At 67.9% G+C, this 113754-nt stretch carries 100 protein-coding genes, 1 other RNA gene and 1 pseudogene (2 of these 102 only partly in view); 55 read left to right on the forward strand and 47 right to left on the reverse strand.

Translation table 11 applies throughout. From position 1 onward, the window contains the following. The 6 genes from L880_RS0114210 to lepB form a co-directional block, all read right to left on the reverse strand. On the reverse strand, nt 1-1847 hold the 5' portion of the coding sequence (locus L880_RS0114210; RefSeq protein ID WP_027476244.1) for an STAS domain-containing protein. 13 nt of this gene lie to the left of the window's left edge; the window shows 1847 of its 1860 coding nt (coding positions 1-1847); the start codon lies at nt 1845-1847; its stop codon lies beyond the left edge, outside the window. A gap of 36 nt (nt 1848-1883) precedes the next feature. Beyond that, on the reverse strand, nt 1884-2681 hold the full coding sequence (dksA, locus tag L880_RS34980; protein WP_084461305.1) for an RNA polymerase-binding protein DksA: 798 nt from the start codon (nt 2679-2681) through the stop codon (nt 1884-1886). 251 nt (nt 2682-2932) lie between these two features. Continuing rightward, nucleotides 2933-3991, reverse strand: coding sequence for a CobW family GTP-binding protein (locus L880_RS0114220; RefSeq protein WP_027476246.1), 1059 nt, complete (start codon nt 3989-3991; stop codon nt 2933-2935). Between the two features lie 180 nt (nt 3992-4171). Then, nucleotides 4172-5374: a class I SAM-dependent rRNA methyltransferase gene (locus L880_RS0114225; RefSeq protein ID WP_027476247.1), complete on the reverse strand. Its 1203-nt coding sequence runs from the start codon at nt 5372-5374 to the stop codon at nt 4172-4174. 111 nt (nt 5375-5485) lie between these two features. Beyond that, entirely contained in the window at nt 5486-5902 is a 417-nt protein-coding gene (locus tag L880_RS0114230) for an STY0301 family protein (protein ID WP_157462876.1), read from the reverse strand. A gap of 331 nt (nt 5903-6233) precedes the next feature. Next, nucleotides 6234-6899: a signal peptidase I gene (gene lepB, locus L880_RS0114235; RefSeq protein ID WP_027476249.1), complete on the reverse strand. Its 666-nt coding sequence runs from the start codon at nt 6897-6899 to the stop codon at nt 6234-6236. A gap of 186 nt (nt 6900-7085) precedes the next feature. On the opposite strand from lepB, the gene L880_RS32410 reads away from it, so the two are divergent. The 3 genes from L880_RS32410 to L880_RS0114250 are packed head-to-tail and all read left to right on the forward strand — an operon-like array spanning nt 7086 to nt 10227. Further along, on the forward strand, nt 7086-8087 hold the full coding sequence (locus L880_RS32410; protein ID WP_084461307.1) for an HlyD family secretion protein: 1002 nt from the start codon (nt 7086-7088) through the stop codon (nt 8085-8087). Further along, entirely contained in the window at nt 8084-9079 is a 996-nt protein-coding gene (locus L880_RS0114245) for an ABC transporter ATP-binding protein (protein ID WP_027476250.1), read from the forward strand. The genes L880_RS32410 and L880_RS0114245 overlap by 4 nt, the downstream gene beginning before the upstream one ends. Next, complete coding sequence (locus L880_RS0114250; protein WP_027476251.1) at nt 9076-10227, forward strand: ABC transporter permease; 1152 nt, start codon at nt 9076-9078, stop codon at nt 10225-10227. Before L880_RS0114245 ends, L880_RS0114250 begins: the two co-directional genes overlap by 4 nt. A gap of 13 nt (nt 10228-10240) precedes the next feature. Here the strand turns inward: L880_RS0114250 and L880_RS0114255 are convergent, their stop codons facing one another. Genes L880_RS0114255 through L880_RS0114270 form a run of 4 tightly spaced genes read right to left on the reverse strand, consistent with a single transcriptional unit; the run spans nt 10241 to nt 13934 of the window. After that, nucleotides 10241-11236, reverse strand: a complete 996-nt coding sequence (locus L880_RS0114255; RefSeq protein ID WP_051443323.1) for a tyrosine recombinase XerC — start codon at nt 11234-11236, stop codon at nt 10241-10243. Nucleotides 11237-11256: 20 nt separating this feature from the next. Beyond that, nucleotides 11257-11955 carry a DUF484 family protein gene (locus tag L880_RS0114260; protein ID WP_019574121.1) on the reverse strand — a complete coding sequence of 233 codons (699 nt, stop codon included), beginning with the start codon at nt 11953-11955 and terminating at the stop codon, nt 11257-11259. A gap of 35 nt (nt 11956-11990) precedes the next feature. Beyond that, nucleotides 11991-12866, reverse strand: a complete 876-nt coding sequence (gene dapF / locus L880_RS0114265; RefSeq protein WP_027476253.1) for a diaminopimelate epimerase — start codon at nt 12864-12866, stop codon at nt 11991-11993. Between the two features lie 57 nt (nt 12867-12923). Continuing rightward, nucleotides 12924-13934 (reverse strand): Bug family tripartite tricarboxylate transporter substrate binding protein, encoded by a 1011-nt coding sequence (locus tag L880_RS0114270; protein ID WP_027476254.1) that lies wholly within the window; start codon nt 13932-13934, stop codon nt 12924-12926. A 192-nt stretch (nt 13935-14126) separates the two neighbouring features. Here L880_RS0114270 and L880_RS0114275 point away from each other — a divergent pair, with 192 nt between their 5' ends. The 3 genes from L880_RS0114275 (at nt 14127) to L880_RS0114285 (ending at nt 17838) form a co-directional block, all read left to right on the forward strand. After that, nucleotides 14127-15800, forward strand: a complete 1674-nt coding sequence (locus L880_RS0114275; RefSeq protein ID WP_027476255.1) for an MBL fold metallo-hydrolase — start codon at nt 14127-14129, stop codon at nt 15798-15800. 77 nt (nt 15801-15877) lie between these two features. Beyond that, the gene (locus tag L880_RS0114280) at nt 15878-17011 is read left to right on the forward strand and encodes an ATP-binding protein (protein WP_027476256.1); all 1134 of its coding nucleotides are present in this window, start codon (nt 15878-15880) and stop codon (nt 17009-17011) included. Nucleotides 17012-17109: 98 nt separating this feature from the next. Then, entirely contained in the window at nt 17110-17838 is a 729-nt protein-coding gene (locus L880_RS0114285) for a S4 domain-containing protein (protein WP_027476257.1), read from the forward strand. A 27-nt stretch (nt 17839-17865) separates the two neighbouring features. Here L880_RS0114285 and L880_RS0114290 read toward each other — a convergent pair whose 3' ends face one another. Beyond that, nucleotides 17866-19341: a catalase gene (locus L880_RS0114290; protein ID WP_245615163.1), complete on the reverse strand. Its 1476-nt coding sequence runs from the start codon at nt 19339-19341 to the stop codon at nt 17866-17868. On the opposite strand from L880_RS0114290, the gene L880_RS36390 reads away from it, so the two are divergent. After that, complete coding sequence (locus tag L880_RS36390) at nt 19225-19635, forward strand: hypothetical protein (protein ID WP_245615167.1); 411 nt, start codon at nt 19225-19227, stop codon at nt 19633-19635. The genes L880_RS0114290 and L880_RS36390 overlap by 117 nt on opposite strands. Before the next feature lies 1 nt (nt 19636). Here L880_RS36390 and rnpB read toward each other — a convergent pair. Continuing rightward, nucleotides 19637-20097, reverse strand: an RNA gene (gene rnpB, locus L880_RS34410) — RNase P RNA component class A. Between the two features lie 142 nt (nt 20098-20239). On the opposite strand from rnpB, the gene cysK reads away from it, so the two are divergent. Then, nucleotides 20240-21157, forward strand: coding sequence for a cysteine synthase A (gene cysK / locus L880_RS0114295; RefSeq protein ID WP_027476259.1), 918 nt, complete (start codon nt 20240-20242; stop codon nt 21155-21157). A 132-nt stretch (nt 21158-21289) separates the two neighbouring features. Further along, on the forward strand, nt 21290-23038 hold the full coding sequence (locus tag L880_RS0114300; RefSeq protein WP_027476260.1) for an NAD(P)/FAD-dependent oxidoreductase: 1749 nt from the start codon (nt 21290-21292) through the stop codon (nt 23036-23038). A 23-nt stretch (nt 23039-23061) separates the two neighbouring features. Here L880_RS0114300 and L880_RS0114305 read toward each other — a convergent pair whose 3' ends face one another. Together L880_RS0114305 and L880_RS0114310 are read right to left on the reverse strand one after the other, a co-directional pair. Next, complete coding sequence (locus L880_RS0114305; RefSeq protein WP_027476261.1) at nt 23062-24657, reverse strand: methyl-accepting chemotaxis protein; 1596 nt, start codon at nt 24655-24657, stop codon at nt 23062-23064. Nucleotides 24658-24750: 93 nt separating this feature from the next. Beyond that, a complete protein-coding gene (locus L880_RS0114310; protein ID WP_084461325.1) occupies nt 24751-26124 on the reverse strand; it encodes an amidohydrolase in 1374 nt (457 codons plus the stop codon). A gap of 144 nt (nt 26125-26268) precedes the next feature. Between L880_RS0114310 and L880_RS0114315 the strand changes: the two genes are divergently transcribed. Then, the gene (locus tag L880_RS0114315; protein ID WP_027476263.1) at nt 26269-27423 is read left to right on the forward strand and encodes a helix-turn-helix domain-containing protein; all 1155 of its coding nucleotides are present in this window, start codon (nt 26269-26271) and stop codon (nt 27421-27423) included. A 24-nt stretch (nt 27424-27447) separates the two neighbouring features. Here the strand turns inward: L880_RS0114315 and htpX are convergent, their stop codons facing one another. From htpX to rnk, 4 genes are all read right to left on the reverse strand, one after another. Further along, nucleotides 27448-28317, reverse strand: coding sequence for a protease HtpX (gene htpX, locus L880_RS0114320; RefSeq protein WP_027476264.1), 870 nt, complete (start codon nt 28315-28317; stop codon nt 27448-27450). Between the two features lie 200 nt (nt 28318-28517). Beyond that, entirely contained in the window at nt 28518-29354 is an 837-nt protein-coding gene (locus tag L880_RS0114325; RefSeq protein ID WP_027476265.1) for a DUF3025 domain-containing protein, read from the reverse strand. Continuing rightward, on the reverse strand, nt 29339-30370 hold the full coding sequence (pyrC, locus tag L880_RS0114330; RefSeq protein WP_043329496.1) for a dihydroorotase: 1032 nt from the start codon (nt 30368-30370) through the stop codon (nt 29339-29341). Before pyrC ends, L880_RS0114325 begins: the two co-directional genes overlap by 16 nt. 47 nt (nt 30371-30417) lie before the next feature. Beyond that, a complete protein-coding gene (rnk, locus tag L880_RS0114335; RefSeq protein ID WP_051443308.1) occupies nt 30418-30855 on the reverse strand; it encodes a nucleoside diphosphate kinase regulator in 438 nt (145 codons plus the stop codon). Between the two features lie 466 nt (nt 30856-31321). On the opposite strand from rnk, the gene L880_RS0114340 reads away from it, so the two are divergent. From L880_RS0114340 to L880_RS0114350, 3 genes are all read left to right on the forward strand, one after another. After that, complete coding sequence (locus L880_RS0114340) at nt 31322-31876, forward strand: TRAP transporter small permease (protein WP_027476267.1); 555 nt, start codon at nt 31322-31324, stop codon at nt 31874-31876. Beyond that, complete coding sequence (locus tag L880_RS0114345; protein WP_019574138.1) at nt 31873-33171, forward strand: TRAP transporter large permease; 1299 nt, start codon at nt 31873-31875, stop codon at nt 33169-33171. The genes L880_RS0114340 and L880_RS0114345 overlap by 4 nt, the downstream gene beginning before the upstream one ends. 118 nt (nt 33172-33289) lie before the next feature. Then, nucleotides 33290-34288, forward strand: coding sequence for a DctP family TRAP transporter solute-binding subunit (locus L880_RS0114350; protein ID WP_245615165.1), 999 nt, complete (start codon nt 33290-33292; stop codon nt 34286-34288). Between the two features lie 99 nt (nt 34289-34387). On the opposite strand, the gene L880_RS0114355 is transcribed toward L880_RS0114350, so the two are convergent. The 7 genes from L880_RS0114355 to L880_RS0114385 form a co-directional block, all read right to left on the reverse strand. Then, the gene (locus L880_RS0114355) at nt 34388-35125 is read right to left on the reverse strand and encodes an amino acid ABC transporter ATP-binding protein (protein WP_019574140.1); all 738 of its coding nucleotides are present in this window, start codon (nt 35123-35125) and stop codon (nt 34388-34390) included. 26 nt (nt 35126-35151) lie between these two features. Further along, on the reverse strand, nt 35152-35817 hold the full coding sequence (locus L880_RS0114360; protein WP_043329500.1) for an amino acid ABC transporter permease: 666 nt from the start codon (nt 35815-35817) through the stop codon (nt 35152-35154). Further along, complete coding sequence (locus L880_RS0114365) at nt 35817-36542, reverse strand: amino acid ABC transporter permease (RefSeq protein WP_027476269.1); 726 nt, start codon at nt 36540-36542, stop codon at nt 35817-35819. Before L880_RS0114365 ends, L880_RS0114360 begins: the two co-directional genes overlap by 1 nt. A gap of 113 nt (nt 36543-36655) precedes the next feature. Continuing rightward, entirely contained in the window at nt 36656-37555 is a 900-nt protein-coding gene (locus L880_RS0114370; RefSeq protein WP_027476270.1) for a transporter substrate-binding domain-containing protein, read from the reverse strand. Nucleotides 37556-38067: 512 nt separating this feature from the next. Beyond that, on the reverse strand, nt 38068-39024 hold the full coding sequence (locus tag L880_RS0114375; RefSeq protein WP_027476271.1) for a LysR substrate-binding domain-containing protein: 957 nt from the start codon (nt 39022-39024) through the stop codon (nt 38068-38070). A 35-nt stretch (nt 39025-39059) separates the two neighbouring features. Further along, nucleotides 39060-40001: a 2-hydroxyacid dehydrogenase gene (locus L880_RS0114380; RefSeq protein ID WP_027476272.1), complete on the reverse strand. Its 942-nt coding sequence runs from the start codon at nt 39999-40001 to the stop codon at nt 39060-39062. Nucleotides 40002-40055: 54 nt separating this feature from the next. Further along, nucleotides 40056-41876, reverse strand: coding sequence for an ABCB family ABC transporter ATP-binding protein/permease (locus L880_RS0114385; protein WP_027476273.1), 1821 nt, complete (start codon nt 41874-41876; stop codon nt 40056-40058). Between the two features lie 41 nt (nt 41877-41917). Here L880_RS0114385 and L880_RS0114390 point away from each other — a divergent pair, with 41 nt between their 5' ends. From L880_RS0114390 to L880_RS0114415, 6 genes are all read left to right on the forward strand, one after another. Continuing rightward, the gene (locus L880_RS0114390) at nt 41918-42337 is read left to right on the forward strand and encodes an acyl-CoA thioesterase (RefSeq protein WP_019574147.1); all 420 of its coding nucleotides are present in this window, start codon (nt 41918-41920) and stop codon (nt 42335-42337) included. Between the two features lie 214 nt (nt 42338-42551). Then, the gene (locus L880_RS0114395; protein ID WP_027476274.1) at nt 42552-43427 is read left to right on the forward strand and encodes a branched-chain amino acid ABC transporter permease; all 876 of its coding nucleotides are present in this window, start codon (nt 42552-42554) and stop codon (nt 43425-43427) included. A gap of 6 nt (nt 43428-43433) precedes the next feature. Continuing rightward, the gene (locus L880_RS0114400) at nt 43434-44510 is read left to right on the forward strand and encodes a branched-chain amino acid ABC transporter permease (RefSeq protein WP_027476275.1); all 1077 of its coding nucleotides are present in this window, start codon (nt 43434-43436) and stop codon (nt 44508-44510) included. Between the two features lie 9 nt (nt 44511-44519). Continuing rightward, complete coding sequence (locus tag L880_RS0114405) at nt 44520-45362, forward strand: ABC transporter ATP-binding protein (RefSeq protein ID WP_027476276.1); 843 nt, start codon at nt 44520-44522, stop codon at nt 45360-45362. Next, on the forward strand, nt 45359-46219 hold the full coding sequence (locus L880_RS0114410; protein ID WP_245615153.1) for an ABC transporter ATP-binding protein: 861 nt from the start codon (nt 45359-45361) through the stop codon (nt 46217-46219). Before L880_RS0114405 ends, L880_RS0114410 begins: the two co-directional genes overlap by 4 nt. A gap of 3 nt (nt 46220-46222) precedes the next feature. After that, the gene (locus L880_RS0114415; protein WP_027476278.1) at nt 46223-48076 is read left to right on the forward strand and encodes an AMP-dependent synthetase/ligase; all 1854 of its coding nucleotides are present in this window, start codon (nt 46223-46225) and stop codon (nt 48074-48076) included. A 65-nt stretch (nt 48077-48141) separates the two neighbouring features. Here L880_RS0114415 and L880_RS34400 read toward each other — a convergent pair whose 3' ends face one another. Together L880_RS34400 and L880_RS0114425 are read right to left on the reverse strand one after the other, a co-directional pair. Continuing rightward, complete coding sequence (locus L880_RS34400) at nt 48142-51900, reverse strand: glycosyltransferase (RefSeq protein ID WP_051443309.1); 3759 nt, start codon at nt 51898-51900, stop codon at nt 48142-48144. A gap of 160 nt (nt 51901-52060) precedes the next feature. Then, complete coding sequence (locus L880_RS0114425) at nt 52061-54427, reverse strand: penicillin-binding protein 1A (RefSeq protein ID WP_027476279.1); 2367 nt, start codon at nt 54425-54427, stop codon at nt 52061-52063. Between the two features lie 128 nt (nt 54428-54555). Here L880_RS0114425 and L880_RS0114430 point away from each other — a divergent pair, with 128 nt between their 5' ends. Then, the gene (locus L880_RS0114430; RefSeq protein ID WP_027476280.1) at nt 54556-55719 is read left to right on the forward strand and encodes an ABC transporter substrate-binding protein; all 1164 of its coding nucleotides are present in this window, start codon (nt 54556-54558) and stop codon (nt 55717-55719) included. 3 nt (nt 55720-55722) lie between these two features. On the opposite strand, the gene L880_RS0114435 is transcribed toward L880_RS0114430, so the two are convergent. Beyond that, the gene (locus L880_RS0114435) at nt 55723-56322 is read right to left on the reverse strand and encodes a lipocalin family protein (protein ID WP_425389186.1); all 600 of its coding nucleotides are present in this window, start codon (nt 56320-56322) and stop codon (nt 55723-55725) included. 264 nt (nt 56323-56586) lie between these two features. Between L880_RS0114435 and scpC the strand changes: the two are divergent. The 15 genes and pseudogenes from scpC to L880_RS0114510 all read left to right on the forward strand — a co-directional run bounded on the left by scpC (nt 56587) and on the right by L880_RS0114510 (nt 73425). Beyond that, nucleotides 56587-58109, forward strand: a pseudogene (gene scpC / locus L880_RS32420) (succinyl-CoA:acetate CoA-transferase ScpC). A gap of 52 nt (nt 58110-58161) precedes the next feature. Further along, the gene (locus tag L880_RS0114445; protein ID WP_027476282.1) at nt 58162-59088 is read left to right on the forward strand and encodes a bestrophin family protein; all 927 of its coding nucleotides are present in this window, start codon (nt 58162-58164) and stop codon (nt 59086-59088) included. Nucleotides 59089-59188: 100 nt separating this feature from the next. Beyond that, nucleotides 59189-60607 carry a phospholipase D-like domain-containing protein gene (locus L880_RS0114450; protein WP_084461311.1) on the forward strand — a complete coding sequence of 473 codons (1419 nt, stop codon included), beginning with the start codon at nt 59189-59191 and terminating at the stop codon, nt 60605-60607. A 100-nt stretch (nt 60608-60707) separates the two neighbouring features. Next, a complete protein-coding gene (locus L880_RS0114455) occupies nt 60708-61700 on the forward strand; it encodes a tripartite tricarboxylate transporter substrate-binding protein (RefSeq protein ID WP_027476284.1) in 993 nt (330 codons plus the stop codon). Between the two features lie 100 nt (nt 61701-61800). Next, nucleotides 61801-62325, forward strand: coding sequence for a 3'-5' exonuclease (locus L880_RS0114460; protein WP_051443310.1), 525 nt, complete (start codon nt 61801-61803; stop codon nt 62323-62325). 75 nt (nt 62326-62400) lie between these two features. Continuing rightward, nucleotides 62401-63141 carry a TetR/AcrR family transcriptional regulator gene (locus L880_RS0114465; RefSeq protein WP_027476286.1) on the forward strand — a complete coding sequence of 247 codons (741 nt, stop codon included), beginning with the start codon at nt 62401-62403 and terminating at the stop codon, nt 63139-63141. Then, entirely contained in the window at nt 63138-64079 is a 942-nt protein-coding gene (locus tag L880_RS32425; RefSeq protein ID WP_043329503.1) for an SDR family oxidoreductase, read from the forward strand. The genes L880_RS0114465 and L880_RS32425 overlap by 4 nt, the downstream gene beginning before the upstream one ends. Next, nucleotides 64076-65689, forward strand: coding sequence for an acyl-CoA carboxylase subunit beta (locus L880_RS0114475; protein ID WP_027476287.1), 1614 nt, complete (start codon nt 64076-64078; stop codon nt 65687-65689). The genes L880_RS32425 and L880_RS0114475 overlap by 4 nt, the downstream gene beginning before the upstream one ends. A gap of 60 nt (nt 65690-65749) precedes the next feature. Continuing rightward, complete coding sequence (locus L880_RS0114480; protein ID WP_027476288.1) at nt 65750-66928, forward strand: acyl-CoA dehydrogenase family protein; 1179 nt, start codon at nt 65750-65752, stop codon at nt 66926-66928. 21 nt (nt 66929-66949) lie between these two features. Next, nucleotides 66950-67765: an enoyl-CoA hydratase/isomerase family protein gene (locus tag L880_RS0114485; RefSeq protein ID WP_027476289.1), complete on the forward strand. Its 816-nt coding sequence runs from the start codon at nt 66950-66952 to the stop codon at nt 67763-67765. Then, the gene (locus L880_RS0114490; protein ID WP_027476290.1) at nt 67765-69762 is read left to right on the forward strand and encodes an acetyl/propionyl/methylcrotonyl-CoA carboxylase subunit alpha; all 1998 of its coding nucleotides are present in this window, start codon (nt 67765-67767) and stop codon (nt 69760-69762) included. Before L880_RS0114485 ends, L880_RS0114490 begins: the two co-directional genes overlap by 1 nt. After that, nucleotides 69759-70925: an acyl-CoA dehydrogenase family protein gene (locus tag L880_RS0114495; RefSeq protein ID WP_027476291.1), complete on the forward strand. Its 1167-nt coding sequence runs from the start codon at nt 69759-69761 to the stop codon at nt 70923-70925. Before L880_RS0114490 ends, L880_RS0114495 begins: the two co-directional genes overlap by 4 nt. Next, on the forward strand, nt 70922-71407 hold the full coding sequence (locus L880_RS0114500; RefSeq protein ID WP_019574169.1) for a thioesterase family protein: 486 nt from the start codon (nt 70922-70924) through the stop codon (nt 71405-71407). Before L880_RS0114495 ends, L880_RS0114500 begins: the two co-directional genes overlap by 4 nt. Before the next feature lie 48 nt (nt 71408-71455). Next, nucleotides 71456-72352: a beta-keto acid cleavage family enzyme gene (locus tag L880_RS0114505; RefSeq protein WP_027476292.1), complete on the forward strand. Its 897-nt coding sequence runs from the start codon at nt 71456-71458 to the stop codon at nt 72350-72352. Nucleotides 72353-72474: 122 nt separating this feature from the next. Beyond that, nucleotides 72475-73425, forward strand: a complete 951-nt coding sequence (locus L880_RS0114510; protein WP_157462882.1) for a tetratricopeptide repeat protein — start codon at nt 72475-72477, stop codon at nt 73423-73425. Between the two features lie 113 nt (nt 73426-73538). Here L880_RS0114510 and L880_RS0114520 read toward each other — a convergent pair whose 3' ends face one another. From L880_RS0114520 to L880_RS0114575, 12 genes are all read right to left on the reverse strand, one after another. Further along, on the reverse strand, nt 73539-73862 hold the full coding sequence (locus L880_RS0114520; protein ID WP_027476294.1) for a helix-turn-helix domain-containing transcriptional regulator: 324 nt from the start codon (nt 73860-73862) through the stop codon (nt 73539-73541). After that, nucleotides 73846-74214 (reverse strand): type II toxin-antitoxin system RelE/ParE family toxin, encoded by a 369-nt coding sequence (locus tag L880_RS34985; protein WP_084461313.1) that lies wholly within the window; start codon nt 74212-74214, stop codon nt 73846-73848. Before L880_RS34985 ends, L880_RS0114520 begins: the two co-directional genes overlap by 17 nt. 799 nt (nt 74215-75013) lie before the next feature. Next, the gene (locus L880_RS0114530; protein ID WP_027476296.1) at nt 75014-75781 is read right to left on the reverse strand and encodes an enoyl-CoA hydratase; all 768 of its coding nucleotides are present in this window, start codon (nt 75779-75781) and stop codon (nt 75014-75016) included. Between the two features lie 63 nt (nt 75782-75844). Beyond that, nucleotides 75845-76699, reverse strand: a complete 855-nt coding sequence (locus L880_RS0114535; protein WP_027476297.1) for an acyl-CoA thioesterase — start codon at nt 76697-76699, stop codon at nt 75845-75847. A gap of 29 nt (nt 76700-76728) precedes the next feature. Further along, nucleotides 76729-77625 carry an alpha/beta hydrolase family protein gene (locus tag L880_RS0114540; RefSeq protein ID WP_027476298.1) on the reverse strand — a complete coding sequence of 299 codons (897 nt, stop codon included), beginning with the start codon at nt 77623-77625 and terminating at the stop codon, nt 76729-76731. A gap of 122 nt (nt 77626-77747) precedes the next feature. After that, the gene (locus L880_RS0114545) at nt 77748-78947 is read right to left on the reverse strand and encodes an acetyl-CoA C-acyltransferase (RefSeq protein ID WP_027476299.1); all 1200 of its coding nucleotides are present in this window, start codon (nt 78945-78947) and stop codon (nt 77748-77750) included. Nucleotides 78948-78959: 12 nt separating this feature from the next. After that, on the reverse strand, nt 78960-79466 hold the full coding sequence (locus L880_RS0114550) for a DUF4442 domain-containing protein (RefSeq protein ID WP_043329542.1): 507 nt from the start codon (nt 79464-79466) through the stop codon (nt 78960-78962). A 32-nt stretch (nt 79467-79498) separates the two neighbouring features. Further along, on the reverse strand, nt 79499-81898 hold the full coding sequence (locus tag L880_RS0114555; RefSeq protein WP_027476301.1) for a 3-hydroxyacyl-CoA dehydrogenase/enoyl-CoA hydratase family protein: 2400 nt from the start codon (nt 81896-81898) through the stop codon (nt 79499-79501). 44 nt (nt 81899-81942) lie between these two features. Further along, complete coding sequence (locus L880_RS0114560) at nt 81943-82377, reverse strand: DUF2147 domain-containing protein (protein WP_157462885.1); 435 nt, start codon at nt 82375-82377, stop codon at nt 81943-81945. A 31-nt stretch (nt 82378-82408) separates the two neighbouring features. Then, a complete protein-coding gene (locus L880_RS0114565; RefSeq protein ID WP_027476303.1) occupies nt 82409-84205 on the reverse strand; it encodes an acyl-CoA dehydrogenase C-terminal domain-containing protein in 1797 nt (598 codons plus the stop codon). Nucleotides 84206-84209: 4 nt separating this feature from the next. Beyond that, nucleotides 84210-84935 carry a TetR/AcrR family transcriptional regulator gene (locus L880_RS0114570; RefSeq protein WP_027476304.1) on the reverse strand — a complete coding sequence of 242 codons (726 nt, stop codon included), beginning with the start codon at nt 84933-84935 and terminating at the stop codon, nt 84210-84212. 199 nt (nt 84936-85134) lie between these two features. After that, complete coding sequence (locus L880_RS0114575) at nt 85135-85989, reverse strand: siderophore-interacting protein (RefSeq protein ID WP_043329505.1); 855 nt, start codon at nt 85987-85989, stop codon at nt 85135-85137. A 61-nt stretch (nt 85990-86050) separates the two neighbouring features. On the opposite strand from L880_RS0114575, the gene L880_RS0114580 reads away from it, so the two are divergent. Continuing rightward, nucleotides 86051-86530 carry a MarR family winged helix-turn-helix transcriptional regulator gene (locus tag L880_RS0114580; RefSeq protein WP_027476306.1) on the forward strand — a complete coding sequence of 160 codons (480 nt, stop codon included), beginning with the start codon at nt 86051-86053 and terminating at the stop codon, nt 86528-86530. 6 nt (nt 86531-86536) lie between these two features. Here the strand turns inward: L880_RS0114580 and L880_RS0114585 are convergent, their stop codons facing one another. After that, on the reverse strand, nt 86537-87352 hold the full coding sequence (locus L880_RS0114585; protein WP_051443312.1) for an SDR family NAD(P)-dependent oxidoreductase: 816 nt from the start codon (nt 87350-87352) through the stop codon (nt 86537-86539). A 125-nt stretch (nt 87353-87477) separates the two neighbouring features. Here L880_RS0114585 and L880_RS0114590 point away from each other — a divergent pair, with 125 nt between their 5' ends. After that, nucleotides 87478-88461, forward strand: a complete 984-nt coding sequence (locus L880_RS0114590; protein WP_027476308.1) for a LysR family transcriptional regulator — start codon at nt 87478-87480, stop codon at nt 88459-88461. Here L880_RS0114590 and L880_RS32430 read toward each other — a convergent pair. Beyond that, nucleotides 88368-89108, reverse strand: coding sequence for a Crp/Fnr family transcriptional regulator (locus L880_RS32430; protein ID WP_051443313.1), 741 nt, complete (start codon nt 89106-89108; stop codon nt 88368-88370). The genes L880_RS0114590 and L880_RS32430 overlap by 94 nt on opposite strands. 145 nt (nt 89109-89253) lie before the next feature. Here L880_RS32430 and L880_RS0114600 point away from each other — a divergent pair, with 145 nt between their 5' ends. After that, on the forward strand, nt 89254-89778 hold the full coding sequence (locus tag L880_RS0114600; protein WP_027476309.1) for an Mpo1 family 2-hydroxy fatty acid dioxygenase: 525 nt from the start codon (nt 89254-89256) through the stop codon (nt 89776-89778). A gap of 30 nt (nt 89779-89808) precedes the next feature. Here the strand turns inward: L880_RS0114600 and gntR are convergent, their stop codons facing one another. Next, nucleotides 89809-90834, reverse strand: coding sequence for an HTH-type transcriptional regulator GntR (gene gntR, locus L880_RS0114605; protein WP_027476310.1), 1026 nt, complete (start codon nt 90832-90834; stop codon nt 89809-89811). 168 nt (nt 90835-91002) lie between these two features. Between gntR and L880_RS32435 the strand changes: the two genes are divergently transcribed. The 6 genes from L880_RS32435 (at nt 91003) to L880_RS0114635 (ending at nt 97750) form a co-directional block, all read left to right on the forward strand. Beyond that, on the forward strand, nt 91003-91536 hold the full coding sequence (locus tag L880_RS32435; protein ID WP_245615155.1) for a gluconokinase: 534 nt from the start codon (nt 91003-91005) through the stop codon (nt 91534-91536). Further along, on the forward strand, nt 91533-92042 hold the full coding sequence (locus L880_RS0114615) for a TRAP transporter small permease (protein WP_027476311.1): 510 nt from the start codon (nt 91533-91535) through the stop codon (nt 92040-92042). The genes L880_RS32435 and L880_RS0114615 overlap by 4 nt, the downstream gene beginning before the upstream one ends. A gap of 5 nt (nt 92043-92047) precedes the next feature. Then, nucleotides 92048-93340, forward strand: a complete 1293-nt coding sequence (locus L880_RS0114620; protein ID WP_051443328.1) for a TRAP transporter large permease — start codon at nt 92048-92050, stop codon at nt 93338-93340. Nucleotides 93341-93412: 72 nt separating this feature from the next. Continuing rightward, nucleotides 93413-94435: a TRAP transporter substrate-binding protein gene (locus tag L880_RS0114625; RefSeq protein WP_027476313.1), complete on the forward strand. Its 1023-nt coding sequence runs from the start codon at nt 93413-93415 to the stop codon at nt 94433-94435. Nucleotides 94436-94553: 118 nt separating this feature from the next. Continuing rightward, nucleotides 94554-95429: a phosphate/phosphite/phosphonate ABC transporter substrate-binding protein gene (locus tag L880_RS0114630; RefSeq protein ID WP_027476314.1), complete on the forward strand. Its 876-nt coding sequence runs from the start codon at nt 94554-94556 to the stop codon at nt 95427-95429. A gap of 2 nt (nt 95430-95431) precedes the next feature. Further along, entirely contained in the window at nt 95432-97750 is a 2319-nt protein-coding gene (locus L880_RS0114635) for a PAS domain-containing sensor histidine kinase (RefSeq protein WP_245615157.1), read from the forward strand. Between the two features lie 21 nt (nt 97751-97771). Here the strand turns inward: L880_RS0114635 and L880_RS32440 are convergent, their stop codons facing one another. Continuing rightward, nucleotides 97772-98341: a DUF7482 domain-containing protein gene (locus L880_RS32440; RefSeq protein WP_157462889.1), complete on the reverse strand. Its 570-nt coding sequence runs from the start codon at nt 98339-98341 to the stop codon at nt 97772-97774. 107 nt (nt 98342-98448) lie between these two features. Between L880_RS32440 and L880_RS0114645 the strand changes: the two genes are divergently transcribed. Further along, nucleotides 98449-99675, forward strand: coding sequence for a DUF2252 domain-containing protein (locus tag L880_RS0114645; protein WP_051443315.1), 1227 nt, complete (start codon nt 98449-98451; stop codon nt 99673-99675). A gap of 19 nt (nt 99676-99694) precedes the next feature. Here the strand turns inward: L880_RS0114645 and L880_RS0114650 are convergent, their stop codons facing one another. Further along, nucleotides 99695-99973 carry a hypothetical protein gene (locus tag L880_RS0114650; protein ID WP_019574196.1) on the reverse strand — a complete coding sequence of 93 codons (279 nt, stop codon included), beginning with the start codon at nt 99971-99973 and terminating at the stop codon, nt 99695-99697. Between the two features lie 118 nt (nt 99974-100091). Next, nucleotides 100092-100760 carry a TetR/AcrR family transcriptional regulator gene (locus L880_RS35640; RefSeq protein WP_027476317.1) on the reverse strand — a complete coding sequence of 223 codons (669 nt, stop codon included), beginning with the start codon at nt 100758-100760 and terminating at the stop codon, nt 100092-100094. A gap of 150 nt (nt 100761-100910) precedes the next feature. Between L880_RS35640 and L880_RS0114660 the strand changes: the two genes are divergently transcribed. The 10 genes from L880_RS0114660 to L880_RS0114705 all read left to right on the forward strand — a co-directional run bounded on the left by L880_RS0114660 (nt 100911) and on the right by L880_RS0114705 (nt 113410). Further along, entirely contained in the window at nt 100911-102671 is a 1761-nt protein-coding gene (locus L880_RS0114660) for a PHA/PHB synthase family protein (RefSeq protein WP_027476318.1), read from the forward strand. Then, nucleotides 102672-103439 carry an enoyl-ACP reductase FabI gene (gene fabI / locus L880_RS0114665; RefSeq protein ID WP_019574199.1) on the forward strand — a complete coding sequence of 256 codons (768 nt, stop codon included), beginning with the start codon at nt 102672-102674 and terminating at the stop codon, nt 103437-103439. It abuts the gene before it with no gap. Nucleotides 103440-103527: 88 nt separating this feature from the next. Further along, on the forward strand, nt 103528-104964 hold the full coding sequence (locus L880_RS32445) for an efflux transporter outer membrane subunit (RefSeq protein ID WP_245615159.1): 1437 nt from the start codon (nt 103528-103530) through the stop codon (nt 104962-104964). 29 nt (nt 104965-104993) lie between these two features. Beyond that, nucleotides 104994-106064 (forward strand): HlyD family secretion protein, encoded by a 1071-nt coding sequence (locus L880_RS0114675; protein WP_027476319.1) that lies wholly within the window; start codon nt 104994-104996, stop codon nt 106062-106064. Beyond that, nucleotides 106061-108835 (forward strand): ribosome-associated ATPase/putative transporter RbbA, encoded by a 2775-nt coding sequence (gene rbbA / locus L880_RS0114680; RefSeq protein ID WP_245615160.1) that lies wholly within the window; start codon nt 106061-106063, stop codon nt 108833-108835. The genes L880_RS0114675 and rbbA overlap by 4 nt, the downstream gene beginning before the upstream one ends. A 3-nt stretch (nt 108836-108838) precedes the next feature. Then, nucleotides 108839-109963 carry an ABC transporter permease gene (locus L880_RS0114685; protein WP_027476321.1) on the forward strand — a complete coding sequence of 375 codons (1125 nt, stop codon included), beginning with the start codon at nt 108839-108841 and terminating at the stop codon, nt 109961-109963. A 110-nt stretch (nt 109964-110073) separates the two neighbouring features. Next, nucleotides 110074-111507, forward strand: coding sequence for a bifunctional enoyl-CoA hydratase/phosphate acetyltransferase (locus tag L880_RS0114690; RefSeq protein ID WP_027476322.1), 1434 nt, complete (start codon nt 110074-110076; stop codon nt 111505-111507). Nucleotides 111508-111541: 34 nt separating this feature from the next. Beyond that, nucleotides 111542-112762 carry an acetate/propionate family kinase gene (locus L880_RS0114695; protein ID WP_043329510.1) on the forward strand — a complete coding sequence of 407 codons (1221 nt, stop codon included), beginning with the start codon at nt 111542-111544 and terminating at the stop codon, nt 112760-112762. Nucleotides 112763-112772: 10 nt separating this feature from the next. Continuing rightward, the gene (locus L880_RS0114700; protein ID WP_027476324.1) at nt 112773-113018 is read left to right on the forward strand and encodes an AbrB/MazE/SpoVT family DNA-binding domain-containing protein; all 246 of its coding nucleotides are present in this window, start codon (nt 112773-112775) and stop codon (nt 113016-113018) included. Continuing rightward, the gene (locus L880_RS0114705) at nt 113015-113410 is read left to right on the forward strand and encodes a type II toxin-antitoxin system VapC family toxin (RefSeq protein ID WP_027476325.1); all 396 of its coding nucleotides are present in this window, start codon (nt 113015-113017) and stop codon (nt 113408-113410) included. The genes L880_RS0114700 and L880_RS0114705 overlap by 4 nt, the downstream gene beginning before the upstream one ends. Nucleotides 113411-113426: 16 nt before the next feature. Here the strand turns inward: L880_RS0114705 and L880_RS0114710 are convergent, their stop codons facing one another. Then, a protein-coding gene (locus L880_RS0114710) for a glutamate carboxypeptidase (protein ID WP_043329512.1) crosses the window boundary here: on the reverse strand, nt 113427-113754 show its 3' end. 935 nt of this gene lie beyond the right edge of the window; only the last 328 of its 1263 coding nucleotides appear in the window; its start codon lies off the right edge, out of view; it ends in the stop codon at nt 113427-113429.

Genomic DNA, 113754 nt, shown 5'->3' on the forward strand with positions numbered 1-113754 from the left:
GGCATCACCTTGGCATGCTCGTTGATGCCGATGACATTGAAGAACACCGCCACCAGCCGGTTCAGGTGCTGGAACTGCACCTGGGTGCCCTCGGCCTGCCGGGCGGCAGCCCAATTGAGCACCGAGCCGGCCGCGAGGAAGTCGATGCGCACCAGGCGGGCGCAATCGACCACCAGCACGCGCGGAATCTGGTACCCCGGCAAGGGCACAGGCAGGGTGCCTTCGACGTCCGTGGTCACCTCGCCCGACAGCGCGACCGAAATCGGCGCAGAAGCGCCCATGCCGGTGTCCATCTGGGACATCTCGCCCACCAAGGCGGTCGAGGCGAACTCGGTCTGGAAACGCGATGCCGCGCCAGAGGCCGCGCCCGGGGTGGGATGGGACTCCAGCGCAGCGCCATCACCCGTGACCACCAGGCATTCGCAATACGGCGCCTGCCAGGACGGCGGCGACAGCTCGTAGGTCACACAGTAATCGAGCGCGACCAGCTCAAACTCTTCGGCACGCCCCAGCAGGCGCAGGGACTCCATGCGCAGACGCCACCAGGACTGGGGCACGTCGGCCTGGCCGGAAGGGGTTTGCGCCCGCAGCAGGTCGTCCAGCACGGCCATCCCCTGCCAGCGCAGGCGCACGCGCGAACTGGCCCAGTCGGCCACCAGATCGGCCAGTGGGTCCACCGCAGCCGGCTCGATGTGGCTCAGGCGCGTCCAGTCAAGCAACCAGGGCGAGGCGGCACGCTCCAGCGCGACCTGCAGGGCCGACAGCACCGTCGGGGTCAGCACCGGTGGCGCGATCCACTGGTAGCCCGGCGCCTGGTCGGCCACGTCAAAGCTGTGCTGACGCGCCCGCCCGCTCTCGTCCGACCAGTGCCCCCACAAGGGGCCGGATTTGCCGAAGATGCCGGCAAAGTCGATCGCAGAACTGTCGAAGCGATCCTGCTGACCGGTGGAGCGGTACAGATCGAACAAGGCCATCCACAGCGGTTCGCGCCGGATCAGACTGGGTTGTCGCAACAACTCCAGCAAGGCCGACTCAGCCGCCTCGAAATCGCCATTGGCGTAGCGGATGGCCGCCTCTTCGAGCTCGGGCAGGTGCACAAATACCAGCGACTCGGGCATGAAGGGCTGCGTCGCGCTGAAATCGATGGGCCCGGAAGCGCCCTGAGGCTGCACGGCCGTGGGGGCAAAGGCCGGGAAATGGGTGCCGGGCTGGGTGGCATCCCAGCGCGTGGCCACGGACACGGTGCCGGGCAACAGGCTGCCCGGCTGGGTGGTGAGGTTGCGCAGCATCGAGGTGCTGACCGTCGAGCTGGGCATGCTCAAAGGCATGGCGTCAGAGGGGGCCACCTGCGGCTTGCGGGCAGGGATGGGGGCGGGGGTTGGCGAGCCCTCGGCGGCCAGGGGTGCAGCGGCCGAGTCCATGCCCAAGGGGCGGGTGGGCGCAAACGCATTGGGCGACACGGCCGGGGTGGCACCCGGCGGCGGCTGCCCCTGCTTGGCACGCCACCACTGCATCGACATCTGGGCCTCGATCTCGTCGATCTTCTTGAGGGTGCCCGCACGGTCTTCGATGCGCGAAGCCAGGCTGCTCTGGAAGAACGAGGGGCGCGCCGGATCGACCGGGGGGTTGAGGGCTTCGCGCTTGCGCAGCTTGCGCAGTTGGTCGAACTCGCGGCGCCGCACAAAGTCGTTGCGCCGCTTGCGCTCGATCATTTCCTTGAGCGCCTGCTTGTTGTAGACGCTGTCACGATCCTCTTCCGGCTGGTTCAGGTCACCCCAGTTGGTGGTCGGGCTCGTGACGAAGCGCACCACCTTGGACAAGAGGCCGGAGGGATCTTCTTTGGTCATCGGAACGCCAGCTGCAAAGCCAGGGCGAACGCAGGATCAGTCGCCGAACATCTTCTGCTTGAGCTCGCGGCGCTGCTGCGCCTCAAGCGACAGGGTGGCCGTGGGGCGGGCCAGCAGACGGCCGACACCGATGGGTTCACCGGTTTCGTCGCAGTAGCCGTAGTCGCCGGCATCGATGCGGGCGATCGACTGCTCGATCTTCTTGAGCAGCTTGCGTTCGCGATCGCGGGTGCGCAGCTCGAGAGCGTGCTCTTCTTCGATGGTGGCGCGGTCGGCCGGGTCGGGCACCACCACGGTGTCCTCGCGCAGGTGCTCGGTGGTTTCACCGGCATTGTTCAGCATGTCCTGCTTGAGACGGGTCAGCTTGAGGCGGAAGAAAGCCGTCTGCTTTTCGTTCATGTACTCGCTGTCGGGCATGGCGAGCACTTCTTCGTCCGTCAGCTGGTCAACGGACTTGGTCTTCCAGTTGTTGGCCAGCTTGGGGTCTTTCTTGATCGCCGAAAGGGCGGGCGAAGCGTTCATTGTCGTAGGCATGGTGTTGAGAAAGCTGGCTTTGGCGGCGGTAGACGCCACGGCTGAGGCCGTGGCCATGGATGGTACGGTTAATTGGGTCAGTCTGGAAGATGGGCGCGCACTGCGCTGCGGAGACCCATCTTCGGCGGGGGCAGGAACCTCGTTCCCGGCACGCGCGGCTGACGCTGGATTGGCCGACTTGCGAGTCACCGTCTTGGCCGCTTCCGGGGGTGCCGGAGGGCTTGCCGCCTTCACCGCTGCGCTGGCCGTCTTGGCCACAGCGGGTGCTGCCGTCTTGGTTTTGCTGGCAGGGGCTTTCAAAGACTGTCTCCTCGCAAGGCCGGCGCCATCGCCTCAAGCCCGCGTGCCGGCTTGAAAGAGCCGGTGCGCAGGACCGCTCTTTGACCGGGGCGCGATTGTATAGGGATGCGCCCGCGCGCCGTCAACCGTTGCAGAATCGAGACATTCATGAGCCACCGCCCCCGCAAAAAGACGCAAGTCTAGGGCTTTTGCCCGCTCAGGCAAGCCCATCTGCTGCATTTTTGATACGGAATGACGATCGAGTCACGAACTCAGACGAGACACTGCTCCAACCCTTGCAAAAAGATGTCGCGCGGCAGGTCGATGCCGATGAACACCATCTTGCTGATGCGGGCTTCGTCCGGCCCCCACTGCGGGCCCAGATCGCTGCCCATCAGCTGGTGCACGCCCTGGAAGATCACCTTGCGCTCGGTGCCCTGCATATTGAGCACGCCCTTGTAGCGCAGCATGCGCGGGCCGTAGATGTTGACGATGGCGCCCAGGAAGTCTTCCAGCTTGGCCGGGTCGAACGGGCGCTCGGCCTTGTAGGCGAAGCTCTTCACGTCGTCATCGTGGTGGTGGTGATGGCCATGACCGCCGTGCTGGTGCGAGGGGTGGTTGCAGGCCTCGCCCGGGGCATGGTCGTGGTGATCATGGTGGTGGTCGTGGTCGTCTTCCTTCAGGAAGTCGGGGTCGATGTCGAGCTTGGCGTTGAGGTTGAAGCCGCGCAGGTCGAACACCTCGCTGAGCGCCACCTCTCCGAAATGCACGGCCTTCTGGGCGGCGCGCGGGTTCATGTGGGCCAGGCGATGCTTCAGGGCCTCGACCTCTTCGGGCGCCACCAGGTCGGTCTTGCTGATGAAGATCTGGTCGGCAAAGCCCACCTGGCGACGGGCTTCCTGGCGGTCGTTGAGCTGCTGGGCCGCGTGCTTGGCGTCCACCAGGGTCAGGATGGAGTCGAGCAGGTAGGTTTCGGCAATCTCTTCGTCCATGAAGAAGGTCTGCGCCACCGGGCCGGGGTCGGCCAGGCCAGTGGTCTCGATCACGATGCGCTCGAAATCGAGCATGCCCTTGCGGCGCTTGGCGGCCAGCAGTTGCAGGGTCTCGCGCAGGTCTTCGCGGATGGTGCAGCAGATGCAGCCATTGCTCATCTGGATGATCTGCTCTTCGGTGTTGCTGACCAGGATGTCGTTGTCGATGTTCTCTTCACCGAACTCGTTCTCGATCACGGCGATCTTCTGGCCATGCGCCTCGGTGAGCACACGCTTGAGCAGGGTGGTTTTACCGGAACCCAGAAAACCGGTGAGGATGGTGACGGGAATGAGGGCCATGACAGGACTTTCAGCAAATGAGAGACGGCGGAGGTGAGGCAGCGGCGGCGGCAACGGCGGCAAGCGCAGGGCCTTGGGGCGGACGCGACGGGCGCGCCGGGCGCATGCAACACCCGCGCCAAACCCCTGATCTGAGGAGTTTAGCCCCGGTTTTCAAGCCCTGCCGGACAAGGGTCGGGCTCAGCGCCGCACCACCACCAGACCCTTGAGGTACTCGCCCTCGGGGAAGGCGATGGTCATCGGGTGGTCCGGGGCGCCGCCCAGGCGTTCGGTGATGTAGCCGTCCACCCCGGCGTCGCTGCCCGCCGAAGCCACGATCTTGTGGAACAGATCGGCACTGATGCCGCCCGAGCACGAGTAGGTGAACAGCACGCCCCCGGGCGCCAGCAGCTTGAAGGCCAGGCGGTTGATGTCCTTGTAGGCGCGGGCGGCCCGGTCGGCATGGGCCGCGGTGGGGGCGAACTTGGGCGGGTCCAGGATGATGGCGTCGAAGCTGCGCCCTTCGGCACCGAAACGGCGCAGCGAGGCATTCACGTCGGCATCCAGAAACTCGGCGCGTTCGGCGGCAAACCCATTCAGCGCCACATGGGCCCGGGCCCGCTCCAGGGCCGGGGCCGAGGAGTCGATCGAGGTGACATGGCCCGCGCCGCCCGACAGCGCCGCCACGGTGAAACCGCCGGTGTAGCAGTAGCAGTTGAGCACGCTGCCGAACTGGCGCTGGCGGGTCACCTCGGCAAAACGCTTGCGGCTGTCGCGCTGGTCCAGGTAGAAGCCGGTCTTGTGGCCCTCGGCCACGTCCAGCGTCAGCTGCCAGTCGTGCTCACGCAGGGTGATGCCGGTGGGCGCCGGCTGGCCGTCGGCCAAGGTGCCGCCACGCAGCCAGCCGGTGGCCTCGGGCAGTCCTTCCAGCGCGCGCGAACTCGCGTCCGAGCGCTCGTAGAGCTTGCTCAGGCCGGTTTCACGCAGCAGAGCGTCGGCCAGCACGTCTTTCCAGCGCTCCATGCCGGCGGTGCCGAACTGGGCCACCAGGGTGTCGTCGTAGCGATCGACCACCAGGCCGGGCAGGCCGTCCGACTCGCCGTGCACCAGGCGGATGCCATTGCTCTGCACATCGAACCAGGCACGCGCCGCGATCGAGCGCTTGATGGCCGCGCCCATGAAGGCGGCATCGATGCGCTGGGTTTCGTCAAAGCTCCAGACCCGCGCCTTGATCTTGGAGGCCGGGCTGAAGGCGGCCCAGGCCAGGAAGCGCCCGTCCGAGGCCTCGACGCGCACGGTCTCACCGGCGTCGCCACCGCCCTTGGCAATGGCCGAGTCAAAAATCCAGGGGTGGCGGCGCAGCAGCGAGCGCTCCTTGCCTTCGCGCAGTCGAATCGTTTTCATGGGGCGGAATTGTCCGCCCTTTTACCGCTCGATCTTTAAAAACAACCGCTCAACCCCTCTCAACGCCTGTTCAAGGCCAAGCCTAGGCCGAGGGAGACCTGAAACACGGTCTCATTGGCAGCTCAGCTTGAACCGCTTTTTTTCACGGTATTCAGCGACACAGAAGGTGATCTCATCGGGCAGACGCAGCGCCACGCCAACCAAGCCATCGGCATAGGAGCACACGCCGTACTTCCCGTCCGGGAACGTGCCCTCGAAGCGCCAGCGCTCAGTATTGCCCGTCTTGGTCCGGCGGTATTCCGGCACCAGCACCGCGAGGTTTTCTGGGGGCCCGGCATACAGACTGACCCCCTGAACCTTCAGGGTTTGCGGCTCGGTTGCCGCGATCAACCGGGCACCAGAAGGGAGAGCGGTGTGGCCGGTGGGCGCCACGCTCGCCCGGATGCTGTCCGGGCAGTGCGCCAGGTCTGCGCCTTGTGCAGAAACCGCCAAGCCCAGCAGGGCAGCCCATGGAAGGAATCGTTTCAAGGCGGTGTCACTCGATGACCGAGAAGGCTTCGGCATGGCCCAGGACCTTGGCACCTTCGCGCCAATGGCGGGGCGGTGACATCCCCGAACAATGCTGGCGCAGCGCAGTACACGGCTGGCTGACGACTTTGGCACTTCCGTCCAGGCCCTCAACGTCGGAATAAACGGTTGGCACGAACACCCCCTGATGGGAAGAGAAATCATCCTTGGTGCTTCAGACTGAAATACACCCACTGAAAACTCAGCGGGCAAGATTGATTTGGCCTGGATTAGCAATCAATGATCAAGGGATGCACGGACGCGGCTGGATGACTTTTGGACTTTCACCCCATCAGAGACGCTGCCCAAAGCGCTCGAAGCGCGGCATCCAATGCCCCAGGATGTCGGCCGACACCAGCACGCCGCGGGCCTGGGCGATCAGCAAGGCCCTGGGCACGAAGCCGATGTAGCGCGAATCGGCGCTGTTGTCGCGGTTGTCACCCAGCATCAGGTACTGCCCCTCGGGCACGGTGACCGGGCCGAAACTGGAGCGCGCCGACACGCCCTGCAGCCACTGCACCCGGCGCTGGTGGCCCTGGATGGACTCTGTCAGGCGGGTGGCGGGCCGCTGCACGCCGGGCTGCACCGGTTCGGTCAAGGCCTCGGCCTGCTCGTAGCGGGCCTGCTCGCCATTGATCCAGAGCACCTCATCGCGCATCTCGACCACATCGCCGGGCAGGGCCACCAGGCGCTTGATCAGGCGGGTGCCGTCCTGCGGTGACGAGAAGGTGACCACATCGCCGCGCCTCGGCTCGCCCAGGTGGGCCAGCACCACATCGGTCAGCGGCAGCTTGAGGTCGTAGGCCAGGCGGTTGACCAGCACCACATCGCCCTCCAGCAGGCTGGGGCGCATGGAGCCCGAGGGGATGGGGTTCCAGTCGGCCACGGCGGTGCGGAACAGGCCGAAGCCGATCAGCAGCAACAGGAAGGAACGGTTGGATCGGAGCCAATGCCACATGGTGTTTTTGCCTTTCTCGGCAGACCGCCCCTCGGTGGGGCCATTCGTCTGCTCGGCCGCAGTATGGGGCCGGCGCGGTGGGTCAGAACGCCCGGCGCAGCGCGCTTAAGTTTGGGCTAAGCCACCGCCCCAGCAGCACTTGACATGCATCAAGCCCGCGCCGGGACACGACGACCAGAATGCCCCATGCCCGCCCTTGCCCACCCCTTCAGACACTTCGCCTGGCGTCTGGCCCTGCCTTGCGGCCTGTTGACGCTGCTGGGCGCCTGCCAGCCCGCCCCTGAGCCCGCCTGGTCAGGCTATGCGGAGGGCGACTATGTCTACATCGCCGCCCCCGTGGCCGGCACCCTGCGCGCGCTGCCGGTGCAAAAAGGCCAGAACGTGGCGGCCCAGGCCCTGCTGTTCAGTCTGGACGACCAGCCGGCCCAGGCCGCCCGCGCCGAGGCCGATGCCCGCCTGGACACGGCGCGCCACCAGGCCGACGACAGCGCCAAGGGCCGGCGGCGCGATGAGATCGCCGTGACCGAAGCCCAGCTGGCCCAGGCCCGCGCCCAGGCCGAGCGGGCGCAGACCGAATGGCAACGCAACCAGCAGCTGGTGAACCAGTCCTTTGTCTCTCGCTCGCGCCTGGACGACGCGGCCACGGCCGCCCGCCAGGCCCAGGACCGGGTGGATGAGCTGCAGGCAGCCCTGCGCGTGGCCCGGCTGCCGGCCCGCAGCGACGAGCAGGCGGCCGCCCAGGCCAGCCGCCGCGCCGCCGCCCAAGCCCGCGAGCAGGCCCTGTGGCGCGAGCAGCAAGCACAGCAATACGCCCCGGCCGCCGGCCTGGTGGCCGACACCTTCTTCCGTGTGGGCGAGTACGTGAATGCCGGGCAGCCCGTGCTGGCCCTGCTGCCCCCCGAGCGGCGCAAGGCCCGTTTCTACGTGCCCGAGGCGCAGCGCGGCGCGCTGGCCCCGGGGCAGGCCGTGAGCCTGCGCTGCGACGGCTGCGGCGCGCCCATGGCGGCCCGCATCAGCTACATCTCGCCCCAGGCCGAATACACGCCGCCGGTGATCTACTCCAACAGCCAGCGCGCGCGCCTGGTGTTTTTGGTCGAGGCCCTGCCCTCCCCCGCCGATGCCCTGCGCCTGCCGCCGGGCCAGCCGCTCGATGTGCGCGTGGACGTGAGCGCCGAGGCCAGGCCATGAACCCGGCGCCGGACGGGCAGGACGGGCCGGACGCCCCCCGCTGGGCCATCGATGTGCGTGGCCTGACCAAGCGCTACAACGGTCGCGAGGTGGTGCGCCAGGTGAACCTGCAGGTGGCACCTGGGCGCATCTGCGGCTTTCTGGGGCCGAACGGCAGCGGCAAGACCACCACCATCCGCATGCTGTGCGGGCTGCTCACGCCCGATGCCGGCGAGGGCCAGTGCCTGGGGCTGGACATCCGGCAGCAGGCCGCGGCCATCAAGCGGCAGGTGGGCTACATGACGCAGAAGTTCGGCCTCTACGAGGACCTGTCGATCCGCGAGAACCTCGACTTCGTGGCCCGGCTGTTCGAGCTGGACCGGCGCCGCCAACGGGTCGATCAGGCGCTGGAACGCCTGGGCTTGGCCAGCCGGCAGAAGCAGCTGGCCGGCGCCCTGTCGGGGGGCTGGAAGCAACGCCTGGCGCTGGCGGCCTGCCTGCTGCACGAGCCCCGCCTGCTCTTGCTGGACGAGCCCACGGCCGGCGTCGACCCCAAGGCCCGGCGCGACTTCTGGGACGAGATCCACCGCCTGGCCGCCGAGGGCATCACCGTGCTGGTGTCCACCCACTACATGGACGAGGCCGAGCGCTGCCACGAGCTGGTCTACATCGCCTATGGCGAGGTGCTGGCGCGCGGCACGGCCCCGCAGATCGTGGCCGACTCAGGCCTGTGCGTGTGGTCGGTGCAGGGGCTGGCGGCCGGCGCCGACCTCACCGCCCTGGTGGCGCCCCTGAAAGCCGCCGAGGGGGTGCTCAGCGTGGCGGCCTTCGGCCAGTCGGTGCATGTGGCGGGCCGCGACCCGGCCCGGCTGCAGGCGGCGATCGCGCCTTGGCAGCACCGCGCCGACCTGCGCTGGGCGCCGGCCGAGCCCGATCTGGAGGATGTGTTCATCAGCCTGATCGGGCGGGCGGCCGACAATTTCGGCCCCAACAGCCCCCAGGAGGCCGCATGAACCACGCCCGCGGCGAACGCCGCTTCAGCCTGGCCCGCATGCTGGCCATCTTCATCAAGGAATGCCAGCAGATGCTGCGCGACCGGCCCACCTTTGCCATGGCCGTGGGGGTGCCCATTCTGCAACTGGTGCTGTTCGGCTACGCCATCAACACCGATCCCAAAGGCCTGCCCACGGCCCTGGTGAGCACCGATGCCAGCCCCATCGCGCGCAGCCTGGTGGCGGCGATGCAGAACACGGGCTACTTCCACATCACCCGGCAGCCCGCCAGCGAGGGCGAAGGCGATCGCCTGATCGAAGACGGCGAGGTGCAGTTCCTGATCGTGATTGCGCCGGATTTCTCGCGCCGCCTGGTGCGGGGCGAGCACCCGGCCCTGCTGGTGAGCGTGGACGCCACCGACCCCTCGGCGGCCAGCAACGCCGTGGCGGCCCTGGGCCAGTTGGCGCCCACGGCCTTGCAGCATGAGCTGGTGGGGCCACTGCAGTCGCTGCGGCCGGGGGCGGCCCCGTTCGAGCTGCGCATCCACAAGCGCTACAACCCCGAGGGCCTGTCGCGCTACAACATCGTGCCGGGCCTGATCGGCACCATCCTGACCATGACCATGGTGATGCTGACCGGCCTGGCCATGACCCGCGAGCGCGAACGCGGCACCATGGAGAACCTGCTGGCCACCCCGGTGCGCCCGCTGGAGGTGATGGTGGGCAAGATCCTGCCCTACGTGCTGCTGGGCTATGTGCAGCTGAGCGTGATCCTGGCGGCGGCCTGGGCCTTGTTCGAGGTGCCCATGGTGGGCAGTTTTGCGCTGCTGATGGCCATGATCGGCCTGTTCATGCTGGCCAACCTGGCCGTCGGCTTCACCTTCTCGACCTTGGCACGCAACCAGTTGCAGGCACTGCAGGCGACCTTTTTCTTCTTCCTGCCCTCGATGCTGTTGTCGGGCTTCATGTTCCCGTTCCGGGGCATGCCGGTGTGGGCCCAGCATGTGGGCGAGGTGCTGCCGCTGACGCACTTCCTGCGCATCGTGCGCGGCATCCTGCTCAAGGGCAATGGGCTGGCCCAGCTCTGGCCCGAGGTGTGGCCGCTGCTGGCCTTTCTGGGCGTGGCAGGCGCCCTGGCGCTGCTGCGCTATCGGCAGACGCTGGACTGAGCCGCCCCCGGCCTCAGCGCTCGGGCTTGCTCTGCGGCTCTTTTTTGGCCGGGCCGCCCTTGCGGGCCCGCGGGTGGGCCGCGTCATACGCCTTGGCCAGGTGCTGGAAGTCAAGCCGGGTGTAGACCTGGGTGGTGCTGATGTTGGCGTGGCCCAGCAGCTCCTGCACGGCGCGCAGGTCGCCGCTGGACTGCAGCACATGGCTGGCGAACGAGTGGCGCAGCATGTGCGGGTGCACCGCGGCCGGCAGCCCGGCCTGCAGGCTGCGCCGGCGCAGCCGCTGCCACACCGACTGCGGGGTCAGCCGGGTGCCATGGCGCCCCATGAACAGGGCGGGCTGGGTGCTGGCGGCACCGGCGCCCGCGCCGCCGCGCAGCGTCAGCCAGCGTTGCAGCGCCTGCAGGGCGGCGCGGCCCAGCGGCACGCTGCGCCGCTTGCTGCCCTTGCCCATGACGTGCACCTCGGCCTCGCGCAGATCGACCCAGCCACGTCCCTGCTGGTGCGCCTCGGCGCTGGCCTGCACGTCCAGCCCCACCAGCTCGCTGACCCGCAGGCCGCAGCCATACAGCAGCTCGACCATGGCGGCATCGCGCGCCTCCAGCCAGGGGTCGTCGTCGGGGTTGTCGTGTTCGGCCAGTTGCACTGCCGCGTCCACCCCCAGGGCCTTGGGCAAGGGCTTGGGGGACTTGGGCGCGCGCACATCGGCCACGGGGTTGCTGGTGATCAGCCCTTCGCGCCCCAGCCAGGCGTAGAAACCGCGCCAGGACGACAGCACCAGCGCGATGCTGCGCCCGCCCAGGCCGGCCCCATGCAGTTGGGCCGCCCAGCGGCGCACCTGGGCCGGGGGCACGGCCGGCAGGGCCAGGCCCGCCGCGTCGGCCAGGCTTTGCAGGCGGGTCAGGTGCTCGGTGTAGAGGGCCAGGGTGCGGGTGGCCAGGCGCTTCTCGTAGCGCACGTGGTCCAGGTAGCCTTGGACCAGAGGCTGGACCAAGGGCTGCAGAACGGGCACCGCGGCCTCCACAGGGCCGCTCAGTCGCGCAGACGCGTCAGGGCGGCGCTGGCCAGTTCGGACATGCGCTCCAGGAAGTCGGTGCCCATGCCGCTGTGGAAGCGCTGCGGGTCGGGCGAGGCCAGCACCAGCATGCCGAAGGCCGGCGAGGCGCTGCCGATGGCGCCCACGCGCAGCGGCAGCAGGGCCAGCGAGACCACGGCCGCCGGCTCGGCCAGCCACTGCACCGCCTCGAAGCCTGGGTTGGCGCCGCAGAACGGGGCCGTCAGGGACGAGGCGAAGGTCTTGGCGTCATCGCTCACGCCCAGGGCAAAGGGCTGCTCGGCGTGCGCGGCGGACACGCCCCACACCTTGATGGCCACCTGCGGCACCTGGAACTGGCTGCGCACATCGGCCGCGATGCGCTCGGGCAGCTCCAGCGGGTTTTCGGTGCGCAGCAGGCCCAGCGCCCAGCGCTGCAGCTTGTCGGCAATGATGGCGTTCTCGTTGCTGTGCCGGATCATGTCCATGATGCGGCCTTCGAGCGTCTTGATCTTGTCGCGCAGCATCTCGGCCTGGCGCTCTTGCAGGCTGACGGCCCGGTTGCCATGCGGGCTGGTCATCTGCACGCTGGCCAGCACCTCGGCGTGGCGCTCGAAGAAATCGGGCGAGTTGGCCAGGTAGTTGGCAATGTCGTCTTCGGTGATCGGGTTCATGCCAGGGGTTTGGATTGCGGTCATGGGGAGGGCGGGCTCAAGAAGACGGTCAGAAAAAATCAGAGGTGGTCGGGCACATCGATCTGGCCCTCGAACACGGTCACGGCGGGGCCGGTCATGCGCACGGGCTGGCCCAGGCCGGCCCATTCGATGGTCAGTTGCCCGCCGCGGGTCTGCACGTCGACACGGGCGTCGAGCAGGCCCAGGCGGATGCCGGCCACCACGGCCGCACAGGCGCCGGTGCCACAGGCCAGGGTTTCGCCCGTGCCACGCTCGAACACGCGCAGGCGCACCTGGCTGCGCGACACCACCTGCAAAAAGCCCACGTTGACCCGGCGCGGAAAGCGCGGGTGGCTTTCCACCAGGGGGCCTACGCTGGCCACCGGGGCGGTGTCCACATCGGCCACCAGGGTCACGGCGTGGGGGTTGCCCATGGAGACCACGGCCGCAGCCACCGCATCGAGCGCGGGCTGGCCCGCCAGGGCCAGGGGCCACAGCTGCCACGCGCCCTCGGGGCGGGCCTGCAGGCCGGTGGCGTCAAAGGGGATGTCGGCCAGCTCGAACACCGGCGCGCCCATGTCGACGGTGACGCGGCCATCGGGGTTGAGCACGGGCTCGATGACGCCGGCCCGGGTGTGCACGCGGATCGCGTCCTTGGTGGTCAGGCCTTTGTCGCGCACATAGCGGGCAAAGCAGCGCGAGCCGTTGCCGCACTGCTCGACCTCGCCGCCGTCGGCGTTGTGGATGATGTATTCGAAATCGATGCCGGGCGCGGGGCTGGGGCGCACGGTCAGGATCTGGTCGGCGCCCACGCCGAAGTGGCGGTCGGCCAAGTAGCGGTAGTGCGCCGGGCTCAGGGGCAGGCGGGCGGCGGTCTCGTCGAGCACGACGAAATCATTGCCGGCACCCTGCATCTTGGTGAAGCGGATCTGCATGCCCCGATTATCGGGGCTTCCGGCGCCGCAGCGAAAGCCGGGGCCGCAGACCGGGGTTCACTCCAGGGTGATGTGGGCGGCTTTCACCACCTCGGCCCATTTGAGGCGGTTGGCCTTGACGGTGGCCTTGAACTGCTCGGGGTTCTCCAGGCGCACGCTGTTGCCCGCCCCCTCGAGCTTGGCCTTGACCTCGGGGTTCTCCAGCACCGCCTGCACCGCACTGTTGAGGCGCTGCACGGTGCGCGCATCGGTGCCCTTGGGGGCAAAGATGCCGAACCAGATCGAGCTGTCGAAGCCCTTGGTGCCGGGCAGGCCGCTTTCGGCGATGGTGGGCACCTCGGACACCGCGCCCACGCGCTTGGCAGTGGTCACGCCCAGCAGGCGCACCTTGCCGGCCTTGTACTGGTTCAACACGGTCTGCACCTGGTTCATGATGCAGCAGGTCTCGCCACGCAGCACCGCGGTCATGGCCTCGGGGCCGCCCTTGTACGGCACGTGGATCATGTCCAGGCCGACCCGCGAGTTGAACTCGGCAAAGGCCATGTGGGTGCCGGTGCCGTTGCCGGTAGAGGCAAAGTTGTACTTGCCGGGGTTGGCCTTGACCAGATCGACGAACTCCTTGAGCGTCTTCACGTTGATCACATCGGGGTTGATGGTGAGCACATTGGACACGTCCAGCACCGGGGCCACCGGCACGAAGTCGTTCTCGACATCGAACGACAGCTTCTTGTACAGCGCCGCATTGCTGCCATGGGTGGCCGCGGTGCCGAACACCAGGGTGTAGCCATCGGGCTTGGCCCGGGCCACATACTCGCTGGCGATGTTGCCGGCCGCACCGGCCTTGTAGTCGATCACCACGGGCTGGCCCAGTTGCTTGCCCAGGGGCTCCTGGATGTGGCGTGCCACCACATCGACACCCGAACCGGCCGGAAAGGTCATCACCAGGGTCAGCGGGTGTTGCGGCCAGTCGCCGCCCTGGGCCAGCGCGGACCCGGCCACGCCCAGCAGGCCGGCGGCCAGCCAGCTCAGGCCGTGCCGCAACAAGGATGGGCGAAAGGTTTCTGTCATGTGGGCTCTCCCGAAATATCAGCCAGGGGTGAAAAATGAACTGCCGCATTGTGACCAGATGCTCATGCCGCACAGGTCTTTGCTTATGCCACGCCAGGCGCGTGCAAGCGCCGTGCCGGCCCCGGTGGCCTGGGGGAAACCCCAGTCCTGAAGGTGTCAGTGCCCGCAGCAGCGCTGCCGATAATGGCCCGCATGACCCGTTCAAGCCAGCTTTTGCACCCTTCACGCGAACCCGCCCCCCTGCGCCCCGCTGCCACCGTGCTGCTGCTGCGCGATGCCACCGGCCCCGAGGGCCAGCCCGGCATCGAGGTGCTGATGACCCGGCGCTCGATGAGCGCCAGCTTTGCCCCGGGGGCCTATGTGTTTCCAGGCGGCGGAATTGACGCGACGGACGCAGCCTCGCATGCCCAGGCCCGGCGCCGCCCAGGCCAGAGCGATCTGAACCTGACGCGCGCCATCGCCGCCATCCGCGAGAGTTTCGAGGAGCTGGGCGTGCTGCTGGCCTGGCAGGCCGACGGCCGCGCGGCCGATGCCGCCACCATTGCCCAGCTGGACCGCAGCCAGCCCTTTGCCGCCCAATGCCAGGCCCTGGGCCTGCAGATGGCGGCCGACCAGGTGTTTGTGCTGGCGCACTGGATCACCGACCGCGACCTGCCGCGGCGCTTTGACGTGCCCTTTCTGGTGGCCCGCATGCCGGCCGACCAGACCCCGGTGGCCGACGAGGCCGAGCAGTTCGAGCCGGTGTGGGTCAGCCCGGCCGAGGCCCTGGCCCGGCACGCCGCCGGCCAGTTCTTCATCATCTTCCCGACCATCCGCACCCTGGAGCGGCTGCAGGGCTACACCACGGTCGATGCGGTGCTGGCCGCCTGCGCCAGCGAACAGCCGCTGTGGACCAGTTGCCCGCGCGCCGGCCTGCTCAATGGCCACGAAGCCCGCTACATGGAGCATGAGCAGCCTTATGGCGAACTGGCCCTGGTCTGCCCCGACGGACAGATCGTGCACGAACTGGAATGGCAGACCGAGCGGCCGGTGCCGCTGTTGAAGAACGTGCAGCGCCTGACCGCCCCCAACCCCGGCGTGATGACCGGCCCGGGCACCAACAGCTACCTGGTGGGCGACCCCGACACCGGCTACATCGCCATCGACCCCGGCCCGGCCGATGCCGAACACCTGGAAAAGCTCTGGCGCGCCGCCGGTGGCGACATCCGCCACATCGTGTGCACGCATTCGCACCCCGACCACTCGCCCGGCGCCGCGCCACTGCAGGCCCTGTGCCGCCGCCATGGCCGCCCGGTGCCCGACATCCTGGGCCTGGCCTCGGCCCCCACCGCCCGCGCCGCCAGCGAATTCAGCCCCGAGCGGGCGCTGGCCCATGGCGAACGCCTGCTGCTGCAGGCCCCGGGCGATGCCGCCCCTCGCCACACCCTGGAGGTGCTGCACACCCCGGGCCACGCGGCCAACCACCTGTGCCTGCTGTTGCTGGAAGACGGCCTGCTGTTCTCGGGCGACCACATCCTCAATGGCAGCACCACCGTGGTCGACCCACCCGACGGCAACATGGCGGACTACATCAACTCACTCGATCTGCTCGACCAGGCCTGCGAGCGTGCGGGCGCGGACTTCATCCTGCCCGCCCACGGCTACGTGCTGGGCCAGGCGCGGGCCGCCATCGCCCAGCTCAAGGCACACCGCCTGCAGCGCGAGGCCAAGGTGCTGGCCGCCATGCGCGAACGCCCCAAGGGCACGCCCGAAGAATGGGTGGAACTCGCCTACGCCGACGTACCGACCCGCCTGTGGCCGGTGGCCAAGCGCTCGCTGCTGGCCCATGTGGAGCGCTTGCGCAGCCTGGAGGCGACATTGGGCTGAAGTCCAAAACTGCGACTTTTTTGCAGCCGACTGGAAAAAAGTCGCGACTTTCTTCCAGTGGCCGATAAAATAGTCGCATGCAACGCGACTTGATGCCACTGATTCAACACGACCTGCTGCGCAAGGTCGTGCTGCTCAGCGGCCCCAGGCAGGTCGGCAAGACCACGCTGAGTCAGCAACTGATGGCGGATCGCCCGGGCAGCCAATACCTGAACTACGACGTGGCGGCCCACCGGGCCGTGATCACGGCCCGAAGCTGGCGCCAGAGCGCGCCGCTGCTGGTGTTCGATGAAATCCACAAGATGCCCCACTGGAAGTCCTGGCTCAAGGGCGTGTGCGATGGCCGCCCACCCGAACAGCAGGTCCTGGTCACCGGCAGCGCCCGGCTGGAAACCTTCCGCCAGGCTGGCGACTCTCTGGCCGGCCGGACCTTGCGCTGGCGTCTGCTGCCCTTGTCGGTGCGCGAGTGGTGTGGGCAGCAACACGCCCAACCCGCCCAGGCTTTGACCCATCTGCTGAGCCGAGGGGGCTTTCCAGAGCCGGCCCTGGCCGAGACCGACGAGCAGGTCCAGCGCTGGCGCGCGGGCTATTTTGAAGGCCTGGTGCGCGAAGACGTGCTGGAGTTCTCGCGCCTGCAGGACATTCGGGCCATGCGTCTGTTTGCCGAAATGCTGCGCTCACGGGTGGGTTCTCCGCTGTCGCTGGCCTCTCTGGCGCGTGACCTGCAGGTGTCGCCCAGCACCCTGGCCCGCTACCTGGACATCCTGGAGGCCTTGTTCATCGTCTTCGTCGTGCGCCCCTGGCACCACAACATCGCCCGCGCCACCTTGCAATCGCCCAAGGTCTACTTCTATGACAACGGGCTGGTGCTGGGTGACGAGGGCCTGCGCTTCGAGAACTTGGTGGCCTGTCACCTGCTCAAGCAGGTTCAGTGGCAGCAGGACAGCCGAGGCAGCGCCAGCGGCCTGCACTACATCCGCACCAAAGACGGGGCCGAGGTGGACTTTGTCCTCAGCGAAGGCGAAAGCCTGACGCACCTGATCGAATGCAAGTTGAGCGATGCCAAGCCCCATCGTGCCTTGGCCCGGTTTGCCGACGCATGGCCAGAAGCCCAAGCGGTGCAACTGCTGCGTGAATGCCAGGTCGAGGCGGATCTCGGCCGGATCCAGCTTCGGGCTGCCGCAGAATGGCTGGCCCATCTGCAGGCCTGACACACGCTCCCGCCAGACGCGTAAACTCGGCCCCCCAGCCCCCCAGCCCCCCAGCCCCCCAGCCCCCCAGCCCTCCAGACGCGACACCCCCTCCCCCCATGACCGACCCCATCCGACTCTCCAAACACGTGGCCGACCAGGCCGCCTGCTCACGCCGCGAGGCCGAATTGCTGATCGAGGGCGGTTGGGTGAAGGTCAACGGGCAGATCGTGGAGGAGCCGCAGCACCGCGTGAGCCCTGGCACCGACGAGGTGCTGGTCGACCCGCAGGCGCGCCCCGAAAGCGTGCCGCCGGCCACCCTGCTGTGGTACCGGCCCGACCCCAAGACCCCCTGCGATGCGCAGGCCCTGCAAGGCAGCGACCCGATCAGCCGGTTTCCGGTGCGGGTGCTGAAACGTCACTTCACCCAGCAGCAGGCCATTGCCGGGCTGGAGGGCCTGGCCACCGGTCTGGTGGTGTTCACGCAGGACGGCCGCATGCGGCGGCGCCTGCTGGAGGACGAAGCCGAGATCGAGCAGGAGTTCATGCTGGAGTTGCCGGGCCAGTTGACCAACGAGGCCATCGACCAATTGGCGGCACGCCTGCAGCAGGCCCGCCTGTGGCCCCAGGTGCCGGTGGTGGGCAAGGTGAGTCTGAATGCGCGCGGGCCGCAGGGCACGCGGCTGCGCTTTGCCCTGAAGGCCAGCAGCGCCCAAGGGGTGCTGGCCTTGTGCGCCCAGGCCGGCCTGCGGCCCCAGGCGCTGCGCCGCACCCGCTTGGGCCGGGTGGGGCTGACCGGGCTGGAGCCCGGCCAGTGGCGCTTCATGGGCCCGCACGAGAAGTTCTGAGCGGGCCCACGGCTTGCGCCAGGCGGCTTACTCGCTGAGGCGGGCCGCGCGGCGCTGGATCGAGGCCGGATCGACCGACAGGGCCTGGGCGATGGCCCGGCCGTAGTCGGCGTCGGCCTTGTAGAAGAAGGCCAGCACCGTGTCACGGGTTTCAGCGTTCTTCACCTGGCCCAGATCGCCGGCCAGGTTGGACACCAGGTTCTTGCGCTCGGCCGGGCTGAGGCTGCGGTAGAACTCGCCGGCCTGGCGGAAGTTCAGGGTCTTGCTGATGGCCGCTTGCTGCGTGCTGCCGGCCAGCGGCAAGGCGCTGGACTTGAACTGCGCGTCGTCCTTCACATTGACCTGGCGGCTGGGCTCGTAGTTGACCGAGCCACTGCGCTGACCGGCGTTCATCGCGCCATCCTGGTTGTTCGAGACCACCTCGTTGCGCGGGCGGTTCACCGGCAGTTGCAGCGCATTCACGCCCACCCGGTGCATCTGGGTGTCGGCGTACGAGAACACACGGCCCTGCAGCAGGCGGTCTTCCGAGGCCTCGATGCCCGGCACCAGGTTGGAGGGCGCAAACGCGGCCTGCTCGGTCTCCTGGAACACGTTGGCCGGGTTGCGGTTCAGCGTCATGGTGCCCAGCTTGCGCTCCGGCACACCGGTCCAGATCTTGGTCGGGTCCAGCGGGTTGAAGTCAAAGCTGTTGAGCTGCTCGGGGCGCAGCACCTGCACGTACAGATCCCACTGCGGGAATCGGCCGCGTTCGATCTCCTGCATCAGGGCGCGGGTGGCGTGGTTGAAATCCTGCGCCTGCAGGGCACTGGCTTCGGCCGCACTCAGGTTGTGCTCGCCCTGCACCGAGGCCCAATGGAATTTGACATACACATACTGGCCCTTGGCATTCACCATTTTGTAGGCATGCACGCTGTTGCCATCCATCAAATGGTAGCCCTTGGGGGTTCCATAATCCGAATAAAGCCGCGTCAGCATGTGGGTGGCCTCGGGCACATGCGAGAAGAAATCAAAAAACCGATTCGGATCCTGCAAATTCGTGTCGGGCGCCGGCTTCAGCGAATGCACCATGTCCGGGAACTTGATGGCATCGCGAATAAAGAACACCGGCAGGTTATTGCCGACCAGATCCCAATTGCCTTCGCTGGTATAGAACTTGGTGGCAAAACCGCGTGGATCACGCAGGGTTTCGGGAGAATGCTGGCCGTGCACCACGGTCGAGAAACGCACGAAGACCGGGGTTTCCAGCCCGGGCGTGAAGACCTTGGCACGGGTCAATTCGGCCACATCGGCGGTGGCCTTGAACACCCCGTAGGCACCGGCGCCACGTGCGTGGACCACGCGCTCGGGCACGCGTTCACGGTCAAAGCGCTGCAGCTTCTGGATCAGGTGAACATCTTGCAGCAAGGTGGGGCCTGTGGCACCTGCCGTCTGGGAGTTTTGATTATCACCCACCGGGGCGCCATTATCACGCGTCAGCACATCCGCCGAAGCAGCACCTGCCACAAAAGCAGAAACCATTACAGCACTTACAGAACGAAGCACAAAATTTCTCATGAAAATCAAAATCCAATCAATGAAGGGAAAATGATTCTAGAAGCAAGATATTCAGGCCCCGATCATGGCAGGGGCATCGCCGAGATAATAAAAATCAATCCACAGAAAATCATGCCAACCCAACACCACGGCTGGCGAACGAAAATGGCAGAAACGGAAGTCGATAAAGAGAAAAACAGGTCGAACGCCCGGTCCGACCGGGGGTTTCGAGGAATTCCAGCGGCGTGGAAACGATTGAAATAAAGTGTGAAGTCAGCCGATAAGCCGGATTCTGTGCACCGTGCTTGCGCACGGCGTGACCGCCATTACTCTGGGCCGAGGGTCACCCACCCGGCTCGATGCTACCTACCCGCCAACTCTGCGGAACCACATCAACGTTGGCCTACTTGGTATTGCTGCGCGTAGAGATTGCCCGTTTCACCCTGATCGGTTCCCGATCAGGGTGGCTGGGGGGATCACGCTTGCGCGTGACCGGGTCGGTTGACACCGACCCCACTGTGGCTTGCGCCACAGCCCCCAGAACACCTTGGTCTGGAGTGGCCGAACAGACTCGTCTCTGTTGCTCTGATCCTCACCTCACGGTGGAGAGCCGTTAGCTCCTACGCTGTCCTGTGCAGTCCGGACGTTCCTCCAGTGCGGTGTTTCCACACGGCGACTTGCGTCGCCGCCCTTTCGGCTAGCACCAGCGGCGGTCTGGCTGACTTCACGGGCGCCATTATGACGGCAAGACATGAGCTTAGTCGGACAACGCACCATCAAGCACGGCAGAATGTGCGGGTCACGGGCCGCTTGCGGCCCGATCCCCCCGCGTCCCCGCGTCTTGCAACCTCTCTACCTTGGAGTCCGCATGAAAGCCGACAACATCCTTCAGACCATTGGCAACACCCCCCATGTGCGCATCAACCGCCTGTTCGGCCCTTCGGCCCAGGTGTGGGTCAAGTCCGAGCGCGGCAACCCGGGGGGCTCGATCAAGGACCGCATTGCGCTGGCCATGATCGAAGACGCCGAAAAATCGGGCCGCCTGCAGCCCGGTGGCACCATCATCGAGCCCACCTCGGGCAACACCGGTGTGGGCCTGGCCATGGTTGCGGCCGTCAAGGGTTACAAGCTGATCCTGGTGATGCCCGACAGCATGTCGATCGAGCGCCGCCGCCTGATGCTGGCCTATGGCGCCAGCTTCGACCTGACCCCACGCGAAAAAGGCATGAAGGGCGCGATCGCCCGCGCCGAAGAGCTGGCCGCCCAGACCCCGGGCGCCTGGATTCCGCAGCAGTTCGAGAACCCGGCCAACATCGAGGTGCACGTGCGCACCACCGCGCAAGAGATCCTGGCCGACTTCCCTGACGGGCTGGACGTGCTGATCACCGGTGTGGGCACCGGCGGCCACATCACCGGCACGGCTCGCGTGCTGAAGGCGAAGTTTCCCCAGCTCAAGGTGTTTGCGGTCGAGCCCACGGCCTCGCCCGTGATCTCGGGCGGCGCTCCGGCACCGCACCCGATCCAGGGCATCGGCGCGGGCTTCATTCCGAAGAACCTCGACACCAGCCTGCTGGACGGCGTGATCCAGGTCGAAGCCGAGGCCGCCCGCGAGTACGCGCGCCGCTCGGCCCGCGAAGAAGGCATTCTGGTGGGCATCTCCTCCGGCGCCACGCTGGCGGCCATCGCCCAGAAACTGCCCGAACTGCCGGCCGGCGCCAAGGTGCTGGGTTTCAACTACGACACGGGTGAGCGCTACCTGTCGGTGGACGGTTTCCTGCCCGCGTAAATCGGGCTGGGCCAGCTCCGCAGCAGCGCCGTGGCCGTGAGGCCCGGCGCTTTTTTTGCGGCCGCCGGGGCGGCCCCTTAAAATCCGGGCCCCGCATTGCCTTTTGCTTGATCAACACAAGCCGGCCCGACCATGATCCGAATCTCCGAACTCAAGCTGCCCCTGTCCACCCTGCCCGAGGACAGCAGCACCCAGCCGGTGGAGGCGCTGCGCGCCCAGGCAGCCCAGATACTGGGCATTGCACCGGCCGATATCGCCACGCTGCACGTGCACAAGCGCAGCTTCGATGCGCGCAAGCCCGAGCTGCTGACGGTGTACATCGTCGACCTGACGCTGCAGGACGCCAGCGCCGAAGCCGCCCTGCTGGCCCGGCATGCCCAGCACCCGCACATCCTGCCCACGCCGGACATGGTGTGGCACCCCCCCGGCCACGCGCCAGAAGGCTTTCCCAGCCAGGCCAATGAGCGCCCGGTGGTCGTGGGCTTCGGGCCCTGCGGCATTTTTGCGGCCCTGGTGCTGGCCCAGATGGGCTTCAAGCCCATCGTGCTGGAGCGCGGCAAGACGGTGCGCCAACGCACCAAGGACACCTGGGGCCTGTGGCGCAAGAAGGTGTTGAACCCCGAATCGAACGTGCAGTTCGGCGAAGGCGGTGCGGGCACCTTCTCGGACGGCAAGCTGTACAGCCAGATCAAGGACCCGCGCCACCTGGGCCGCAAGGTGATGGAAGAATTTGTGCAGGCCGGCGCCCCAGAAGAGATCCTGTACGTGGCGCGCCCGCACATCGGCACCTTCAAGCTGGTGAAGGTGGTCGAGACCTTGCGCGAACAGATCATCGCCCTGGGTGGCGAGATCCGCTTCGAACAACGCGTGGTCGATGTGGGGGTGGACGAGGGCCCCGAGGGCCGGCGCCTGCGGGCCCTCAAGGTGCTGGACGTGGCCAGCGGCCAGACCTACGAGCTGCCCACACAACACGCCGTGCTGGCGCTGGGCCACAGTTCGCGCGACACCTTTGCCATGCTGCACCAGCGCGGCGTCTACATGGAGGCCAAGCCCTTCTCGATCGGCTTCCGGGTCGAGCACCCGCAAAGCCTGATCGACCGGGCCCGCTGGGGACGCCACGCCGGCCACCCGCTGCTGGGCGCGGCCGATTACAAGCTGGTGCACCACGCCAGCAATGGGCGGGCGGTGTACAGCTTCTGCATGTGCCCGGGCGGCACGGTGGTGGCGGCCACCTCGGAGCCGGGGCGCGTGGTCACCAACGGCATGAGCCAGTACTCGCGCAATGAACGCAATGCCAACGCCGGCATCGTGGTGGGCATCGACCCGGTCGACTACCCCAGCGATGCCGCGGCCTTCGAGTGGGCCCTGGGCGATCGACAACGCTGGCAGCTGCCTGCCGACGGCAGCGTGCACCCGCTGGCCGGGGTGGTGCTGCAGCGCCAACTCGAATCCCGCGCCTATGAACTGGGCGGCAGCAATTACGAAGCCCCCGGCCAGTTGGTGGGTGACCTGGTGGCCGGGCGGCCGTCCACGGCGCTGGGCTCGGTGGAGCCCTCGTACAAGCCGGGGGTGAAGATGGGCGATCTGTCGCTGGCCCTGCCCGAATACGCCATCACCGCCATGCGAGAGGCGTTTCCGGCCTTCGGCCGCAAGATCAAGGGCTTTGACCTGCACGACGCGGTGCTGACCGGGGTCGAGACCCGCACCTCATCGCCGCTCAAGATGACGCGCAACGAGCACTACCAGAGCCTGAACACGCGCGGCCTGTTTCCGGCCGGCGAAGGCGCCAGCTACGCCGGCGGCATCCTGTCGGCCGGGGTGGATGGCATCAAGGTGGGTGAGGCGGTGGCCAAAAGCCTGCTGGGCGCGCCGCAGCACTGAAGCCCAGCTCAGGCGGGGTCAGTTCAGCTCAGCCGAAGCGGTGGCGCCGCCCCGGCCGTGCCCGGCAGACGGAAGGTTTCCACCAGGTCCGCCAGTTGCTGGGCCTGGCTGCGCAGGCCTTGCGCGGCCGCGGCCGACTCTTCCACCAGCGCGGCGTTCTGCTGTGTGATCTGGTCCAGGCGCACCACCGCCTCGTTGACCTGACCCAGCCCGGTGCTCTGCTCGCGCGCCGAATGGCTGAGTTCGGCCACGATGGTGCCCACCCGCGCCACCGAATCCACGATGTCCCCCATGGTGGCGCCCGCCTGCTGCACCAGTTGGGCACCGGTGCCCACCTCGCTGACGCTGCTGGCGATCAGGTCACGGATCTCCTTGGCGGCGGTGGCGGCGCGCTGGGCCAGCACGCGCACCTCGCCCGCCACCACGGCAAAGCCGCGACCCTGCTCACCGGCGCGGGCCGCTTCCACCGCCGCATTCAAGGCCAGGATGTTGGTCTGGAAGGCAATGCCATCGATCACGCTGGTGATGTCGGCGATGCGGCGCGACGAGCCCGAGATCGCGTCCATGGTGGCCACCACACGCTGCACCACCTCGCGCCCCTGAACCGCCACCTGGCTGGCCGAAGCGGCCAGGCCTTCGGCCTGCTGGGCCGAATCGGCGCTGTGCTGCACCGTGCTGAGCAGCTCTTCCATGCTGGCCGCCACCTCTTCGAGGTTGGAGGCCGTCTGCTCGGTGCGGGCTGAAAAATCGTTGTTGCCCGCCGCGATCTCGTGGCTGGCGTTGGCCACCTGGGCGCTGGCGCTGCGCATGCCGGCCACCAACTCCACCAGGCGCGACTGCATGTGGCCCAGGCGCGCCAGCAAGGCCAGCACCTCGTCGCGCTGGCCGGCCTGCTCGGCCGGCACCGGCTGGGTCAGGTCGCCCTGGGCGATGCGGGCCGCCAGGCCCGAGGCCTGGTCCACCGGGCGCAGGATCGAGCGGGCCAGCCACAGGGCGCTGACCACGCTCAGCAGCAAACCCACCACCGAACCCGTGACCAGCAGGCTGATGCCCTGGCGCTGGCTGCTGAGTGCGGCAGTCCGGGCCTCGGCCACGCGCTGGCGCTGGTGCTCAGCCAGCTGATCCACCGCAGCGGCATAGCGCTCGGCAGCGGGTCGCAGCAGGGTGCGGATCGCGTCTTCTGCGATGGCCTCGCCGGCCGCTCTTTGCTTGACGAGCTTGTCGCGGGCTTCGCGAAAGGCGTTGCCGGCCTGGTCGATGGCCGTGAACAGATCGCGCGAGGCCGCATCGGTGGCCAGCGCATCCAGGCGCTTGCGCACCTCGGCCGAGCGCGCCGAGGTGGCCTTGCGGTCGGCATCGATGCGGGCGGCGAAGGCGGGGTTGTCAATCAGCAACAGGGTCTCAGCCCGGCTGGAGCTGATGACCACGATGGCGTGCAACTCGCGCGCCAGCAGGGCGCGCTCGGAGGAGTCCCCGCCCAGGTCGTCCGCAATGCCTTGCAGCTGGACCAGGCGCCACACGCCGATGCCCGCTGCCAACGACATCACCAGGCACACCACACCAAAGGCCAAGGCCAGGCGCGGGGCCAGGCGAATCCGGGACGAATCCAGCAAAGCCATACCGAAGCTCCAAGAGGGGTGACAAAGGGAGCACCAGAATAGTTCAGCGGTATGACACTGCCAAGTGGAATTTCCGTGGCCTGCCGCGCCAACTCAGCTTCGGTTGAGGAAATCCAGCGCCAGCACGCTCAAGGAGCGCACCCCCATGGGCAGTGCGTCTTCGTTGAAATCAAAGCGCGGCGAATGGTTGGAGGGCGCCGTGGCGGCCTGCTGGCCCTTGGGGGTGGCGCCCAGGAAGTAGAAGAAACCGGGCACCACCTTCTGGAACTCAGAGAAGTCTTCCGAGCCGCTGATCTTGGGCACCACGACCGCCTGACCGTTCATGGCCTGCTTGAGAGCAGGCACCGACGCCTGGGTGAGCGCGGGCGAGTTCACGGTGACCGGGTAGGCCACCGGGCCAAAGCGCACCTCGGCCTTGGCGCCGCTGCTCTCGGCGATCAGCTGGGCCGTGTTGCGGATGCGCTTTTGAGCATCGCTGCGCATGGCCTCGTCAAAGGTGCGCAGGGTGCCCTGCATCTCCACCTTGTCGGGGATGATGTTGAAGCGGGTGCCTCCGTTGATGGCACCAATCGTCAGCACGGCCGGTTCTTCACTGATGTTGAGCTGGCGGCTCACGACGGTCTGCAGGCCCAGCACCACCTGGCTGGCCGCCACGATGGGATCGACCCCGGCCCAGGGCGCCGACCCATGCGCCCCGCGGCCCAGCACATTGATGTAGATGTCGTCGGCGCTGGCCATCAGCGGGCCGCTGCGGTAGCCGGCCACACCGAAGGGAATGTTGGCCGTGAGGTGCAGGCCGTAGATGGCCTGCACGTCCTTGAGCACGCCCTGCTCGATCATGGCCTTGGCACCGAAGCTGGGGGAAACGCCCTTGGCATCCGGCTCGCTCGGAGCGCCTTCTTCGGCGGGCTGGAAGATGAAGCGCACGGAGCCGTGGATCTGGCCCTTCATGGCCACCAGGGCCTGGGCCACGCCCATCAGGATGGCGGTGTGGCCGTCGTGCCCGCAGGCGTGCATCACCGGCACCTCCTTGCCCTGGTACTGCGCCTTCACCTGGGAGGCAAAGGGCAGGCCCGTGCCCTCGGGCACGGGCAGCGCGTCCATGTCGGCACGCAAGGCCACCAGCTTGCCCGGGTGGGCGCCCTGCAGGGTGGCCACCACGCCGGTGCCCCCCACCCCGGTCTGCACGCTCAGACCCAGGCCGCGCAGGTGCTCGGCCACCAGGGCCGCCGTGCGCAGCTCCTGCCCCGACAGCTCGGGGTGGGCATGGATGTCGCGCCGCCAGGCCACGAGCTGGGGCGACACCTTGGCGATCTGCGCATCCAGCGCCTGCAGGGTGGACGCATCCACCCCCTGGGCCTGCGCGGCCGAGGCCAGGGCCAGCAAGACGCTGGTGGCGGCCCAGCGGGCACGGGAGGCAGCCGCCAAGGCGGCACGACGGGACGAAGACGGTGAGCGCAGTTTCATGAGGGGGTTCGCCTTGGGCTGTTGGAAAACGTCCATGCTAGGGCCGCTCGTGTCACACAGAGGGCGCTGAAATCGCCATTGCTACAGCCAAAATAGCCACTGACCAAACTGCCAGCACAACGCCCGCCGTCTCTTAGCAAAACCATGCCGTCCACCCGCACTCCAACCACCGCCCTGGCACCCCACCAGGGCTTGCATGTGGACATTCCGCTGCTGCCCCGGGCCACGCTGGGCAGCGCCCTGACGCTGATCGATCTGCTGCGCACGGCGCGCATGCTGGCCCAATTGCGCCTGGGGGCGCTGGCGCCCCCCATCAGCTGGCGCCTGCTCACAGCCGAGGGCGGTGCCTGGCCACCGGCCCCACCTGCAGCCTCACCCTCGGCCTCACTCGCGGCCCTGCACCCGGCGCTGCCCACCCTGGCCTCCCGTTTTGAGGATTACCTGGGCAGTGCCCCGCCCAGCGGACAAGGCGCCATTCAACACGCCGTGTTCCTGCCCCCCATGCATGCGGCCGACATCCCCAGCGTGCGCAGCCTGGTGCGGGGCCAGGGCGCGCTGGTGGCAGCGCTGCGCCAGGCCCTGGACGCCGGCGGCCTGCTGGCCTGCCAAGGCAACAGCGCCTGGCTGGCCGCCGCCACCGGACGCGCTGCGGGCCGTGCGCTGGTGCTGCCCTGGTTCTACGCGTCGGCGTTCCGGGACGAGCATCCGGACGTGATGCTGGTGGCCGATCAGGCCTGCGTGGCCGAGGCGCCCTGGTTCAGTGCTGCGGGTGCCGAGCAGTTGGGCGGGCTGGTCTGCGCCCTGCTGGAGCACAGCACCGGGCCCGGTCTGGCCCAGCTGTGCCGCCCGGCCTTCGAGTTCGACCCCGAGCGCAGCCGGGCCGCAGCCCAGGCCAGCACCCAGATCCGCAAGACCCGGGACAGCACGCTGGCGCGGGCCATCGCCTGGCTGGAGCAGCACCTGGAGGCGCCCTACGACCTGGCCACCTTGGCGGCGGCTGCGGCGGTGAGCCCACGCACCCTGCTGCGGCATTTCCGCCAGGAGTTGGGCCGCAGCCCGCTGGACCAGTTGCACCGGATGCGCTGCGCCCGCGCCCGGGTGATGCTGGAGATCACGCTGGAGAGCGTGCCCACCATCGCGTTGGCCTGCGGCTACAGCGACCCCCATGCCTTCCGGCGGGTGTTTGCACGCCACTGCGGGTGCACGCCTTCGGCCTACCGAGAAGCGCATGCGCTGCGGGCCCCGCGGGCCCGCTGGCGGCTGGACCCGGCGCAATGGGACAAGCAGGCCCTGTTGTGAGCCGACAAGGATCAGCCGGCAGGATCAGCTGGCCTGGAGGCGCGCGATGCGCTCTTCGATCGGCGGGTGGGTGGAGAACAGCTTGCCCAGGCTGCCGGTGATGCCCATGGCGGCCACGCTCTTGGGCAGCTCACCCGGCACCATGCCGCCCAGACGGGCCAGGGCATGCACCATGGGCTGCTTGCGCCCCATCAGTTGGGCCGCACCGGCATCGGCACGGAACTCGCGCTGGCGCGAGAACCAGGCCACGATCATCGAGGCCAGGAAGCCCAGCAGGATGTCGAGCACGAGGGTGGTGATCATGTAGCCGATGCCAGGGCCCGAGCGCTCGTCGTCGCCCTTGCGCAGAAAGCTGTCGACGGCATAGCCGATGACGCGCGACAGGAACACCACAAAGGTGTTCATCACGCCCTGGATCAGGGTCATGGTGACCATGTCACCGTTGGCCACGTGGGCGATTTCGTGGCCGATCACGGCTTCGACCTCTTCACGCGTCATGCCTTGCAGCAGGCCGGTGGACACCGCCACCAGGGCTGAGTTCTTGAAGGCGCCAGTGGCGAAGGCATTGGCCTCGCCTTCGTAGATGCCCACCTCGGGCATGGCGATGCCGGCCTTTTCAGAGAAACGGCGCACGGTGTCGACGATCCAGGCCTCGTCGGGCGACTGGGGCTGGTTGATCACGCGCACGCCCGAGGTCCACTTGGCCATGGGCTTGCTGATCAGCAGCGAAATGAAGGCACCGCCAAAGCCCATGATCAGGGCAAAGCCCAGCAGCGCGCCCAGGTTGAGGCCATTGGCCGTGAGGTAGCGGTTCACGCCCAGCAGGCTGGCCACGATGCCCAGCACCACGACCACGGCCACGTTGGTGAGTACCAGCAAAAGAATACGTTTCATCAAAGCTCCATCTAGGGTTGTCGGACAGGTCTTGGAGACCGGGCCGCCGATCAGGCGGGCAACCGGCTCCCAGGGCCCTTGCGCAATGTGCTTTGTTGTGTGGTGCTTTGTGCAGGCCTGCGCAGGCCTTGTTCCGAAGACGGATCTTAGTGGGAAAAGTTCCTGCGGAATGACCCTGCGAAATACCCCTGTGCGCTCGTTCAATGCGCACGGTGACGGTCATGGGCCGCCCCCGCACCATGCACCACGCCACGCCCCGCTTCCAGCGGGCGTTGGCGGGCCGGCCGGAACACCCAGCTGTCCTGGTAGAAGCCCGGCTGCTCGTTGGCCGCCCACCAGCCCGGCACCCCGAGCACCGGCAAGGGCGCGAAGGGCTTGGTGGCCAGCTTGGTCGGTGTCAGATCGGCCGCCAGCCAGGCGTCCAGGGCCGCGGGGTGGAAGTCGCACTCGCCCGGCACGCGCCAGACATGGGCCGTGATGGCCTTGTAGGGGCGCACCAACTGTTCCAGCAGGGCGTGGCCGAACAGCAGCAGCCGGGCCTCGCCCCACAGGGGCCGCAAGGGCCCGAACAGATCGGCCCAGCGGCGCTCCTGCAAGGCTTGCCACACCGGGTCAGGGGCCTGCAGCAGGGCGGCGTTCTCGTCAAAGACGGTCAGGGCGTCACGCACGGGCCCGCGCAGGGAGCGCCCGGGGGCCGGGCCCGGGGCAGGACGGGCCAGCTCACGCACATGCAGTCGGTTGAGCTGCTGCTTGGCCAGAGGCCAATGCAGCCAACACAAGCCGTTGAAGAAGTCGTGCAGGTTGTCGCGGGTGGGCACCAGGCCCTGTTCGTGGATGCCCTGCTCATAGGCGGCGGCACCGGCGGCCTGGGTCTGCGGCTGGAAGCGGCACGCCAGCCCGGCCGCCTGGGCCGCCTGGTTGAGCCCATCAGCCACCGAAGCCCCGGCCAGCGCCGTGGCGGCCAGCGGCTCGCCGACGGCGCGCCAGGGGGCCAGCCAGGGGGCCTCCCAGTCGATGTCGATCAGACCAGGCGCCAAGGCAGGGCTTCGCCGGCGCGCAGCGGCTTGAGTTCGGCCTGACCGAAGGTGAAGCTCTCGGGCGGGGTCCAGCTTTCGCGCTTCAAGGTGATGTGGCCGGTGTTGCGCGGCAGGCCGTAGAAATCGGCCCCGTTGAAGCTGGCGAAGGCTTCCAGCTGATCGAGCCGGCCCACGCGGTCAAAGGCCTCGGCATACAGCTCGATGGCGGCGTGCGCGGTGTAGCAGCCGGCGCAGCCCGTGGCGTGCTCCTTCAGGTGGGCCGGGTGCGGCGCGCTGTCGGTGCCCAGGAAGAAACGGGGGTTGCCACCGGTGGCCACTTCCACCAGGGCCTGGCGGTGCGTTTCGCGCTTGAGCACGGGCAGGCAGTAGTAGTGCGGGCGGATGCCGCCGGTGAAGATGGCGTTGCGGTTGTACAGCAGATGGTGGGCGGTGATGGTGGCGCCGGTGAAGCGGTCGGCCGCCTGCACGTACTGGGCGGCTTCGCGGGTGGTGATGTGCTCGAACACGATCTTGAGTTCCGGGAAGTCGCGGCGCAGCGGGATCAGCTGGGTCTCGATGAACACGGCTTCGCGGTCGAACAGGTCGATGTCGGACGAGGTGACCTCGCCATGCACCAGCAGCAGCAGTCCCTCGCGCTGCATGGCCTCGAGCGTGGGGTAGATCTTGCGCAGATCGGTCACACCGGCATCGCTGTTGGTGGTGGCCCCGGCGGGGTAGAGCTTGCAGGCCACCACGCCGGCCGCCTTGGCGCGCACGATCTCCTCGGGCGGCAGATTGTCGGTGAGGTACAGCGTCATCAGCGGCTCGAAGCTCATGCCGGCCGGCACGGCGGCGCGGATGCGGTCCCGGTAGGCCAGGGCCTGCTCGGCCGTGGTCACCGGTGGCTTGAGGTTGGGCATGATGATGGCGCGCCCGAACTGGGCGGCCGTGTGCGGCACCACGGTGTTCAGCGCGTCGCCATCGCGCACGTGGAGGTGCCAGTCGTCGGGGCGGGTGATCTTGAGGAGGTCGGTCATGGGCGGGGATTTTCGCATTCCTGCGCCAGCCCGGGCTCAGACCAGGCTCAGACCGTGAAATGCCCCGCCGCCTCGGGTTGGTACTCGATGGACACGATGATCCAGCAGGCCTCGCGGCCGTCCGGGGTCTGCCACTGCACGGGCTGGCCCACCGGCCAGCCCAGCAGGGCCAGGCCCACGGGTGAAAGCACCGACAACTGGCCTTTTTCGGGCTGGGCCTCGGCAGGATAGGCCAGCGTGATGTGGCGCAGCGGCCCGCCATCGACGGGCTGCACCGTGACGCGTGACTGCATGGTCACCACCCCGGGCGGGATGTCGCGCGAGGGCACGACGTCCGACTCGTCCAGCACGGTGGCCAGGGCGCTGGCCAGGGGTTCGGGCAGGGGCTGGCGCTCACGCAGACGGCGCAGGCGCACCTCGTCGAGTTCGGTCAGCACGCGGTGTTCGGCCGAAAAGGGGCGGGAAGCAGAGGGTTTGGAATCCATGGTCAGTTCGCTCAGGCAAGAATTCAGACAGAGAGGCGCCGGCGTGGACCGGCCGGCTCGGTGGCTGGCGGCCAAGCTTCAAAGGCCAGGCCGCACTGGAGGCCCGGCGATTCAGCCAAAGGAACGAACGAATCACCGGGCTCGGGGGTCTGCGGCGGGGACGCCACGGCGCAAGGGGTGAAGTCGGATCGGATTCATGGGGAGGGATCTTAGAAGCGGAAGGCCGCCGCGGTGTTTCAACCTGTAAATGACATGGAATGAACCACGGGCCTCGGCGGTACTGCCGGGGACAAGACGCTACAAATGGTAAGACGATAATACCGATGCGCGCCTGGTGGATTCACCGCTACCATCGCCCGCGGTCGTCGCCGAGGCTGTTATCCGGGCCCTGCAGCGAACTGACCCTCTGCTGCGCTCCATCCGTGTGCCGCGTTCCTGCGTTCTTTTGCCAACCCAGTTGCCCAACATGTCCTCTTCTTCTGCCAAGCCGCCCGAGCTTGACCCCGCCGCCCTGCCCGAGCCCGAGGCCGACGAACCCACGCGCGTGCCCCTGGCCGTTGAAGACTGGCTGACTGTGCTGATCATGGCGGCCCTGGCCCTGATCACCTTTGCCAATGTGCTGGTGCGCTACTTCACCAATTCGTCGTTTGCCTGGACCGAGGAGTTCTCGGTCTTTCTGATGATCGTGCTGGCCCTGGTGGCCGGGTCTGCTGCGGTGGCGCGTGACCGCCACATCCGCATCGAGTATTTCTCGGACAGCGGTTCGATGGCGCGTCGGCGTGGCCTGGCCTGCTTTGGCGCCCTGATGGTGGCCTTGCTGTTCGGTGTGATCGCCGTGCTGAGCGTGCGCGTGGTGTGGGACGACTACCGCTTCGGTGAAACCTCGCCCGGCATCGGCGTGCCGCAGTGGTGGTATTCGATGTGGATGCCGATCATCTCGGCGGCCATCAGCCTGCGGGCCTTTGGCCTGTTCCTGCGCCGCCTGCGCGGTGCCGTGGCCGAGGTGGAGGCGCAAGCATGATCGCCACCCTGCTGTTCATCGCCTTCCTGGCCATGATGCTGGCCGGCGTGCCCATCGGGGCCTCGCTGGGCCTGGCCGGTGCCGCCGCCATCGCGGCGGCCAACCTGGACGCCCAATGGTTCGGCCTGCTGGCCGTGCCGCAGAACTTCTACGCCGGCCTGGGCAAGTACCCGCTGCTGGCGATCCCGATGTTCGTGCTGGTGGGCTCGATCTTCGACCGCTCGGGCGTGGCCCTGCGGTTGGTCAATTTCGCAGTGGCCATCGTGGGGCGTGGCCCCGGCATGCTGCCTCTGGTGGCGATTGCCGTGGCCATGTTCCTGGGCGGCATCTCGGGCTCGGGCCCGGCCAATGCCGCCGCCGTGGGCGGCGTGATGATTGCGGCCATGTCGCGCGCCGGCTACCCGGCCAGCTTTTCGGCCAGCGTGGTGGGCGCCGCAGCGGCCACCGACATCCTGATCCCGCCCTCGGTGGCCTTCATCGTGTACTCGGTGCTGGTGCCGGGGGCTTCGGTGCCGGCCCTGTTTGCCGCCGGCATGGTGCCGGGCGTGCTGGCCGGCCTGGCCCTGATCGTGCCGGCCGTGTGGATGGCGCGCAGGCACAAGATGGGCGCGCTTGAATCGAGCCTGCCGCGCCCGGCGTTCTGGAAAAGCCTGCGCGAGGCGGTGTGGGGCCTGGCAGCCCCGGTGCTGATCCTGGGCGGCATGCGTGCGGGCTGGTTCACCCCGACCGAGGCGGCCGTGGTGGCCGTGTTCTATGGCTTGTTCGTGGGCATGTTCATCCACCGCACCATCCAGTTCCGCGACCTGTTCGTCATCTTGCGCGAGTCGGGTGAGCTGTCGGCCGTGATCCTGATCGTGGTGTCGCTGGCGGGCATCTTTGCCTACTCGCTGTCCACGCTGGGCATCATCGACCCGGTGACCCGCGCCATCGTGAACTCGGGCCTGGGCGAATACGGCGTGCTGGCCCTGCTGATCCTGCTGCTGATCACCGTGGGCATGTTCCTGGACGGGGTGTCGATCTTCCTGATCTTCGTGCCCCTGCTGCTGCCCATCGTGCAGTACTACAAATGGGATCCGGTGTGGTTCGGCGTCATCCTGACGCTGAAGGTGGCATTGGGCCAGTTCACCCCGCCGCTGGCGGTCAACCTGATGGTGTCCTGCCGCATCGCCAAGGTGCGCATGGAAGAGACCGTGCAATGGGTGGGCTGGATGCTGTTCTCGATGTTCCTCATCATGGTGCTGGTGATTGCCTTCCCCGAGCTGGCCCTGTGGCTGCCGCGGCAGATGGGCTATTGAGCGCGCCCTGCCTCTCTAATTTCGATTCCGATTCCGTTCCCTACCGATTCGACCCAAGGAGACCTTCATGACGAAAAACACTTTCCAGACTTTCAAGCGCTCGCTGCTGGCGCTGGCCATGGGCAGCCTGGCCCTGGCCGCGCTGCCGGGCACGGCCTCGGCACAGAACTACAAGTCCGAGTACCGCATGTCCCTGGTGCTGGGCCCGGCCTTCCCCTGGGGCAAGGGCGGCGAGATCTGGGCCAACAAGGTGCGCGAACGCACCCAGGGTCGCATCAACATCAAGCTCTACCCGGGCGTGTCGCTGATCCAGGGCGACCAGACGCGTGAATTCAGCGCCCTGCGCCAGGGTGTGATCGACATGGCCGTGGGCTCGACCATCAACTGGTCGCCCCAGGTCAAGCAGCTCAACCTGTTCTCGCTGCCCTTCCTGATGCCCGACTATGCGGCCGTCGATTCGCTGACCCAGGGCGAAGTGGGCAAGAGCCTGTTCAAGGTGCTGGATCAGGCCGGCGTGGTGCCCCTGGCCTGGGGCGAGAACGGCTACCGCGAGATCTCGACCTCCAAGCTGCCGATCAAGAAGCCCGAAGACCTCAAGGGCCTGAAGATCCGCGTGGTGGGCTCGCCCCTGTTCCTGGACACCTTCAGCGCCCTGGGCGCCAACCCCACCCAGATGAGCTGGGCCGATGCCCAGCCCGCGCTCGCCAGCGGTGCGGTGGACGGCCAGGAAAACCCGATCTCGATCTTCACCGCCGCCAAGCTGCACACCGTGGGCCAAAAGTACGTGACGATGTGGGGCTACATCTGCGACCCGCTGGTGTTCGTGGTCAACAAGGACATCTGGAACTCCTGGACCCCGGCCGACCGCGAGATCGTGCGCCAGGCCGCCATCGATGCCGGCAAGGAAGAGACCGCCCTGGCCCGCAAAGGCCTGGTCGAGGCCGACAAGCCCCTGCTCAAGGAGATCGCAGGCCACGGCGTGAACGTGGTGCAACTGAGCCCGGCCGAGCGCGAAGCCTTTGTGAAGGCCACCCGCCCGGTGTATGACAAATGGAAGAACACCATCGGTGCCGACCTGGTCACCCAGGCCGAAAAGTCGATCGCATCACGGAAGTGATCTCAGGCGGGCGGCCCCTTGGGGCCGCCATGCAGGAAAAAAGCCCCGCCGGGAATCCCTGGCGGGGCTTTTTTCTGGGCGCGTGCAGCGCGGCAGGCCTCAGTGCTGCAGGATCTTGTTGAGGAAGTCCTTGGTGCGGGGCTGGCGTTCTTCGGGCTTGTTGAAGAAGTCGTCCTTGGAGCAGTCCTCCAGGATCTTGCCGCCCACGTCCATGAAGATCACGCGGTTGCTGACCTTGCGCGCAAAGCCCATTTCGTGCGTGACCACCATCATGGTCATGCCTTCCTTGGCCAGGCCCACCATCACGTCGAGCACCTCACCCACCATCTCGGGGTCGAGCGCGGAGGTGGGCTCGTCGAACAGCATCACGATCGGGTCCATAGCCAGCGCGCGTGCAATCGCCACACGCTGCTGCTGGCCGCCCGACAGCTGACCGGGGAACTTGTCCTTGTGGGCGATCAGGCCCACGCGTTCCAGGTACTTCAGGCCCTGCTTCTTGGCCTCGTCGGCACTGCGGCCCAGCACCTTGACCTGGGCAATGGTCAGGTTCTCGGTCACCGACAGGTGCGGAAACAGCTCGAAGTGCTGGAACACCATGCCCACATGGCTGCGCAGCTTGGGCAGGTCGGTCTTGGGGTCGTGCACGGCCGTGCCATTGACGTAGATCTCGCCCTTCTGGAAGGGCTCGAGCGCGTTGATGGTCTTGATCAGCGTGGACTTGCCCGAGCCCGAAGGCCCGCACACCACCACCACTTCGCCTTTGTTGATGCTGGTGGAGCAGTCATTCAGCACCTGAAAGCTGCCATACCACTTGGAAACATTCTTGAGTTCAATCATGGAAATTTCTCACTCTCAATACCGCGTCAGCGGATGATGGCAATCTTCTTGTGCAGGTGCTTGACCAGCGAGGACAGGGCAAAGCAGATCACGAAATAGACCACGGCGGCGAGCACGTAGGCCTCGATCGGGCGGCCGAAGTTCTTGCCCGCGGTCTCGAAGCCCTTGAGCATGTCGTAGGCGCCGATGGCATACACCAGCGAGGTGTCCTGGAACAGGATGATGGTCTGCGTGAGCAGCACCGGCAGCATGTTGCGGAAGGCCTGCGGCAGGATCACCAGCTTCATGTTCTGGCCATAGGTCATGCCCAGCGCCTGCCCGGCAAAGACCTGGCCGCGCGGAATCGACTGGATGCCGGCGCGCATGATCTCGCTGAAGTAGGCCGCCTCGAAGGCGATGAAGGTGATGGTGGCCGACACCTCGGCCCCGATGGGGCGCCCGATGGCAAACGGTGCCAGCAGGAACACCCACAGGATCACCATGACCAGCGGAATGCTGCGCATGCCGTTGACGTAGATGGTGGCCGGCACATCCAGCACCTTCTTGCCAGACAGGCGCATCAGCGCCAGCACCGTGCCGAAGATCACGCCACCGATGGTGGACACGATGGTCAGCAAGATGCTGAAGTAGAAGCCCTTGGCAACGAACTTGCTGATCAGGTCCCAGTTGTAGAAAGACAGGTCGAAGTTCATCAGTGACCCCCTCCGGTACCGCCCTGGACGATGAAGCCGGGCACGCGCGAACGCTTTTCGATGAAGGCCATGAGCCGGTTGATCACAAAGGCCGAGATCACGTACAGGCCGGTCACGGCGATGTAGATCTCGATGCCGCGCGAGGTCTCTTCCTGCGCCTGCATGGCGAACATGGTCAACTCTGACACCGACACGGCAAAAGCCACCGACGAGTTCTTGAAGATGTTCATGGTCTCGCTGGTGAGCGGCGGAATGATGATGCGAAACGCCATCGGCAGGATCACATAGCGGTAGTACTGAGCCGTGGTGAAGCCCAGCGCCATGCCCGCATAGCGCTGGCCGCGCGGCAGGGCCTGGATACCGGCACGCACCTGCTCGGCGATCCGCGCCGAGGTGAAGATGCCCAGGGCCAGCACCACCAGGATGAAGCTGGGCACCTCTTTGAGGGCCGGCACAAATGCCGGGATCACGTGGTACCAGAGGAAGATCTGGACCAGCAGCGGAATATTGCGAAACAGCTCGACCCAGGCATTGCCGAGTCGGGTGAGCCAGGGGCTCTCCGGCAGGGTGCGGATGGTGCCGATCACCGAGCCCAGGATCAGGGCCACCGCCAGCGCCAGCAGCGCCACGGACACGGTCCAGCCCCAGGCCGACAGCATCCATTGCCAGTAGGTCGGGTAAGCCCCGCCGGGGTCTTGCAGGAAGACTTCCCATTGCCAGTTCATGGCCATACAGGCTTCTCCAGTTTGAAAATTGAAAACAAGGAACTGCCCTGGCCCACGCGGACCAGGGCGAGCGTCACGTCACCCAGAGGGCGGGCGGACGCCGCACGACGCCATCACTTCTTGGCGTAGTCTTCGGCAGGCTTGTCGTTGGGGTTGGCCCAGGCAGCCTTGGTGGCTTCGCTGGCCGGCAGGCCCACGCGGGTGTTCTTCGGCGGGATGGGTTGCACAAACCACTTGTCGTACAGCTTGGCCAGTTCACCCGACTTGGCCAGTTCCTTGATGGTGTCGTCGCCGAGCTTCTTGAAGGCCGGGTCGTCCTTGCGGACCATGATGCCGATGGGCTCGACGTTGAGCACTTCGCCCACGATCTTGTAGTCGGCCGGGCTCTTGGAGGTGGCGATGTTGCCAGCCAGGATCTGGGCGTCCATCACGAAAGCGTCGGCGCGGCCCGATTCGAGCAGCAGGAAGCTGTCGGCGTGGTCCTTGCCGAAGACTTCCTTGAAGTCGACGCCGGTGGCGCGCTCATGCTTGCGCAGCAATTGCACGGAAGTGGTGCCCGTGGTGGTGGCCACGTTCTTGCCATTGAGTTGGGCGATGCCGGTGATGCCCGAAGCGGCCTTGACCGCGATGCGCACTTCTTCGACATAGGCGGTGTCCAGGAAGGACACGTCCTTCTGACGGGCCACGTTGTTGGTGGTCGAGCCGCACTCGATGTCCACGGTGCCGTTCTGCACCAGCGGGATGCGGTTTTGCGAAGTGACCGAGACGTACTTCACTTCCAGCTTCTTGCCCACGGCCTTTTCGACGTTGGCGACGATGCGCTGGCACAGTTCGACGTGGTAGCCGGCGTACTTGCCGTCACCCAGCGTGAAAGACAGGGCACCCGAGGAATCGCGCACACCCAGGGTGATGGCGCCCGACGCCTTGACCTTGGCCAACGTGTCGTTGGCTTGGGCCAGGACGCTGCCCGTCGCCAGGGCGGCGACTGCGAAAGCGAGCAAATGTTTCTTCATGGAATCTCCTAGGAATGGGAACGATGAGATTAAGGGAAGGGTAAATTTTAGGGAACCAGCACCCAGGGAATACCCGGCGTCCCGGCATGCAAAAAGTGCACTGAAGGAATCATTTCCTGGCCAGTCCGGACTGCGCTACCCCTCCGACACGCCTGCCCGCCACCTCAGCGGCAGAGCTTGACTTGTGGACGGTCCAGACAAGCAGCCTTTGTGCCAGGGTAAGCCACAAATGCAATGGATCAGACAGAATCAGGGAAAACGTGAGCCACCTTGGGCATCGCGGCGCACGCCGCAACGGCATCCGGATGAACGGTAGGCAGGGAAGAAGAAATGGCTTGTCTCGGCACCGTGACGCATGGTGATGGTCCTGTTGTTCTTGGAACCCGTCACGCCTGTGTCTTGGACAGGCGGCAGGTTGGTGGGCCCAGACTGTAGAGAAGCGCCCGACCCAAGGCCAATGCCGGATTAAATGGGCCTCATGCAAAAAAAGCATGAGCCACTCTCGCGCCCGCTCAGACCGATTCGTCCGGACGCACCGTGTTGGCCACCAGGTAGCGCCACAGGGCTTCTGCACGGTCCTTGGGGGCCTCGCGCCCGGCCGCTTGGGCGGAGGGCCGCTCGCGGTAGGCGCGCAACTCCATGGTGATCTGAAGGGGCGGCGCATCGGGTGGCAGAGCACTGACCAGGCGCCGGGCCCGCAGGTCCTTGCGCACCGCGCTGAAGGGCAGAAACGCCACGCCATGCCCTTCCAGTGCCATGGCCTTGAGGCCTTCGGCCATGTCGGTCTCGTACACGCGGTCGAGGTGGATGGCGGTGCCCGACTGCTTGAGCATCAGCTCGACCATGCGCCCCAGGTAGGCATCGGGGGCATAGCCCAGGTAGGGCAGCAACTGGCCCGGGCGCCCCGGCAGCAGGTACATGGGCCGGCCCTCGGCGTCGGGCTTCACATAGGGGGCCAGCACCTCCTGGCCCAGGCTCACCATGTCGTAGCGGTCGGGGTCGATCTGGAAGGGCTGCGAGGGGTGGTAGTAGGCGATCAGCAGGTCGCAACTGCCTTCGACCAGGCGCAGCACCGCATCGTGCACATTGAGGGCGATCAAGCGGCTTTTGAGCGGCCCGAACTTCTCGCGCAGGCTGGTCACCCAGGTCGGGAAGAAGGTGAAGGCCAGGGTGTGCGGCACCGCAAACTCGACCACATCCTTGCCCACGCTGGTGTGGCCGCGCAGCATGGCCCGGGTGGTCTGCAACGACTGCAGCATCTCCAGCGACTGGGCGTACAGCGTCTCGCCGGCCGGGGTCAGCCGCGTGGGGTAGGAGCTGCGATCCACCAGATCCGCCCCGGCCCAGGCCTCCAGGGCCTGGATGCGGCGCGAGAACGCCGGCTGGGTCACGTGCCGCAATTGGGCCGACCGGCTGAAACTGCGGGTCTCGGCCAGGCTGACGAAGTCTTCAAGCCATTTGGTTTCCATGGGGGGCGATTATGAGCCGCCCCAGCGCGTGCTTGTCACACCGGCGCCACCACGCCCTGCCCGGAGTAATGCCCCTTGACATTGGCCAAAAACTGGTTGACCGAGCGCTGCACGGCCTCAGGCGACCAGCCGGCCACATGGGGCGTGAGCACCACATTGGGGAGCCCGATCAGATCGGCCGGGGGTTGCGGCTCGCTTTCGTACACATCCAGGCCGGCCGCGCCCAGGCGGCCCTCTCGCAGGGCCAGCGCCAGCGCGGCGGTGTCGACCACGCTGCCGCGCGCGATGTTGACCAGCACACCGCGGGGGCCCAAGGCTTCGAGCACCGGGGCATTCACCAAGTGCTTCGTCGCCGCCCCACCCGGCGTGGCCACCACCAGAAAATCGGCCCACTCGGCCAGGGCCTGCAACTGGTCGAAGTAGCGGTAGGCCACGCCCTCGCGGGGGCTGCGGTTGTGGTAGCCCACCTCGATGTCAAAACCCTCGGCCCGGCGCGCGATCTTGCGCCCGATGGTGCCCAGGCCCAACAGGCCCAGACGGCGGCCCGACACATTGGGCGGCAGGGGGATGGCCTCGCGCCAGACACCCTGGCGGGTCAGGGTGTCCAGCCGCGGGATGCCGCGCACGGCCGCCAGCAGCAGGCCCAGGGCGTGGTCGGCGACGCAGTCGTCATTGGTGCCGGCACCATTGGCCACCACCACCCCGCGTTGGCGCGCATGGGCCACATCGACCATCTCGTAACCCGCGCCCAGGGCGCAGATCAGTTGCAGCTGGGGCATGCGGTCCATCTCGGCCGCGGTCAGCCCCACCGCGCCCACGGTCAGCACCACCTGCACCTGGGCCCCGTGCTCGGCCACGGCGGCAGCCCGCTCGGCCGGGCTGGGGGCGTAGATCACCTGCAGCAGCTCGGCCATCTGGGCGCGGTGTTCTTCAGACAAAAAGTGCAGGGCCAACAACAAGGGCTTGGTCGGATTCATGGCAGAAACTCAAAAAACAAAGGAATGAAAACTCAAATCGGCGCCGGCTCGGGATCACTCACCGCTTTGCTGCAGCGCCCACATGCGGGCGTAGCGGCCCTGCTGGGCCAGCAAGTCGGCATGGGCACCGCGCTCGATGATGCGGCCGCCCTCCATCACCAAGATCTCATGCGCATCGACCACGGTGGAAAGGCGGTGGGCGATCACCAGCGAGGTCTTGTTACGCGCCACCGAGGCCAGCTCGGCCTGGATGGCGCGCTCGTTGGCCGAATCCAGGGCCGAGGTGGCCTCGTCAAAAATCAGGATGGGTGGGTTCTTGAGCAGGGTGCGCGCGATGGCCACGCGCTGCTTCTCACCGCCCGACAGCTTCAGGCCGCGTTCACCCACCAGGGTCTGGTAGCCGGCCGGCGAGGCGGCGATGAAGTCGTGGATGCGGGCCGCGCGGGCGGCCGATTCCACCTCGGCCTGGCTGCTGCCGGGGCGGCCATAGGCGATGTTGTAGGCCACGGTGTCGTTGAACAGCACCGTGTCCTGCGGCACGATGCCGATGGCCTGGCGCACGCTGGCCTGGGTGACGGCCCGGATGTCGTGCCCACCGATCGTGATGCGGCCCTGCTGCACGTCATAGAAGCGGTACAGCAGCCGCGCCAGCGTCGACTTGCCCGAGCCCGAGGGCCCCACCACGGCCACCGTCTTGCCCGCCGGCACGACAAAGCTCACCCCCTGCAGAATGGGGCGCCCGCCCTGGGGGTCGTAGGCAAAGTGCACATCCTCGAAGCGCAGCTCGGGCGCCTCGCCGGGCTGCAGCGGCTGTGCGCCCGGGGCATCGGCCACCTCGCGCTCGCGCTCCATCAGGGTGAACATCTTGTCGAGATCGGTCAGGCTCTGCTTGATCTCGCGGTAGATCACGCCCAGGAAGTTCAAGGGCACATACAGCTGGATCATGAAGGCATTGACCATCACCAGGTCACCCAGCGTCATGCGGCCATCCACCACGCCCTGGGTGGCACGCCACAGCATGGCCACCAGGCCCACCGCGATGATCAGCTGCTGGCCGGTGTTGAGCATCGACAAGGTGGTCTGTGCCTTCAGCCGGGCCAGGCGCAGGCGCTCCAGGCTTTCGTCGTAGCGCCGGGCCTCGAAGGTCTCGTTGTTGAAGTACTTGACGGTCTCGTAATTCAGCAGCGAGTCCACCGCCCGCGTGTGGGCCGCCGAATCGAACTCGTTGGCCTGGCGCCGCCACTGGGTGCGCCATTCGGTGACCTTGACCGTGAACACGATGTAGAAGGCCAGGGCGGCCAGGGTGATCCAGGCAAACCAGACGTCGAACTTGACGGCCAGGATGGACAGCACCAGGGTCACCTCGATCAGCGTGGGCACGATGCTGTAGAGCGAGTACGAGATCAGCGACTCGATGCCACGCACGCCGCGCTCGATATCACGCGTCATGCCCCCGGTCTGGCGCTCCAGGTGAAAGCGCAGGCTCAGCGCGTGCAGGTGCTCGAAGGTCTGCAGCGCGATGCTGCGCGCAGCCCCCTGGGTGGCCTTGGCAAACACCAGTTCGCGCAGCTCGGTGAACAGCGAGGTCGACAAGCGCAAGCCCCCGTAGGCCAGCAGCAAGGCGGCCGGCACCACCAGCACGGCCTGCGGATCGCCGGGCTTGAAGGACATCGCGTCCACCAGCGACTTGAGCAGCACCGGCACGCCCACATTGGCCAGCTTGGCCCCCACCATGAAGCCCAGCGCGGCCAGCACACGCCACTTGTACTGCCACAGGTAGGGGAACAGCCGCGCCAGGGTTTGCCAGTCGCGGGAGGGTGAGCGGTCGGCTTGTGAGATGGGCGCGGGGGGTGAGGATTCGCCAGAGCGGCGCATAGGGGACAATTCCAGACTTGTGAAACCATGAGATTGTGCCCATGTCCGACCGACCCAGTGCCCAGCGGGCCTTTGAAGAACCCCTGCCGCAAGACAAGGAGCTGGTGCTCAAGGTGATTCCGATGCCGGCCGACTGCAACGCCAACGGCGATATCTTTGGCGGCTGGGTCATGGCCCAGGTCGACCTGGCCGGCTCGGTGTTGCCGGCACGTTACGCCCAGGGCCGCATGGCCACGGTGGCAGTGAACGAGTTCATTTTCAAGCAGCCCGTGCGGGTGGGCGACATCCTGTCCTTCTACGCCTCGATGGAGCGCATCGGCCGCACCTCGATGACGGTGCGGGTCGAGGTGTTTGCCGAGCGATTCCGGGCCCAGGGCCAGTACATCAAGGTGACCCAGGCCACGCTGACCTATGTGGCCATCGACGATCAGGGCCGCCCGCGCGAGATCCCGCGCGGCTGAGGCCCGCCCCTTCTGCCCGCCCTTCTACCCCAGGCGCGCGCCCGGCGATAGCGCCTTTTCCCCGATAGCCAGACCGCCCCTGCCGGCCTCACCATGCGCCAGCGGGTGGCGGTGCTCCGCCGCTCAGGGTTAGCCCCGAGTGTGTGGCCTCGGCCCCCGCCGCTACATTATTTATGCCAAGCGATTGCTTGGCATAAATCATTGGGGAGCCGATGTGCAATTCGTGCAACTGCTGATCAGCGGGGTCTCTCAGGGCTGCATCTACGGCCTGATCGCGCTGGGTTTCGTGCTCATCTACAAGGCCACCGAAACGGTGAGCTTTGCCCAGGGCGAGCTGATGATGCTGGGCGCCTTCTGCGGCCTGGGTCTGATGACGGTGCTGGGCTTTCCGTTCTGGCTGGCGGTGCCGGCCACCCTGGTGGCCATGGGGCTGTTCGGCATCGTGCTGGAGCGTGCCGTGGTGCGCCCCATCCTGGGGCAGCCCGCCTTCTCGGTGGTGATGCTCACCATCGGCATCGGCTATGTGCTGCGCGGCGTGGTCACGATGATCCCGAACATCGGCACCGACACCCACACCCTGCCCGTGCCCTACAAGGACCTGAGTCTGAACCTGGCCGGCCTGGTGCTGAACGCCGAGCAGGCCGTGGTGATCGCCGCCACCGCCGTGCTGTGCGGCGGGCTGTTTGCGATGTTCCGCTACAGCAAGCTGGGCATCGCCATGCAGGCGGCCTCGCAGAACCAGCTGGCGGCCTACTACATGGGCATCCCGGTCAAGCGCCTCAACGGCCTGGTATGGGGGCTGGCCGCGGCCGTGGCCTCGGTGGCGGGGCTGCTGCTGGCGCCCATCACCTTTGTGCACGCCAACATGGGCTTCATCGGGCTGAAGGCCTTCCCGGCCGCCGTGGTCGGGGGCTTCGGCAGCCTCCCCGGGGCCATCGTGGGCGGGCTGGTGATCGGCATCGTCGAGTCGCTGTCGGGCTTCTACCTGCCCGAGGGCTTCAAGGACATCGCGGCCTACATCGTGGTGCTGCTGATGCTGATGCTCAAACCCAACGGCCTGTTCGGCGACAAGCTGCGTAAGAAAGTCTGACCCACCATGCGCTTTCTGTTCAAGACCGATTACGACCAGGACATCCGCCTGGCCAAACACGGCGGCCAGCGCTTCTGGTACGGGCTCTTGCTTCTGGCCCTGCTGGCCGCGCCCTGGCTGGTGCCCGAGTACTGGCTGGCCCAGCTCACCTTTGTGCTGATCTACGGCATCGTGGGCCTGGGGCTGATGCTGCTGGCCGGCTTCACGGGCTTGTTCTCCATGGGGCACGCGGCCTTCCTGGGCGTGGGGGCCTACACCCAGGCCGCGCTGTGCGGCCTGGGCTGGCCGTTCCCGCTGGCCCTGGCCTGTGCTGCCGCGCTGTCGGCGGCGGCAGGCCTGCTGGTGGGCTTGCCGGCCCTGCGGGTCAAGGGCATCTACCTGGGCATGGCCACCTTGTCGTTCGGTTTCATCGTGGAGGAAGTGTTCGCACGCTGGGAGAGCGTGACCGGAGGCAATGCCGGCAAGCACGTGCAGGCCCCCGACTTCTTCGGCTGGAAGGCCGACAGCGCCGAATCGTTCTACTTTGTCTGCCTGGTGATCGCCGTGGCCAGCACCCTGGGCATCCTGAACCTGCTGCGCTCCCCCACGGGGCGGGCCTTCGTGGCCATCCGTGACTCGGAGATCTCGGCCCAGAGCATGGGCATTCACCTGGCCCGCTACAAAAGCCTGTCGTTTGCGCTGTCGGCGGCGCTGGCCGGCATGGGGGGCGCCCTGTACGCGCACAAGCTGCAGTTCATCTCGCCCGACCAGTTCGACATCCTGCAATCGATCGACCTGCTGCTGATGATCGTGATCGGCGGCCTGGGCTCGGTGCATGGGGCCTTTCTGGGCGCACTGTTCCTGATCTCGATGCCGCAGGTGATCGCCCTGTCCAAGGATTCGCTGCCCGACGCCATCGCCCAGGCGCCCGGCCTGCAGGGCCTGGTCTACGGCCTGGTGCTGATCGCCTTCGTGCTGTTCGAGCCGATGGGCCTGTATGGGCGCTGGCTCAAGGTGCGCACCTGGCTGCAGATGTTCCCGTTCTACCGCAAGGGCATGTTCAAGCGCCAGAAGTCGTTCCAAAAATCAGATCGACTGAAGTAGAGGCCCACGATGGAAAACAACATCCTTCTCTCGGCCCGTGACCTCAGCGTGCGCTTCGGCGGCGTGCTGGCGGTCAACAAGGTCAGCTTCGAGGTGCGCCAGGGCGAGGTCTTCACCCTGATCGGGCCCAATGGGGCAGGCAAGACCACGGTGTTCAACCTGATCAGCCGCATCTACACGCCCACCAGCGGCGAGATCGATTACGCCAGCGCCGAGGGCCCGGTGCGCCTGACCGAGCGCCCGCCGCACCAGATCGCCCGCCTGGGCATTGCGCGCACCTTCCAGAACATCGAGCTGTTCGAGCACGCCACCGTGCTGCACAACCTGCTGATCGGGCGGCACACGCACCGCGACAGCGGGCTGTGGAGCGATCTGTTCTTCACCCGCCGCACCCGCGAGGCCGAGCTGCGGGCCCGTCGCAAGGCCGAGGAGGTGATCGACCTGCTCGATCTGCAGCACCACCGCGATGCCCTGGTGGCCGGCCTGCCCTATGGCGTGCGCAAGGTGGTCGAGCTGGCACGCGCCCTGTGCACCGAGCCGCGCCTGCTGCTGGACGAGCCCTCCTCCGGCCTCAATGTCGAAGAGACCGAAGACATGGCCTACTGGATCCAGGACATCCAGAAAGAGCTGGGCATCACCGTGCTGATGGTCGAGCACGACATGACCCTGGTGTCGCGCGTGTCCGACCGGGTGCTGGCCATGAACCAGGGCGAGGTGCTGGCACTGGGCAGCCCGCGCGAGGTGCAGACCCACCCGGGCGTGGCCGAGGCCTACCTGGGCACCATCGACGACGTGAGCAACCTGCGCCGCCCCGCCGGCACCGGGGCCCGGTTTGAAAGGAAAGCCGCATGAGCGCCACCCTGGCCCCGCCACACACCGCGCCACACACGGCACCACACACCGCCCCGCCCTCTTCGCCCAGCCAGGCCACGGAGGCCGCACCGGCGGTGCTGCAACTGCTCAACGTGGAGAGCGCCTACGGCCCCATCAAGGCCATCCGCGGCGTCAGCCTGCAGGTGCGTGAAGGCGAGATCGCCACCGTGCTGGGCTCCAACGGCGCGGGCAAGAGCACCATCCTCAAAACCATCTCGGGCATCATCGACCCGCGCAAGGGCTCGATCAGCTTCCGCGGTCAGGACATCACCGCCCGCGACCCCTCGGCCATCGTGCGCCTGGGCCTCTCGCATGTACCCGAAGGGCGCGAGGTGTTCCCGCTGCTGTCGGTGCGCGACAACCTGCTGATGGGCGCCTACACCCGGCACGACACCGACGCCGTGGCGCGCGACATCGAGGCCGTGTATGGCTACTTCCCCATCCTGCGCGAGCGCGCGGCCCAGGAGGCCGGCCTGCTGTCGGGCGGTCAGCAGCAGATGCTGGCCATCTCGCGCGCCCTGATGGCCCAGCCCTCGCTGATCCTGCTCGACGAACCCAGCCTGGGCCTGAGCCCCAAGCTGACCAAGGAGATCTTCGAGATCGTGGTGCGCATCAACCGTGAACGCGGCACCACCATCTTGCTGGTCGAGCAGAACGCCAACATGGCATTGAATGCGGCCGATTACGGCTACGTGCTGGAAAACGGGCGCATCGTGATGGAAGACAGCTGCGAGCGCCTGCGCGAGAAGGACGACATCAAGGAGTTCTACCTCGGCCTCAAGGACGAAGGCGTGCGCGGCGAGCGGCGCTGGAAAAAGAAAAAGAACTGGAGGTGAGCCGTGACCGGACTCTGGAAACCCGACCGCCTGCAGCCCAGCACCGACATCGTGGTGCCGGGCGACACCATCCCGGCGATGTTCTGGAACGCGGTCGAACGCCGCGGCCCCCAGGTGTGGATGCGACAGAAAGAACTGGGCATCTGGCGCAGCTGGACCTGGGCCCAGACGGCCGAGGCGGTGCGCGAAATCGCCGGCGGGCTGATGAGCCTGGGCTTTGCCCCCGGCGACACCGCCTCCATCCTGTCGAACACGGTGATCGAGTGGGTGCTGGCCGACCTGGCCGTGCTGAGCGCGGGCGGCGTGGCCAATGGCATCTACCCCACCGATGCCGCCCCTCAGGTGCACTACCTGTGCGAAGACTCCCGCACCACCGTGCTGTTCGTGGAAGACGACGAGCAGCTCGACAAGGCCCTGGAGGTGCGCGAACAGCTGCCTCTGTTGCGCCAGATCGTGGTCTTTGACATGAAGGGCCTGCGCGAACTCGCCGACCCCGGCGTGATCAGCCTGGACGCCCTGCGCGAGCGCGGCCGCGCCCACCTGCAGCAGCACGCAGGCGAGCTGGAGCGCCGCGTGCAGGCCTGCCGCCCCGAAGACCTGGCCATCCTGGTCTACACCTCGGGCACCACCGGCAAACCCAAGGGCGCCATGCACACCCACGCCGGCCTGGTCTACACCGTGCGCGGCTACAACACCCTGATCGCCCGCGACGAGCACGACGAGGCCATGTGCTTTCTGCCTCTGTGCCACATCGCCGAGCGCCTGGGTGGCGAGTACTTCTCGCTCTACACCGGCACCCGGCTCAACTTTGTCGAGAACCCCGAGACCGTGCCCGAGAACGTGCGCGAGATCGCCCCCACCGTGTTCACCGCCGTGCCCCGGGTGTGGGAGAAGTTCTACTCGGGCGTGATGATCGCGCTGAAAGAGTCCAGCGCCCTGCAGCAGGCCGTCTATGCCTGGGCCATCGGCGTCGGCACCCGCATCGCCGACCAGGTGCTGGCCGGCCAGCCGGTGAGCGCCGCGCTCAAGGCCCAGTTCACGCTGGCCCGCTGGCTGGCGCTCGACAACGTGCGCAAGCTCATCGGCATCCACCGCGCGCGCTTTCTGGTGACCGGGGCCGCCCCGATCTCACCCGAACTGGTCAAGTGGTACCTGGCGTTGGGTGTGCCCATGCTGGAGGTCTGGGGCATGACCGAGACCTGCGGCGCCGCCACCGGCGTGCCGGCCACACGCATCAAGCCCGGCTCGATCGGGCCGGCCGCGGGCTACAACGAGGTGCGCCTGGACCCGGCCACCGGCGAAATCCTGGTGCGCGGCCCCAACGTCTTCAAGGGCTACCTGAACCTGCCCGAAAAGACCGCCGAAACCATCACCCCCGACGGCTGGCTGCACACCGGCGATGTGGGCCAGGTCGATGCCGACGGCTACTACCGCATCACCGACCGCATGAAGGACATCATCATCACCGCGGGCGGCAAGAACATCACCCCCAGCGAACTCGAGAACGAACTGAAGTTCTCGCCCTACATCACCGATGCCGTGGTGATCGGCGACCGCCGCCCCTACCTGACCGTGATCATCATGATCGACCAGGAGAACGTCGAGAAATTCGCCCAGGACCACGACGTGCCCTTCAGCAACTACGCCAGCCTGACCCGCGCCCCCGAGGTGCAGCAGCTGATCCAGGGCGTGATCGACCAGGTCAACACCCGCTTTGCACGGGTCGAGCAGATCAAGAAGTTCTTCCTGCTCGACACCCAGCTCAGCGCAGAAGACGAGGAACTGACCCCCACCATGAAGCTCAAGCGCCAGCTGGTGCAGAAGAAGTACGCCGAGCGGATCGAAGCGATGTATTGACCCCCTTGCAGCCACGTCAGGCGCCGCGCGCCTGGAAGCCGCAAAGGGGTTGGCAGCGCACGTGATCAGTGCGGGGTTTTGGGCGCCACCAGCCCGGCCAGGGTCTTGGCGGCGTTGGCGCGGGAGAAATGGCGCTGGATGTTGGCCCGTCCGTTGGCGGCCAGGCTGTTCCAGAGCGCCTCATCCCCATACAGGCGCACGATTTCATCGGCATAGGCCTGGGGGTCGTCCGCCACCAGCAGGTCCACGCCGGGGCGCAGCCCCATGCCTTCGGAGGCCACACCGGTCGCCACCACGGGCAGGCCGTGGGCCATGGCCTGGTTGACCTTGCCTTTCACGCCCGCGCCGTAGCGCAGCGGGGCCACCGAGATGCGAGCCTGCGCGATCAGCGGGTTGACATCTTCCACATAGCCCACGATGTTCACGCCCGGGCCCGTCATCGCCTGGATGCGCGCGGGCATGTGGCTGCCCACCACGGTGAAGACCAGTTCGGGCAGGCGCGCATGGACCCGGGGCCAGACCTCGGCCAGGAACCACTCCACCGCGTCGATGTTGGGCGGGTGGCGGAAGCCGCCGATGAAGAGCAGGCCTTCGCGCTCGGCATAGCTGGGCCCTGCCGGCTCGACCTCGTGGATGTTGGACAGGATGCGCACATCGGCGCCCGGAACCTCCTGGCCCAGCACACCGAGTTCGACCGGGCTCACCACCAGGGTGACGTCGCAGGCGCGGATCACGCCCAGCTCCTGCTCGCGGGTCTTGAGCGCCGTGCCCATCAGGGCCGATGAGTTCTCCAACTCGGCCAGGCGCTGCTCACGCAGGTAGTGCAGATCGACCGTGTCGAACACGATGCGGGCCTGCGGCGCCCATTCGCGGATGCGCGCCATGTAGGGCGCCGCGATGTAGTGGCGGCAGAACAGGATGGTGTCGTACAGCTTGCCGCGCTGCTCCAGCAACTGAGCCACCGAGTTGATGTAGGGGGCGAACCAGACCTCGACCCCGGCCCGCTGCAGCTGGGCCACATAGGGCTGGCGGCACTCGAGGTTGTCGGCCACGAAGCTGACCTTGCAGCCCTGTTCGACCAGCAGCTCCAGCATGGCCAGCATGCGCACCGAGCCCGAATCCTGATCGGGGGTGATCATGCAGGCCTCGACCACCAGCACGCGGGCGCGCGCCTCGCGGTCCACCTCGCGCTGCGGCTCCACGCCATTGAGGCGGTGGTGCTTGAGCACACCTTCCCAACGCTTGAAGAACACCTCCTTGTTGATCACCTGGTGCCGCTTCACGCCCTGGGTTTCATCGGTGCCCGAGCTGATGCCCTCGTAATGCACGATGGTGCACTGCGGCTGGTAGTAGACGCGCTGACCCGCAGCACGCACGCGGAAGGCCAGGTCGGTGTCTTCGTAATAGGCCGGGGTGTAGGCCCGGTCGAAACCGCCCAGGGCCACCCAGTCGCTGCGCATGATGGCCAGACAGGCTCCGGAGCAGTAGTCGGCCTCGCGCAGGTAGTTGTAGATGGGACGCTCGGGGTCGTCGCCACGGCCCCAGTTCCAGGCCGAGCCGTCCTGCCACAGAATGCCACCGGCCTCTTGCAAGGTGCCGTTGGGGTAGACCAGGCGCGCGCCCACCAGCCCCGCGTCCGAGCGGGTGTCGAACACCCATTGCAGCGCGGCCAGCCAGCCCGGCGTGACCTGGGTGTCGTTGTTGAGCATGACCAGCATGTCACCACGCGCCAGATCGGCCCCATGGTGGCAGCTGCCGATGAAGCCCAGGTTCTGCGGGTTGCGCACCAGGCGCACGCCCTGCAGATCAGGCAGCGCCTGGGCTGCCGGGTTGGGCGAGGCATCGTCGACGACGATGATCTCGACATCCGACAGGTCGGTGTGCTCGCCCAGGCTTTTCAGGCAGTTGAAGGTGTAGAGGTGCTGCTCGTAGACCGGGATCACGATCGAATAGCGCGGCACCCGGTCAGCCGGGCAGGTGGCCAGGCTCAGCGGGGCAATCTCGGCCTGGGCCGGCGCCGGACGCTGGGGCGCCTGGTGCACGGGTGCATTGAGCTTGTCGTTGATGCGGCGCACCAGGGCCGCCGGCCCCTCGGTGCGCAGGATGCGCAGCATCATGGGCAGGCGCTCGACCGCCCGACGGCCTTGACGGCGGGCCGTACCGGCCCGCGAGCGCAAGGCCTTGAGCACCCGGCTCGCGAAGCGCAGTGGTCGGGTGACGCGCCAGGAGGTGCTTTGCTCCAGCGCCTCGATGCGGGCCTGGCTGCGCACCAAGTCCTGGCCCCGTGACTCGAACAGGCGCTCGACACGCCGGGTTTCCTCCTGCTGGGCACACAGTTGCGCATGGGCCTGCTGCGCCTGGTGTTCAGCCTGTTGCTGAAATCGAACCAACTCATCGCGCATCGCTCCCAGTTCGTCGCGCAGCGCACCCACATCGGCCAAGTAGCTGCCGAAGACCTCGTGCCATGGCCTACCAGCCGCTTCACTCGCACGTGCCAGCAAAGCCTGTTGTGCCTCCACATCGGCCAAGCGTTGCTGCAGCACTTCACGCGCCTGGCGATGCCCACAGCGCACGCCATAGTCATACAAGGCCTGCAAGGGCAGATCCACACCGGGAGGGACGGTGGCACGCAGCGCCGAAAGGTCAGGCAAAGGAAGCTGAGGCAACCCAGGCTCAAAACCAGCCAGCGGCTGCATGAGCTTGTCTGCATAGGCCTGGCGCAGGCGAGCTTGGGCCGGTAGATCGAGCCAGGGCTCGGCCTCGCCCGGGGCCGGGTGGTGCGGGCGCACGGCTTGCAGCAAAGCCTGATTCCAGACCTCGGCCGGGCTGTCGGCCGGCAAGAGGTGAGCGTCAGGGTGCTGCGCCAGGCGCTCGATCAGTGCACCGCGGGCGCTGGCCACGATGGGCAGGCCCGAGGCCAGTGCCACATCGAGGGTATAGGCATAGGTCTCGGGATAAGGCCCTGGGAACCACAGCACATCGGCGCGCTCCAGCGCCAGTCGGTGCGGCAGGTCTGCATCGTCATAGGGGCCACGCAACTGAATAGGCAGCACCGGGGTCTCGTCAATCGGAGTCTCTGGAGCACCCAGCAAGGTGAACTCCAACGGCAGCATCTGCTGACGGGCCGCTTCGGCGCAACGGCGCAGTACGTCCAGCCCCTTGAAACGCGTCAAGCCTCCCACCAACAACACGCGGGCACTTCTCACGGGCGCTGCTAGCCATTCGGCCCGTGGCGGATGCGCCAACACGGTGATGCGTAAATCGGGGAAATGGCTCAACACCCGCTCAGCCACAAAGTGTGAGGGAGCCAGCACGCGATCCGCATCGGCCAGCAGACGGTGCATCAACGCACGCCAAGTGGCCACTGGCAGGCCCCAGGCATGCGGTCGCGCCTTCTGACAACGTTGGCAACCCGCCAGATCCGGCTCGCCGCAGTAGCCGCCTTCGGGTGTGGACAGGTTGTACTGCGGGCAATATGCCAGGTAGTCGTGCAACGTGACGTCATAGGGCAGGGCCAGCAGGCCAGGCAAGTCAAGTACATCAGCGCCGAAACCATCGACATGGTGGATATGAAGGCGGCTGTACCCCTGCGCGCCCAGCACGGCCACAAGGCGTGGCCAGGATGCGGCATTCAAGACCTCTTCACCGCCTTCGGCGCGCTCCAGGCGCACCAGTCCGGCGCCGGCCGGCCGCAGCACATCGATGCGGGCCCGCCCCGCCAGCAGAGCTCGCAGATCGGCCACATGGCGCTCTACCCCGCCTCCCAAGGCATGGGTGATCCAGAGAAAGCGGTGCTGTCCTTGTGGCGCCTGGACGGTCGCCATTTGTTTTTCTGTCGTCAACAAGACTGAGAACCCTTCAACATCAGTGACGCCGGCACCCCCCGCCTAGGCTCCGGGTTTCAGAGTCCTCCCAGCGTTGGCACCGTCGGCCAGGGTGAACCGGGCCGCGAGATTGTAAAACGGTGCTGTGCAGGCCCGACGTTCAGCGTGCGGGTGTGGCCGGCACTTCAACAGGCACCACCGGCCCGGGACCGACCACAGGCACCAGCGGCACGGGCGGGCTGAGCGCCAGGGCGGGGCTGACGATCTGATCCTCCAGCCCCAGCGAGCGGATGAAGCCGCCCTCGGCCCATTCGGCATAGCGCCAGTCGCCATTGACCCGCACCACGCCCTCGGGGGGCTGCAGCTCCTGCACCGGCACGTTCTTCAGTGCCGTGCTCATGAAGTCGATCCAGGCCGGCAAGGCCAGGGCCGAACCCGAAGAGCGGCTGCCCAGGCTGCGCGGGGTGTCGTAGCCCACCCAGGCCACGGCGGCGATGCGCGGCTGAAAGCCGGCGAACCAGGCATCCACCACATCGTTGGTGGTGCCGGTCTTGCCATACAGGTCGGGGCGCTTGAGCGCGGCCTGCGCGCGGGCTCCGGTGCCCACCCGGGCCACATCCTGCAGCAGGCTGGCAATCATGAAGGTGTTGCGCTGCGGCACCACCCGGTCGGCCTCGGTGAGCGTGATCTCGGGCGCCTCGAACACCGCCTTGCCTGACGCGTCGCTGATGCGGCGGATGAACTGGGGCTTGACCTTCAGCCCCCCGTTGGCGATCACCGCATAGGCGCCGGCCAACTGCATCGGGTTGGTCGAGCCCGAGCCCAGGGCCTGGGTCAGGTTGTCGGGCTGGCGTTCGGGGTCAAAGCCGAAGCGGCTGGTCCAGTCGCGCGCGGCCTGGGGGCCCAACAGCTGCAGCAGCCGGATCGAGACCAGGTTCTTGGAGCGGATCAGCGCCTGACGCACGGTGATGGGGCCATCGGTGCTGCCGTCGTCGTTCTCGGGCGACCAGTCGCCCACGTTGCTCAGCGGCGCGTCGTTGACCAGGGTCTCGGGCTGCACGCCGCGCTCCATGGCACCGGCATAGATGAAAGGCTTGTAGCTGGAGCCCGGCTGGCGCCAGCCCTGGGTCACATGGTTGAACTGATTGCGGTGGAAGTCGAAGCCGCCCACCAGCGCACGCACATCGCCATTGGCCGGGTCCAGCGCCACCAGACCTCCCTCGGCCTCGGGCCACTGGGTCAGCACCCAGCCCTTGCCTTGCTTCAGCACGCGCAGCACCGCGCCACGGCGCACGCGCAGCTTGTTGGAGGCATTGGCCGTCAGGCCGGGCTGGATCTGGCGCAAAGCCGCCCCGTCCAGCTGAAGGACCTCACCGGAGGCCAGCACCACGGTGACCGACTTGGGCGCCGCCTGGGTCACGATGGCCACGCGCAGCTCATCGTCATCGTCGTAGTCGGACAGGCTCTGGGCCACCGCAGGATCGCTGTCGGCCAGGCCGGTCGCCAGGGTCTCTTCGCCTTCGGGGCCACGCCAGGCCTGGCGCAGCTCGCGCTCGATCAGGGTGCGGCGCAGGGCCTTGTAGGCGGCCTCCTGCTCGTCGGCCCGCAGCGTGGTCTCGACCTTCAGGCCGGTGGTGTAGCTGAGCTCACCGAACTGGGCATACACCTGCTGGCGGGCCATCTCGGCCACGTACTCGGCATGCACATCCACCTCGTTGAGCTTGCGCACGACCAGCTTCTGCTCCTTGGCCTGCTGGTACTGCGCCTCATTGATCACCCCCTGCGAACGCATGCGCGACAGCGCCACCAGTTGCCGCGCCCGGGCCCGCTCGGGGTTGCGGATCGGGTTCACAAAATAGGGGTTCTGCGGCAGGCCGGCCAGCATGGCGCACTCGGCCGGCGTGAGCGCTGCCAGCGTCTTGCCGAAATAGGTCTGCGCCGCGGCCTCGAAGCCATAGGCGCGCGAGCCCAGGTAGATCTGGTTCATGTACAGCTCCAGCACCTGGTCCTTGCTGAGCTGGGACTCGATTTTCAGCGCCAGCAAGGCCTCCTTGAACTTGCGGCCCAGGCTGCGCGAGCGGTTCAGGAAGAAGGTGCGTGCCACCTGTTGCGTGATGGTGGAGGCGCCCTGCAGCCGCCCCCCCGTGACGATGGAGCCCAGGGCCCGCGCAATGCCGATGGGGTCGATGCCGTGGTGCTGGTAGAAGCGCGAGTCCTCCACTGCCAGCAGGCTGTCGCGCATGAGTTGAGGAATCTGGTCGATGCGCTGGTACACACGCCGCTCGCTGCCAAAGCCGCCGATCTCCACCCCGTCGGCGGTGTACACCCGCAAGGGCTGCTTGGGCTGGTAGTTGGACAGGGCGCTGGTGTCCGGCAGGTTCGGGTACATCAGCACGCCGGCCACCACGGTCAGCACCGCCAGCATGGCCAGCGCCAGCGCCCCCCAGGCCAACACGCGGCGCCAATGGACACGCAAGGCGCTGCCCAGACGGGCCGGGCGGAGGGAGTCAGGGATTGAAAACCGCATGCGTGGAGTGTTCAGACAAAACACCCATTATCGGCAAGCGCCCCACACCCCCATCCGTCCTAGGGAAAGTGCCGGTGGCGCAGGCAGGGCCGGGCCGTATAACGGACACACCCAAAAAGGAGACCCGCATGAAGAGACGTTTCGCCCCGGCCTTCGCCGTGCTCACCCTCAGCGCCACCGCCGCCCTGGCCCAGAGCCAGGGGGTGAGCAAGGACACCATCGTGCTCGGATCGATCCAGGACCTGTCCGGTCCGCTGGCCGGCTTCGGCAAGCAGGACCGCCTGGGCATGATGCTGCGGGTCGACGAGATCAATGAGCAAGGCGGCGTGAATGGCCGCAAGATCAAGCTGCTGGTGGAAGACTCGGGCTACGATCCCAAGAAGGCGGTGCTGGCGGCCCAGAAGCTCGTCAACCAGGACAAGATCTTCGCCATGGTGGCGCACATCGGCACGGCCCAGAACCTGGCCGCCATGCCGGTGCAGTTCGACAAGAACGTGATCAACTTCTTCCCGGTCACCGCCGCGCGTGAGATGTACGAGCCCTTCCACAGACTCAAGTACTCGTTCGCAGCCACCTATTACGACCAGATCCGGCTGGCCGCGCCACAGCTGATCAAGGAAAAGCAGGCCAAGAAGGTGTGCGCCCTGTACCAGGATGACGAGTTCGGCCTGGAGGTCTTGCGCGGCGGCGAGGCCGCCCTCAAGGCCATGGGCAGCGATTTTGCCGAGAAGACCTCGTACAAACGCGGCGCCACCGATTTCTCCTCGCAAGTGGCCAAGCTCAAGGCGGCCAACTGCGACTTCGTGGTCCTGGGCACCATCATCCGCGAGACCATCGGCGCCATCGGCGAATCGCGCAAGATCGGCTTCAACCCCACCTTCCTGGGCTCGAGCGCGGCCTACACCGACCTGATCCACAAGCTGGGCGGCAAGCCCATGGACGGGCTTTACGCCACCATGACCGTGCAGCACCCCTACCTGGACGAGGCTGCCCAGCCGATCCGCTTCTGGGCCAACAAGTACAAGACCAAGTTCAACGAAGACCCCACCGTGTTCTCGGTCTATGGCTACAACGCGGTGGACGCCTTCATCCGCGCAGCCCAGAAGGCCGGCCCCAACCTGAGCACCGACAGCTTCATCAAGGCCATGGACAGCATGGTCATCCCGCCCGACATCTTCGGCAGCCCCGAGGCCAGCTTCGGACCACAAAAGCGCCTGGGCAACAACCTCAGCCGGATCTCGCAGATCCAGGACGGGCGCTGGAAGGTGGTCTCGGATTACGTGAAGCCCTGAAACTCAAGGGGTGGGCCCCTGGGGCGAGCGCTCCAGGCGCCCCACCTCCAGCCCCTGCGCGGCCAGGCGCTTGAGCAAGGCCTCGTAGACCGGCGCCGGCACGCTGGGGGTGCGCGACAACACCCACAGGTACTCGCGGCGGGGCTCGCTCACCGCGGCCAGCTGGTAGCCCTCGTCGAGGTCGATCACCCAGTAATCCCCCCACACCGCCGGAATGAACGACAGCCAGGCCGGGGCGAAACGCACCTGCAGCCGGGGCGAATCGGCCGCGCCGATCTGGCGCGCCTGCCCCACGGCTTTTTCGATGCTGCCGTCGGCCAAACGGCATTGGTTGACGACGCGCACCGCGCCCTCCGGGGTGCTCTGGTACTCGGCCCGGGTGTCGGCCACGCACTGTTTCTGGAAGCGATTCGGAAACTTGGCCACCTCGTACCAGGTGCCCAGGTAGCGCGGCAGATCCAGCCGTTCGATCGGTCGCAGCGCGGCGGGCTCTGCGGCCTGGGCCGAAGCGCTCAGGCCGCTCAAGCAGCACGCCCCCACCAGGCACAGCGGAGCAAGCAGACGGCGCCAGGCCGTCCTGGACGGCTTCAAAGAATGTGACATGAAAACCTTTTTTGTTGATGCATCATCGCTTCAAGAACAAGATGAGACTGCGCTGTCCAACAGCAAACAAGCGCTAAATTTCTCTATTTTTATCTTAAAACAATGCTTCATTCATTTAATCCATCTTTTCCATAAAACGCATTTGGGCAAATGTTATTCAGGAAACAGCAAGGGTTTCTACTAATTTGTAAGTTTTTGCCTGCTAGACTCCCGCGCTTCTGGCGCAATCCCAGACGCCAGCAAACCGACTGGAGACCTGACCGCATGAGCCCGACCGACCGCATCCGCAGCCCCGAACTTCTGTCCAAGGTGATGAGCGCCGAAGAAGCCGCCGCCCTGATTCCCCTGGGCGCCAACGTGGGCATGAGCGGTTTCACCGGAGCAGGTTACCCCAAGGCCGTGCCTCAGGCCCTGGCCGAGCGCCTGGCCGCCTGGCCGCCTGCCATGCAGCGGGCCACACCGAGGCCCGCATCGGCCTGTGGACCGGGGCCTCCACCGCGCCGGAGCTCGATGGTGCACTGGCCAAGGTCAACGGCATTGAAAAACGCCTGCCCTACCAATCCGACCCGACCCTGCGCAAGCTGATCAACAACGGCCAGGTGCGCTACATCGACATGCACCTGTCGCACGTGGCCCAGATGGCCTGGTTCGGCTTCCTGGGTCACCTGGACGTGGCCGTGGTCGAGGTGGCAGGCATCCTGCCCGACGGGCGCCTGATCCCCTCGTCTTCTGTGGGCAACAACAAGACCTGGCTGGACCAGGCCGACAAGATCATCCTCGAGGTCAACGAGCTGCAAAGTGCCGGCCTGGAAGGCATGCACGACATCTATTACGGCACCCAGTTGCCGCCCAACCGCAAGCCCATCCCCCTGACCCACCCCAGCGACCGCATCGGCGAGCCCTACCTGCGCTGCGACCCGGCCAAGGTGATCGCCGTGGTGCGCACCCGCCAGTCCGACCGCAACTCGGTGTTTGCCGCGCCTGATGCCGTGTCCGAACAGATTGCCGCGCACATCATCGATTTCATGAGCCATGAGGTGAAGCAGGGCCGCCTGCCGGCCAACCTGCTGCCGCTGCAGTCGGGCGTGGGCAACATCGCCAACGCCGTGCTGGCCGGCCTCAACAAAGGCCCGTTCGAGAACCTGACCGCCTACACCGAGGTGCTGCAGGACGGCATGCTCGACATGGTGCGCTCGGGCAAGCTGAGCTTTGCCTCGGCCACCGCGCTGTCGCTGAGCCCGCAGGCCACCGAAGACTTCAACAAGAACATCGATTTCTATCGGGAACGCATCGTGCTGCGCCCGCAAGAGATCAGCAACCACCCCGAATTGGTGCGCCGCATGGGCGTGATCGCCATGAACGCGATGATCGAGGCCGACCTGTACGGCAACGTCAATTCCACCCACATCATGGGTTCGAGCATCATGAACGGCATCGGCGGCTCGGGCGACTTTGCGCGCAACGCCTACCTGTCCTTCTTCGTCACGCCCTCGGTGGCCAAGGACGGCGCCATCTCCTGCATCGTGCCCATGGTCTCGCACGTGGACCACACCGAGCACGATGTCGAGATCATCGTCACCGAGCAGGGCCTGGCCGACCTGCGTGGCCTGGCACCCACCGAGCGCGCCAAGCTGATCGTGGAACGCTGCGCCCACCCCAGCTTCCGCCCCCAGTTGCAGGACTACCTGGACCGTGCCGCCAAGAGCTCCTCGGGCCTGCACACCCCCCACCTGCTCAACGAGGCCCTGAGCTGGCACAGCCGCTTCCTCGAAACGGGCAAGATGTGACGATGACCGAGCCCTTGGTGCCACGCGGAACCCTTCCAGACGGGGGGCCTCCGTGATCGTCCGCGACCGGCCCAATGGGCTCAAGCTCTTCCTGCTGATGCGCGGCTCGATCATGCCGCGCATCTTCCGCGTGCTGGCCTTCAACATCCTGCTGGCCACGGTGGTCACCCTCACCCACGGGGCCCTGTTCCACACCAAGGTCACCCTCACCGCGATCCCGTTTTCGCTGATCGGCCTGCCGCTGGCCATCTTCCTGGGTTTTCGCAACACCGCCGCCTACGACCGCTACTGGGAGGCGCGCAAGCTGTGGGGCGAGCTGGTGCTGCGCAGCCGCAACCTGGCGCGCCAGTGCCTGCACCTGATCGATGCCCCACCGGCAGGCCAGCCCGACCCGCGGCGCGCCATGGTGCTGCGCGCCGGCGCCTTCTGCCACGCCCTGCGCCTGCTGCTACGCAACGGCGGCGACCCGCGCGAGTTGCAGGCCCTGGTCACGGCCGAAGAATGGGCCGCCGTGGCGCCCAGCAGCAACAAGCCGCAGGCCCTGATGATGCGCATGGGCGCCGATCTGGCCGCCTGCCGCCGCGCCGGCCTGCTGGGGCCCAATGAACTGGTGCACATCGACGCCACGCTGTCGGCCATGACCTCGGCCGCCGCCTCGTGCGAGCGCATCAAGAACACCCCGGTGCCGTTTTCGTACACCCTGCTGCTGCACCGCACGGCCTACGCCTACTGCTTTTTGCTGCCCTTCGGCCTGGTCGACACACTGGGCTTCATGACCCCGGTGGTGGTGGCCATCGTGGCCTACACCTTCTTCGGCCTGGACGCCCTGGGCGACGAGATCGAAGAGCCTTTCGGCCTGCTGCCCAACGACCTGCCGCTGGAAGCCCTGTGCCGCCACATCGAGATCCACCTGCGCGAAGCGCTGGGCGAAACCGATCTGCCGCCCCCGCTGCAACCGGTCGACTACTGCCTGTTGTGAAACACCTCGCAGGCGGACACGCCAAACGCAAGCAGGTGTGACAACACGGCGGCCCGCAGCAGGCCGCGCCTAGAATGCGCCGCAACCCTGGGCCTCTTTCATGCTGTTCGTTCTCACCCCCTTCGACTGGCTGACCCTGCACGGCTTGGTCACGGTGGTGTCGGTGCTGATCTATGTGGTCACCTCGCATGTGATGCGCCAGCGCCGCCACCCCACGGCGGCCATCGCCTGGGTGTTCTTCATCCTGCTGATGCCTTACGTGGCCTTGCCGGCCTACCTGACCTTCGGCTCACGCAAGCGCCAGCGCCCCACGCCACCGCCCAAGAGCCCCCCGCCAAGCGATGCTGCCCTGGTAGGCGACGCTGAGCAGCACTGGGTCTGCGACACCCTGCTGGCCCTGGGCCAGGCCAGCCCCTCCGGTTACCACAGCCTGCAGCTGCATGCCGACGGCCACGAGGCCCGGCAGGCCTTGCTGAGCGTCATCGAAGGCGCCCGCCACAGCCTGGACATTGCCACCTTCATCTTGAAGGACGACGCCCTGGGCACCCCCGTGATCGACGCCCTGTGCGCCAAGGCGGTGGCCGGCGTGCGCGTGCGCCTGCTGCTGGACGGCCTGGGCAGCCTGATGGCCGGCCGCCCCCGGCTCAGCCGCTTCACCCGGGCCGGCGGGCAACTGGTGTTGTTCGTGCCGCCGCTGCACTCCCCCCTCAAGGGCCGCATCAACCTGCGCAACCACCGCAAACTGGTGGTGGCCGACGCCGGCGGCCCACAAGCCCGGCTGTGGTGTGGCGGGCGCAACCTGGCCGCCGAGTATTTCGAGGGTGAAGCCGGCCAAGCCCCCTGGCGCGACCTGAGCTTTGACCTGCAAGGCCCGCTGGTGGCCCAGGCCCACTGGCAGTTCGAGCACGACTGGGCCTTTGCCAGCGGGCGCCGCACGCCGCCCAACCCGGTTCAGCCCCCCCTGGCCAACCCCCCCGCCCCCACCGGCCAGGCGCAGTGGGTGGCCTCGGGCCCCGACCAGGCCGACGACACCGTGTACGCCATGCTGCTCACGGCGGCCTACCGGGCCAGCCACCGGCTGTGCCTGGTCACCCCCTACTTCGTGCCCGACCCGGCCCTGCTCAACGCCCTGTGCCTGGCGGCGCGGCGCGGGGTGCAGGTCGAACTGCTGCTGCCGGCCCGGTCCAACCACCGCTTGTCGGACATGGCCCGGGCCCGGGCCCTGCGCGCCCTGGTGCAGGCCGGCGGCCAGGTCTGGCTGCTGCCCGGCATGCTGCACGCCAAGCTCGCGGTGGTCGATGACAGCCTGGCCCTGGCCGGCTCGGCCAACCTGGACAGCCGCAGCCTGTTTCTGAACTACGAACTGATGGTGGCCTTCCAATCCGCCCACGATGTGCAGCGTTTTGCCGCCTGGTTCGAGCACGAGCGCCAGGGGGCCCGCCCCTACCGGGCCCAGCCCCCGGGCCTGGTGCGCGACCTGTTGGAGGGCATGCTGCTGTGGGTGGGCTTCGAGCTTTAGCGCCAGACTTGAGCGGGTGCGGCAGGAACTGGTTATCCCGGCCCTTCAGGTGGGTGACATGCGCTTACATTTCTATCTGCACTGAAACCTTGGAGCCTCCATGCACAAGCCAAGTCCCAAGCTGGACCGCCGCCAGACCCTGCAAGCGCTGAGCCTGCTGGGCGCCGCAGGCCTGATGGGCGCAGCCCGCGCCGAAACGCCGCTCGAAGGCGGCACCCTGAAGATCGTCGTGCCCTACCCTGCGGGGGGTACCTCCGACCGCGCCGCCCGCCTGCTGGGCGACGCCCTGGCCCCCCGCCTGGGCGTGCCCGTGATCGTCGAGAACCACGTGGGCGCCGGTGGCCGGCTGGCCGCCCAGCAGTTGTGGCGCGACAGCTCGGGCCAGAACCAGCTGCTGCTGGCCAACCCCGCCACCATGCTGGTCGCCCCGCTGGTGTTCAAGGACGTGGGCTACGACCCCGACAAGGATTACCGGCCCGTGTCGCAGATCACCCGCTATTCCTTCGGCCTGGCCGTGGGCGCCGGGGTGCCGGTGCGCGAGTTCGCCCACCTGCGCGCCTGGATGACAGCCAACCAGGACAAGGTGGCCGCCGGCGTGCCCGCCACCGGCAGCCTGCCGCATTTCTTCGCCCTGATGCTGGGCGAGCAGTTGGGTCTGAGCCTGCCCATCGTGGGCTACCGCGGCTCCGCCCCCTTGCTCAACGACCTGATGGGCGGCCACGTGCCCGTGGCGGTGGACACGCTGGACGCCCTGGAGCCCCTGCACAGGAGCGGCAAGCTGCGCATCCTGGCGGTGTCCAGTGACGAGCGCGCTGCCTCGCTGCCCACGGTGCCCACCTTCCGCGATGTGGGGCTCAAGCTGTCGGCCCTGGGCTGGAACGTGCTCTATGCCCCGGCCAATCTGCCGGCGGCCCGGGCTCAGCGCATCGCCGCCGCCGTCACCGCGGCCATGGCCCAGAAAGACCTGCAGGCCCGCTTTGCCGCAGCCGACATGGAGCCTGTCATCAGCACGGCCGAACAGACCCGGCGCATGCTCACGGCCTATGCCGCCCAGTGGACCCCGGTGGTGCGCAAGTCCGGCTTCCAGCCCTGAGCCGGCCCCTGAGCAGCCCTCTCATCAGGCCCCAAAGTTGCTAACCCCTGTGCAGGGCCGCCCAAGCGACCCTTTAAACCAACAAAGGGAGGAGCGAGGCATGCACGCAGACGCCACGCTGGAGGAGGCCACCCTGGCCCCCGCAGTGATCGACATCGAAGCCTCCGGATTCGGGCGCGGCAGCTACCCCATCGAGGTCGGCTTTGTGCTGCCCGATGGCGAGGCCTGGTGCAGCCTGGTCCGGCCCGAGCCAGGCTGGCTTCACTGGGACCCGTCGGCCGCGCGGGTGCACGGCATCACGCAGGAATGCCTGCTGAGCCACGGCCGGTCCTGCCGTGACATCGCCGAACTGCTGAACCAGCGCCTGCGCGGGCTCACGGTCTACACCGATGGCTGGGCCCACGATTACAGCTGGATGGGCCGGCTTTATGAGGCGGCTGACCTGCTGCCCAGCTTTCGCCTCGACAACCTCTTCGTGCTGCTCGACGAGGCCCGACTGGCGCATTGGGATGCCACGCGCCAGTCGGTGGCCGAACGCCTGCAACTGCGGCGCCACCGCGCCAGCGCCGACGCCCGCGTGCTGCAGGAGACCGTGCGCCAACTGAGCCAGCAGCCCTTGGGCTGATCCCCTGGTGGGGTCCTTTTATTTTTACAAAGCAACTGCTTGCTATAAATAAAAGGTTTTGTTATCGTGCCGTGCATGGAAGCCCCTGCACGCCGCCGCGCGACCCCCAAAGCCTCCCTGGAGTCCCCCCAGAAAGCCGCCGCAGCGGCCCCTGCTGCCGCTGCCGATGAAAGCCCCGCGTCTGAAACCCCTGAAGCGCGCCGCCCCCGTGGCCGCCCCCGCAAGACGGTGGAAGAGCTCGACGACGGCAACCGCCGCCGCGCCCTCATCGAAGGCGCCGCACGCCTGTTCCGCACCCAGGGCTTCGACGCCACCAGCACCCGCGACATCGCGGCCGCCGCCGGCATGCACAGCGGCTCGCCCTTCTACCATTTCGAAAGCAAGACCGCCCTGCTGCATGCGGTGATGGACGAGGGCATGGTGCTGGCCCTGCACAGCCAGAAAAACGCCCTGGCCCTGCTGCCGCCCAGCGCCTCGCCGCGCGAACGCCTGCGCGTGCTGGTGCGGCATCACTTCGAGATCCTGCTCGGGCCCCACAGCGACTTCATCCCGGTGATGCTGTACGAATGGCGCTCGCTGAGCCCGGCCCAGCAAAAAAGCATTGCCCGCGTCAAGGACGACTACGAAGGCCTCTGGATGCCGGTGCTGCAGGCCCTGGCCGAGCAGGGCGCGCTGCAGGCCGAGCCGGCGGTGGCGCGGCTGTTCATCTTCGGCGCCCTCAACTGGTCGGTGCAGTGGTTCGACCCGCAGCGCGGCATGACGCTGGACCAGCTCACCGAGCAGGCCCTGGCCCTGTTCACCCGGGAGACCCCATGACTGCACCAGCCCCCTCGCCCCACTACCGATCCGTGTTCGCGCCAGGCCTCTTCAAGGACCAGGTGATCCTGGTGACGGGGGGCGGCTCGGGCATCGGCCGCTGCACCGCCCACGAACTGGCCCGCCTGGGCGCCCAGGTGGTGTTGTTGGGCCGCCAGCCCGACAAGCTGGCCACCGTGCAGGCCGAGATCGAGGCCGATGGTGGCTGCGCCAGCACCGAGCTGTGCGATATCCGCCAGGAAGACGCGGTGGTGGCCATGGTGCAGCGGGTGCTGGCCCGCCATGGCCGCCTCGACGGCCTGGTCAACAACGCGGGCGGCCAGTACATGACCCCGCTGTCGGCCATCTCGGCCAAGGGCTGGGAGGCCGTGGTCAACACCAACCTCACCGGGGGCTTTCTGGTGGCGCGCGAGTGCTACCGCCAACACATGGCCGCCCACGGCGGAGCCATCGTCAACATCGTGGCCGACATCTGGGGCTCGATGCCGGGCATGGGCCACAGCGGCGCGGCACGGGCCGGCATGGTCAGCCTGACCGAGACCGCCTCGCTCGAATGGGCCGCCGACGGCGTGCGCGTGAACGCCGTGGCCCCGGGCTACATCGCCTCCAGCGGCATGGACCACTACCCGCCCGAGGCCGCCGAACACCTGCGCGCCATGCGCCAGACCGTGCCGCTGGGCCGCTTCGGCAATGAGGCCGAGGTGTCGGCCGCCATCGTCTTTCTGCTGAGCCCGGCCGCCAGCTTCATCAGCGGCAGCACGCTGCGCGTCGATGGCGCCCGGCCCCAGACCCGCCTGGGCTGGCCCATGGCCGTGCCCACGCCGGCCCAGCGCGAACGCGCCGCCGTGCGCCCCTTCGACGGCTTTCACCGCGCCCAGGTGCCGCGCGTGTTCGCTCAGCCCGCCCCACCCCACAACGCGCAGGAGCCCCAGCCATGAGTCGCTTCGAATCCCGCTGGAACCCGCAAGCCCCGGCCGCCCTGCAGCGCCGCGAAGCCGTGCTGGCCCGGCTGGCCGCGTTGCGCGCCCTGGAAGACCGGGCCGCCGCCGCCTCGGCCCGCTCGCGCCCGGTGTTCGAGAAGCGCGGCCAGTTGCTGCCGCGCGAACGCGTGGCCCTGCTGCTCGACCCGGGCAGCGCCTGGCTGCCGCTGGCCACGCTGGCCGGCTACCTGCATGACGTGACAGACCCGGCCCGCTCGGTGCCCGGCGGCGGCATGATCGCCGGCATCGGTCAGGTGTCGGGCGTGCGCTGCATGGTGGTGGCCAGCGACTCGGGCATCGAGGCCGGCGCCATCCAGCCCATGGGGCTCGAAAAGATCCTGCGGGTGCAGGAGATCGCCCTGCAGAACCGGCTGCCCTTTGTGCACCTGGTGGAGAGCGCCGGCGCCAACCTGATGCGCTACCGCGTCGAGGGCTTTGTGCACGGCGGCAGCCTGTTCCGCAACCTGGCGCGCCTGTCGGCCGCCGGCATCCCCGTGATCACGGTGCAGCACGGCTCGGGCACCGCGGGCGGGGCCTACATGCCGGGCCTCAGCGATGTGGTGATCATGGTGCGCGCGCGCTCGCGGGCCTTTCTGGCCGGGCCGCCGCTGCTCAAGGCCGCCACCGGCGAGATCGCCACCGAAGAAGAGCTCGGCGGCGCCGAGATGCACTGCAGCATGTCGGGCCTGGGCGAGTACCTGGCCGAGGACGACCGCCACGCCCTGGCCCTGGCGCGCGAGGTGCTGGCCACGATCGACTGGCCGACCCAGCCCACCACCCGGGCGGCCACGCCCCCGCTCTACCCCGCCGACGACCTGCTGGGCCTGATCTCGGACGACCTGCGTCAGCCGGTCGACATGCGTGAGGTGATGGCCCGCCTGGCCGATGGCTCCGAGCTGCTCGAGTTCAAGCCCCTATATGGTGCCGCCACCGTGTGCGCCCAGGCGCGCATCGAGGGCCGGCCGCTGGGCTTCATCAGCAACAACGGCCCCATCGATGTGGCCGGCGCCAACAAGGCCACCCACTTCATCCAGTGGATGTGCCAGCTGGGCCACCCCATCGTCTACCTGCAGAACACCACGGGCTACATGGTGGGCAAGGACAGCGAGCAGGGCGGCATGATCAAGCACGGCAGCAAGATGATCCAGGCCGTGACCAACGCCACCGTGCCCCAGATCACGCTGCAATGCGGCGCCAGCTTCGGGGCCGGCAACTACGGCATGTGCGGGCGCGGTTATGCGCCGCGCTTTCTCTTCACCTGGCCGCAGGCGCGCACCGCGGTGATGGGGGGCGAGCAGGCCGCCCGCACCATGCAGATCGTGACCGAGGCCGCCCTGGCGCGCAAAGGCCAGACCCCCGACCCCCAGCAGGCCCAGACCCAGTTCGAGCAGATCGTGGCCATGTTCGAGGCCCAGGCCGATGTGTTCCACACCAGCGCCCTGCTGCTGGACGACGGTGTGATCGACCCGCGCGACAGCCGCGCCGTGCTGGCCCAGTGCCTGGCCCTGTGCGCCGAGGCCGAAGCGCGCCCCGTGCGGCCGATGCAGTTCGGGGTGGCCCGCATGTAAGCCCACGCCGCCCAAGGCCAGTCGCGCCCCTCTCATGAACGACAAAAACGGAGACACACCATGCAATTCACCCATGAGCACCGCGAGATCCAGAAGACGCTCAAGCGCTTCATCGACACCGAGATCAACCCCCATGTGGATGAGTGGGAAGAGGACGAGATCTTTCCGGCCCACGAGGTGTTCAAGAAGATGGGGCAGTTGGGCCTGCTCGGCCTGACCAAGCCCGAGGCCTATGGCGGCGCCGGCCTGGACTACAGCTACGGCCTGGCCATGACCGAGACCCTGGGCCACATCGACTGCGGCGGCGTGCCGATGGCGATTGGCGTGCAGACCGACATGTGCACCCCGGCGCTGGCGCGCTTCGGCAGCGACGAACTGCGCCGCGAGTTCCTGGCCCCGGCCATCGCGGGCGATGCGGTGGGCTGCATCGGCGTGTCCGAGCCCGGCGCCGGCAGCGACGTGGCCGGCATCAAGAGCGTGGCGCGCAAGGACGGCGACGACTACGTCATCACCGGCCAGAAGATGTGGATCACCAACAGCCTGCAGGCCGACTGGATGTGCATGCTGGTCAACACCGGCGAGGGCCCGGTGCACAAGAACAAGAGCCTGATCATGGTGCCCATGCGCGAGGGCCGCAATGGCCGCCTCACCCGCGGCATCGAGGTGGCGCGCAAGATCAAGAAAATCGGCATGAACAGCAGCGACACCGGCCTGATCTACTTCGACGAGGTGCGGGTGCCACAGCGCAACCTGATCGGGGTCGAGGGCCAGGGCTTCATCTACCAGATGCAGCAGTTCCAGGAAGAGCGCCTGTGGGCCGCCGCCAGCTGCCTGCAGTCGCTGGAGAACTGCCTCAACGCCACCATCGAATGGGCCCAGGAACGCAAGATGTTCGGCGCCACCCTGGCCGACCAGCAGTGGGTGCAGTTCAAGCTGGCCGAGATGAAGACCGAGCTGGAGAGCCTGCGCGCCCTCACCTACCGCGCCTGCGAGCTGTATGTGCAGGGCCAGGACGTGACCGAGCTGGCCAGCATGGCCAAGCTCAAGGCCGGGCGCCTGAACCGCAGCATCCCCGACGGCTGCCTGCAGTTCTGGGGCGGCATGGGCTTCACCTGGGAGAACAAGGTGGCCCGCCTGTACCGCGATGGCCGGCTGGGCTCGATCGGCGGCGGCGCCGACGAGGTGATGCTGGGCATCCTGGCCAAGATCATGGGCATCGCCAAGCGCTCGCGCGCCTGAGACCCGCAGGAGGCACAGGCCATGTCCCACTTGCTGATCGACCGCCAACCCCTGGGCCCGGGCTGGATGGAACACTGGGTGCTGAACGACCCGGCCAGCCGCAACGCCCTGACGGCCGAGCTGGTGCAGGCCCTGGGGCAGGCCTGTGCCCGGGCCGCGCAAGACCCGGCCCTGCGCACCGTGGTGCTGCGCGGCGCGGGCGGCAGCTTCTGCGCCGGCGGCAGCCTGGGCGGCTTTGCCAACAGCCTGGGCCAGGCCCTGGCCCCCGGCCAGCCCGACCCGCTGGTGCCCATGAACCGCGAGTTCGGGCACCTGCTGGAGGCGCTGTGCGCCCTGCCCCAGACCCTGTTGGCCGCCGTGGACGGCCCCGCCATGGGCGGTGGCCTGGGCCTGGTGTGCTGCGCCGACTGGGTGCTGGCCACGCCGGGCGCGGTGCTGGCCGCGCCCGAGGTGACGCTGGGCATCGTGCCGGCCCAGATCGCCCCCTTTGTGCTGCGCCGGCTCGGCGACGCCCGCGCCCGCCGCTGGCTGTTGGGTGGCGAGCGCCACTCGGCCGAACAGGCCCTGGCCGACGGCCTGGTGACCGAGGTGGTGCCCGATCTGAATGCCGGCCTGGCAGCCCGACTGCTGGCCCTGAGCGCCGCGGCCCCCGGCGCCGTGGCGGCCACCAAGGCCTTGCTGCAGGCCGGGCAGCCGCCCCTGCCCGCCTGGCTGGACCAGGCCGCCCAGGCGTTTGCCAGCGCCTTGCGCGGCCCCGAGGCGGCCGCCGGCCTGCAGGCCTTTGCCCGCAAACAAGCTGCGCCCTGGCGCGCCCCTGATGGAAGTACGAGGGCCTGATGTTCAAACGACTGCTGATCGCCAACCGCGGCGAAATCGCCCGCCGCATCATCCGCACCGCCCGGGCCCTGGGCCTGGAGACGGTGGCCGTGTTTTCCGAACCCGACGCCCAGGCCCTGCACGTGCGCGAGGCTGACCAGGCCTTTGCCCTGGGCGGCGAGCGTTCGGCCGACAGCTACCTGCGGGTAGAACGCCTGCTTGAAGCCGCCCGCGCCACCGGCGCCGACGCGCTGCACCCGGGCTATGGCTTTCTGAGCGAGAACGCCGACTTTGCCCAGGCCGTGCTCGACGCCGGCCTGCACTGGATCGGCCCGCCCCCGGAAGCCATCCGGGCGCTGGGCAGCAAGGCCGGTGCCAAGGCCCTGGCCCTGGCCCATGGCGTGCCCTGCCTGCCTGGCTACGCGGGCGAAGAGCAAAGCCCGGAACGCTTTGCCGCCGAGGCTGAGCGCATCGGCTACCCCGTGATGGTGAAGGCCGTGGCCGGTGGCGGTGGCCGTGGCATGCGCCTGGTGCAGGCCCCGGCCCCACTGGCTGCGGCGCTGGACAGCGCCCACAGCGAGGCCTTGGCCGGCTTTGGCGATGGCCGCCTGCTGATCGAGCGGGCCCTGCTGCGGCCGCGCCACGTCGAGTTGCAGGTGTTTGCCGACCGCCACGGCCACGTGGTGCACCTGGGCGAGCGCGACTGCTCGGTGCAGCGGCGCCACCAGAAGATCATCGAAGAAGCCCCCAGCCCCGCCGTGGGCCCCGGCCTGCGCCAGCGCATGGGCGAGTGCGCCGTGGCCCTGGCCCGGGCCGCCGGCTATGTAGGTGCCGGCACGGTGGAGTTCCTGCTGGACGGCGACGACTTCTACCTGATGGAGATGAACACCCGGCTACAGGTGGAACACCCTGTCACCGAGGCCCTGACCGGGCTGGACCTGGTCGAGTGGCAGCTGCGCGTGGCCCGGGGCGAGCCCCTGCCCCTGAGCCAGGAGCAGATCCGCTTCGAAGGCCATGCCATCGAGGTGCGCCTGTGCGCCGAAGACGAGCACTTCCGCCCCCACACCGGCCGCGTGCTGGGCTTTGCCCAGCCGCCTGGGGTCGTGCATTTCGAGAACCCCGACGCCCAGAGTGGGCTGCGCTTCGACCACGCGCTCGAGATCGGCACCGAGGTCAGCCCGCATTACGACGCCATGCTGGGCAAGCTGATCGCCTATGCGCCCACACGGGACCAAGCCATCGCGCGCCTGCGCCAGGGGCTGGCAGCCACCGTGCTGTTGGGCCTGCCCAGCAACCGGGCCTTTCTGTCGGCCTGCCTGGACCACCCGGTGTTCCGCGCCGGCCAGGCCCTGATCCCCTTTCTGGCCGAGCACGGCGATGCGCTGCGCACCCAGCTGAGCGCCCACGAGGCCGAGCACCTGGGCGGGGCCTGGCCGGTGCTGCTGTGGGGCCGGCAGGGCCTGGCCACTGCCCTGGGTTGCCCGCTGGAGCGCCCCCTGCGGCTGCGCCACCGCGAGCGCGTGCACGATTGGCTGGTGCGCGAGACCGGCGCCGGCCGGGCCCTGGCCCGGCAAGGCGAAGCGGCCGCGCAAAGCATCGAACTGCAAGCCCAGCCCGGTGGCGGCTGGCTGCTGAACCTGGACGGGCGCCGCCTGGGCGTGCAGGCCTTGGCCGTGGGCCCGTGGCGCTGGCATGTGCAGCTGGCCGGCGTGGACCTGTGGCTGGACGACGCCTCGTTCGAACCGGCCGGGCGCGGCCCGGCAGACGCCCAGGCCCTGGAGCTGCGTGCCCCCTTCAACGGCCGGGTGATCCGCATCGCCGCCGAAGTGGGCCAGGTGCTGGCCGCCGGCGACGCGCTGGTGGTGATCGAGTCGATGAAGCTGGAGCACAACCTGGCCGCCGCCGGCCCGGCCCGCGTGGCCGAGCTGCTGGTGAGCCCGGGCCAGCAGGTCAGCCCCGGCCAATGCCTGCTGCGCCTGGCGCCGCTCAACGACCCGGTTCTGGAGGCCCAGCCATGAGTGAGCGCCCCGACGACACCCTGCAGGCCGACCGGACCGCGCTGAGCGACACGGTGGCCCGCTTTGCGCGCAACGAGATCGCCCCGCACGTGGGCGACTGGGACGCGGCGGGCGAGTTTCCGCGCAGCCTGTACCGGCGCGCGGGCGATCTGGGCCTGCTGGGCCTGGGCTACCCCGAGGCCTATGGCGGCACACCGGCCCCCTATGCGCTGCGCCTGTCGCTGTGGCAGGCGCTGTGCCGGCACGGGGGCAGTGGCGGGGTGCTGGCCAGCCTGCTGTCGCACAACATCGGCCTGCCGCCCATCCTGCACCACGGCAGCGAAGCCTTGCGTGAACAGGTGATCCCGCCGGTGCTGCGCGGCGAGCAGATCGCGGCCCTGGCCATCACCGAGCCCGGCGGCGGCTCGGATGTGGCGGCCCTGCGCACCACGGCCCGGCGCGAGGGCGACCACTATGTGATCGATGGCGAGAAGACCTTCATCACCTCGGGCCTGCGGGCCGACTGGATCACCCTGGCGGTGCGCACCGGCGAGCCGGGCAGCAAGGGGGCCGGGGGCATCTCGATGATCGTGGTGCCCGGCGCCAGCGCCGGCCTGACACGCCAGCCCCTGCAGAAGATGGGCTGGCTGTGCTCCGATACGGCACAGCTGCACTTTGACGGCGTGCGCGTGCCCGCCAGCCACCTGCTGGGCGAAGAGGGCGCGGGCTTTCGCATCATCATGGGCAACTTCAATGCCGAGCGCTTCGGCATGTCGGCGGCGGCGCTGGGCTTCAGCCAAGCCTGCTACGACGAAGCCCTGACCTGGGCGCGCCAGCGCAAGACCTTTGGTGCGGCCCTGGTCGAGCGCCAGGTGATCCGCCACAAGCTGGTCGACATGCAGATGCGCATCCACTCGACCGCGGCCTGGCTGGAACAGGTGGCGGCCCGCGCCGACGCCGGCGACACCGGCCCCGACTGGGTGGCCCAGGTGTGCCTGCTGAAGAACCACAGCACCCAGACCATGCAGTTCTGCGCCGACCAGGCGGTGCAGATCCTGGGCGGCATGGGCTTCATGCGCGGCACGGTCAGCGAGCGCCTGTACCGCGAGGTCAAAGTGATGATGATCGGGGGCGGCGCCGAGGAAATCATGAAAGACCTGGCCGCACGACAATGGGGCTTATGAGCAAACCCCACGCCCCCCTGCCCCAGGCTTTCGAGCCCGAGTTCGAAACCGGCCTGAAGAAGATCTTCGAAGAGATGATCGTCTTCAACACCGTGCTCGGCCTGAAGATCACTTCGCTCAAGCCCGACACGGTGAGCGCGCGCATCGACATGAAGCACGAGCTGATCGGCCACTTCAGCTACAACCGCCTGCACGGCGGGGTGGCTGCTGCCGGGCTGGATGCCCTGGGTGGCCTCGCGGTGATGGCCGCCATCGGCGCCCGCCACATGGACGAAGCCCCGATGGAGCGGCTCAAGCGCTTTTCCAAGCTGGGCACCATCGACCTGCGCGTCGACTACCTGCGCCCCGCCATCGGCGAATTCTTCACCCTGCATGCCGAGGTGCTGCGCCTGGGCTCGCGCGTGGCCTCCACGCGCATGGAGTTCCGCGGCCCCGACGGCACCCTGATGTCGACCGGCACGGGGGCCTACATCGTTTCGTAACCCACCGGGCGGCCTCGCCGTGCCGGTCTCAGTCCCCAGGAGACACCCATGACCCACAGCGACAAGGCCATCATCACCTGCTCCATCACCGGTGTGCTGACCGACCCCGGCCAGCACCATGTGCCCGTGACCCCCGCCGAACTGGCCGCCGAGGCGCGCCGCGCCTACGACGCCGGGGCCTCGGTGGTGCACGTGCACTTCCGCCAGCAAAGCCCGGGCAAGGGCCACCTGCCCAGCTGGGACCCGGCCGTGGCCCTGGCCTGCACCGAGGCCATGCGCGAGGCCTGCCCCGGCCTGATCATCAACCAGACCACGGGCGTGGTCGGCCCCGACTACCAGGGCCCGCTGGACTGCCTGCGCGCCACCCGGCCCGAGATGGCGGCCTGCAACGCGGGCTCGCTCAACTACCTCAAGGTGCGCAGCAACGGCCAATGGGCCTGGCCGCCGATGATGTTCGACAACCCGCCGGCCAAGGTGCAGGATTTTCTGGACGTGATGCGCGAGACCGGCACCCTGCCCGAGTTCGAGTGCTTTGACGTGGGCATCGTGCGCTGCGTCGAGATGTATGTGCAGACCGGCATGTACAGCGGCCTGCCCGAGTACAACTTTGTCATGGGCGTGGAGTCGGGCATGCCGGCCGACCCCGATCTGCTGCCCATCCTGCTCAAGCTCAAGCTGCCCGGCGCCCAGTGGCAGAGCACGGTGATCGGGCGCGCCGAGATCTGGCCCGTGCACCGCCGCACCGCCGAGCTGGGCGGGCACCTGCGCAGCGGGCTGGAAGACACCTTCTACCTGCCCACAGGCGAGAAAGTGCCCTCCAACGGCCCCCTGATCGAGCAACTGGCCCGCTACGCCCGCGAGGCCGGGCGCGAGGTGGCCACGCCGGCCGAAGCCCGCCAGATGCTGGGCCTGGCCGCCTCGGCGCCGCTTGCTGTATCAAATTGATTCAACCTTGAAGGGCTTGAGTTGTCAGCCAAGTGGCACCATATGGCGTTTTGAAGCCGGCAGCCGAGTTTTGAGCACCACGCACGGAACCCGCTGCCAGCCGCTTGAAGGAGCCCCTGAACATGATGCTGACTGCCTTTACCCCCTCTCCTGCGAGCCCCGCCGGGGCCCGCAGCCGGCGCCTGCTGGCCGGCCTGGCCCTGGCCTTGGCGGCGTCGTTCGCCTGGGCCCTGCCCACGCCCAAGGACATCGAACAGGCCGTGAACGCCGGCGAGTACCGGCAGGCCGAAACCATGCTGCGCGAGGTGATCAAGGAAAAGCCTCAAAGCGCCAAGGCCCAGTACGAACTGGGTGAGGTGCTGGCCCGCGAAGGCCGCAACGTGGAAGCCCGCGCCGCCCTGCAAGAGGCGCAGCGCCTGGACCCCTCGCTGAAGTTCGCCTCCAGCCCGCAGCGCTTCACCGACCTGCTCAACAAGATCCCCAAGACCGATTCGCTGTCGTCGACCGCCCCCGGCGCCTCGCTGGGTGGCCCGGCCCCCAAGCCCGCCCACGCCAACAACAGCCCAGCCGTGGTGAGCCAGAGCGCACCGGCCCCGGCCAGTTCGGGCTCCTCGTTTCCCTGGGGCTACATCCTGATCGCCGGCGGTGTGCTGTTCGTGGTCTGGAAGCTGGCCACCCGTGTGCTGCCCTCGCCCAGCCCGGCCCCCGGCATGGCAGGTGACGCCGCCTTCGGCCGCGGCCCCGTGGCCCAGCCCGGCTTTGGTCAACCCGGTTACGGCCAGCCCGGCTATGGCGCCCCGCCCAGCAGCGGCCCCGGCATCGGTGGCGTGGTGCTCGGCGGCCTGGCCGGCGCTGCGGCCGGCTATGGCCTGGCCAAGGTGCTGGAACACGGCAACGAAGACCGTAGCAACCACGACTCGGGCGGTGGCGGTGGTGGCAGCAACCTGGGCAGTGGCGGCGGCTACAGCCCGATCGACAACCCGCCGGACTATGGCTCGTTCGATGCCGGCAGTGGTGGCAGCGACTCCTGGGACAGTGGGGGTGGGTCGTCGTCGGACGACAACAACTGGTGATGCGGGGTCATCGCCAGCGCCGGCCAGCGGTGTGTTTTGCATCGCTGGGGGCGGGATGAGGAAGCCGGGTTTGCCCGGCTTTTTGTTTTTTCGGGCATCGTGACGCGCCCCCGTTAAGCAGCCTCGATCACCCGAACCGACAGGCTCACCTTCAGGCAGGCCCGGATGGCACCAAAGATGGCCGCCAGGTTGTCCATGCTCGGATTGCCTTTGGGGGACAGCATGCGATGAAGGCTCTTGCTGGGCTTGCGTGTCAGTTCAGCCAGCCCTTCAAATCCGACCGTTGCCGAGACCAACTCACGCAGGATGACGCGGGCGGCTTCGGGCTCGCCACTGAGAAAGAGCGTGGCGGCCTCGTCCAACAAGGCCTTGGCAAAGGCTGGATCGCGGGCGACGCGCTGAGCGATGGTGTGCTTGTAGTTACGGGTCAAGGTCATGGGGCTTGCTTCTCTTTCCTGGCTGGGAGTTGCTTTGTTTTCGTGCCTTATATTCAGCACGCAAGACCAGCGCCTGTTCAATCGCCTTCTGTTGATTCTTTTTGCTGCTGCCGCCCAACAAAATGAGCAACGTCGCACCGTCTTGCATCAGGTAGATGCGGTAACCCGGCCCCCAGTCGATCTTGCATTCGCCTATACCGCGAAACCACTCAACATTCGATGTATTGCCGAGTTGAAGTCGAACCTTCGCTACAGCCACTTTGGCTGCAGCATGGACATCAAGCCCTTCAAACCACACTTGATAGGGACTGCTGCCATCCTCCCGGATGTATTCTTCGACCTGGATTTTCATTTCCAGAAGGTAACGTATAGGTTACCAAAAATCTGTGCGGCTATCTTCCGAACTTGACCTTTCCCGAATGGGCTTTTGTTCTTTGTTGGGGGGCGGAGGCCGGGATTGCGCCCCGGCGGGCGCCTCACTTTCTTTGTCTCGCCAAAGAAAGTAAGCAAAGAAAGGCGACCCGACGTGCACGCCCTGCTGCGCAGGGTCCGCTGCGCTGCTCAACTTGGGCGGGGTCTCGCTAAACTCGCTGCGCTCAAACAGACGCGAGCCCTTTATCCGCCCAAGTCTGCGCTGCTCGCCGTGCCCGACGGGAGGGTGGGGAGCGGGAACCGACGGCTGCTGCTGCGCAGCGACGCCTGTTTGTTTCAATCGGAGGGCGCGGCTGCTTCGCAGCGCGGAGGCGCATGGGCGCTCTGCCCGACAAATCACACAACTACCCACCAGCGCCGCTGGATGCACCGGCTTGACTGATTTCGTCAGTGCATTCGCAAGCTCGCCCGATCCCGACTTCCCCGTGGGGCAGGGCCGAGCAGCGGAGTGCCAGGTGGATAAGGGCTCGCGTCTGTTTGAGCGCAGCGAGTTTAGCGAGACCCCACCTGGCGCGAGCAGCGCAGGGAACCACGAAGTGGCCCTGACTTCGGGTCGCCTTTCTTTGCTTACTTTCTTTGGCGAAGCAAAGAAAGTGAGGCGGCCGCCGAGCCGCAATCCCGGCCTCCGACCTGAAACAAAGAGCAGAAACCACAGAGCGCAGCGGCACAACAAAGCCACAAGCAAGTGGAAAAGGCACGCCCCCTTCAGGGCGCTCCCCTTAAACCTGGCTGAAATCCGGCCGCCGTTTCTCCAGAAACGCCGTGAACGCCTCCTTGGCCGCCGGCTCACCCAGCATGCGGCCAAAGCTGGCCCCTTCTTCAGCCATGCGCTGGGCCACCAGGGCCGACTGGCCGCCCTTCATCAGGCGCTTGGTCTCGACCAGCGAAGTCAGCGGCTTGGCGGCCAGTTTGCGGGCCACGGTCTGGGCCACGCCGTTGCACTCGGTGGGGGGCACCACGCGGTTCACCAGGCCCACTTCCAGGGCCGCTTCGGCCATGAAGGGCTCGCCCAGCAGCAAGGCCTCGGCCGCGCGGTGGTAACCCAGCATCTGCGGCACCAGCAGACTCGAGGCCGCCTCGGGGCACAGGCCCAGGTTCACGAAAGGCATCGAGAAGGCCGCGTTGTCGCCCGCGTAGACCAGGTCGCAATGGAACAGCATCGTGGTGCCGATGCCCACGGCCGGGCCGCAGACCGCGGCCACCACGGGCTTGGGGAAGGCGGCCAGGTTGTGCAGGAAGCGGAACACCGGCGAGTTCATGCCTGCTGGCGGCTTGTTCAGGAAATCGCCGATGTCGTTGCCGGCGCTGAAGATCGCGATGTCGCCCTGGAACACCACCACGCGCACGGCAGCATCGGCCTCGGCCGCAGCCAGCGCATCGGCCATGGCGGCGTACATGTCGGCGGTGATCGAGTTCTTCTTGTCGACCCTGTTCAGGGTGATGGTGCTGACACCGGCTTCGGTGTGGATCAGGATGTCTTGGCTCATGAGGAGGGGCTCCTTGTGGGGGTGGGCAGAAAGGCGGGACTCAAGCGAGGGATGTGCCCCGACCTATTCCTTGAAATAGACGATCTGGTGCGTGCTGACCAGCAGGCGGCCGGCCTGGTTCCAGAGCTGGGCGGTCTGGTCGAAGAAGCCGTTGCGGAACTCCTGCGCCCGGGCCTGGCCCAGCACAAAGCCCGTGCCGGTGGCGGCCAATTCGGCCTGGCCGACATGGAAGTACGTGGTGATCGAGACCGTGCCGGCCGGCACCCGCGAGGCCCGGCGCAGCCAGACGCGCGGAAAGAAGATGTCCGACAGGGCGGCCAGGGCCGGAAAGTCGAGCGGGCGCGGCGGGTCGTCGCGCATCCACAGCTGCGACAGGCTGTTGTCGCCCCGGCCGTCCCAGGTGTGCGGGATCACGCCGGTGACCGGGCGCATCTCGTAGCGCTCGATCCAGGCCACGCCCTTGGGCGGGTGCATGCGCTGCAGCGATTCGGGGGCGGGCACCTCGGGGATGGGCGTGTCGGACACGCTCCAGGTTTCGCGACGCGCCGCCGAGACCGCCGTGGCCGTGGTGGTGACCACGGGCTGCCCCTCGGCATCGCGCTGCACGATGGAGATCGTCCAGTGCTGGGTGGAGCGGTTGGTGCGCACCGGCTGGGCCTGCACCTCGAACTCGCCCTCGGCCAGGGCCCCGGCGTAGTTCACGGTCAGCGACAGCGGCTCGCCCAGCAGGGCCGGGTGCTGCAGCACGGCCTGCAGGCAGGTGGCGGCGGTGGTGCCACCAAACGGCCCCACCATGTTCCAGTAGGCGGGGCTGGTGTGGCCCTGGCTGATCTGCAGCGGGCCGGCAGCAACGCCGGTGTCGGGTTGGGGCTGGGGCTGCAGTTGCAGCGCGGCGTCAAGCGGGTGGGTGGTGCTCATGGGGCAGAAGTGTGCGGCAAGGGGACGGATCAGACAGTCGAGTTTGTGACGTGCTGGCCCTGGCGCAGCACGGCCAGCGCGTTCAGGCTGGCAATGGTACGCGGCCACAGGGTGGCCCGGAACGACTCGCGGAACCAGCCGAAGTGCCCGATGCGGCGCGCCAGGGCATCGGCCGGGCGCACCACCTCGATGCGTTGCGGCGCGTTGGCGTAAAAGCCGATCAGGTTTTGCGTGCCGCGCAGGGTCATCATCTCGTCGTCCTGCACCGACAGGGCCAGCACCGGGTAGCGCACCCGGGCATAGCTCTGCTCGGCCGCCGGGCCTTCGGCGCCCACGCTGTAGCGCGGATCCAGGCACCAGCGGCGCCACTGCAGGATCACGCCCGCAGGCAGATCGCCCACCTTGCCCAGGCGGCGGCCCGGAAAGTAGCCGAAGAGGCGCGTGGCCAGGGGCACCAGCACCCACCAGAAATACGGCACGCTGCGCCGCAGCCGGGGCGCGTTGTCGCGCCAATAGCCGCTGCCCGAGGCCAGGCTCAGCAGGCCATCGACCTGCTCGGGGCGCTGGAACAGGCCGGGCAGCTGCGCGCCCAGGCTGTGGCCCAGCAGGTACAGCGGCGTGCCCGGGCAGGCGGCGCGGGCCTGGGCCACCACGGCCTCGTAGTCACGCACCCAGTCGCGCAGGTCGGCCTGGAAGCCGCGCAGCGAGCCGCGCCAGGCCGCACCGCGCGATTCGCCCACGCCCCGGTAGTCGAAGGTGGTGACGCGGTAGCCCTGCTCGGCCAGCCAGCGCGCAAAGGGCTCGTAATAGGCCTGGCGAACGCCCATGGCGGCGCCCAGCACCAGATTGGCCAAAGGGGGGGTGGCCGGCGCGTAGGTGCGCACGGCGAGCGAGGCCGAATCGACGGCCAGAACCGAGGTCTGCATCACGGCGTGTCTCCTGTTGAAAGCAGGCCAGTCTGCGCTGGCTCAGTTCATGGGGGCGGGCGGCCCGCGCTGCGGCCGCACCGCCCTGTTTGGCGCGGGTTCGGCGCTGGTTCGGCGCCGGCTCAGCAGCGTTCGAAGATGCCGGCCGCGCCCTGCCCCATGCCCACGCACATGGTGACCATGCCGTACTTGAGCTGGTGGCGTTGCAGCGCATGCACCACGGTGGCCGAGCGGATGGCGCCCGTGGCCCCCAGGGGGTGACCCAGCGCAATCGCGCCGCCCATGCGGTTGACCTTGGCCGGGTCCAGGCCCAGGGTGTTCATCACCGCCAGCGATTGGGCCGCGAAGGCTTCGTTGAGTTCGAACCAGTCGATGTCGTCCTGCTTCAGGCCGGCGTAGCGCAGGGCCGCCGGAATCGCCTCGATCGGGCCGATGCCCATGATGTGCGGCGGCACGCCCTTGCTGGCAAAGCTCACGAAGCGCGCCAGCGGCTTCAGGCCGAAGCGCTTGACGGCCGACTCGCTGGCCAGGATCAGGGCGCCGGCGCCGTCCGAGGTCTGCGAGCTGTTGCCGGCGGTGACCGAGCCGCGCGCGGCGAACACGGTCTTGAGCTTGCCCAGGCCCTCGAGCGTGGTGTCGGGGCGGGCGCCTTCGTCCAGGCTGACGGTGCGGGTCTTCAGGCTGACCTCGCCGGTGGCCAGGTCGGGGCGGCGCTCGGTCACCTCGATGGGGGTGATCTCGGCCGTGAACTCGCCGGCCTGTTGGGCCTTGAGCGCCTTCAGGTGCGACTGCAGGGCGAATTCGTCCTGCGCCTCGCGGCTCACCTTCCATTGCTGGGCCACCTTCTCGGCGGTCAGGCCCATGCCGTAGGCAATGCCCACGTCGCCGTCGCGCTCGAAGATGCTGGGCGACAGCGAGGGCGAGTTGCCCATCATGGGCACCATGCTCATGCTTTCGACGCCGGCGGCGATCATCACCTCGGCCTCGCCCACGCGGATGCGGTCGGCTGCCATCTGCACGGCCGACAGGCCGGAAGCGCAGAAGCGGTTCACGGTGATGCCGCCCACGCTGGTGGGCAGGCCCGCCAGCACCGCGGCCACACGGGCCACGTTCAGGCCCTGCTGGGCCTCGGGGATGGCGCAACCGCAGATGATGTCTTCGATGCTGGCCGGGTCCAGATCGGGCACCTGGGCCAGGGCGGCTTTCAGGGTGGTGGCCAGCAGATCATCGGGCCGGGTGTTGCGGAAGAAGCCGCGGTGCGAACGCCCGATGGGGGTGCGCGTGGCAGCAACGATGTAGGCTTCCTGGACTTGGTGGGCCATGGTGAAACTCCTTCAGTTCTTTTTCGGGCGGCTGGCGGGAACCCAGGCCCAGACAAATTCGCATAGCACCGGCTCGGCGCCGGTGTCGTCGGTGACCGAGACGGACACGCTCAGCTCGCCCTGCTCGTTGGCCTGCATGTAGGCGGCCTGCTCGGGCGTCAGCACGGCCACGGCCTTGAGGCCGCCCTTGGCACGCTGAAGCAGCTGCAAGCTGGCCCGCTTCAGCGCCGGGGTGCAGTCATCGCGCACGTTCATGCCGATCACCAGGCCGGTGGCACTTTCCGCCAGCAGGTGGATGGCCGAGGTGTGCACGTCACCGCTCTGGTTGTGCAGCCGCGGCGCGGTGGCCAGGCGCACCTCGGCACGCTCGTTGCTGAGGCCTGCAAAGCGAACACCGACCGTGCCGGTGAAGGGCACGGCACGGCGCAGGATGATGCTCTGCACCCAGCCCCGCATGAAGCCGGGGGCCTCGTCCAGGCGCATCAGCGAACGCTGCAGCTTGTTGGGCGGGCGGTCCATGGCGTTCAGGGTGGTGGGGCTCAATGCCGTGCTCAATTGCGCACCGGCTTGCCGGTGGACAACATGCCCATGATGCGTTCCTGCGTCTTGGGGTGCACGATAAGCGAGCAGAAGGCCTTGCGCTCCAGCGCCATCAGGTACTCCTCGCTGACCAGCGTGCCCGCATCGACGTCGCCACCACACACCACGTTGGCGATCAGACCGCCGATGTGGAAGTCGTGCTGGCTGATGAAGCCGCCGTCGCGCATGTTGACCAGTTGGCCCTTGATGGTGGCCAGCCCGCTGCGCCCGGCCACCGGGAACAGGCGCTTGATCGGGGCACGCCAGCCGCCGTCGAACAAGGCCTTGGCCTCGTTCAGGGCCACATACAGCAACTCGTCCTTGTTGGGCACGATGAGGTCGCTGTCCAGCAGGTAGCCCAGCTTGCGCGACTCGAGCGCGCTGGTGCCCACCTTGGCCATGGCCGCAGCCGTGAAGCCTTCGGTCAGGAAGGGCAGCAGGTCCTTGCCGGTGGAGGCGGCGGCGTTCTCGGCGGCACGGCGTGCGATGTAGGTCAGGCCGCCGGCGCCGGGCACCAGGCCCACACCCACTTCGACCAGACCGATGTAGCTTTCCATGGCCACCACGCGGCGGGCCGAATGCACGGCCAGCTCGCAGCCGCCGCCCAGGGCCAGGCCACGGATGGCCGACACCACGGGCACGCCGGCATAGCGCAGGCGCAGCATGAGCTGCTGCAGCTCGTGCTCGGCGCCCTCGATGGCGTCCACGCCGGCGATCATGAAGGCCGGCAGCATGGATTGCAGATCGGCCCCGGCGCTGAAGGGCTCGTCGCCCGACCAGATCACCAGGCCCTTGTACTGCTGCTCGGCGAGTTCGATGCCTTGCTGCAGGCCTTCGACCACGCCCGGGCCGATCGCGTGCATCTTGCTCTTGATGCTGGCGATCAGCACCTCATCGTCCAGCGTCCACAGGCGGATGGCTTCGTCCTCGTGCAGGGTCTTGCCGGCGGTTTCGAAGCGGGCCGAGCCGTCGCCCAGCAGGGCTTCAGGGAAGTGCTGGCGCTGGTACACCGGCAGCTGGCGGCGCGGCTCGAAGGTGTTGGTGCTCGGGTTGTACGAGCCCTGGGGCGTGTGCACGCCACCGGCCTCGGCCACCGGGCCCTGGAACACCCACTCGGGCAGCGGTGCATTGCACAGCGTCTTGCCGGCGGCGATGTCTTCGTTGATCCACTGCGCCACCTGCAACCAGCCGGCCTCTTGCCACAGCTCGAAGGGGCCTTGCTTCATGCCGAAGCCCCAGCGCATGGCCTGGTCCACATCGCGGGCGTTGTCGGCGATGCTGGCCAGGTGCACGGCCGCGTAGTGGAAGCTGTTGCGCAGGATGGCCCACAGGAACTGGCCTTGCGGGCCTTCGGCGTTGCGCAGCAGCGCCAGGCGCTGGGCCGCGGGCTTCTTGAGCATGCGGCCATACACCTCGTCGGCCTTCTGGCCGCCGGGCACGTAGTCTTCGCTTTCGAGTTCGAAGCGCAGCACCTCGCGGCCCACCTTCTTGTAGAAGCCGGCCTTGGTCTTCTGGCCCAGGTGGCCCAGCTCGAGCAGCTTCTGCAGCACCGCAGGGGTGCCGAAGCTGCCGTAGAAGGGGTCGCTGTCCAGCGTGAGGTTGTCCTGCAGCGTCTTGATGACGTGGGCCATGGTGTCCAGGCCCACCACGTCGGCGGTGCGGAAGGTGCCCGAGCTGGCCCGGCCCAGCTTCTTGCCGGTCAGGTCATCGACCACGTCGTAGCTGAGGCCGAAGTTCTCGACTTCCTTCATCGTGGCCAGCATGCCGGCGATGCCGACGCGGTTGGCGATGAAGTTGGGCGTGTCCTTGGCGCGCACCACGCCCTTGCCCAGGCCGCTGGTGACGAAGCTCTCGAGCTGGTCGAGGATCACGGGCTGGGTGGTGGGGGTGGCAATCAACTCCACCAGGTACATGTAGCGCGGCGGGTTGAAGAAGTGGATGCCGCAAAAGCGCGGCTTGATGGCTTCGGGCAGCGCCTCGCTGAGCTTGGTGATCGACAGGCCCGAGGTGTTGGACGCCACGATGGCGTGCGGGGCCACGAAGGGGGCGATCTTCTTGTAGAGGTCGAGCTTCCAGTCCATGCGCTCGGCGATGGCCTCGATGATGAGGTCGCAGTCGCGCAGTTGTTCCAGATGCTCTTCGTAGTTGGCCTGGCCGATCAGGGCCGCATCGTCGGCCACGCCCAGGGGGGCGGGCTTGAGCTTTTTCAGGCCATCGATGGCGCGCGTGACGATGCCGTTCTTGGGGCCTTCCTTGGCCGGCAGATCGAACAGCACCACGGGCACCTTGACGTTGACGAGGTGGGCCGCGATCTGCGCGCCCATCACGCCTGCGCCGAGCACGGCGACTTTTTTCACTTGGAATCGGTTCATGAGATTTCCTGTTCGCTCAGGGCGCCGCGCAGGCGCCCCGGGCCTTATTCAATGCGTTGCCAGACCTGGGTGCGGTAGAAGGGGCCGATGTAGCCGCGCACCTGCAACTGCTTGCCGCCTTCGAGCGGCACCAGGCGCACGGTGTATTCCTTGCCGTTTTCGGGGTCCAGGATCTTGCCGCCCTCCCACTCGGGCTTGCCCTCGGCCTGGCGCACGCCGCGGATGATTTCCATGCCGAGCTTGGGCTTGCCCTTGCGGTCGTCGCTGCACTGGGTGCACAGCGGTTCGGCCGAGCGGGTGATGGCCTTCTCGATGCGGCCGCTGAGCACACCCGCGCCGTCGGCCGCGATGCGGATCTCGGCCTTGGCTTCGCCCGAGGCATCGTCCACGCTGCGCCACAGGCCCACCGGGGTGGTCTGCGCCAGCACGGGCCAGGCCAGCGCCATCAGCGCCGTGGCCAGAACGTTCTTGATCGTCATCGCGGTCTCCTGGGTGGGCGGCGGTTCAGGCTCAGGCGAACACGGCTTCGGTGTCCATCAGCACCTTGGAGCCGGCGCGGGCGGTGCGCATCAGCGAAGCGGTTTCGGGGAACAGCTTGGCGAAGTAGAAGCGCGCGGTCTGCAGCTTGGCCTGGTAGAACGGGTCGGTGTTGCCGGCGGCGATCTCCTTGAGCGCGACCGAGGCCATGCGGGCAAAGAAGTAGGCAAACACCAGGTGACCGGCCACGCGCAGGTAGTCGACCGCGGCGGCGCCCACTTCGTCGGGGTTCTGGAAGCCCTTGAAGCCGATCTCGGTGGTGAACTTGGTCATCTGGTCGCCCAGGTAGGCCAGCGGGTTGATGAACTCGGCCATCTTCTCGTTGACGCCTTCGGCCTCGACCAACTGAGCCACCAGCTTGCCGAACTTCTTCAGCGACGCGCCGTTGTTGCCCAGGATCTTGCGGCCCAGCAGGTCCAGCGACTGGATGGTGTTGGTGCCTTCATAGATCATGTTGATGCGGGCATCGCGCACGTACTGCTCCATGCCCCACTCCTTGATGTAGCCGTGGCCGCCGAACACCTGCTGGCAGGCGGTGGTGGCGGTCCAGGCGTTGTCGGTGATGAAGGCCTTGACGATGGGAGTCAGCAGCGCGACCAGCTCGGCCGAGTCCTTGCGCACCTTTTCGTCGGGGTGGTTCAGTTCCTTGTCGAGCAGCACGGCGCAGAAGCAGGCCATGGCGCGGCCGCCTTCGGCATAGGCGCGGGCGGTCAGCAGCATTTTGCGCACGTCGGGGTGCACGATGATGGGGTCGGCCGGCTTGTCCTTGGCCTTGGTGCCGGTCAGCGAGCGCATCTGGATGCGGTCCTTGGCATAGGCCAGGGCGTTCTGGTAGGCCACTTCGGTCAGGCCCAGCGACTGGTTGCCCACGCCCAGGCGGGCGGCGTTCATCATCACGAACATGGCGGCCAGGCCCTTGTTGGGCTGGCCCACCATCGTGCCCACCGCGCCGTCGATGACGATCTGGGCCGTGGCGTTGCCATGGATGCCCATCTTGTGCTCCAGGCCACCGCAGTAGATGGGGTTGCGCTCGCCCACGCTGCCGTCGGCGTTCACCTTGAACTTGGGCACCACGAACAGGCTGATGCCCTTGCTGCCGGCCGGCGCGTCCGGCAGGCGGGCCAGCACCAGGTGCACGATGTTGGAGGCCATGTCGTGCTCACCGGCGCTGATGAAGATCTTGTTGCCGGTGATCTTGTAGGTGCCATCGGCCTGGGGTTCGGCCTTGGTGCGCAGCAGGCCCAGGTCGGTGCCGCAATGGGGCTCAGTCAGGCACATGGTGCCGGTCCACTCGCCGCTGGTGAGCTTGGGCAGGTACAGGCGCTTTTGCTCGTCGGTGCCGTGGGCGTGCAGGGCCTCGTAAGCACCGTGGCTCAGGCCAGGGTACATGGTCCAGGCCTGGTTGGCCGAGTTCATCATCTCGTAGAAGCACTGGTTGACCACAAAGGGCAGACCCTGGCCGCCGTATTCGGGGTCGCACGACAGGGCGGCCCAGCCACCTTCCACGAACTTCTCGTACGCGGCTTTGAAGCCGGTGGGGGTCTTGACCTCGTGGGTGCTCTTGTCGAGCACGCAGCCCTCGGTGTCGCCGCTGATGTTCAGCGGAAAGGTGACCTCGGCCGCGAACTTGCCGCCTTCTTCGAGCACGGCATTGATGGTGTCGGCATCGATGTCGGCGTGCTTGGGCAGGGCCTTGAATTCATCGCTGACCTTGAGCACTTCATGCAACACGAATTGCATGTCACGCAGAGGGGGGGTGTAAGCAGGCATGGGATCACTCCTTGGTGCGGATCGGGGTTTTGGAAGAAAGCGGTGTGGCCGGTGCGAGGTCGGTGGCGCCGTACCGGGCCAGGATGTTGTCGAAGCCCTGGGTGGCCTTCTGGATCGAGCCCGGGTGCTTCAGAAAGCGGGCCTCGTAGTGCAGTGCGAGGATCAGACCGTGGATCTCGAACAGCATCTGGTCCTCGTCCACATCGGGGCCGAGCTGGCCGTCGTGCTTGGCGAGGGTGATGGCACGCTTCATCGCGGCGTGCCAGGTCATGACGGAGGTGGCCAGCGCATCGCGCACCGGGCCGGGGCGGTCGTCGAACTCGACGGCGCCGCTGATGTACAGGCAGCCCGAGTCGATTTCGACCGAGGTGCGCTTCATCCAGTTGGCGAACATGGCGCGCAGCCGCGGCAGGCCGCGCGGTGCCGACAAGGCGGGGTAGAACACCTCTTCCTCGAAGCGCACGTGGTATTCGCGGATGACGGAGATCTGCAGCTCTTCACGCGAGCCGAAGTGGGCGAACACGCCCGACTTGCTCATCTGCGTGACCTCGGCCAGGGCACCGATCGACAGGCCTTCCAGGCCGATCTGGGTGGCCAGACCCAGCGCCGCCTCGACGATGACAGCCTTGGTCTGCAGCCCCTTTTGCAGCGCGCGGCCGCGGCGGGCCGGTGCAGCGGCCGCCGAGCGCGCGGTGCCCGGCGAGATGGCTGACGAACGAGTGGTGGACATGGATGGGCGGCTCACAAAATAAAACGAACGGTCGTGCTATTTTGCAGTAATTTTTGTGACAGCCCTTTGAATACCCCAAAGAATTTGAAGGAAATTGCCGACCGATCACAAGGGTTTACCCTTGGTTTCGACTCGGATCGGCTCAGAAACCGGGCTTTCGCCTGCCCACACCGTGAGCGCAGGCCACCCCAGACCGGCTTCAGCCCAGGTTTTCGTGATGTCCAGAGAGGCCCTGGCGCCAATAGGCCGAGACGCGCATCAGGGCCGCGGGCTGGCCCTGGCCCAGCCAATGGGTGCGCAGCTCGGCCATGGTGAGGGCTTCGCCGGCGGCCCACACAAAGACGGTGCCCGCGGGCAAGGGGGTTTCGCGCGCGGCCTCCAGCAGGCGCTGGCCCGGGGCGGCCGCGCCGCGCACCAGCCAGCGCAGCTGGACCTGGGCCGCACTGGCCAGCGCGCGCTGCTCCTCGGCCGTGGCCACCTCGATCAGGGCCGTGACGCGGGTGCCGGCTGGCAGCTCGGCCAGCCGGCGTGCGATGGCGGGCAGTGCGCTTTCATCACCCGCCAGCACATAGGCATCGTGCCCGGCCGGCAGCACCATCGAGCCACGCGGGCCACCCAGCCCCACCTCGTCGCCAGGCCGCGCGCGGGCGGCCCAGGTGGCCGCCGGGCCCTCGCCATGCAGGGCGAACTCCAGGTCCAGCTCCAGGGCCTGGGCGTCGAAGTGCAACGGCGTGTAGTCGCGCATCACGGGGCGCTCGGCCTCGCTCAGGTCGGCGGGCCAGCTGACCCGGCCGTCCTGCAGCGTGGGCAGCACCAGCGGCCGGCCCGGGGCCGGCGGCAGCATCAGCTTGAGGTGGTCGTCAAAACCGGCCGACACGAAGCCGCGCAGGGCTTCGCCACCCAGGGTCACGCTGACCACGCCCGGGGTGGGCCGCCCCACGCGCAGCACCTGCACCCGGCGCACCGGGTTGGCATGGCGCACGCGCTGGGGCAGAAGATGGGCCGGCACCGCGGCCGAAGAAGAGGACACAGGGGAAGACAGTTCAGAGGTCATGGCAGAGACAGTCGTTGATTTGGTTGATATGATCAACCAATATTCCATCATCAAGTTGATAATGTCAACCAAATCAGAAAAAACCACGACAGCGGCAGGCGATCTGGAAGACGAGGTGCTGGAAAGCCTGCAAGCGCTGGTGTTCAGCCTCAAGGGCCAGCTGCGCCACAGCCTGGGCGAGCAGCCCCTGGCGCTGGCCCCCATGGAGTTGCGGGCGCTGCAATTCTTTGTGCGCCACCCGGGCGCCAGCCAGCGTGATCTGGTGCAGCACAGCGGACGCGACAAGGCGCAGATCGCGCGGCTGATCAGATCGCTGCTGGACAGCGGCCACCTGCAGGCCAGCCCCGACCCCAAGGACCGCCGCAGCCAATGCCTGAACGCCACGCCCAGCGGACTGGCACTGCACGGGCAATTGCACCAGGCCCGCCGTCAGGCACTGGCCCGCAGCCTGACCGGGCTGGACGCGGGCGAACTGGGCCAGTTGCTGGGCCTGCTCAAGCGCCTGCGCAGCAACCTGGCAGGGCCGGCCCCATCCGCCTGAGCAGACTCAGATGAACATGCCGCCCGAGGCCTCGATGCGCTGGGCATTCACCCAGCCGCTGGCGGGCGACAACAAGGCCGCCACCACCTGACCGATGTCCTCGGGCAGGCCGACGCGGCCCAGCGCGGTCTGGCTGGCCACAAAGCGGTTCAGCTCAGGGTTGTCGCGCACGGCGCCACCGCCAAAGTCGGTTTCGATGGCGCCCGGCGCCAGGGTGTTGACGGCAATCCCCCGGGGCCCGAGTTCCTTGGCCAGGTAGCGGGTCAGCACCTCGATGCCACCCTTCATGCTGGCGTAGGCGGCATAGCCCGGCAAGGCGAAGCGGGTCAGCCCGCTGGACAGGTTGAGGATCCGCCCGCCGTCGCGCAGCAGCGGCAACAGCGCCTGCGTGAGGAAGAACACCCCCTTCAGATGCAGGTTGAACAACAGGTCGAACTGCTCTTCGGTGGTGTCGGCCACGCTGGCGTGCACGCCGATGCCGGCGTTGTTCACCAGGGCGTCGATCTGCGCCACCTGCCAGCGCTGGGCCAAGGCCTCGCGCACGGTGTCGGCGAAGGCGGCAAAGCGGGCCGTCATGCCCTGCCCTTGGCCCAACTCCAGTTCGATGGCCAGGGCGCGGCGGCCCAAGGCCTCGATCTGCTGCACCACCTCCTGCGCCTGGGCCTGCTGGCTGCGGTAGGTGAACACCACGTCACTGCCCTGGGCGGCCAGGGCCAGTGCCATGCTGCGGCCCAGGCCGCGGCTGCCGCCGGTGATGAGGACGACGGGGGCCGTAGCGCCGTCGGAGGGGGTGGGCAACGTGTTCGAATCCAGTGATGTCATGGCGGGTCCTGCTTGAAGCGCCGGTGGCGCGGGTGGTGGATGTCAGGCAGTCTATTGATCGAATAGATGCCGATAAACACCATAATTTCGACTTCACTGTTCAATTTTGAATAACAATAAAGCGCATGAATCCCGTCGATGCCCTGCACACCTTCACCCGGGTGGCCGAACTGACCAGCTTCACCCAGGCCGCGGCCCAGCTCGGCCTGCCCAAGGCCAGCGTGTCGCTGGCGGTGCAGCAACTCGAAGCCCAGTTGGGCACCCGGCTGCTGCTGCGCACCACGCGCCGCGTGCAGCTGACACCCGACGGCCAGGTCTTCTACGAACGCTGCAAGGATGTGCTGGCCGATCTGGACGAGCTGCAGGGGCTGTTCCGGCAGCAGCCCGCCCAATTGAGTGGGCGGCTGCGGGTGGACATGCCGGTGGGCACAGCGCGCCAGCTGGTGCTGCCCAGCCTGCCCGCCTTTCTGCGCGCCCACCCGGGCGTGCACCTGGAACTGAGTTGCACCGACCGCCGGGTGGACCTGGTGCGCGAGGGCTTTGACTGTGTGCTGCGGGTGGGCGCGTTGGAAGACTCGGGCCTGATCGCCCGCCCGCTGGGCCAGCTGTCACAGAGCAATTGCGCCAGCCCGGCCTACCTGGCCGCGGCCGGCACGCCGCGCCACCTGGACGACCTGAGCCAGCACCAATTGGTGCACTACCAGCCCCAGCTGGGGGGCCGCCAGACCGGCTGGGAATGGGTGGACGAAAGCGGCCAGACCCGCACCCTGGCCATGCCCGGCGCGCTGAGCGTGAACAGCACCGAGGCCTACCAGGGCGCCTGCCTGGCGGGGCTGGGCCTGATCCAGGCGCCCACCGCCGGGCTGCGCGGCCTGCTCGAACAAGGGCTGCTGGTCGAGGTCTTGCCCGAGTTCCGCGCGCCGCCGCTGCCGGTGTCGCTGCTGTACCCGCACCGGCGTCAATTGGCGCGCCGGGTGCAGGTGTTCATGGATTGGTTGGCCGAAGTGCTGAGGCCTTACCTGGACGATGCGTCCACCGGCTCCGAGCCATCCCAGCCCTCGGACACGGCTCGCAAGGCCTCCAGATCCAGCAGTTCGATGGTGCCGTAACGCAGGTGCAGCCAGCCGCGCTGCTCCAGACCATGCAAGGCCTTGTTGATGGTCTGGCGGCTCACGCCCAGCATCAGGGCCAGTTGCTCCTGCGGCAGGCGGATCAGGCGGCGCGGCGCGCCGGTGCGACCGCCATAACCCTGGGCCACCAGCCACAGGCGTTTGGCCAGGCGCAGGTCCAGCGGCAACTGGGCGATGTCCTCCAGGGCCGAGAACATCAGGCGCAGCTTGCTGCTGGCCAGACGGGCCACGCTGCGCCAGTGCGCGGGGTGCTGTGCCAGCCAGTCCAGCAGCTCGTCACGGGGCACCAGCAGCACGGTGGTGTCGCCATCGGCGACCACATCGTGGCTGCGCGGCTGGCCGTCGATCAGCGAGATCTCGCCCAGCCACTGGTAGGGCTCGATGAAAGCCAGCAGGGTTTCCTGGCCGCTGTCCTGCAACCCGCCCACGCGCAGGGCCCCGGCGGTGACGCAGCACAGCGCCCCTTCCACGGCGCCGCGGTGGAACAGGCGCTCGCCATCGCTCAACACCCAGAGCCGGCCCAGGGTCAACAAGGCGGCCTGGAACTCGGGTTCACACTGGGCATACCAGAGCTCGCTGCACAAGGCGGCGGCCAGGGTCTGGGCAGAGGTGGTGGACGGCTTCATCGGAAAACAGGGCCGCGGGATGCGGCGGCTCGGCGGTCTGGAATGTATTGATTTTGACAGTCCTTCGCCCGCCACCTGCCTAGCATGCAGCGCAGACCCGTGCGCACCCTGAGCAGCGCGGGCCCCAGAACCCGGAGACAAGCCCATGAGAAACACCCAAGCCCTGCTGACGCAATACGCCCGCTACCACCGCGACCCACGCAACATCGCCACCCATTTCGTGGGCGTGCCCATGATCGTGCTGGCCGTGGGGGTGCTGCTGGCGCGGGCCTCGATCGAACTGGGCGGCTGGACCGTCTCGGCCGCCTGGCTGGCCTGGGCCGCCAGCACCGTGTGGTACCTGAGCCGCGGGCACCTGGGCGCGGGCCTGACGGTGAGTGCGGCCATCGCCGGCCTGATGGTGCTGGCCCATCCGCTGGCCGCCGGCTCCACTGGCAGCTGGCTGGCCTGGGGTCTGGGGCTGTTTGGCGTGGGCTGGGTGATCCAGTTCGTGGGCCATTACTACGAAGGCCGCAAGCCCGCTTTTGTGGACGATCTGGTGGGCCTGCTGGTGGGGCCCTTGTTCGTGAGCACCGAAGTGCTGTTTGCGCTGGGCCTGTGCCGGCCGCTGCGCCAGGCCATCGAGGCCGAGGCCGGCCCGGTGCAGCTGCGCACGCCGCAATCCGCCTGAACCGCCTGAACCGCCGACCTGCAGCGCGCCTCAGGTGCTCATGCGCACCACCAGCCGGTAGTCGAGCACCACGCAGGGCTGCTCCACCGGCTCGCCGCGCATCAGCTTGAGCAGCATGCCCGCGGCCTCGTCACCGATGGTGGCAAGGGGCGTGTGCACGGTGGTCAGCGTGGGCAGCATCAGATCGCTGCCTGTGAGGTCGTTGAAGCCCGCAATCGCCACCCGTGCCGGCACCGGCAACTGCAGCCGGTTGGCCGCCAGCAAGGCGCCCTGGGCCAGGTCGTCGTTGCAGAAGAACACCGCGTCCACCGCCGGTGACTGGCCCATGATCTGCTGGAACAGCCGCCCACCCAGCGCCATCGACGAGGGCGCCGGGTTCATCCACTCCAGCGCCGGGTCGTACAGGCCCGCGGCTTCCAGCGCCTGGCGCCAGCCCTGCTGGCGCTGCAGCGTGCGGGGGTCGAGCTGGGCCGCAGCGAAGGCGATGCGCCGGTAGCCGCGCTCCAGCAAATGCCGGGTCATGCTGATGGCCGCCTCGGTCTGCGAGAAGCCCACGCTGTGGATGCCCTCGACCCGGCTGTTCTCCATCATGTGCACCACCGGCACGCCGCTTTGCGTGATCAGGCGGCGCGTGGCTTCGGTGCGGTCAAAACCCGTCACCAGCAGGCCGGCCGGGCGGTGCATCAGCTGCTCGCGCAGCAGTTGCTCTTCTTCGCTCGGGTCGTAGTGGGTGATGCCGATCAGGGTCTGGTAGCCCGCCGCGCGCAGCCGGGCCTGCGCGGCTTCGAGCAGGCTCACGAACAGCTCGTTGGACAGCATGGGGATCAGCACCGCCACATGGGTGCTGCGCTTGGAGGCCAGCGCCCGGGCCGCCGGGTCGGGCACATAGCCCAGCTTCTGGGCCGCGGCCTGCACGCGCTCGACCAGCACCGGGTCCACCGCCCGCTCGCCGCGCAAGGCCCGCGACACGGTGATGGGACTGACCCCGGCGGCCAGGGCCACATCGGCCAGGGTGACGCGGCCGGTGGCACGTTGGCGGGCAGGCGATCGGGGCATGATCCTAGGGTTTGTACTTAATTGAAAACAAGGCGGCCTGAGTAGGATAGCGCTATCCAACCCATGCACTCTTCGAGGGTGTGCGGGCCATCATACATAAACTTTGCGGGACGGGCCGGTGCTCAGTGCAGGCCCTTTTTTGCAACCTTTTGGGATAGCGCTATCCAAATGAAACCATCTGTTGTTGTCATGGGCGTGGCGGGCTGCGGCAAGTCCAGCCTGGGCGCGGCCCTGGCGGCGGCCGAGCACCTGCCCTTGATCGAAGGTGACGACCACCACAGCCCCGCCAGCCGCGACAAGATGAGCCAGGGCATTGCCCTGACCGATGCCGACCGCCAGGGCTGGCTGCAGACCCTGGGCCGCCTGCTGGGCGATCACCCCGAAGGCGTGGTGCTGACCTGCTCGGCCTTGAAGAAGGCCTACCGCGACCAGCTGCGCCAGGCCTGCCCGGGCCTGCGCTTCGCCTTTCTAGACATCGGGCGCGAACAGGCCCAGCAGCGCGTGTCGGCGCGGGCCAGCCACTTCTTTTCCAGCTCGCTGGTGGACAGCCAGTTCGCCACCCTCGAAAGCCCGGTGGGCGAAGCCGGCGTGCTGCGCCTGGACGCGCTGCAGGCTTTGTCCTCATTGCAGGCCCAGGCCTCGGCGTGGCTGAATGAGGCCGATGCCCCCATCGCCCCCCCCAACCCCAAGGATTGCGCATGACCCAGACCTCGGACCACCCCGGCCTCAGCCGCTTCCAGCGCCTGTCGCACCACCTGATGGCGGCCTGCCTGGGCGTGATGGCCATCGCCGTGTTCATCAACGTCGTGTTGCGCTATGGCTTCGGCAGCGGCGTGGCCGCCAGCGAAGAACTGTCGCGCCTGCTGTTCGTGTGGATGGTCTTCATCGGGGCGGCTGCGGCCTACCCCGGTGGCGAGCACATGGCCTTCACCAGCCTGGCCGGCCTGCTGAAGGCCAGGCCGCGCGCCTTTGCCGCACTCACCGCCGTGATCCGGCTGCTCACCGTGTGCGCCAGCGCCATGCTGGCCTGGGGTGCCTGGCAGCAGGTGGTGGTGGGGCTGGACAGCCACTCGGTGGTGCTGGGCTACTCGTCCTCGCTGCTGCCGCTGCCCGCTTTTCTGTGCTCGCTGGCCATCGGTGTGATGGCCCTGGTCGAGCTGATCCGTCGTACCCCGCTGGACCTCGGTCACGGCGCTGAAGTGGAGTGATTGCCATGAGCCCTGAAGCGCTCGCTTTCGTGTTTTTCTCGGTCGGCATGCTGGTGCTCATGGGCAGCGGCATGAACATGGCCCTGGCCCTGGTGCTGACCGGCGCCGGCATGGCCTGGGTGCTCGATTTCTGGGATACCCAGTTGCTGGCCCAGAACCTGGTGGCCGGCGTGGACAGCTTTCCGCTGCTGGCCGTGCCCTTCTTCATCCTGGCCGGCGAATTGATGAACTCGGGTGGCATCAGCCGCCGCATCATCGACATGGCCCAGGCCTGGGTGGGCCACATCCGGGGCGGCCTGGGCTATGTGGCCATTGGCGCCGCCGTGCTGATGGCCAGCATGAGCGGCTCAGCCCTGGCCGACACGGCCGCGCTCGCCACCATCCTGCTGCCCATGATGCGCCAGCAGGGCTACCCCATGAACACCTCGGCCGGGCTGATCGCGTCGGGGGGCATCATCGCCCCCATCATTCCGCCCTCCATGCCTTTCGTGATCTACGGCGTGACCACCAACACCTCGATCTCGGCCCTGTTCGTGTCCGGCATCGTGCCCGGCCTGTTGATGGGTGTGGGCCTGATCTTCGCCTGGCGCCATGTGCTGCGCGGCATCGAGTTGCCCCAAGGCCAGCCCCTGCCGATGGCACAGCGCCTGCGCATCACCGCGCGCGCCTTCTGGGCCCTGCTGATGCCCATCATCATCATCGGCGGCATGAAGTCGGGCGTGTTCACGCCAACCGAGGCTGCGGTGGTGGCGGCCTTCTATGCGCTGGTGGTGGCACTATTCATCCACCGCGAAATGAAGCTGCGCGAGATCCATGGCGTGCTGCTGCGCGCCGCCAAGACCACCGCCATCGTGATGTTCCTGTGCGCCGGCGCCCAGGTGGCCAGCTACATGATCACCCTGGCCGACCTGCCCAGCGTGCTCACCCAATGGCTGGGTCCGCTGGTGCAGAGCCCGCGCCTGTTGATGGCTGTGATGATGATCGTGCTGGTGCTGATCGGCACCGCGCTCGACTTGACGCCCACCATCCTGATCTTCGCCCCGGTGATGCTGCCGATCGCCGTCAAGGCCGGCATCGACCCGGTGTACTTCGGCCTGATGTTCGTGCTCAACGGCGCCATCGGCCTGATCACCCCGCCCGTGGGCACGGTGCTCAACGTGGTGGCCGGTGTGGGGCGCATCTCGATGCACAGCGTGATCAAGGGGGTGAACCCCTTCTTGCTGACCTACGTGGCCTTGCTCACCCTGATGGTGGTCTTCCCGCAGATCGTGACGGCCCCCGTGGCCTGGTTGCGCTGACCCGATCGGCCCTCGGCCCCACTTCAGTCCTTCTACAGCCCTCTCGTTCCCCGTTTTTCTCAGGAGACAAGCATGAAAACCGTCCGTCGCACCCTGCTCACCGCCCTGGCCGCCGCCAGCCTGGCCAGCACCACCTTCAGCGCACTGGCGCAGGACTTCAAGCCCCGCATGATCCGATTCGGCTATGGCCTCAACGAGCAAAGCAACCAGGGCCGTGCGGCCAAGGTGTTTGCCGAAGCCGTGGAGAAGGCCTCGGGCGGCAAGATGAAGGTCCGCGCCATCGGGGCCGCCGCCCTGGGCCCCGACACCCAGATGCAGCAGGCCTTGATCGGCGGCGCACAGGAGATGATGGTGGGTTCAACCGCCACCCTGGTGGGCATCACCGCCGAGATGGCCCTGTGGGACACCCCCTTCCTGTTCAACAATGTGCGCGAAGCCGACGCCGTGCTCGACGGCCCCATCGGCCAGAAGGTGCTGGACAAGCTGCAGGACAAGGGCCTGGTCGGCCTGGCCTACTGGGAGAACGGCTTCCGCAACCTGACCAACAGCAAGCGCCCCGTGGCGCGGCTGGAGGATCTGAACGGCATCAAGCTGCGCGTGATGCAGAACAACGTCTACCTCGACAGCTTCAAGATGCTGGGCGCCAATGCGGTGCCGCTGCCGTTCTCGGAACTGTTCAGTGCCATGGAGACCAACACCGTCGATGGTCAGGAGAACCCCTACAACACCATCCTGTCGAGCAAGTTCTATGAGGTGCAGAAGTTCCTCAGCGTGACCAACCACGTCTACAGCCCCTGGGTGCTGCTGGTGAGCAAGAAGTGGTGGGAAGGCCTGTCGGCGGCCGAGAAGAAGGTGCTGCAGGATGCCGCCCGTGCCAGCCGCGACTTCGAGCGCAAGGACACCCGCGAAGAGGCCACCCGCGCCCTGGCTGATCTGAAGGCCAAGGGCATGCAGATCAACGAGCTGCCGCCTGCGGAATCGGCCCGCATGCGCGACAAGCTGACCAAGGTCAACGCCGGCATCGCCACCCAGGTCGGCATGGACCTGTGGCGCGACACCCAGGCCGAGCTGGCCAAGCTGCGCGGCCAGAAGTAAGCCCCCAGGGAATCCCCCAGGGCGGCTCGGCAGGGATCGCGGCACTGGCAGATATGCCAGTAACATCGGGATACATGATCAGTCCGCGGCTGCGGCCGCGACTTCCTGGAGCACCCTGATGGCCTACCCTCGAATTTCCCGCCGCCGACTCGGCCTCGCGACCGGACTGGCATTGCTGGCCGCCGGGACCGGCGCCAGCGCCCAGGCCCCGGCACCCGAAGCGGGCACCTACCGCTTCTCACCGGTCAACCAGTACGGCATCAACCTGACGGCGGCCTACTGGAACCCCATCATTGCCTACGTGTCCGAGAAAAGCGGCGTCAAGCTGCAGCTCAAGATCGGACGCACCTCGGCCGACACCACCGCCTACGTGCTGGCCCAGGAGGTCGAGTTCATCTTCTCCAACCACATGTTCAGCCCGGAGCGCGAAAAGCTGGGCTGGAAGGTGTTCGGGCGCCGGCTCACCCCACCGCTGCACGCCCAGATCGTGGTGCTGCAGGATTCCCCCATCACCGACCTGGCCCAGTTGCAGGGCAAGGACATGGCCTTTCCGGGCCCCGAGGCCCTGGTGGCCTACAAGTTTCCGGCAGCCCACCTGGCCAGCCGCAAGATCGACGCCAAGCTGGTGTTCGGCGGCAACATGGATGCGGCCTTTGCCCAGTTGGTCAGCGGCAAGGTGGCGGCCGTGGGCACCAACTCGCAACTGGCCGAAGGCTATGCGCGCCGCGAAGGCAAGAAGCTGCGCGTGCTGTGGGCCTCGCCACCGCTGTACGACCTGGCCCTGATGTCGGCGGCCAACGTGCCCGACAAGGTGCAGAAGGCGGTGGCCCAGGCCTTCCTGGGCATGCACCAGGACCCGCGCGGGCGTGACATCCTGCAAAAGGCCTCCGAGCAGGTGGGCCTGTCGGCCGAGGCCTACTTCACGCCCTCCGACGGCAGCGAGTACGGTGCCTACCGCGACTTCTACCGCACCGCCCCGCCCACGCTGCGCTGAGTGTGACCTTGCTGCGCCGCCTGCTCCAACACCTGACGCCCGGCTCGCTGGTCGGGCGTGTCTTCACCCTCTACACCGTCACCCTGCTGGGCTTTGTGCTGGCCGGCCTGGGCCTGTTCTTCCGCTACCAGATCAGCGCCGTGCTGGAAGACGAGCAACTGCGGGGCGAGGCCCTGGGCTCCATCATCGCGCCGGTGATCGCCGACAGCGCCGTGATCGGCGACTACGACACCATCCGCCAGGTGCTGCGCCGCACCGTCACGCATTCAGTGCTGGCCTCGGCCAGCTACATCGACCGCAGCAGCGGTCGCATCGACGAACCCTCGCCGGCACCCTTGAGCATCGAGCCGCCGGCCTGGCTGATCGACCTCGTGGGCGAACGCCTGTATGACGTGAACCTGCCCATCAACGTGGGCGGCACCGACTACGGTGTGCTGCGCCTGAGCTTCGATGCGCGCGACATCGCCGGACGCATGTGGAGCCAGATCCGGCTGGCCCTGCTGCTGGGCGGTCTGGCCGTGGTGGGCGGGCTGCTGCTGATCCGCTTTCCCCTGGTGCGCTGGCTGGGCAAGCTCAACCGGGTGCAGGACTATGAACGGGCCATGAACAGCGGCGCCCTGCCGGTGGACATGCTGCAAGGCGGCGAGCAGGCCCCGAGCGAATTCCGCCAGACCTTCGAGGTGCTGGGCCGCGCTGCCGCCAGCCTGCAGTCGCAACGCCACCAGGCCGAAGTCACCCTGGGTTCGATCGCCGACGCCGTGTTCACCCTCGATGCCGAAGGCCTGATCACCCTGGCCAACCCGGCGGCCTGCCAGTTGCTGGGCGCCCCGCTCGACCGTGTGCTGGGCCAGCCCGCCTCGACCCTGCTGCCCCAGGTGGTGCCGCGCACCGACCGACTCGAGCCCTGGCGCGGCCGCCGCCGCAGCCTGCGCAACCGACAGGAGCAGGAACTGGTGATCGACACCACCTTGTCGACCATCGTGGCGCCCGACGGCAGCACCCAGGGCTATGTGCTGGCCTGCCGCGACATGAGCGAGCAGCACGCGCTGGACCTGCGCCTGCGCAGCGAACTCAAGTCGCGCGCCAGCGCCCTGGTGTCGCTGCGCCAGGTGCTGGAAGAGCTGACCCAGGAGGAACAGGCCCTGGCGCGCAGCGCCAGCAGCGACGACCTCGAAGCCATCTCGGCCATGATCTCCACCCTGGTGCAGCGCCTGCAGGTGCGCGGCGAGCAGTTGCGCGCGATCTTCGAGCTCAGCCCCGACGGCTTCATGTCCTTCGATGCCGAACGGCGCGCCAGCTATGTCAGCCCGGCCTTCTGCCGCCTGACCGGCCTGACGATCGAACAACTGGTGGGGCAACCCGAAACCGTGGTGGAGCTGCTGCTGCAGCGCCAGGCCAACCCGCAGGCACGCTGGCACAGCTTTGAATCGCTGCGCCGCCAGTTGCGCCAGCCCGACGAAGCTGGCAGCGACTCGCGCAGCGTGATCGAGCTGCTGCGCCCCGCCAAGCGCGTGCTGCAACTGGGCCTGCGCGAAAGCCGCTCGGGCCTGATCTCCCAGGTGCTGCTGCTGCGCGACGTGACCCACGAGACCGAAGTCGACCAGATGAAGAGCGAGTTCCTGTCGACGGCCGCCCATGAACTGCGCACGCCCATGACCAGCATCTATGGCTTTGCCGAACTGCTGCAGTTCCCGCAGATCAAGCCCGAACAACGCGACGATCTGGTCAAGACCATCCACCGCCAGTCCGAGCTGATGATCGCCATCATCAACGAGCTGCTGGACCTGGCCCGCATCGAGGCGCGCCGCGGCAAGGACTTCGAGATCGAAAGCCTGGACCTGGCCCAGCTGACCCGCCAGCTGATGCACGACTTCAACCCGCCGCAGCAGCGCCCCGCGCCCCAGTTCGATGCCGGCCCCGAGCCCGTTCTGGTACAGGTGGACCGCAAGAAGATGGCCCAGGCCATCGGCAACGTGCTGTCCAACGCCTACAAATACTCGCCCCAAGGCGGCGAGGTGAGCGTGCGCCTGGTCAGTGCCGAGCACGAGGGCGCCCCGGTGGTGGGCCTGGAGGTGCGCGACCACGGCATCGGCATGACCCCCGAGCAACTGAAGCGGGTCTGCGAGCGCTTCTACCGCGCCGACAGCTCGGGCACCATCCCCGGCACCGGCCTGGGCATGAGCGTGGTCAAGGAGATCATGGAGCTGCAGGGCGGGCGCCTGCAGATCGACAGCGAGTACGGTGTGGGCAGCGTGATCACCCTGTGGCTGCCCCGGGTCGTGGCCGCCACCGAACACAGCGGCTGGGCCAACCTGAGCTGAGGCGCGCCACGGGGCCGGGCCTTAGCGCGGGTCGACCGACACCCCCGGCAGAGCGCCGTGGCCCGGGATGGACACGATCGGGCAGTTCAGCACCACGCGGGTCGGCGTCACCGTCAGCAGGCCCTGCTCTGCGGCGGCCAGCACCGCCTCTTCCGAGCGCAATTCGCGGGCCTGTTCGGGCTGCAGCCAGCGCACCTCGGCCAGTTGCCACAGCGGGCTGTAAGAGCGGCTGAGGTTGCCGGCCCCCACGGGCTCGGGTGCGGACGCGAACACGCTGGCCTGCTTGAAGTTGACAAAGCCATAGACCCGCGCCGTGGCGCCGGCGCGCCCTGCCGCCCGGCCTGAGGCGTCCTGCAAGGCCTGTTCCAGCAGCGGCGCGAAGTTGGCGTCCTTGGCCTGGGCCACCCGCCGGTCCGACACATCGGTGGTCACATACAGCACCGCCTGCTCCTCGAACCAGGCTTGCTGCAGCGGCAGGTGCGCCAACGGCGCCCTTGGCACGGCGGTACAGGCCATCAAGCTGGCGCACAGGGCCCCGACCAGCCCTGCGCGATACAGGGCACGGGCACGCTGAACTGGCACAACAAACATGGAACGACTCCTGATCCCCAAAAAAACCTGGCTCGCAGTATGGCAGCCAAGCACCCGAAGCCCGGCTTAAACTGACCCGATCTCCGCCCCCGCCCCACCCGAACACCATGAAGCCCGTCGCCCCGCCCCCCGTCCAGGACACCGTGTCAACCCTGGCCGCCTACAACCAGGGCCGTGACCCGGAACGCCTGGCCCTCAAGTACGCCAAGATGCGGCAAAGCCCGTTCATCTTCCTGCGCGGCGCCTGCCACCTGTTCTACAACGCCATCCCCCAGGTCGAGGCCCTCACCCGGGCGCCGCTGGCCTGGGCCTGCGGCGACCTGCACTTCGAGAACTTCGGCAGCTACAAGGGCGACAACCGGCTGGTGTATTTCGACATCAATGACTTCGACGAAGCCGCCCTGGCACCCTGCACCTGGGACCTGTTGCGCCTGCTGACCAGCCTGCAGTGCGGCGCGGCCGACCTCAAGGCCAGCGCGGCCCAGGCCCAGGCGCTGAGCCAGGCCTGCGTGAGCGCCTACCAGCAGGCGCTGCAGCGCGGCAAGGCCTTGTGGGTGGAGGGCGAAACCGCCAGCGGCGTGGTGGCCGAGCTGTTCGAGCGCCTCAAGGATCGGCGCCGCGTCGACTTTCTGAACCAGCGCACGGTGCTGCACAAGAACGGTCGGCGCCAGCTCAAGGTCGACGGCCAGAAGGCCCTGCCCGTCACGGACGACGAGCGCCAGCGGGTATCGGCCTTTGTGCAGCGCTATGCGGCACAGCAGCCCAAGCCGGGCTTTTATGAGGTGCTGGATGTGGCGCGCCGCATCGCCGGCACCGGCAGCCTGGGCCTGCCCCGCTATGCGGTGCTGGTCGAAGGCAAGGGCTCGCCGGATGCCAATGTGCTGCTGGACCTCAAGATGGCCCAGCCCTCGTCGCTGATCCCGGCCTTGAACGCCCTGGGCGTGAAGCAGCCCGATTGGGCGGACGAGGCCCAGCGCATCGTGGGCGTGCAAAGGCGCATGCAGGCGGTGGACCACGCCTTTCTCGCGCCGGTGGAGTTCGAGGGCCGGCCCTGGGTGCTCAAGGGCCTGCAGCCCAGTGAAGACCGGGTGGACATGGCACAAGGCAAGGCCAACCCCGAGGGCCTGCTGGCCACGGCCCAGACCCTGGGCCGCGTGCTGGCCTGGGACCAGCTGCGCGCCAGCGGGCGCAGTGGCTCAGCGGCTGCCGATGCCTTGATCGCCTTTGCCCAGCAGCCCCACTGGCCCGAGGCGGTGCTGGAGGCGGCGCTTCAGATGGTGAGCGTGACCCAGGCCCAGTGGCAGGCCTTCAGCGCCTCCTCACTGGGTCGCTGAAGGCGGGCTCGCCAAGGGCTTACTTCTTCGCGTCGGCTTCGCACTTCTTGATCGACGAGGCCTTGGCGGCACCCGACAGCGGCTTGCCGTCCTTGCTCACGGCCTTGCTCTCGCAGCTCGGTGCGGCAGCCGCACCGCCGGCATCGGCCTCGCACTTCTTCAGGAACGAGGTCTTGGCGGCGCCAGCCAGCGGCTTGCCGTTCTTGCCCACGGCCTTGGCTTCGCAATCAGAGGCCTGGGCCAGGCCGCACGTGGCTGCCAGCAAACCGGAAATCAGAACAACGATGAGTTTGGACATGAAGAAGCTCCAGAAAAAAGAAGGGGCGAATGCTTGAAATGGCCGCTCAACGATAGCACCGCCGCCTCATCTTTTATCCGCTTGTCTCCTCAAAATGACACACCAGCAGTGAACTCGGTCACATGCGTTCAGTATTGGCCGGAGTTTCCAGCAGCACGGCAAGCATTTCCACATAGCCATCTCGCGACGGATCGTCGGCTGTGCCGGGCACGCATTGGGCGTCTTTGCCGAACAACAACTGCGTGACCATGGTGTGCAAGGCCGGCGCCATGGCCAGCCAGGGGTGGCGCACCAGCAGGCTGTCGGCACAGCCCAGGTGGGCAGCCGCGCGGGCCAACGATTCGGCCAGCAGGCGTTGATGGGGCTCCACCACCTGTTGCTGCCACTGCTGCACCAGGTGGGGCACCCGCTCACTCTCGGCCACCAGCAGCCGGAAGGTCGCCACCGTGCCTGGCTGACGCAGGCAGGCCTCAACCTGCCCCACCAGCCACTCGGCCACCCCACGTGCGGTGCTGGCGCCGCCGAGTGTGGGCAGATCCTGCAGGTCGGGCAGGGTCAGCGAGCGCGTCAGAAGGGCTTCGAACACCTCGTCCTTGCTCGCGAAATGCGCGTAGAGCCCCCCTTTGGAGAGACCACAGCGGCGGGCAATGTCGTCCATGCGCGTGGCGGCAAAGCCCCGCTCGGCGAACTCTTGCTGGGCCGCATCCAGGATCTGGCGCATGCGCACCTCGGGGGGCAGGCGCTGACGCGGCGTGGCGGGCGATCGCTCGGGGGCGAGAACGGTCATGGCGATGTCTCCGTCGTGGTCATGGCAGTGACTTGTTGATCATTTATTAGATACCGACCAGTCGGTCGTTAGTTTGATCCAGATCATCACCGGCGGTATGCGACTTGCCTAGAGTCAAGCTCATCCAACCAACGGAAGAGACCGTTCACCATGAGCACACCCGATTCCGCCGATCAGACCGCCTCCGCCACGGCGCAAGCCGCCACTGCGCTGGATGCGGCCTTCCACGCCGCGCTGGCCCGCCACAGCGGCTCGATGTCGCTGGCCTCGCCCTGGCTGGCCGGAATGGACTGGGCCATGCACCTGGCGCTGTCGCCCGGCAAGCGCCTGGCGCTGGCCCAACTGGCCTGGCAGCAGGGTGAGCAGTTTGCCCGCTACGCCACCGAATGCCTGATGGCCGGCCCCGGCCCGGCACGCCAGTGCGTCGAGCCGCCCGCACGCGACCGCCGCTTTGCCGACCCTGAATGGCTGCGCTTTCCCTTCAACCTGCTGCACCAGGGCTTTCTGCTGAACGAGCAATGGTGGCAACAGGCCACCAGCGAGGTCTGGGGGGTGGAAAAGCACCACGCCGATCTGGTGGCCTTCGGCACCCGGCAGTGGCTGGACATGTTCTCGCCCGGCAACCTGCTGCCGGCCAACCCGGTGGTGCTGCACCGCACCCTGCAGGAGCATGGGCTGAACCTGCTGCGCGGCGCCTCCTTCGCCCAGGACGACCTGCAGCGCGCCAGCACGCATGCGCCGGCGGCGGGCACCGAGGCCTTCGAGGTGGGGCGCGACCTGGCCTGCACCCCGGGCGAGGTGGTGCTGCAAAACCGCCTGATCGAGCTGATCCAGTACCGCCCCACCACGGCCCAGGTGCACCCCGAGCCGGTGCTCATCGTGCCGGCCTGGATCATGAAGTACTACATCCTGGACCTGTCGCCCGGGAACTCGCTGATCCGCTACCTGCTGGACCAGGGCCACACCGTGTTCTGCATCTCCTGGAAGAACCCCACCGAGGCCGAACGCGACCTGGCCATGGACGACTACATCGAGCTGGGCTTTGAAGCCGCCTTGCAGGCGGTGCAGACCATCTGCCCGGCGCAGAAGGTGCATGCGTCCGGCTACTGCCTGGGCGGCACCCTGCTGGCCATCGCGGCGGCGGCCCTGGCGCGCGACGGCCGCGACGAGCTGGCCTCGATGACGCTGTTCGCGGCCCAAACCGACTTCAGCGAACCCGGCGAGCTGGGCCTGTTCATCGACGAGAGCCAGCTCAGCCTGCTGGAGGCGCAGATGGCGCAGACCGGCACCCTGAGCGCGGGCCAGATGGCCGGCGCCTTCCAGATGCTGCGCTCCAACGACCTGCTGTGGTCGCGCCTGATCAACGAGTACATGCTGGGCGAGCGCCCCGCCATGAACGACCTGATGGCCTGGAACGCCGATGCCACCCGCATGCCCGCGCGCATGCATTCGCAGTACCTGCGCCAGTTGTTCCTGAACAACGACCTGGCGGCCGGGCGCTACCGGGTCAAAGGGCACACGGTGTCGCTGACCAGCCTGCGCCTGCCAGTGTTCATGGTGGGCACGGTGACCGACCACGTGGCCCCCTGGCGCTCGGTCTACAAGCTGCACCACCTGAGCCCGGCCGAGATCAGCTTCGTGCTGACCAATGGCGGCCACAACGCCGGCATCGTCAGCCCGCCGGGCCACGCTCACCGCCACTACCAGTGCCTGACCCGCAGCGCCGACGGCGCAGCCCTCAGTGCCGACACCTGGCAGGCCCAGGCGCCCCAGGTCGAGGGCTCGTGGTGGCCGGCCTGGCGCGACTGGCTGGGAGCCCATTCCGGCGCTCCCGTCGCCCCGCCCGCCCTCGGCGCCCCCGAACACCCGGTGCTGTACCCCGCCCCCGGCCACTACGTGATGGAGAAGTGAATGACACCCCCCCTGCAAGGTAAGCGCGGCCTGGTGGTCGGCATCGCCAATGAACACAGCATCGCCTGGGGCTGCGCCCGGGCCTTCCGCGACGCCGGGGCCGAGGTCGCGGTGACCTGGCTCAACGACAAGGCCCGGCCCCATGTCGAGCCGCTGGCCGAACAGCTGCAGGCGCCGATCCGCGCGCCGCTCGACGTGGAGCAGCCGGGCCAGCTCGAAGCCCTGTTCGACACCCTGGGGCGTGAATGGGGTCAGCTCGACTTCGTGCTGCACTCGATCGCCTTTGCCCCGATGACCGACCTGCACGGCCGGGTGGTCGATTGCTCGCGCGAGGGCTTTGCCCGGGCCATGGACATCTCGTGCCATTCCTTCATCCGCATGGCACGCCTGGCCGAGCCCCTGATGACCCAGGGCGGCGCCCTGCTGACCATGAGCTACCTGGGCGCCGACGAGGTGGTGGCCAACTACGGCCTGATGGGCCCCGTCAAGGCCGCCCTCGAATCCAGCGTGCGCTACCTGGCCACCGAACTGGGGCCGCAGGGCATCCGCGTGAACGCGGTCTCGCCCGGGCCCCTGGCCACCCGCGCGGCCTCGGGCATCGCCCATTTCGACCAGTTGATGAGCCAGGCCACGGCCCGCTCCCCACTGCGCCGGCTGGTGGGGCTCGATGAAGTCGGCGCCCTGTGCACCTTCCTGGCCAGCGACGGCGGCCGCGCCATCACCGGCGACACGCTGTACGTCGACGCTGGCGTCCACATCATGGGCTGAGCTTGCGATGCGACTGTTTTCCAATTCCCCTAGCGATACCTGGCCACGGCTGAGCGCTTTGTCGAGCGCTTTGTCGAGCACTTTGTCTTTGGCCCTGACCGGTGCCTTGCTGCTGGGCGCCTGTGCCCACACGCCCGAGCCCCTGGCCCTGCCCGCCGCCCCCGTGGCCGGCGTGTACGCCGAGGCCAGTTCACCCACCGACCCGGCCGCCCCCACGCTGGCCTGGCGCAGCTACTTCACCGACCCGGCACTGCAGGCGCTGATCAGCCAGGCCCTGGCCAACAACCGCGATCTGCGCATCGCCGCCGCCCGGGTGCAGCAAGCCCAGGCCGCCTGGGGTCTGCAGCACGCGGCCAGCCTGCCTTCGGTGGTGGGCATGGCCGGCAACAGCCGGGTGCACCTGCCGGCCGGCATCAACCCGCTGGGCAGCACCATCCAGGCCAGCGGCGCCAGCCTCGGGCTGGGCTTTGTGAGCTGGGAGGTGGACCTGTGGAACCGCCTGGGCCAGTTGCAGGACGCCGCGGCCCAAAGCGCTGAAGCCGCCGAGCAGGCCCGCCGCGGCGCCGAGCTCAGCCTGGTGGCCCAGGTGGCCCAGGCCCACCTGGCCCTGGGCGAGCTGGACGAACGCCTGGCCCTGGCCCGCCAGGCCGAGGCCAGCCGCGCCGAGAGCCTGCGCATCTTCACCCGCCGCGTGGCCATGGGCGCCAGCTCGCGCCTGCAACTGACCCAGGTGCAGACCCTGCTGACCCAGGCCCAGGCCCTGGTGGTGCAGCTGGAGCAGGCCCGCGCCGCCCAGGCCCAGACCCTGATCGCGCTGGTCGGCGCCCCGCTGGATCTGCCCGAACGCGCCGACGCGTTGAGCCGCCAGAGCCCGGTGGCCCGGCTTCGCACGGGCCTGCCCTCCGAACTGCTGCAGGCGCGGCCCGACATCGTGGCGGCCGAGCACCAGTTGCGCGCGGCCCACGCCCAGGTGGGCGCGGCACGGGCGGCCTTCTACCCCAGCCTGACGCTGACCACCGCGCTGGGCACCACCAGCACCGATTTCGATGGTCTGTTCCGCGGCGCCAGCAAGGCCTGGCTGTTTGCGCCCAGCCTGAACCTGCCGCTGTTTGACGGCGGCCGGCGCGAGAACAACCTGAGCCTGCAACAGGCGCGGCAGCTCGAAGCCGTGGCGCAGTACGAAAAAAGCATCCAGAACGCCTTCCGCGAGGTGAACGACGCCCTGTCGGCCAGCCACGCGCTGGAGCAACAGGTGCACATCGCCGAGGCGGCCCTGCAGGCCCAGACCGAACGCGCACGCCTGTCCGAGCGCCGCTTCGACGCGGGCTCGGCCGCCTTTCTCGAGGTGCTGGACGCCCAGCGCGACCTGCTGTCCGCCGGCCAGCAACTGGTGCAGGCGCGGCGGGCCGCCATGGCCAGCCGCGTGCTGCTGTACGCGGCCCTGGGCGGCGGCACGCTGGCGGCGGCGGACGCCCCCCCGAGCCCCCCCTCCAGCGGCCCCCGGACCGCCACCGCACAACCCTGAGCCCCCGCACGCAGGAGCCGAGTCACACCATGAAAAAGCCTTCTTCCCTTCTCCCCATCGCCGCTGTCCTGGCCCTCGCCCTGGCCGCCGGGGCCTATGGCTGGACCCACCTGCGCGCCACCGGTCCCGGGCCGGGCTTTGTGAGCGGCAATGGCCGCATCGAAGCCACCGAGATCGACATCGCCACCAAGACCCCGGGCCGGGTGCTCGACATCCTGGTTGGCGAAGGTGATCTGGTCAGCGCCAACCAGCCCCTGGCCCACATGCAGATGCAGAGCCTGGAGGCCCAGCGCGACGAAGCCCGGGCCCGCCAACGCCAGGCCGTGACCGGCGTGGCCAGTGCCGAGGCCCAGGTGGCCATGCGCGAAAGCGATGCCGCCGCCGCCCAGGCCGCCGTGACCGCCCGCGAGGCCGATCTGGACAACGCCCAGCGCCGCCTGGCGCGCTCCACCGACCTGAGCCGCGACGGCGCCGCATCGCAACAAGAGCTGGACGACGACCGGGCCCGCGCACGCAGCGCCACGGCCGCCGTGGCCGCCGCCCGCGCCCAACTGGCCGCAGCCCAGAGCGCGATCGCCGCTGCCCGCTCGCAGGTGGGCAGCGCCCACGCGGCCGTCGTGGCCGGTGACGCCACCGTGGCCCGCATCCAGACCGAGATCGACGACGGCACCCTGGTCGCCCCACGCGCCGGTCGCGTGCAGTACCGCGTGGCCCAGCCCGGCGAGGTGCTGGGCGCGGGCGGCAAGGTGCTCAACCTGGTGGACCTGTCGGAAGTGAACATGGGCTTTTTCGTGCCCGAGACCGTGGCCGGCCGCCTGGCCGTGGGCAGCGAGGTGCACCTGGTGCTGGACGCCGCCCCGCAGTACGTGATCCCGGCCAAGGTGTCGTATGTGGCGGCCACCGCCCAGTTCACGCCCAAGACGGTGGAGACCGCCAGCGAGCGCCAGAAGCTGATGTTCAAGGTGAAGGCGCAGATCGACCGCGATCTGCTGCGCCGTCACCTGCAGCAGGTCAAGACCGGCCTGCCCGGGGTGGCCTGGCTCAAGCTCGACCCGCAGGCCGAATGGCCTGCTGAACTGGCCGTGAAGGTGCCCCAGTGAGTGAGACCGGCGACGCCGGGCAGGTGGCCCCGGCCCCCTGCGCCCGCCTCGACGGGGTGAGCCTGCGACATGGCAACACCCTGGCCCTGGACAACATCACGCTGAGCCTGCCCGCGGGCTGCCGCGTGGGCCTGATCGGCCCCGACGGCGTGGGCAAATCCAGCCTGCTGTCGCTGCTGGCCGGGGCCCGCGCGGTGCAGCAAGGCCGGGTCGAGACCCTGGGCGGCGACATGGCCAGCAGCGCCCACCGCGATGCCGTGTGCCCGCGCATCGCCTACATGCCGCAAGGCCTGGGCAAGAACCTGTACCCCACGCTGTCGGTGGAGGAGAACCTGCAGTTCTTCGGCCGCCTGTTCGGCCACAGCCCGGCCGAGCGCCGCCGCCGCATCGACAGCCTCACCGCCAGCACCGGGCTGTCGCCCTTTCTGAGCCGGCCGGCCGGCAAGCTCTCGGGCGGCATGAAGCAGAAGCTGGGCCTGTGCTGCGCGCTGATCCACGACCCCGACCTGCTGATCCTGGACGAGCCCACCACCGGCGTGGACCCGCTGTCGCGCAGCCAGTTCTGGGACCTGATCGACCGCATCCGCGCCGAGCGCCCGAGCATGAGCGTGATCGTAGCCACCGCCTACATGGAAGAAGCCGAGCGCTTCGACTGGCTGGTGGCCATGGACGCGGGCCGCGTGCTGGCCACCGGCAGCGCCCCCGAACTGCGCCACCAGGCCGGTGCCGACACCCTGGAGGCCGCCTTCATCGCCCTGCTGCCCGAAGAGCGCCGGCGTGGCCACCAGGCGGTGCAGGTGCCGCCGCTGGACGCCGCCGCCGACCAGGCCATGGCCATCGAGGCCCAGGGCCTGACCATGCGCTTCGGCGACTTCGTGGCGGTGGACCATGTGGACTTCCGCATCCGGCGCGGTGAGATCTTCGGCTTTCTGGGCTCCAACGGCTGCGGCAAGTCGACCACCATGAAGATGCTGACCGGCCTGCTCAGCGCCACCGAGGGCCAGGCCCTGTTGTTCGGCCAGACCGTCGACCCCAATGACCTGGCGATCCGCCGCCGCGTGGGCTACATGTCGCAGGCCTTCTCGCTGTACAGCGAGCTCACGGTGGAGCAGAACCTGGTGCTGCATGCGCGCCTGTTCGGCGTGCCCGAAGCCGAGGTGGCGGCACGGGTGGCGCACATGGTGCAGCGCTTCAGCCTCAGCGAGGTGGTGGGCAGCCTGCCCGAGAACCTGCCCCTGGGCATGCGCCAGCGCCTGTCGCTGGCCGTGGCCATGGTGCACCAGCCCGAGCTGCTGATCCTGGACGAGCCCACCTCGGGCGTGGACCCGGTGGCGCGCGACCTGTTCTGGCAGCTGATGATCGACCTGGCCCGGCAGGACGGCGTGACCATCTTCATCTCGACCCACTTCATGAACGAGGCCGAGCGCTGCGACCGCATCTCGCTGATGCACGCGGGCCGGGTGCTGGTGAGCGACACGCCGGCAGCCATCGTGCGCCAGCGCGGCGCGCCCACGCTGGAGGCGGCCTTCATCAGCTACCTGCGCGAGGCCACGGGTGAAGACGCCGACGCACCCGTGCCCGCCCCCACCGCTGCGGCGCCTGAAGCAGCGGTGCCCCAGCACCCCGGCACACCCGCACGGCGCAAGCGCTTCAGCCTGGCCCGGGCCCTGAGCTATTCGCTGCGCGAGGCCCTGGAGTTGCAGCGCGACCCGGTGCGCGCCACGCTGGCCCTGCTGGGCACGGCCATCCTGATGTTCATCATCGGCTACGGCATCAGTCTGGACGTGGAAGACCTCTCGTACGCCGTGCTGGACCGCGACCAGACCGTGCTGAGCCAGAACTACGCGCTCAACCTGTCGGGCTCGCGCTACTTCATCGAACGCCCCCCGATCACCAGCGACGCCGAGCTGGACCGGCGCCTGCGCAGCGGCGAGCTGGCCGTGGCCATCGAGATCCCACCCGGCTTCGCCCGCGACCTGGCGCGCGGCAAGACCGTGAGCGTGGGCGCCTGGGTGGACGGCGCCATGCCCACCCGCGCCGAGACCGTGCGCGGCTATGTGCAGGCCCTGCACATGGGCTGGATCGCCGAACAGGCCGAACAGCGCCTGGGCGTGCACCTGGGCACCGCCAGCCAGATCGAGACCCGCTACCGCTACAACCCCGATGTGAAAAGCCTGCCGGCCATGGTGCCCGCGGTGATCCCCATGCTGCTGATGATGATCCCGGCCATGCTGACGGCGCTGTCGGTGGTGCGCGAAAAAGAGCTGGGCTCGATCATCAACCTGTACGTCACTCCGGTCACACGCACCGAGTTCCTGCTGGGCAAGCAGCTGCCTTATGTGGGGCTGGCCATGTTCAACTTCGCGCTCATGACGGTGCTGGCCGTGACCGTGTTCGGGGTGCCGGTGAAGGGCAGCCTGGCCACGCTCACGCTGGCCGCCCTGCTGTTCGTCATCAGCGCCACCGGCTTCGGCCTGCTGGCCTCGACCTTCACGCGCAGTCAGATCGCGGCCATGTTCGTGACCATGATCGGCACCCTGATCCCCTGCGTGCAGTTTGCCGGCCTGCTCAACCCGGTGTCCTCGCTGGAGGGCACGGGGGCCTTGATCGGGGCGGTGTACCCGGCCACCCACTTCCTGACCATCAGCCGCGGCGTGTTCAGCAAGGCGCTGGACCTGGGGGCGTTGGCCGGTTCGTTCTGGCCGCTGGCGGCCTCGATCCCGGTGATCCTCGGCCTGGCCGTGGCGTTGCTGAAGAAGCAGGAGACCTGAGCCATGAGCCGACTCAAGAACATTGTCCGCCTGGGCGTGAAAGAGTTGTGGAGCCTGATCCGCGACCCGATGATGCTGGTGCTGATCGCCTACACCTTCACGCTGTCGATCTACGTGGCCGCCACCGCCATGCCCGAGACGCTGCACAACGCAGCCGTCGCCATCGTCGACGAAGACGGCTCGCCCCTGTCGGCGCGCATCGCGCAGGCCTTCTACCCGCCGCACTTCAACACCCCGCGCCTGCTGACCCTGACCGAGATGGACGCCGGCATGGACAGCGGCGACTACACCTTTGTGCTCGACATCCCGCCCGACTTCCAGGCCGATGTGCTGGCCGGCAAGTCGCCGCGCGTGCAGCTCAATGTGGACGCCACGCGCATGAGCCAGGCCTTCACGGGCAGCAGCTACATCCAGCAGATGGTGAGCGACGAGGTGAACGAGTTCGTGCGCCGCTACCGGGCCCCGACCCAGTTGCCGGTGGAGCTGAATGTGCACACGCGCTTCAACCCCAACCTGGAGCAGTCGTGGTTCGGCTCGCTGATGGAGATCATCAACAACGTCACCATGCTGTCCATCATCCTGACCGGCGCCGCCCTGATCCGCGAGCGCGAGCACGGCACCATCGAGCACTTGCTGGTGATGCCGGTGCGCCCGCTGGAGATCATGCTGGCCAAGGTCTGGGCCATGGGCCTGGTGGTGTGGAGCGCGGCACTGATCGCACTGATCTTCGTGGTGCAGGGGGCGCTGCACGTGCCCATCCAGGGCTCGCTGGCGCTGTTCATGCTGGCGGTGGCGCTGCACCTGTTCGCCACCACCTCGATGGGCATCTTCCTGGCCACGGTGGCCCGCTCCATGCCGCAGTTCGGCATGCTGCTGGTGCTGGTGCTGCTGCCGCTGGAGCTGCTGTCGGGCGGCATGACGCCGCGCGAAAGCATGCCGCGCCTGGTGCAGGACCTGATGCAGGCGGCCCCCACCACCCACTTCGTGACCGTGGCCCAGGCCATTCTGTACCGCGGTGCCGGCCTGGACGTGGTGTGGCCGGCGCTGCTGGCGATTGCGGTGATCGGCAGCGTGCTGTTCAGCGCTGCGCTGGCCCGCTTTCGCAACACCATCAGCCAGATGGCCTGAAGCCACTGCCCCTCTGTCATGGCCCGGTCATGCTCCACACCGATACCCGGACCTGACGCCACGCCGGTGCCGACCTATTCTGTCGAAACGCCCTGATCAAGGACCGCCCCATGCCCTCTGAAACCACCGCCCCCATGAGCACCGACACGCTGCAGACCGTGCACAACCGCACCTTCGACCAGATCGCCCTGGGCGACACCGAATCCATCCGCCGCCAGCTGACGGCCGAGGACATCCAGCTGTTCGCCATCCTGTCGGGCGACGTGAACCCGCAGCACCTGGACGCCGACTACGCCGCCGCCTCGCGCTTTCATGGCGTGATCGCCCACGGCATGCTGGGCGGCGCACTGATCTCGGCGGTGCTGGGCACCCGCCTGCCCGGGCCCGGCACCATCTACCTGAGCCAGAGCCTGCAGTTCATGGCCCCGGTGCGCATCGGCGACACGCTGGACATCAGCGTCACCGTGACCGAACGCGAAGAGACCAAAAAGCGGCTCAAGCTGGCCTGCGCCTGCGTCAACCAGGACGGCGTGACCGTGATCCGCGGCGAGGCCCAGGTGATCGCGCCCACCGAGTCGGTGTCGCGTCCGCGCAGCACCCTGCCCGAGGTGCACCTGAGTGCCGGCAACGACGGCCCGCGCCGCCTGCTGGCCGAGGCCCGCCCGCTGGGCCCGATCCGCATGGCGGTGGTGCACCCCTGCGATGCCCTGAGCCTGTCGGCCGCCCTGGATGCGCAGGCCGCCGGCCTGATCACCCCCATCCTGGTGGCGCCGCGCGCGCGGCTGCAGGCGGTGGCCGCCGAAGCCGGCCTGAGCCTGGACGGCCTGGCCATCGAAGACGTGCCGCACAGCCATGCCGCCGCCGACCGCGCCGTCGAACTGGTGCAGCAAGGCCAGGCCGAGGCCCTGATGAAGGGCAGCCTGCACACGGACGAGCTGATGGCCGCGGTGGTGTCGGCCGAACACGGCCTGCGCACCAAGCGCCGCATCAGCCACTGCTTTCTGATGCAGACCCCGGCCTACCCCCGGCCCTTCATCATCACCGACGCCGCCATCAACATCGCCCCCGGCCTGGACGCCAAGGCCGACATCGTGCGCAATGCCATCGAGCTGGCGCACGCCATCGGCGTGGCCCAGCCCCGGGTGGCCATCCTGGCCGCGGTGGAGACCGTCAACCCCGCCATGCCGGCCACGCTGGACGCCGCCGCCCTGTGCAAGATGGCCGACCGCGGCCAGATCAGCGGGGCCCTGCTGGACGGCCCGCTGGCCTTTGACAACGCGGTGTCGGCCGCGGCCGCCCACATCAAGGGCATCGAGTCGGAGGTGGCCGGCCGCGCCGATGTGCTGGTGGTGCCCGACCTGGAAAGCGGCAACATGCTGGCCAAGCAGCTCGAATACCTGGGCGGCGCCGCCAGCGCCGGCATCGTGCTGGGCGCGCGCGTGCCCATCGTGCTGACCAGCCGCGCCGACTCGCGCGAGAGCCGCATCAGCTCGTGCGCCATCGCGGTGCTGCTGGCCCACCGCTACCGCAGCACCCCTCCCTGAACCGGCTGACCGAACAAGCTGCATGAGTGCCCCCATGAACACCGCCCTGAACACCTGCATCCTGGTCCTGAACTGCGGCTCGTCGAGCATCAAGTTCGCCCTCTTCGACGCCAGCCGGCAGCCGCTGCCGCGCAGCCCGATCTGGGGCGGCAAGATCGAGGGCATCGGCGGGCCCCAGGCCACGCACACAGAAACCGGCCAGCCCCCGGTGGGCCTGAGCCTGGACCCGGCCAACCCCTACCACGCGGCCCTCGAACACATCGAGCGCCGCGTGCTGGCCCAGCCGGACGCCCGGCACCTGGCAGCTGTGGCGCACCGGGTGGTGCACGGCGGGGCCAAGTACTTCGAGCCGGTGGCGGTGAACACCCAGGTGCTGGCCGACCTGCGCGAGTACATCCCGCTGGCGCCGCTGCACCAGCCCTTTGCGCTGGAGGCCATCGAGGCGCTGCTGCAGCGCCAGCCCCGGCTGCTGCAGGTGGCCTGTTTCGACACCGCCTTTCACCACACCCTGCCCCAGGTCGAGCAGATGCTTCCCCTGCCCTATGCGGCCTGGGAGCGCGGGCTGCGCCGCTACGGCTTTCATGGCCTGTCGTACGCCTACCAGGCCCTGGTGCTGCCCGAGCGCCACGGCGATGTGGCCCGGGGCCGCACCGTGGTGGCCCACCTGGGCTCGGGCGCCAGCCTGTGCGCCATGAACGATCTGAAAAGCGTGGCCACCACCATGGGCTTCTCGGCCCTCGATGGTCTGATGATGGGCACGCGCTGCGGCGCGCTCGACCCGGGCGCCGTGATCTACCTGATGGAAATCGAGAAGCTGAGCCTGCAGCAGGTGGCGCATGTGCTGTACCACGAGTCGGGCCTGCTGGGGGTGTCGTGCCTGTCGTCCGACCCGCGCGTGCTGCTGGCCCACGAGGCCAGCGACGAGCGCGCCCGCGCAGCGCTGGATCTGTATGTGCGCCGCATCGTGCGCGAGATCGGCGCCCTGGTGGCCGTGCAGGGCGGGCTGGACCTGCTGGCCTTCACGGCCGGCATCGGCGAACACAATGCCGAGATCCGCTCACGCATCTGCCGCCAACTGGGCTTTCTGGGCCTGCGTCTGGACGAGGCCGCCAACCAGCGCCACGCGGCCAGCATCTCGGCGCCCGACAGCACCGTGCGCGTGGCCGTCGAGCCCGCCAACGAGGAATGGGTGGCGGCCCGGGCTGCGGCTTTGCTGGTGGGGGTGGCGGTTGACGCCGCCGAAGCCAGCCACTAAGGTTCAGACCATGACCACTGCCACACTCAGCTCCAAAGGCCAGATCACCATTCCCATTGAGGTGCGGACCGAACTCAAGGTGAACACGGGTGACCGGGTCGAGTTTGTCCAGATCGCCCCCGGCCGCTATGAGTTCGTGGCCGCCACCCGCGACATCACCGAACTCAAGGGCATGTTCGGACCGGCGCAAGCCATGGTGACGCTGGAAGACATGGACGCGGCAGTGGCCCAAGCCTCAGCCGCCGCGGCGCGATGATCGGCCTGGACACGAACGTTCTGGTTCGTTACATCATGCAGGATGACCCCCTGCAGTCGGCCAAAGCCACGCAGTTGCTGGAGTCATTGGACGCCAACAACCTGGGTTTTGTGGCCTTGGCCAGCATTCTGGAGCTGTACTGGGTTCTGACCGCCAGCTACAAGCTCAGCCGGGCGCAGGCGGCGCAAGCCCTCGACGCCCTGCTGCACACCCGACAGATCCAGGTGGAGCAGGCAGATCGGGTCATCCATGCGCTGCGCGCTCACGCCACCGGCCAGGGCGATTTTGCGGACTGCCTGATCGAACGATCGGCCGCCGCAGCGGGCTGCACGCAGACCCTGACTTTCGACGTCAAGGCTGCCCAGCACGCTGGCATGAAGCTCATCGCCTGAAGCGAGACTCAGGCCCTCAAGGCTGGCCCAGTTCCATCAGCAGCCGGGTGGCCAGGTACAGGCGGGGCACGATGGAGTCGACCTCGATGTATTCATCGCGGGCGTGGTAGCCAAAACCGGCCAGGCCGAAGCTCTCGACCACCGCGGCCTTGCCCGAGCGGCTGGCAAAGCCCGCATCGGTGGCGCCGCCGGTCATGTCCACCAGCGCGAGCGGACGGTTGTCCAGTTCGGCATAGATGGCCTGGGCGCGCTGGGCCAGCGCACGCCCCGCTGCCGAGGCCACGAAGGGCGGGCGGCCGATCACCATCTGCACGCTGGTCTCGGTGTCGGGCACCACCTTGTTG

Source organism: Curvibacter gracilis ATCC BAA-807 (assembly GCF_000518645.1).
In the GTDB taxonomy this organism is placed as follows: Bacteria; Pseudomonadota; Gammaproteobacteria; order Burkholderiales; family Burkholderiaceae_C; genus Curvibacter; species Curvibacter gracilis.

Bases quoted from the DNA above. Each gene is read 5' to 3' on its own strand.
- L880_RS0114275 (WP_027476255.1), top strand. From the start codon at position 14,127: ATGACCCGTTCAAGCCAGCTTTTGCACCCTTCACGCGAACCCGCCCCC.
- L880_RS34985 (WP_084461313.1), bottom strand. From the start codon at position 74,214: ATGAAAATCCAGGTCGAAGAATACATCCGGGAGGATGGCAGCAGTCCC.
- L880_RS0114695 (WP_043329510.1), top strand. From the start codon at position 111,542: ATGAACACCGCCCTGAACACCTGCATCCTGGTCCTGAACTGCGGCTCG.
- L880_RS0114220 (WP_027476246.1), bottom strand. From the start codon at position 3,991: ATGGCCCTCATTCCCGTCACCATCCTCACCGGTTTTCTGGGTTCCGGT.
- L880_RS0114590 (WP_027476308.1), top strand. From the start codon at position 87,478: ATGAATCCCGTCGATGCCCTGCACACCTTCACCCGGGTGGCCGAACTG.
- L880_RS0114365 (WP_027476269.1), bottom strand. From the start codon at position 36,542: ATGAACTGGCAATGGGAAGTCTTCCTGCAAGACCCCGGCGGGGCTTAC.
- L880_RS0114685 (WP_027476321.1), top strand. From the start codon at position 108,839: ATGAGCCGACTCAAGAACATTGTCCGCCTGGGCGTGAAAGAGTTGTGG.
- L880_RS0114630 (WP_027476314.1), top strand. From the start codon at position 94,554: ATGGCCTACCCTCGAATTTCCCGCCGCCGACTCGGCCTCGCGACCGGA.
- L880_RS32435 (WP_245615155.1), top strand. From the start codon at position 91,003: ATGAAACCATCTGTTGTTGTCATGGGCGTGGCGGGCTGCGGCAAGTCC.
- L880_RS0114625 (WP_027476313.1), top strand. From the start codon at position 93,413: ATGAAAACCGTCCGTCGCACCCTGCTCACCGCCCTGGCCGCCGCCAGC.
- L880_RS0114565 (WP_027476303.1), bottom strand. From the start codon at position 84,205: ATGCCTGCTTACACCCCCCCTCTGCGTGACATGCAATTCGTGTTGCAT.
- L880_RS0114410 (WP_245615153.1), top strand. From the start codon at position 45,359: ATGAGCGCCACCCTGGCCCCGCCACACACCGCGCCACACACGGCACCA.
- L880_RS0114430 (WP_027476280.1), top strand. From the start codon at position 54,556: ATGAAGAGACGTTTCGCCCCGGCCTTCGCCGTGCTCACCCTCAGCGCC.
- L880_RS0114480 (WP_027476288.1), top strand. From the start codon at position 65,750: ATGCAATTCACCCATGAGCACCGCGAGATCCAGAAGACGCTCAAGCGC.
- L880_RS0114585 (WP_051443312.1), bottom strand. From the start codon at position 87,352: ATGACATCACTGGATTCGAACACGTTGCCCACCCCCTCCGACGGCGCT.
- L880_RS0114425 (WP_027476279.1), bottom strand. From the start codon at position 54,427: ATGCGGTTTTCAATCCCTGACTCCCTCCGCCCGGCCCGTCTGGGCAGC.
- L880_RS0114660 (WP_027476318.1), top strand. From the start codon at position 100,911: ATGAGCACACCCGATTCCGCCGATCAGACCGCCTCCGCCACGGCGCAA.
- L880_RS0114560 (WP_157462885.1), bottom strand. From the start codon at position 82,377: ATGACGATCAAGAACGTTCTGGCCACGGCGCTGATGGCGCTGGCCTGG.
- L880_RS0114400 (WP_027476275.1), top strand. From the start codon at position 43,434: ATGCGCTTTCTGTTCAAGACCGATTACGACCAGGACATCCGCCTGGCC.
- L880_RS0114460 (WP_051443310.1), top strand. From the start codon at position 61,801: ATGCACGCAGACGCCACGCTGGAGGAGGCCACCCTGGCCCCCGCAGTG.
- L880_RS0114615 (WP_027476311.1), top strand. From the start codon at position 91,533: ATGACCCAGACCTCGGACCACCCCGGCCTCAGCCGCTTCCAGCGCCTG.
- htpX (WP_027476264.1), bottom strand. From the start codon at position 28,317: ATGAAACGTATTCTTTTGCTGGTACTCACCAACGTGGCCGTGGTCGTG.
- L880_RS0114540 (WP_027476298.1), bottom strand. From the start codon at position 77,625: ATGCAGACCTCGGTTCTGGCCGTCGATTCGGCCTCGCTCGCCGTGCGC.
- L880_RS0114645 (WP_051443315.1), top strand. From the start codon at position 98,449: ATGAAGCCCGTCGCCCCGCCCCCCGTCCAGGACACCGTGTCAACCCTG.
- L880_RS0114700 (WP_027476324.1), top strand. From the start codon at position 112,773: ATGACCACTGCCACACTCAGCTCCAAAGGCCAGATCACCATTCCCATT.
- L880_RS35640 (WP_027476317.1), bottom strand. From the start codon at position 100,760: ATGACCGTTCTCGCCCCCGAGCGATCGCCCGCCACGCCGCGTCAGCGC.
- rnk (WP_051443308.1), bottom strand. From the start codon at position 30,855: ATGGATTCCAAACCCTCTGCTTCCCGCCCCTTTTCGGCCGAACACCGC.
- L880_RS0114490 (WP_027476290.1), top strand. From the start codon at position 67,765: ATGTTCAAACGACTGCTGATCGCCAACCGCGGCGAAATCGCCCGCCGC.
- L880_RS0114300 (WP_027476260.1), top strand. From the start codon at position 21,290: ATGATCCGAATCTCCGAACTCAAGCTGCCCCTGTCCACCCTGCCCGAG.
- L880_RS0114555 (WP_027476301.1), bottom strand. From the start codon at position 81,898: ATGAACCGATTCCAAGTGAAAAAAGTCGCCGTGCTCGGCGCAGGCGTG.
- L880_RS0114455 (WP_027476284.1), top strand. From the start codon at position 60,708: ATGCACAAGCCAAGTCCCAAGCTGGACCGCCGCCAGACCCTGCAAGCG.
- L880_RS0114530 (WP_027476296.1), bottom strand. From the start codon at position 75,781: ATGAGCCAAGACATCCTGATCCACACCGAAGCCGGTGTCAGCACCATC.
- L880_RS34400 (WP_051443309.1), bottom strand. From the start codon at position 51,900: ATGGCGACCGTCCAGGCGCCACAAGGACAGCACCGCTTTCTCTGGATC.
- dapF (WP_027476253.1), bottom strand. From the start codon at position 12,866: ATGCAGATCCGCTTCACCAAGATGCAGGGTGCCGGCAATGATTTCGTC.
- L880_RS0114550 (WP_043329542.1), bottom strand. From the start codon at position 79,466: ATGGACCGCCCGCCCAACAAGCTGCAGCGTTCGCTGATGCGCCTGGAC.
- L880_RS0114575 (WP_043329505.1), bottom strand. From the start codon at position 85,989: ATGACCTCTGAACTGTCTTCCCCTGTGTCCTCTTCTTCGGCCGCGGTG.
- L880_RS32425 (WP_043329503.1), top strand. From the start codon at position 63,138: ATGACTGCACCAGCCCCCTCGCCCCACTACCGATCCGTGTTCGCGCCA.
- L880_RS0114370 (WP_027476270.1), bottom strand. From the start codon at position 37,555: ATGAAGAAACATTTGCTCGCTTTCGCAGTCGCCGCCCTGGCGACGGGC.
- L880_RS0114360 (WP_043329500.1), bottom strand. From the start codon at position 35,817: ATGAACTTCGACCTGTCTTTCTACAACTGGGACCTGATCAGCAAGTTC.
- L880_RS0114355 (WP_019574140.1), bottom strand. From the start codon at position 35,125: ATGATTGAACTCAAGAATGTTTCCAAGTGGTATGGCAGCTTTCAGGTG.
- L880_RS0114285 (WP_027476257.1), top strand. From the start codon at position 17,110: ATGACCGACCCCATCCGACTCTCCAAACACGTGGCCGACCAGGCCGCC.
- L880_RS32440 (WP_157462889.1), bottom strand. From the start codon at position 98,341: ATGTTTGTTGTGCCAGTTCAGCGTGCCCGTGCCCTGTATCGCGCAGGG.
- L880_RS0114570 (WP_027476304.1), bottom strand. From the start codon at position 84,935: ATGTCCACCACTCGTTCGTCAGCCATCTCGCCGGGCACCGCGCGCTCG.
- L880_RS0114620 (WP_051443328.1), top strand. From the start codon at position 92,048: ATGAGCCCTGAAGCGCTCGCTTTCGTGTTTTTCTCGGTCGGCATGCTG.
- L880_RS0114250 (WP_027476251.1), top strand. From the start codon at position 9,076: ATGAACCACGCCCGCGGCGAACGCCGCTTCAGCCTGGCCCGCATGCTG.
- L880_RS0114435 (WP_425389186.1), bottom strand. From the start codon at position 56,322: ATGTCACATTCTTTGAAGCCGTCCAGGACGGCCTGGCGCCGTCTGCTT.
- L880_RS0114650 (WP_019574196.1), bottom strand. From the start codon at position 99,973: ATGTCCAAACTCATCGTTGTTCTGATTTCCGGTTTGCTGGCAGCCACG.
- L880_RS0114580 (WP_027476306.1), top strand. From the start codon at position 86,051: ATGTCAACCAAATCAGAAAAAACCACGACAGCGGCAGGCGATCTGGAA.
- L880_RS0114280 (WP_027476256.1), top strand. From the start codon at position 15,878: ATGCAACGCGACTTGATGCCACTGATTCAACACGACCTGCTGCGCAAG.
- L880_RS32410 (WP_084461307.1), top strand. From the start codon at position 7,086: ATGCCCGCCCTTGCCCACCCCTTCAGACACTTCGCCTGGCGTCTGGCC.
- L880_RS0114345 (WP_019574138.1), top strand. From the start codon at position 31,873: ATGATCGCCACCCTGCTGTTCATCGCCTTCCTGGCCATGATGCTGGCC.
- L880_RS0114375 (WP_027476271.1), bottom strand. From the start codon at position 39,024: ATGGAAACCAAATGGCTTGAAGACTTCGTCAGCCTGGCCGAGACCCGC.
- L880_RS0114535 (WP_027476297.1), bottom strand. From the start codon at position 76,699: ATGAGCACCACCCACCCGCTTGACGCCGCGCTGCAACTGCAGCCCCAG.
- L880_RS0114385 (WP_027476273.1), bottom strand. From the start codon at position 41,876: ATGCGCCGCTCTGGCGAATCCTCACCCCCCGCGCCCATCTCACAAGCC.
- L880_RS0114245 (WP_027476250.1), top strand. From the start codon at position 8,084: ATGAACCCGGCGCCGGACGGGCAGGACGGGCCGGACGCCCCCCGCTGG.
- pyrC (WP_043329496.1), bottom strand. From the start codon at position 30,370: ATGACCGACCTCCTCAAGATCACCCGCCCCGACGACTGGCACCTCCAC.
- L880_RS0114505 (WP_027476292.1), top strand. From the start codon at position 71,456: ATGACCCACAGCGACAAGGCCATCATCACCTGCTCCATCACCGGTGTG.
- L880_RS0114450 (WP_084461311.1), top strand. From the start codon at position 59,189: ATGCTGTTCGTTCTCACCCCCTTCGACTGGCTGACCCTGCACGGCTTG.
- L880_RS0114545 (WP_027476299.1), bottom strand. From the start codon at position 78,947: ATGGCCCACCAAGTCCAGGAAGCCTACATCGTTGCTGCCACGCGCACC.
- L880_RS0114520 (WP_027476294.1), bottom strand. From the start codon at position 73,862: ATGACCTTGACCCGTAACTACAAGCACACCATCGCTCAGCGCGTCGCC.
- L880_RS0114315 (WP_027476263.1), top strand. From the start codon at position 26,269: ATGCCGTCCACCCGCACTCCAACCACCGCCCTGGCACCCCACCAGGGC.
- L880_RS0114600 (WP_027476309.1), top strand. From the start codon at position 89,254: ATGAGAAACACCCAAGCCCTGCTGACGCAATACGCCCGCTACCACCGC.
- L880_RS0114380 (WP_027476272.1), bottom strand. From the start codon at position 40,001: ATGAATCCGACCAAGCCCTTGTTGTTGGCCCTGCACTTTTTGTCTGAA.
- gntR (WP_027476310.1), bottom strand. From the start codon at position 90,834: ATGCCCCGATCGCCTGCCCGCCAACGTGCCACCGGCCGCGTCACCCTG.
- L880_RS0114305 (WP_027476261.1), bottom strand. From the start codon at position 24,657: ATGGCTTTGCTGGATTCGTCCCGGATTCGCCTGGCCCCGCGCCTGGCC.
- L880_RS0114475 (WP_027476287.1), top strand. From the start codon at position 64,076: ATGAGTCGCTTCGAATCCCGCTGGAACCCGCAAGCCCCGGCCGCCCTG.
- L880_RS0114485 (WP_027476289.1), top strand. From the start codon at position 66,950: ATGTCCCACTTGCTGATCGACCGCCAACCCCTGGGCCCGGGCTGGATG.
- L880_RS0114310 (WP_084461325.1), bottom strand. From the start codon at position 26,124: ATGAAACTGCGCTCACCGTCTTCGTCCCGTCGTGCCGCCTTGGCGGCT.
- L880_RS0114510 (WP_157462882.1), top strand. From the start codon at position 72,475: ATGATGCTGACTGCCTTTACCCCCTCTCCTGCGAGCCCCGCCGGGGCC.
- L880_RS0114495 (WP_027476291.1), top strand. From the start codon at position 69,759: ATGAGTGAGCGCCCCGACGACACCCTGCAGGCCGACCGGACCGCGCTG.
- L880_RS32430 (WP_051443313.1), bottom strand. From the start codon at position 89,108: ATGAAGCCGTCCACCACCTCTGCCCAGACCCTGGCCGCCGCCTTGTGC.
- cysK (WP_027476259.1), top strand. From the start codon at position 20,240: ATGAAAGCCGACAACATCCTTCAGACCATTGGCAACACCCCCCATGTG.
- L880_RS0114225 (WP_027476247.1), bottom strand. From the start codon at position 5,374: ATGAAAACGATTCGACTGCGCGAAGGCAAGGAGCGCTCGCTGCTGCGC.
- L880_RS0114690 (WP_027476322.1), top strand. From the start codon at position 110,074: ATGCCCTCTGAAACCACCGCCCCCATGAGCACCGACACGCTGCAGACC.
- fabI (WP_019574199.1), top strand. From the start codon at position 102,672: ATGACACCCCCCCTGCAAGGTAAGCGCGGCCTGGTGGTCGGCATCGCC.
- L880_RS0114270 (WP_027476254.1), bottom strand. From the start codon at position 13,934: ATGACAGAAACCTTTCGCCCATCCTTGTTGCGGCACGGCCTGAGCTGG.
- L880_RS0114465 (WP_027476286.1), top strand. From the start codon at position 62,401: ATGGAAGCCCCTGCACGCCGCCGCGCGACCCCCAAAGCCTCCCTGGAG.
- L880_RS0114340 (WP_027476267.1), top strand. From the start codon at position 31,322: ATGTCCTCTTCTTCTGCCAAGCCGCCCGAGCTTGACCCCGCCGCCCTG.
- lepB (WP_027476249.1), bottom strand. From the start codon at position 6,899: ATGTGGCATTGGCTCCGATCCAACCGTTCCTTCCTGTTGCTGCTGATC.
- L880_RS0114675 (WP_027476319.1), top strand. From the start codon at position 104,994: ATGAAAAAGCCTTCTTCCCTTCTCCCCATCGCCGCTGTCCTGGCCCTC.
- L880_RS0114390 (WP_019574147.1), top strand. From the start codon at position 41,918: ATGTCCGACCGACCCAGTGCCCAGCGGGCCTTTGAAGAACCCCTGCCG.
- L880_RS0114405 (WP_027476276.1), top strand. From the start codon at position 44,520: ATGGAAAACAACATCCTTCTCTCGGCCCGTGACCTCAGCGTGCGCTTC.
- L880_RS0114500 (WP_019574169.1), top strand. From the start codon at position 70,922: ATGAGCAAACCCCACGCCCCCCTGCCCCAGGCTTTCGAGCCCGAGTTC.
- L880_RS0114350 (WP_245615165.1), top strand. From the start codon at position 33,290: ATGGGCAGCCTGGCCCTGGCCGCGCTGCCGGGCACGGCCTCGGCACAG.
- L880_RS0114705 (WP_027476325.1), top strand. From the start codon at position 113,015: ATGATCGGCCTGGACACGAACGTTCTGGTTCGTTACATCATGCAGGAT.
- L880_RS0114260 (WP_019574121.1), bottom strand. From the start codon at position 11,955: ATGACCGCAATCCAAACCCCTGGCATGAACCCGATCACCGAAGACGAC.